Consider the following 115343-nt stretch of genomic DNA (forward strand, 5'->3'; position numbering starts at 1 on the left):
TCAAACCCTCGTAAGCTGTGATCCCGACAAGCGGCAGTGCGGCCGCCTCGCGCATGGAGAGCGACTTTGGTTTATGCGCAACGAGCCGCGCATCAGCAGCCATGTATTCAGCCAGGGCGCCAGGCAGCGCGCCAAGGCCACCCGCGCACCCGTAAACCTCATCGCCCTTAGAAAAACCCTCAACGCCTTCGCCAACCTCTTCAACGGTTCCGGCAAAATCCATCCCCAAAAGCGCGGGAAGATCCGGGGAGATTGGGGCCAAGTCTGCCCCCATTGAACGGATCATGGTGTCGACAGTGTTCACACTTGTCGCAGCGACCCGCACCAATAGCTCACCTGCATTAGCCGTTGGGTTTTCCACGTCGGTTTTGGTGAACTGGGCGTTCTCGCCAAAGTCATTCAGGATCATCGCGTGCATTGGGAAACTCCTTCGTAAAGTACAGGAGCGTAATATCGATGGTTCTTTGCAGTATAAACGTGATGGGTATCGAAACAGAATTCGGTTTTCGTATATAATGAAGCATGATCTCAGTTGGTCATAGTCACTGGTTCGCCCTCAAAGAGCCTTGGGCATCTGGCATGTCGAGCATGAGGGCAAACGTTTCCATCTTTTAAGGCTCGATCCATCCGCGCGGGTTAGCCTCCATCTCAGCACGCTTATCTGCCAAGGCCTTTGCCATAACGGTTGTCAGCTCTGGATCATGCACTGAGGTGTCATATGCCTCTCGCGGATCCAATTCGAGATTGATTAGCCACGGTCCTTCAGCCGAGGAAAAGGCAAATGCCATATTCATCGGACCATAGTTGACGTTACGAACGCCATGATACTTGTGCGTCGCATTGCGAACCGCCAACGCCTCATCAACAGCGAAGTAATAGAGATAGTCATGCGGCGTGCCTGCGTTGTCTTCCAGCATGGGAGCAATCGAGCGACCATCTAGGATGCGATCGGTGGGCAGAGGAAGGTCCAGCCAATCCGCAAAAGATGGCAACAGATCGATGCCCATGGCCATGTCGGACAGCTCTTGACCCGCCTCCAAACGCGCAGGCCAGTGGGCGATGAATGGCACCCTCATGCCGCCTTCCCAGGTTTTGCCCTTGCGCCCTCGCAGCGCGGAGGGATCGCCTTGCCACCAAGGGCCGTTGTCGCTGCTGATTATGATTATTGTATCGTCGAGCGCATCAGCCTCTCTAAGGGCTGCAACTATGCGTCCGACCCCGTCGTCCAGAGACTCGATTACGTCGCCATAAAGGCCTGCCTGAGAGCGCCCTTCCCGTCCCTCTTCGACGTGGAGCGGAACATGCGGGAAATTATGCGCGAAGTAGAGAAAGAAAGGCGCGTCCGCCTTGCCCGCTTCGCGTTCGATAATATCGACTGCTTCTTGCGTGTAAATCGCATCGAGTTTGGTTTGGTCGGCGGGGTGATCGACCTCTATCTCTTTGTCGCGGTAGAGCGCGAAAGGTTCCATATCGTTGCTGTGCAGAGCGCCGTAAAAGCTCTGAAATCCGAAGTCGTTTGGTAGGGACGGGCTGCTCTCCCCGACATGCCACTTACCCACCATAGAGGTGCGATAGCCGGCTGCCCCCAGCATATCGGCAATTGTGATCTCTTCAGCTGGCAGGCGGACATTTAGCCTGTTCAATTTGTTGATGGAACTCAGAGGGCTTGAGCCTGGAAACACGACATTCGATAGGCCTGCGCGCGGCGGCATTCGGCCCGTCAGGAACCCTGCGCGCGACGGGGTGCATACCGGTGATGGGGAATAAAATTGCGTCAGCTTGATGCCGCCGTCGGCAAGTGCATCAATGTTTGGCGTTGCGATCGCCTGTGCACCAAAGGCACCGATGTCACCGTACCCCAAATCATCGTAGAGGATGAAAATGATGTTCGGGCGCGAGGAGCGGTCGGACAGATCAGCGTTTTTCGATCCCTCCTTCAGCGTTTCAAGGTACTCCTGCTTGAGCGCCAAGTGCGTTTCATCATCGGATTGGCTGTAGAACAAGACTGTCCCGCCAACCCAGACAAGAGCGATCACAAGGAGCAAGGCCGGAAGCAGTAAAACGAGGCCAAGCCGCTTTAGCCATTTGCGCACGATTGCCATCTCCTATTCAGATCCCGCCTGCTCGGCTTGCGCGCCATCTTCGGGGTCATCATTCCCAAAGGTCAACCCGTGCCCGAATGCGAATAAGGGATTGGCACTGTCATAGGGAACATCTTCCAATTGAGCCTCGACCGCTGACATCGATGAGGGAAGCTCAAAAGGCAGCTTGCCCGACGGATTGAACCGGCCAAAAACCAGTTCGAGTAAGACTGCATCGCTCACGCCAAAGCTGCCAATGACCGCAGCGCTGCTATCGGCGATTTCAGGAAACACTGCGGGGCGATCCAAGTATATATCGAGGATCAGCGGCGCTTTGCCCGCCAATTCGATCAGACGCTGCTTCTCGGGCTCTGCGAAATCCAGAGCGCCTGCGTGCATAATGCTCTCGAAAAGTCCGTCACGCTGCTCATACGGCGCGGCAGTCCGGACAATGGCAAAGTCAGCCTCTTCGGGGCTATCAACAATCTGCCCGTATTGGCCTGCAATTTCCGGATCGATGTTCTCGACATAGAGCTTTGGTTTGCCTTGCAACGGAAGCGATGGAGCGCCCGGCTCTTCGCCATTCTTAAGAAGAACCAGCGATCGGCGCTGCGCCTCCAAACCGGCCGCCACGAAATCGGCGTTTCCGACAAGCGCCTTGGCCGCGTCTGCATTGACATAAGGATTGTCGAACAGGCCGAGGCGAAATTTGTCGCGCAATATTCGACGCACAGACTGGTCAATCCGCGCCTCGCTGACTGCACCTTCGCGGACCAGCTCAACCAAAAGTTCAGGGATTTCCTCGCCGCCGAACATGTCATTGCCCGCCTCTACGATCTTCAACATGCGCTCTTTGGCAGAGAGGTCTTCAACACCCCAAGCCCGCGCTGGCAGAACAGTGAACGCGCCGAGCATTTCAGTGTCAGAAATCAGCCCCCAATCGGTGCAAACAACCCCCTCAAAGCCGTAGCGTTCGCGCAGCAGCCCCGTGATGATCGCCTTGTTGTAGGCAAAGCCGACATTCTCATCCGTCTGATCGACCGGAATACCATAATACGGCATGATCTGCGCAGCGCCTGCGGGAAATGCCCCCTCTTCAAACGGGATTATATGGTAGTCGAAATTGTCGCCGGGATAGACCTGTTCGCGGCCATATTCAAAATGCGCGTCTTCTCCGTCAGCTTGCGGTCCGCCGCCAGAAAAGTGTTTGACCATCGTGGCAACGCTTTGCGCGCCCAGCTCCTCGCCCTGCATTCCCAAGACGTAGGCCTTGGTCAAAGCGGCTGACAAATTCGCGTCTTCGCCAAAGGTCGTCGCGATCCGGGCCCAGCGCGGCTCGGTCGCAAGGTCCGCAGTCGGGTGCAAAGCTAGATGGAGACCCACGGCACGGTATTCTTGCCGTGCGATGTCCGCGAAATCGCGCACCAGCTCAGGATCATTCATAGCCGCCAAGCCAATTGGATCGGGCCACTGTGAAAAGGCTCCCGCTGGAAGCGCCACACCGCCGCCGGTCGTGACCCCGTGCCTTGGGTCGGTCGCAAGCGTCACCGGAATGCCAAGCCTTGTGCGCTCAGCCGCCCCTTGCAGCGCGTTTGACCAAGCGACGAATGTTTCAACATCCTCAACCGGCATAGCCAAGCTGAAATGGTTCATTTTCTTGGCGACAAGAAGCTCGCTGTTGGGCGAAAATACTAGGCTTTGCGGGTCCGACAGGCTCACACTTTCAGACAGCTCACCATCGGAACTGACCGTGGTGAAGTTGATGAACATAAGACCCGCTTTTTCCTCAAGCGTCATTTGGCTCAGCAAATCCTCCACCCGGTCATCAACGGAGGCCCGGGCGTCTTCGTAAGTGTCGAGTTCGCCATTTTTGTTGAGATCGCGGTATGAAAGGCCGTCGACTTCGATCACCGCAGCGCGCTCTCCAAGCTCGGCCAAATTGGACCGGAACTGCATCGCAGAGGAAACCCAAAGCCCGGCGATCGCAAGCAGCGCAAGCACGGCAATCACGAAGACCAAAAGGCCAAATCCTTTGATCAATTTGCGCGCCATTTTAGAGTTCTCTCTTTACCTTGGGCTTGTTCATTGAGGCGATCAGGTCGCGCACTTGCTATTGCCGGCACTCTTCGCGGCCACGAATGTGATTGAGCGAGGTGCCAGCTTTGCCCAATCTTGAATTAGCGGAGACAAGCCAGTTATCGTGCCGTCATCTAGCATCTTTGGCTCCGATTGATTGATGAGAACGTCTTCAGATGCGAGCTCGGGAGCGATCAGGCTATAGACTTCGGCCTCGCCATCGAGCCCGATCGAATGCGCATCGTCGCCAAGATTGAGAATGGCCAATCCAACCCCGCCGCTTTGTTGAGGCAGGCAATGGGCAAAAATCCGGAGGTCCGATGAAGGCGAAGATGGGGAAGCCAGAACGGTCGAACCCATGGTGCGCCGCCATAGCAATGCAGCCCAGTAGTTGGGGCGCGGCTCCAATGTGTCCTCGTCAATCAATGCATAATCAGAGGCGGCAAGTGTGTTATGCATGACCACTTGAACGCCGCGCTGGGCTAACTGGCCCTGTTGGTTCAAATAGCGGAAACTGTCCGCAAATGAGGCTGCCCAAGGGCTTCCCCCGCATGCCGCCTGCGCAGTTTCGGTGAGCCACATCGGCTTGCCGGGCTCATGCGCGTCTCGCTGTGCGGAGTAAAATTCATGGTCCGCAAGCGTCCCGTCCAACCATGCCGGCGAGAGCACTTCGTCGAAATTGGCGACATCGACGCCCATCCCTGCGCAGCGCTCTGATACTGCGCCATAGAAATGGTAGGAGAAGGCATCGACGCTCCCCGGATTGGCGCTCAGCATGTCGGACGTGCTGATGAAGGCGGCCTGGGCCGCAACTGGAATGTTCCCGAAGATTGCTCCTTCGCCTACGCTCCCGGGGCCAAGGATGGTCAAGTCGGGGGCGCTGGCTCTCGCCCAATCGCGGAAGATTGCGAAGTCTCTGCCGTAGTCCTCTGCGCTATACCCTGCCGGGAAACGGCCAAGCGCTGTTGCATTGGGCTCGTTCGCAAACTCAGCAGCAGCGATCTGACCGCCAGCCTCGCGTGTCAGATCGAGCAGCCTTTGCGCTTGCTCCGTTTGCCAGACACCCGTTTCATCGCGCGCTCCGCCACTGATGGCAAAGCTGGTCACAATCTTCGCATCGACGGCATTGGAGAAGTCGACAAGGCCGCGCCACTGATCCCTTGTGAGGACTTGCTCAAAGCCGCTTGGCGGTGCCTCTGCCACTTCGCCTTGGGCTGGCACATAGGTGCTGTTGGCCCATGTACCGCTTACCCGGACATAGCTAGGCCCCAAATGACGGGCCAGATTGCGCAGGCGCTGTGATGAGAGGTCCATCGGCGGCCGCATTCGATAGCGTTCGCCATTGCGATTGGCATAAGGCGCCCAGAAGCGGCCCCCGGTAACCTCGACCATCTCGACATTGTAGGATTGGAAGCGCTCATCGATGGTGGCCACTTTTTCAAGAGTTGCCAGGTTGAGACCAGGCTCTGCCGATTGAGGTGACATACAGGCGGTCGTTGCCATTGCGCTCGTAGGCACTGCAATGCCTGCGACCACCCGGCGCATGGAACGCCTCAATGTAGCGCTACCGATCATCGGTGCGCATACCCCCATGCCCTTTCTCATCTGTCTCTCCCCGCCCCACTGTGCTCAAAGCGCGAGCGTAAAGCCGCCGTTGACTGGATATGTTTGCCCGCTGATCCACGCGCTCGCATCAGAGGCGAGGAAGAGCGCCATATTGGCGATATCATCGGGTTCGCCGGGGCGGCGCACGATGTAACGCGAGAACATCTTTTTCACCCGCTCCGCATCGGCCAATTGTGCCTCGATCGCTGGTGTGCGGGTGGCGGAAATTGCTATGCAGTTTGCGTTGACCTGAAACCGGGCAGCCGTGCGGGCGACGCTGCGCATAAAGCCTGCGGCGCCGGCCTTTGCTCCTGCGTACATTTCAAGTCCTGCATCACCGTTGCGCGCAGCATCGGAGATGATGGTGATGATCCGGCCCGGTGCATTGCGCTCGATCAAGTCAGGCATGACCGCCGCGGTGCAATTCATCACCCCGTAAAGGTTGACGCCGATTGACTGGTTCCAAACTTCCGGCCCGGTTTCCCAGAAGGGTTTCATCACGTCTGCGGTAGGATTTGCACCCATATTGCCCGCATTGTTGATCAAAGTTCCAACCGGCCCCAAGTCGGCTTTGACCTTTGCCACCATGTCTTTGACCGCATCGAGATCGGTCACGTCGCACTGAACCGCAATTGCCTTGCCGCCCTGCGCACAGATTTCTTCAGCAACCGCCTGCGCCCGGTCTAGATGGTAATCGTTTACAGCGACACCGCCGCTATTGTGCGCCGACAGGTGAAGGGCGATCTGCCTGCCCACGCCTTGTCCAGCGCCAGTGACCAGTGAAACGCGGCCTGATTGATCGAGCATGTCTTTGTCCATTTGGTGAGATCCTCTCCTAAGCGCCTTCGTCATTTACGACGCTGACACTGTTCCATTTTCAATAAGTTGTTCGATCTCATTGGCGCTGTACCCCGCACCGCTGAGAATGGCTTTCCAGTCTTTGCCCCTGGGCGGGGGTGCCTGCGGAGCGGCGCTCGCGTCGCGCGCAAATTCAGGCGCTGGCTTGGTTTGCAACACGTCGTCCACGCGGTGATAGACTTGCCGGTGCGCCATATGAGGGTGCTGCGCCGCTTCATCAGGGGCAAGGACCGGGGCAAAGCAGCTGTCGGTGCCTTCGAGAAGCGATTGCCAATGCGCGCGCGGCTGGCTTGCAAAAAGCTGTGTGAGTTCGCGGCGTAACTCGGGCCAAAGGGCCGGATTGAGCTGCCCTTTGGTAAAGCGCTCATCTGCGCCAAGTCCAAGGCGCTCTATAAGCTCAGCATAAAATTGCGGCTCAAGCGGCGCAATATTGATCCAGCCGCCATCAGCGCAAGCGTAGCTTTGGCCAGCCCAGTGTGAATTGTCGAACCCTTGCGCATCTCTGGCAAAATCACCGCCTGACGCGGCCACCATAGACAAAAGCAGATTGAGCAGATTTGCAGATCCATCGACGATTGCAGCATCGACGACTTGGCCCTGTCCGCCTGACCTCACGCGCAGTACACCGGAGAGAATGCCAAGCGCCAAATAGAGCGCCCCGCCCGCAATATCGCCGAGCACTGTAGAAGGTGCCTGCGGAGCGCTGCCTGATGCTCCAGCATACCATAGCGCCCCGGAAAGCGAGGTATAATTGCTATCGTGTCCGGCCGCTTGGGCGAGCGGTCCGCTTTGCCCCCAACCGGTCATTCGCCCATAGACCAGCGCTGGATTGCGTGTCAGGCACACATCTGGGCCGAGACCCAAACGCTCCATCACGCCGGGCCGCATCCCTTCGATCAGCGCATCTGCACCAGGGATCAGCTTAAGCACGACCTCAGCTGCTTCAGGTGACTTGAGATCGAGCACAATCGAGCGTTTGCCGCGGTGGTATATCTGGTTAGGCCGCTGCTTTCCCATATCTGCCGCGGGTCGCTCAATCGCGATGACCTCCGCCCCTAAGTCAGCAAGCAACATGCCGCAAAACGGCCCCGGGCCAATGCCGGAGATTTCAACGATTTTGACCCCAGCAAGGACACCCGTCATTTGAGCAATTGCCGCGCCATTACCCGGTATTTGTGCACTTCGGTCGGCCCTTCGTAAATGCGGGCCAGCCTTTGGCCGTCGAACCAATGGGCAAGCGGGCTTTCGTATGTTCCGCCAGCGCCCCCGTGGATCTGGATCGCGCGGTCGATCACCTTGCCCACCATTTCAGTGCAGACCATTTTGATCATGCTCGCCTCTACCCGAGTGTCATGGCCTTGGTCGGCCTTTTCCGCGCAGGCATACATCATCAAGCGGTTTTGTTGGATCTCGATCCAGCTGTCGACAATCATCGACTGAATTGCCTGCTTCTCGCTCAGCGCGCTGCCAAAAGCGTGGCGGGTTTTGGCATAGTCAACCATCATCTCGTAACAGCGCTGGGCGATGCCCAACGCGCGTGCACCGACTTCGAAACGAGCTGCGGAGAGGGCCTTTTGAGCGCCCTTAAACCCCGCGCCTTCGCCGCCGATCAAGGAAAGCTCGTCCACCTTGCAGTCGTCAAAGATCAGCTGGTGTGTTTTAAACTGGCCCAGCATGGGGATTTCACGCGCCGTGATACCAGGATTGCTTGTCTCAACGCCAAACATGGAAATCCCGGCGGCCCCTTTGCCCTTTTCAGTGCGGGCAACAACGAAAACATAATCCGCGTGAGCAAAGTTGCTGATCCAAATCTTGTCGCCATTGATAATCCAGCCACTCCCATCTGGGTCGCGTTTTGCGCTGGTGTTGACGGACATGGCGGGGTCCGCGCCGCCACTTGGTTCTGTCTGAGCGAAGCAATGCCGCTTTTCGCCAGCAAGAAGCGGGTCAAGATACCGCTTCTTCTGCTCGCCTTCCAATCCGTAAAGATTGGTGAGAGTGCTGCTGCCTCCAAATTGGAGCTCAGCCAGGCACTTACATTTCTCTTCGAATATGGCGAGGTAAGTGACAATCGGCAGCTCAATTCCACCAAGCGATTCTGGCGCTGTCAGCCCCCAAAGACCAGCCGCCTTTGCCGCGTCGCGTCCGGGTGCAAAGTCGTCAGGGACAAGCGTCTCACCCGCCAACATGCGCCGTTCAAGCGGCACCTGATGATCTTTGACCAAGCGCCGGACCAGATCAACAATCGCGGTCGTTTCTTCCGAGAATTGGTACATGCACGAATTTCCTCACCCAAAGGGACATTGTTCTTGACTCATCATCAAGCATGATACTTGTTGGTCGTCAAATATATTGTCAGGCCGTGGGAAATTCGGCTGATGGGAAGGGATGCGGGCACGGCATTGGACAGGGGCCGCCAGCGCATTTGGGAGAGAACAATGCACCTTGGGATTCAGTTCGACCGCGCCATTGCGTCCTTTGCAAACAAAGAAGCCATTATCGATGGCGTTCAGCGGATCAGTTACGCCGAGCTTGGCGAGAGCGCGACCCGCTTGGCCAATGCAATGCTGGCGGCTGGCATAAAACAGGGAGACCGAGCGGCCATCTTGATGCCCAATTGTTATCAGGCGATTGCCGTCGATGGTGCGATTATGAGAAGCGGGATTGTAAAAGTGCCGCTCAATGCCCGCGTTTCGGCAGGCGAGCTTAAGGGAATGCTTGAGGACAGCGGAGCCTCAATCCTGTTCACCCATGCCGGTTTGGCCGACCTTGCAAAGGCAAGCCTTGAAGGCGTCGCAGGGGTGCGCAAGGTTGTGGTCGTTGGGAATGGTGATCCCGCTCACGGATGGATGGACTTTGAGGAATTCAAAGCCACCGGGAGCAATGATCCGATCACTGCGAAGCTGGACGAGGACAGCCTTTATAAGCTTGCATACACATCCGGGACGTCAGGCGTTCTCAAGGCGGCGATGCTGACGCATGGCAATTGGATATGCCTTACCCGTGCCTATCTCCTCGGGCCGGGTCTTGATACGACTGAGCCGAGGCTTTCTGCCTATGTCGCGCCGATCACACATGCCGCTGGCGGACAGATATTAGCCAACCTGCTGTCGGGTAGAGGCAATTTGCTGCTCACAAAGTTTGAGCCTGCCGATTTTCTGAGGGTCGTTGAGGAATACAAGGTCACCGACGTGCTGTTAGTGCCGACGATGATCAATATGCTCCTCGAATGCCCCGATATCAAAACCCGCGATCTCTCCTCGCTTACGAAGATCGTTTACGGCACCGCGCCAATGGCACCTGAACGCATCAAGCAGGCGCTTGCCGCATTCGGGCCGGTCTTGTCACAGGGGTATGGACAAACGGAATCGACCGCGGTCATTTCAACCCTCGGATTGGAGGATCATCTCGCGGTGAACGATCCTTCTATAGTTCACCGTCTTACATCGGCTGGGAAACCATCTTTCGACGTGGATGTTCGCATAGTCGATGAAGCGGGCGATGATGTTCTTGCTGGCGACATCGGTGAGATCATCGTGCGCGGCGATATGGTGATGAAGGGCTACTGGAATGCGCCCGAACTGACCGCCGATACGATCAAGGACGGCTGGCTTTACACCCGCGATATGGGCCGGATTGACGAGGACGGGTACTTGTACCTTGTCGATCGCAAATCCGACATGATCATTTCCGGCGGCTTCAATGTCTATCCCGCCGAAGTCGAGAATGCACTGATGGAGCATCCAGCCGTTTTCGAGGCCGCTGTTGTGGGTGTTCCAGACGACAAATGGGGCGAGGCGGTCAAGGCGGTGGTCGTGACCAAAGCTGACGTGGGCGAAGAGGAATTGGTCGCACATTGCTCAGAGAGGCTTGCGCGTTTCAAGGCCCCGCGAAGCGTCGATTTTGTCGATGCCTTGCCCAAAAGCGCGGTTGGCAAGACCCTGAGACGGGTCGTGAAAGAACGGTATTGGCAAGGCCAAGAGCGCCGCGTGCACTAAGCAGTTAGGGATCAAGACAATGGCATTGGAACTCGCTTACTTTCGCCTGGTCAACTGGGCCAATTGGGGCCTCTTATCAGCCGCCTTTTTCTGGCTCTTTGGCGCCGCAGCCTTGGCGCAAAGCCAGCCTAGCGTGGAAACCAAATCCGGTGCGGTTATTGGGCAGTCCGATGGCGGGATAGATAGCTTTTTGGGTATACGCTTCGCGCCTTCTACTGAAGGCGACCGGCGGTTCATGCCGCCCGGTGCGCCGCCCGTCTGGAACGCGCCGTTGGAAGCCACAAGCTTCGGGCCAGCATGTCCAAGCGTTGACCCCACGCGCGGCAATGTCAGGATCGAGAACTCGAGCGAAGATTGCCTCTCTTTGAACATCTGGAGGCCAGAGGGCGACGCGAGTGATCTTCCGGTGATGGTCTGGATACACGGCGGCGGGTATCAATTCGGCTCGGCAAGAACCGAAGTCATCAACGGCGAGCGGTTGGCGAGGCGCGGCAATATGATCGTCGTGACGATCCAATATCGGCTCGGCATCTTGGGGTGGATGGACCTCACCCATCTGGGCGGGGACGCGTATCGCACCAGCGGCAACAATGGCGTGCTCGATCAAGTGGCTGCCCTGCGCTGGATCAAAGACAATATCGCGGCCTTTGGCGGCAACCCTCAAAACGTGACGATCTTTGGCGAGTCCGCTGGGGCAGTGTCGGTCGGCACCTTGCTCAATACGAAGCTTGCGCGTGGCCTCTTCGCAAGAGGGATTATCCAATCGGGTCATCCCTTCATTCTGACGACCAAAGAAGAATCCGCCTTCGTCACGCGCACCATCATGGAACAAGGCGGACTCGAAACAGTCGAGGATTTGAAAGCCTTGAGCGCGGAGGAGATTTTGGACCTCCAGACATCATACCTTTCAGGGCCCGGACAAGGCTACACATTGGGCTCATTTTTGCCGAGCTTTGACGGAGAGGTCATAACCGAATTCTACGGTGAGAATTTGGCCGACCCTGATTTTGCGCCCGTGCCTGTGATTATCGGCTCCAACCGCGACGAATTTCGCAATTGGGCGCATCTGAACGGCATAGCGAGATTGCCCTTCGGCTTTTTTCAACCTTGGCTCGACGCGCTTTCCGGTGGGCAAAGCGCCGCCATTTACGATGCTTACAAATCCGAGCGCCCTGAATTGAGCGATGGCGAGTTTGGCATGGCGGTGATGGGAGACGCGCTTTTCAGAATGCCGAGCCTTCGTCTTGCCGAAAAGATGAGCGCTTCGGGCCATCCGGTCTGGGTCTATTTGTTCGAGTTTGAAACCAATGTTCCCGGTAGCAAGGTGGGCAGCCCCCATGCGATGGATATACCGATCGTCTTCGGAAATCTGGACGCCCCGCAAACTCGGCAGCATCACATTCTTGTTACCGACGAGAACAGGCATTCCTTGCAAGATTTCTCCGACCGTGTGCAGGACGCCTGGATAGCCTTTGCGCGCAATGGCGACCCAAGCACAGCTGCTCTGGGCGAATGGCCAGCCTATGATGAGCAGACGCGCGCAACCATGGTTTTGAACTTCAAAAGCCGGGTTGAGAATGACCCCATTAGTGCAGAGCGTAAGATTTGGGACGGCGTCGCCTTTGATGGCCTCACCCCGTCCGCGCATCACTCTCAACCCACGTCGCACCCTGACACGAAGGTCACGTTTGCTACGATCATAGCGGTGATGGGCCCTTTGCAAGTGGCCCTATGGAGCGCTGGAATTGTGGCAGTCCTCTTGCTTGGTGCTTGGGGAATCCGGAGGCTGATACGCAAGCGGAAGGTCGCTGCAAACTGAGGCTACAAGATCACAGCCTGACCGAGAGGGTCTGCAAAAGACCCCCTCGCCTTGGCGTCTAAACACCCGTTTCAACACACAAACTATCCCGCAAGCAAATATCTATTGCCTAGCAAACAAATATGTTTAGGCTCGCAATCGTTGGGCGCTCAATGAACATCAAAAGATGTCTTACGCCGGCTTTTGGGAGAGAAGTTTATGCGTGGAATTATCCTTTCATCTGTGGCGCTTGCTGCCTTGGCTTTGCCAATGACAGCGCATGCACAGAACAATGAAGAAGAATCGGCGGAGAACGCAGAAGAGAACGTAATCGTTGTCACTGCTCAGCGCCGTGACCAAAACCTTCAAGAGGTTCCAATCGCGGTTACCGCATTTAGCGGCGAATTGATCGAGCAGGCGCGCATCACCGATGTTATTGACCTGCAAACATCGACACCTGGCTTTCAAGCATCGACAGCCAACCGCCCCGCTACATCGAGCTCATTCTTTCTGCGCGGCTTTGGTACCGCAGGCAGCGATCCAGGCATTGAGGCCGCTGTTGGTCTGGTGATTGACGATGTGTATCGCGCACGCTCGGGCAACGGTTTGGGCGACTTGGTCGATATTTCCGGTCTCGAAGTGCTGCGCGGTCCGCAAGGCACGCTGTTCGGCAAGAATACCACAGCGGGTGTCATCAAAGTGACAACCCGGCGTCCCGACCTCAATGATTTTGAAGGTTTTGGAGAACTAACGGCGGGCAATCACGATCTTGTCCGTTTCCGCGGTGCGACAAACCTTCCTATCGTTGAAGACGAAGTCGCTTTGCGTTTCAGCTTTGGTTATCAGAGCCGCGACGGCTTCATTGATGATCCCTTGCGCGATACATCCTACAATGATCGCGATCGTTTCACCTTCTCAGGCAAGTTGCTTTGGGAAATTTCACCCGGATTTGAAGCCTATATCATCGGCGATTATTCGGAAATTGATGAATCGTGCTGCCAATCGGTGCGTTTCAGCAACCCCGCCAATCCTCTACCCGGCATCGCCGCTGGGCTCGCCGCTGCTAGGGGTGCGAGTTATCCCAATCCACCAACGCCGACCGAATTCACGACATCGGTCAACCGTCCTGTGGTCAATACCAACAGGGATCGCGGCATTCAGCTCCAGTTGAACCTTGATCTTGGCGGCGCTGAGCTTTCATCGGTCACTGCCTATCGCAACTTTGATGATTTCACCGTCAACGATGTGGATTTCTCAGGCGCCGATTTGCTCGGACAAGAAATCAACTTTGGCATCGAGACCTTCACTCAAGAGCTTCGCCTGCAAGGCGATGCATTTGATGGCCGTCTCGATTGGCTCATCGGCGGTTTTTACTCTGATGAGAAAATCGACACAGCGGGCAATATCTCGCTTGGCGGTGATCTCAACACCTGGGGCCAAATCCTTGGGCTTCCAGCGATCTACCCTGCGCAAGAGGCAGCATACGGCAATGTCGCAAGTCAAAAAGCCAACAGCTACTCGCTCTTCACGCACAATATCTTTGAAATTGCAGATGGGTTGAACTTCACCGCAGGCCTGCGCTGGACGAAGGAAGACAAGGATGCTGTGCAAGCGCCTTTCTTTAACAACTTTGCATCCAACCTGCCCTTCACCGGCTTTGCGCCAATCGGGTTCTCGTCCTTTGCTTACGACGTATCACGCAGTGAAAGTGACTTTTCCGGCACGGCGTCGCTCAGCCATCAGATCACGCCCGATGTTATGACATACGCGAGTTATTCGCGCGGGTTTAAAGCGGGCGGCATAGCGCTTGGCCGCGATTCAGCGGGACGACAGTTTTCGGTCAATCCGGCGTGTTCGGCAAACAATACGGTCGCATTGGCGGTCCCCGGCCTTACGGTTTTCCAGTGTGATCCGCTTGACCCGACCTTTGAAGATGAGACCGTCAATTCTTACGAATTGGGTCTGCGCTCACAGTTCTTGGATCGCCGGGTTACATTCAACCTGACCGCGTTCCGGGCAGACATCTCGAACCTTCAGCAAAATACCTTCACCGGCACAGGCTTCTTTGTGTCAAATGCTGGTAGTGCGCGGACACAAGGCTTGGAGCTCGAGACATTGATCAAGCTGGGCTCAAACTTCAGTATCGGAGGCAACGTCAGCTATCTCGACACTGAGTTTGGTGCCGAAGTGCCAAGCGTTGCAGGCGGCGAGCCTCCTTTAGGTGGGCAAGATCTTGGTGCAGCGCCTGAATGGAGCGGAGCCATTTTCGCCAATGTCGAATTGCCATTGTCTGACACGCTCGAATTTTTCGCACGGCCAGAATACTACTTCCAGTCCTCCACCTTCACCAGCACCCGCGTCGCCAGCGATGGCAGCGAGCTTAAGGCCGATGGCTATGGCTTGCTGAACGTGTCGGCTGGCCTCAACATTGACGAGAAATTCCAGGTTTCGGCCTTCTGCCGCAACTGCACTGATGAGGTCTACAACAGCCTGATCTTCTCGTCAGTGTTCCAGCCGGGAAGCAAGGATGCATTCCTTGGAAACCCTGCTGAATATGGCGTTTCCTTCAAGTTCGAATGGTAGAAGGCACAATGCCACTGTTTGAAAATAGCGAAAACTTACAATAAGTTCTCCACTGTGGCCCGGTTCCGTTTCTCCGGAGCCGGGCCACTCTCTTCAAGCAGTGCAGCAGACATGTGGGCGCTGAAATGCCCCCACAAGAAATCAATCAGATAGCCACGAAGCGCGCCTAGCCGCTTGTTGAATAACCAATAAATACGTGGCAGTCTGAGATCAGAATATTGGACCAAGGAGAGTCGCCGTGAGCGATGTGAAGATGGCGAAACCAGAAGAGGCACAAGCGCAAGCTCCAACACCGCGCACGATCGAATATTGGGCGAGCGAGAAACCCGACGGATTGGCGCTTGTCGAGGGCGACAAATCGCTGACCTACGGCGATTGGAATGCGCAGGCCGACAAAGTGGCGGAAGGTTTTGCGCGGCTCGGCGTTGTGGCCGGCGATGTGGTTGTCACACGTCTGCAAATCCGGACGGAATGGGCCATCATTGCCTCGGCTGCTGCAAAACTTGGCTGTTCTATCCTTGGTCTCAACTGGCGTCTGACGCCAAGTGAAGTGAATTACGTTCTCACCAACAGTGATGCGAAAGTGCTTGTTTGCGACGATGCTGACCCTTCAGCATTGCTTCCCGCATTCGAGGGTGCTGCGCTCAAGCTTAAGGTCTCTCTCGACGTTCCAGCCGATGAGTTTGTCGCCTACGAGGACCTGCTGGTCGATGATGCCCCGGCGCGCTTTTCAAAGGGAGAAGCGCCGCTGATCATTTACACATCGGGCACGACGGGCCTGCCCAAGGGCGTAAATATGAGCCCGGGCGAAGGCGCGGATATGCAAAAGATCATGGAGTATTTCCAATCGCTTGCCGCCGCCCGCCCGCAACTGCCCGGCGATGTGGTCTTGATCTCAATGCCGATGCACCACGGCGCTGGTCCTGGGCTCGTGCGCGGGACATTGGCCAATGGCAACACAGGGATTTTGCAAGGGCGCTTCGATCCCGAAGGCACTCTGCAATTGATGCAGGATCATAAGGTCACCTTCTGGACCGGCGTGCCGACCATGTACAAACGGATCAACGGCCTGCCGGAAGAAACGCTGAACAAATACGATGTGTCTTCGCTTCGTTCGCTTGGCGTTGGTGCGGCCCCTGTTCCAGCATCGCTTAAGGAATGGATCCGCACATTCTTCGGTGAGGTATTGCACGAAAGCTATGGCGCAACCGAAGTGGGTATGATCAGCAATCTGGCCCCTGAAGAGCAAAAGCTTAAACCCGGATCATCGGGCAAGCCCCACAAACACGTGCTGATCGAAATCCGCGATGAAGATGGCAATGTGCTTCCCGCAGGAGAAGCTGGCGAGATTTGGATCAATACGCCTGTCACCATCCGCAACTATGTAAACGCTGATTTGCTCGCCAGCGATACGCTGGATGATCGCGGCTATTTCCGTATCGGAGATGTGGCGATGCTCGATGAGGACGGCTACATCTACATCACCGACCGCGTCAAAGACATGATCATATCGGGCGGCGTGAACATCTATCCAGCTGAGATCGAGGCCGCCTTGATCCAGCATTCCGACATTCAGGACGTTGCCGTGATCGGCGTGCCAGACGAAGAATTTGGCGAGAAGGTTTTGGCGTTTGTCGAGCTTAAGCCGGGCAAGAGCTTGAGCGAAGATGATGTGCGCGACTTCGCAGGCGAACATCTTGCGTCTTACAAAAGGCCGCGCGTTATCGAGTTTCGTGAAGAGTTGCCGCGCAACACTATGGGCAAGCTTTTGAAGAAAGACTTGCGGGCCCCCTTCTGGGAAGGCCGCGAGCGCGCAGTTTGACGCTCGTTAACGCATTTAGAGAGGCCGCAAGATGACGTATATTTCGACCGAAACGCATGACCATATTCTGACCATAACGCTCGACCGTCAGGAATCGCGCAACGCCTTTAACCGGGCGATGGCCGAGGAGATGGAGCAGATCATCGACGATTACGAAGCCGATACCGAGCTTCGCTGCGCAATCATTTGCGCCAAGGGTCCCACGTTTTCTGCAGGGCAAGACCTTAAAGGAGCGCTGAAAGGCGATTTAGCGGTTGCGCCAAAGCGCGGCGGTTTTGGCATTATGAGCATGCCTCCTGAAAAGCCGCTTATCGCAGCGGTTGACGGGCAGGCATTAGCCGGCGGGATGGAGCTGACTTTGTGCTGCGATATCATTGTCGCCTCTGAACTTTCCGTTTTCGGGCTTGCCGAGGCAAAGCGCGGATTGGTTGCAGTGGGCGGCGGATGCTTCCGCCTGCCCCACCGCATCCCGCACAATATCGCGATGGAAATGGTGATCACCGCCGAGCCCAAGTCCGCACAGGAAATGCATCACTTTGGCTACGTCAACAGCGTGGTGAAATCGGAAGACGTGATGGACGAAGCTATGCGCTTTGCCAAATTGGTTGCGCGCAATGGGCCGATTGCGGTCAAGGCTTCCAAAGCGCTGGCTTACCGTTCTGCGACCGAGCAGTGGACCGACAAGCAGGCTTGGGAAGAGCAAGGTCCGATCGTCGAACCGATGATGAATTCAGCGGACCGTTTTGAAGGTCTCAAAGCATTTGCGGAAAAACGGGACCCCGTCTGGACGGGCAAGTGAGCACGGCTGCACAAAGCGCCCCCGTGACAACGCGGCCGTGGCTTACCGTGGCGATGCTGTGCGCGGTTTATGCCTGTAGCCAGCTTGACCGCCAGATCATGGGTATCCTGCTCGAACCCATCAAACAGGATTTGGGCGCATCAGATACGCAGATGGGCTTTCTCGTAGGACTGGCCTTTGCAGTATTCTACACCTTCCTCGCCATCCCAATCGCGGTGGTGGCAGACAAGGGGTATCGCCGCAACATCATCGCCGCCTCTGTCATCGTCTGGAGCGCGATGACGGCCGTGTGCGGGGTCGTCAACACCTATGCCCAGATGGCTTTCGCGCGCATGGGTGTGGCCGTCGGAGAAGCCGGATCGACCCCTGCCTCAATCTCGATTATCTCATCGCTGTTCGATGAAAAACGCCGCGCAACCGCGATGAGCGTCTTCGCCATGGGCGCAAGCCTTGGCGTGCTCCTCGCCTTCCTTGGGGGCGGATATTTGCTTGATACTGTCGGCTGGCGGCAGACATTTATCATCGTTGCCATACCCGGCATTCTGCTTGGCATATTGGTTCTGTTTGTGGTGCGCGAACCGCCAGTGCTGCCGCAATCTTCACCTGACGACAAAGCATCGGTTGGGCCAACTGTCCGGCACATGCTCAAGAACAAGGCGATCCGTCACATCTTGATCGGCAAGTCTCTGGGCGGTTTTGTTGGCTACGGAATGATTGTCTGGACGCCGGCATTTCTGGTTCGCACCCATGGTTTGAGCGGGACTGAAATCGGGCTGACCCTTGCACTTTTTGCAGGAATTGGCGGAGCCATTGGTACGCTTATGTCGGGCCGTATTACCGACTATCTCGGGCAGTTTGACGAACGCTGGCGCGCCTGGGCGATGGCCGTTTCCATGGTGATCGTGGTTCCGTTCTCAATTTTTTGGTTCACGATCGACAGCTATTGGTTGGCGCTTTGCTTTTACGCGGTGCCTGCACTGCTCGGCGGCTTTTACCTCGCGCCCTCCACCGCGCTCATTCAAAATCTGGTTCAACCTCGCATGCGCGCAGTGGCATCGGCGATCTCCATGTTCCTGCTCAACATCATTGGCATGGGACTAGGCCCGCAAGGCGTGGGGATTTTGAGCGATCTTCTGAAGCCTGCATATGGCTCAGATTCGCTGCGCTACACCTTATGCATATTCTTGGCGGTGAACGTCTGGTCGGCTGTGCATTTCTGGATTGCCGGAAATCATCTCAGCGCTCCGGGTGACAAAGCTCAGCCAGCAGCAGCGTGATGAAACCTATACCAACATATTTGCCAATGAACAAATAAATGACTTGAAGGCAGTCTGAGCCAATGCGAAGAGATGCCGCTTAACAAGGAGACAATCATGGATAGCGCAAACGACGCGTTGTTTTCTGCCGAGGGCACTGATGCTGCCGCAAATGTTCCATCGCTCTTGGGCGGGAAATGCAACGCTTGCGGCGCTGTGTTTTTCCCTATGCAGACCTATGGCTGTCAGGCGTGCGGGTCAAAAGATCTTGCGCCTCAAAAACTCACCGGTCGCGGCACGCTCATTTGCAGCGCGCCTGTCTTTATGTCGATGAACCCTGCCCTGCCCGCACCCTTTACCGTCGGCTCGATTGAGCTGGAAGATGGTCCCAAAGTGCGCACCATGCTGGCGGTGGAACCGGGCACGCAGCTCACCCCGGGTGATGCGATGGAGGCGACACTGGTGCCGCAACCGCGCGAGGGCAAAGGCGAACATGACTTTCGATTTGCTCCAGCTGGGAAAGGGAACTGACCATGGCTAAACTGATCTCTGATCTTGCGCCCGTATATGTCGTTGGCGTTGGTTTTCACCGCTACCAGCATGCCTCTGCCACCCCCTATGTTCAGCTTGGACTAGAAGCCGTCCGCGGCGCGCTTGCTGATGCAGGCATTGAATGGGAAGGCGTTGAGAGCTCGTATGTCGCCCACGCACTCCTCGGAATGGCGGTGGGACGCCCGATGCTTGGCCACCTTGGCGCATTGGGCAAACCGATCGTGCACGTTGAAAATGCCTCGGCCTCGGGTTCAACCGCGTTTCGTCACGCCTGTATCGAAGTCGCCAGTGGCATCAGCGATGTGGCCCTGGCCGTAGGCGTTGATAAACCGCCAAAGAAGGGTGTGTTCCGCTCACCAACCGGCATCGACAATCTGGCAGATGACGCAATTGCACCGTTCACGCATTTTGCTCTGTTGAGCGATGAATACAGCCATCGCCATGGCATCGCCTCCGAAGACATTGCCCGGATCGCGGTCAAAAACCACGCCAATGGTGCGAAGAACCCCAATGCCCAGCGCCAAAAGGTTCGTTCACTGGATGATGTGGTAGGCGCGCCGCCAATCTCCGGCACGCTAACCGCCCTACAATGCTGCCCCATTGGCGAAGGCGCTGCTGCTGTGATTGTCGCATCGGAAGAAGGCATCAAACGCCTCGGAATTGATCCTGCAAGGGCAATCCGCGTCGCTTCATCAGCGGCAGGCAGCGAGAAGGCCAACCAAGGGCTTAATCCGGACACTGCGCTCAGCAATGAAACAATGATGCGCGCGATTGCAGAGGCTCAGATTACACCGGGTGATCTGGACGTGATCGAGCTTCATGATGCATTCGCAACAGAAGAACTGCTTTACGCCGAGGCAACGGGCATCTGTAATCCGGGTGAATTCATCCCGATGCTCAAAGATGGCCATTGGGACATTGGCGGGCAATGCGCGATCAGCCCCTCTGGCGGTTTAATCGCAATGGGCCATCCTGTCGGACCAACCGGTGTCGGCCAAATTGGTGAACTGACAATGCAACTGCGTGGCGAAGCGGGTGAGCGTCAACAACCAGATGCCAAGCATGGCCTTGCGCATATGGTTGGCGTTGGCGCGGTTTGTTACGTCCACGTCCTGTCGAACTAATCAGCCAGCGACCAGATCAAGGAAAATTTCTCGTGCTTATTGAACCACGCCTTCAAAGCGATCTTCTTAAAGACAAAGTGGCCATCGTCACTGGCGGCAGCCGCGGGATTGGCGGCGCGACGTCTGAGATGCTTGCAGCCAATGGCGCGCATGTGGTTATTGCGGACGTTGACGCGGACGCAGCCCAAAAAGCGGTTGATGACATCAACGGCGCCTTTGGATCAGACAGCGCCAGTACATTTGTAGGCGATCTTCTTGCCGAAGGTGCCTGCGACGAGCTTGTTCATGGAACCGCCAAGGAGCGAGGTCGTCTCGACATTGTCGTCAACAACGCTGGTTATGCTTGGGATGGCGGCATTCATTCGATGACGGACGAGCAGTTCCAAGCAATGCTCGACATCCATCTCATAGTACCATTCCGCATTTCGCGCGCGTGCGCCCCGATATTCAAGGCGACCGCTGAGAAAGAGGACGCGGGCGGAGCAGCCGATTACCGCAAGATAATCATGGTGTCCTCCATGGCCGGGCAATGGGGCCTGATGGGTGCAGGCAATTACGCTTCGGCCAAAGCCGGGATGCTCGGCTTGATGCGCACCTTGGCTCAGGAATGGGGCCGCTATCGCGTTAACTCGAACGCCGTAGCATTCGGGGTGATCCAAACACGTTTTGGCCAGCCGCAATCCGAAGATGAAGTCATCGAAGTGGACGGCCGCAAAATCCATGTCGGCATGACGGCAAAGCAAGCTGCGCGTATGGGCGTAAAGGTCGATCCAGACCACAAGCCCACACAAGAAGAAATCTACGCGACCAAGCCAAATCCGATGATCACGCTGGGCCGCTCGGGTTCTATCCGCGAGGCGGCGGAGTCGATCTTCTGGCTCGCCTCACCGCTTTCGGATTATGTGACCGGCCAAGTCCTAACGGTCAGCGGCGGCGCGCGCGGCGGAATGAGCTGATGGAGCTGCGCAAGAATGGATAAGGCCCAGACTTTTGCAATCGCGGATCAGTTCTTCTCTGCTATTGAGAAGGGCGATATCGACGCCGTTGACGCGCTCTATGCCGACGACATCGTCGTTTGGCATAGCAATCGTGCTCTTGATGAAAGGGCTACCGGACAATCAAAGTCCGAAAACTTGGCGCTCTTGCGATATGTCTGCGAATTCATCGAGGGTCTGCACTACGAGATTCTCGACCGGCAAATTACAGAGACCGGCTTCGTCCAACAGCATGTCTTTCGCGGACGCTCAAAAGGCGGCCATGAGGTCGCATTGCCGGTTGCGATAATCTTAGTCATCAAAGACGGCAAGATCGCGCGCATCGACGAATATATGGATCCGGCGAAATGGCCGACGGAATAAGCGGAGCAGGCTCCTAGGGCGCCAACCGGGCGCACATTGTGGCAACGAATTCTTCGCCTGCCGCATTCTGATCGAATGATTTATCGAGCGCCGCAAAGGCCATCTGCCCGCGCAAGAACGAATAGATCACAGGGGCGTGCGCGGCTGGATCAATGTCGGCGCGGATATTGCCCAGCTCAATTCCCGTCCTGATCTCTGCCTCGATACCCTTCTTACCCTCAGCATTCAGCTTAGCGATAGTCTTGCTCAATCTGGGGCTCACAAGAGCTTGCGCGATCAAAATCTGAAGGGTGCGAATTTCAACCCCCTGACCCGCAACATAGCTGCGCACCAGCGCGATCAATGTCGGAAGCCCGCGTTCATTCGAGGAGATGTCTGCCGCGCGCTTGTTGTAAGCGCCCACCACATGTTCTGCGACACGGGCGAGCAGATCTTCCTTGCTGCCAAAATAGTGAGCCGGGAGACCTCTGCTATAGCCAGCGTTCTCGGCAACATCTGCAAGGGTGAAGCCATCATAACCAAGCTTGCCAACCAGCTTGACGGCCTGATCCAGCATTTGAGTCTCTGCTTTTTCGCGGCGCTCTGCTTGCGTCCGGCGCTTTACCTCAGCCATCATCGGGGCCCATGCTGGTTGTAACCTTTGCCAATAGACAGACAATTCGTCTGGCGCTCAAATAGAGATTACTCAAGGCCGGTGTCAACGCGCCTCCGATAATTGAGCCTACCATCCACACACCCTCGCAATCCACCTTTGCGCAGGCTCGCACCGTGCCCCTTCAGACTAGCTGGCTTTTACCAGAGTTGGCGTGGGAACAGACCTTCTCATTAGAGGTCATAACATGGGCCAAAAGTCATTCTCTTGCATGTTATCGGTTGTACGTATAACAATGTTGTCCCAGAGTAGGGAACCGCATCAGCAAAAAGTTGAGCGGGAATGGAGAGGGAAAACTATGACGCGTAAGCTTACCGCTTATGCTGCGGGCCTTATGGCGTGCAGCGCAATCACCGCACCAGCGATGGCACAAGATGCCGAACAGGCCACCGAGGAGCTGCAAGCACCTGGTGACAATGTGATTATCGTGACCGCGACACGCCGGGCCGAAAACCTTCAGGAAATTCCGCTCGCTGTGACGGCGGTTGGTACGGAAGACTTGGACCGTCAGGGGATCGCAGACGTCAGGGGCTTGGCAGACGTATCGCCAAGCTTCAATTTGAACTCATCCGACACGGAAACCGGTGGTACAACGATCCGTATCCGCGGTGTCGGCACCACGGGTAACAACATCGGTCTTGAAAGCGCCGTCGGTGTCTTCTTGGACGGTGTTTATCTTTCACGCCCGGGCGCAGCGCTTGGTGACCTTGTCGATGTTGAACGGGTTGAGATCTTGCGTGGCCCACAAGGCACATTGTTTGGCCGGAACACTTCGGCCGGCGCGCTTAACATCACGACCAAACGGCCATCGCTTGATACGGTCGAGGGTTTCGCGAATGCGAGCTACGGCAATTTTGACTTTATGAACGTGCAAGGCGGTGTCAGCCTTCCGATTGTCGAAGATTCTCTCGGGGTCCGTTTCTCAGGTGCTTATCGTAAACGCGATGGTCTGCTCACCAACCAGTTGGGCGAGGACCAGAACAATCGCGACCGTTATTCTCTTCGCGGTCAATTGTTCTGGGAGCCATCAGCCGATGTCAGCCTGCGACTGATTGCCGATTTCGCAAGCGCTGATGAGAGCTGCTGTGCCGCTGTCATTGTGCGCGAGTCTGAATTGTTCGCCAGCGGCGCTGCATTTTTGGCCAATGGCCTTCCGGCTGACGGCGGGGCGCCGTTCATCGGAAGCCCAGACGACCGCAGCAGCGCTTTTTTCGAACGCATCAACAACACGACCAGCGATCTGCGTAACGGCTATGACAATTTGGGTTTTTCAGCCGAATTGAACTGGGACCTCAGCGACAACGCTTCGCTAACCTATATTGGTTCTTACCGTGATTTTGACGCCTTCACCTCACGCAGCACCGACTATGTCGGTTTGGCTGTTTTCTCGGTTGGTACGGGCGACTCGATTTTCAACAACCCTAACGACATTCCCAATCTTACCGAGATCGAAACCATCACGCATGAGCTTCGCCTGCAGGGTGAAGCGTTCGATGGCGGGTTAGACTGGTTGGTTGGTGTGTACTACGCCGATGAGCAAATCTCCACGAACCCGGAAGGGAGCTTGGGTCTTGGTCCGGATTATGAGGCCTATATCAACTCGTTCCTAACGGCGATTGGACAGCCCAACGTGGATACGCTGGCCTTTATTGCCACAGGGGGCCTTGCGGGTAATCCGAACGCGCTCACCGATGTCGATTTCACCGGTGCGTTTGCTCAAAACGTCTTTACGCAAGACGCAGAAAGCTGGTCGATCTTTACGCACAATACCTTCAACGTCACCGATACGCTCAGCCTTACCGCTGGTATTCGTTACACTGATGACAAGAAAAGAGGTGCCTTCACTCAGCTAGCGGCTCAGAACGAGCCTTGCACGGCGACCAATCCGGCTTTCGGGGCAACGGGCCTCAACGGTCTATTGTGCTTTGTCTTTGCGGTTCCGGCTGATGTACCGGGCGCTGTTGGATTGCCGCTTACCTTTGGTAACGGCGCGCAAGGCGGTGCATTTGACCAGTTCGACGATGACGAGCTGATCTACACCGGTAAGATTGCTTGGGAAGCGTCTCCCGATGTGAACACATATCTGAGCTTTACTCACGGCTATAAATCAGGTGGTTACAACCTTGATGCATCAGCCAGTGTCGGCGGGCTTGATCCGCGCTTTGCATCAGAGACAATCGATGCGTACGAGCTTGGTGTAAAAGCCACTATGTTCGATGGCCGCGCGACCGCGAACATTGCGGTTTTCCACCAAGAGCTAAGCGATTTCCAGGTGCTTGAATTCACTGGCGTTGCGTTCCAGACTTTCAACGTGGGATCGGCCAAAAGCACGGGTGCCGAGCTGGAATTTCAGATGCAGGCGAGTGATGAAATCGCGATCAACACTGCGATGACATATTCGGATGCACGCTATCCCAGCGATTGTGTTGCTGGCGATCCCAATCCGCTTCCCCAAGCAGCGAACCTGTGTGGGAACAGCCTGACCAACGCACCAGAGTTCGTCATGAACGCGGGCATTGTGTATGAGAATGAAATCACCGAGTCTGGTTGGACGATGGCGGCAAGCATGAACGTTCGTTACGAATCGTCACGCCGGACCAGCACGCAGGCAACCGAGGTGGGCTCTGACATCCCGCTCCCGTTCGATATCCAAGATGCGAACGTGAAAGCCAACGCGCGGATTGGTTTCACCACGCCGAGTGAGAGCTTCACGGTTGAGCTGTGGGGCAACAATATCTTCAATGAGCAAACCCGCAATGTGACGTTTAACACGCCGCTTCGCGGTGTTGCAGGCGCACGTTCACGCGGTGCCTTCCTTGAAGATCCTCGCACATATGGTGTGACCGTTCGCACAAAATTCTAAATTCAGCTCCCTTCTCCACTGGGGCTGAACGGGTGGTCGGTAGAAATGCCGGCCACCTTTTTTATGGGCTAGAGCCGCCGCTCGGTCCGAATGGCGCAGGTCCCGCACATGTCACAGGGCATCTCTTACTCCGAGAATTTGCCACCAACGATTATTGATCGGCCAACCAATAAGTGTTAGCCAAAGCTTGCTCTGCAGTCGAACTGGCAAAGACCTGCTCTCGACATACAGTTCCGTCATTGAATGCAGCAAGGGAGTGCCGCAATGTCTGCTCACGAAATCACCCGGACACCGTTTCCGCTCATCTCGATGGAGCAGGAGAAATTCAAAGCCACTTATGGCGGCTCTGAGGGTGTGATCGTGGTGTTCTGCACGCTGATCCGATCGCCGGTTCCTTCCGATACCTGCTTGGTGACGATGCACCCTATTGGCGGCACAGGCTGGTTGCCGATCATGAATGAATTTGTGCAGCAAGGGGTGCATGTGTTGGCGTGTGACGGGCGCTATCGCGGCGCGGACTATGCGCTCAATATGGAGAAATGTGCGGTCGATCTCGGTTCTGCGGTCAAGCATGCCAAAGAGGTTCTGGGCTATAAGAATGTGGTCCTGCTCGGGTGGAGCGGCGGCGGATCTCTGTCTGCCTATTATCAATCTCAAGCTGAGAACCCGACTGTCACGTCGAGCCCATGCGGAGGCGGGGTCGATCTCACAGAAGCCGGCCTGGTCCCTGCTGATGGGGTGATCCAAATGGCCGCGCACGTCTCGCGCCATCACACTCTCACGCAATGGATGGACGCCTCGATCATCGATGAGGCGGACCCTGATAAACGCGACCCCTCGCTCGATCTCTATGGCGAGGAAGTGAAGCCGCCCTACTCAGCCGAGTTTCTCGAACGCTACCGCGCAGCGCAGATTGCCCGTAATCGCAAGATCACCGCTTGGGTGAAGCACAAGCTTCAGGAACTGGCCGATAAGGGCCGTGAGAATGAAGAATTTGCGTTCACGACGCACGGCACGATGGCCGATCCCCGCTGGCTCGATCCGGCGGTTGACCCCAATGATCGAAAACCGGGCTGGTGCTATCTTGGCGATCCAAAAATCGTCAACAACGGCCCCGTCGGCCTGGCGCGTTTTAGCACCCTTCGCAGCTGGCTTTCGCAGTGGAGCTATGACGATGCGAATGCTCATGGCCCGGCGGGCCTTGCCCATGTGACCAAGCCCGTTCTCGTGATTGGCAACACTGCGGATGATGCTTGCACGCCAAGCCACACCCAAGCGATATTTGACGGTGTTGGCCACGACAATAAGGAGCTGCATCAGATCGAAGGTGCGACCCACTATTACTCAATGCAACCCGACAAAGCGAAAGAGGCGGCAAACCTCGTGATGGACTGGCTGGAGCGCCAAGACCTTCGCTAAGCTTGTGCCAAACGCGCAACTCATCAGAATTGAACAAGGGATAACCCACCATGAGCAAGAACATCAAAGCCAACGGCCTCAACCATCTCGCGATTTCGACGAACAATATGAAAGAGCAGATCGAGTTCTACACCGATGTGCTGGGCTTCAAACTTGTGGGGCTTTACTGGATGCACGGGGTTGAGGGATGCTGGCACGGCTTCCTTGAGATGAATGAAGGGAGCCAGGTGGCCTTCGTTTTCAATCCTGCCAACAAGGATGCGAAGGTCGAATATGGCGTGACCAATCCCGGCCACACAGGCGGACCTTCGGCGCCCGGCACAATGCAGCACCTTGCGTTTAACGTCGACACGCTTGATGACCTCCTAAATATGCGCGACCGCATTCGTTCGCGCGGGTACAACGTCATGGGGCCAATGGATCACGGCATGTGCCACAGCATCTATTTCCAAGGACCAGAAGACACCTGCCTTGAAGTCGCGACATTTGGCAGTGCAGATTATCCGCTTGGGCCAAAGGATTGGATTGATCCCGAGGTGCAGGAACTGGCGGGGATCAGCGACGAGGAATTGGCCAAGTTTACGAACCCGGTTGAGTTCGAGGGGCAAGGCGGGAAAATCCCCAACCCCGGTTACAATCCAGATAGCTATAACCCGGACCGCCCAGAGGCGCTTCTCAAGGGGATTTTCGCGATGACCGATGAGCAGTTTTCGATGATGCCGATGGAAAAGCGTCCCCCTTCCATGATGACCGATGAAGACCGCGCCGCGAAACACGCGAGCTAGAGACGCAGCACAAATTGGGATGGGCATTGTGAACACAACAACACTCAAACACTACACTGGCACGGCCAAATTCCTGCATTGGGCGATCGCGCTGCTGATCATCATGATGCTGGTGTTTGGACAGGGCTTTGAAGACATCACGAGCCCCGATGATATGGCTTTCTCTTTGAGGGGGCACTCGACGCTGGGCTTCACGGTCATAACTTTGCTGGTCCTGCGCATATTGTGGCGCATCGCAAATCCGCCGCCAGCGCTGCCAGCGACGGTCGCACCCGCACAAGCGATGCTTTCCAAGGTCTCGCACCTACTGCTTTACGCTTTGATGATCTACGTGCCCGCAACCGGCATCTATACGGCGGCTGCGCATGAATATGCTGTGCTCCCCTATGGGGCGTTCGACGTGCGGGAAGTGTTTGGCTTTCTGGGGGCGAGCGATTTTGACGGGCGGCGCTTTCTGCATGAAGTCGGCACTTGGTTGTTGATTGCCCTGCTGGCTGTCCACATCACCGCCGCGTTCTTGCATCAATTTGTGCAGAAAGACGGCGTGCTGCGCCGGATGTGGTTTGGGCGCGGCAAGCAAACGCGAGGCCTCAATTGATGGTACGGCGTTTGATCCGTTTTTGCGCCGCGCTGTTGGCACTGGCCGCTTTTCCAGTTGCCGCACAGGACACAAAACAGCCCAATTTCCTGATCGTTGTGGCCGACGACTTGGGCTGGTCCGATCCTGGATTTCTGGGCAGCCGGATCAGAACGCCGACCCTTGATGCGCTCGCTCAGCGAGGGATTTTCATGTCGCATTTCTATGTGGCACCGACCTGCTCCCCCACCCGCTCTATGCTGATGACAGGGGTGAGCAATCACGCCGCTGGCGTTGGCACGATGCACAATCTTCAAGCTGAGAACCAGATGGGCCATCTCGCTTACGGCGCGCAGCTGCACGACGGCGTCGTGACCATTGCAGAAGTGCTCCGCGCCCGCGGGTACAGCACCATGATGAGCGGCAAGTGGCACCTTGCCGTTGATGAAGATCAGCGCCCGCATCGCCGGGGCTTTTCGCGCAGTTTTGGCCTTGTCGAAGGCGGGGCAAGCCATTTTGCCGATGCGATGATGATCACGCCGTCAGAAAACGTGACCTATCTGGAGAACGGGCAGCCAACCAAGCTGGCGAGCGATTGGTATTCCACCATCGGCTACACCGATAAGATCATCGAATATATCGACGAGGCGGGCGACGAGCCGTTCTTCGCTTATCTCACCTACACCGCGCCGCATGATCCCTTGCAGGTCCCCGATGAATGGATCGACCGCTATAAAGGCGTGTTCGATGATGGTCCTGAGGCATCGCGCGAAGAAAGGCGCCAGCGCCTCATCAAACTGGGCCACCTCAACGCCGATGCTGAAATGGCAGAGGCGCTCAACTTCCCCGCATGGGTCGATTCTCACCAAGCGCCTTGGGCTGAGAGAAGCGATGAGGAACGCCGCACCCATGCCAAGCGCATGGAAATCTACGCCTCCATGGTTGAATTGCTCGATGCAGAGCTTGGCCGGGTCATAGCGCGTCTTGAGGCAAACGATAAGCTGTCGAACACCTATATCCTGTTTATGTCGGACAATGGCGCAGCAGTGACTACCCCGCTCGCCTATCGCGGCAACACGCGTGCGTGGCTGCATGAGAATTTCGACCTCAGCCGCGAAGAGATGGGGCAGATGGGCTCCTTCACCTCCATGGGCCGCGACTGGGCGCATGCGAGCAACACGCCGTTTAGCAGGTTCAAAGGGACCGTCGCCGAAGGGGGCGTGCGCTCTCCGCTGATTGTCGCAGGGCCGGGATTGGAAAGCGGTGTGACGCGCACCATCCCTGCCCATGTCACCGATCTGGTGCCCACGGTCTACGAGCTCGCCGGGATCAACCCCGCAGCCGACCCGCTGTATGAAGGCAAGTTGCAACCGCAAGGCACATCGATTGTTCCGATCTTTGAAGAGGCAAGCTTTGATGAAACGCGCATCTTCTTCAACGAGCTATTTGGCAACCGCATGGCGCGAAAAGGGCGCTGGAAAGCGGTGTGGTTAAGCCCGCCATTTGGAAGCGGCGAATGGGAATTGTACGATATCGTCGCCGATCCCAGCGCCACCAAAAATCTGGCGCAAGCGCATCCAGAAGTGATCTCTGAAATGGTTGCAGCCTATGATGAGTTTGCCGAAACGAACGGCGTCATCCCGCCGCATCCACGCCGCGGCCTGCAATCCAATATCTGGTACGAGGGTGAGTGCAATTGGTGGTGCGAGGCGAAATTCAGTTTCCTTAACACGCTGGCCAGCCCCACAGGCCGCATGGTCCTGCTGGCTGGCGTTCTCGGCACACTGGGCTTGATCGTGTTTCTCGCGATCCGATTGTGGCTGCGCCGCCGCAAGGTAACGGCTCACGGAGCTTGAAGATGTCTGCCAAGCAATATGATGTCTTGATAGTCGGCTGCGGTCCCGTCGGTGCGACGCTTGCAAACCTGCTGCGCGAAAGCGGGCGTTCGCTCGCGATATTCGACCGGGACAAGGACGTATTTCACTGCCCGCGCGCGATGATGTTCGATCCTGAAAGCTGCCGCATCTATCAACGTATGGGCATCATGGAGCGGATGTTCCCCGCGGATGCCAAGCCGTTCCAGACGTTTCGCATGGTCAATCACAAGCGCAAAACGCTGGTGGAAATAGACTACAGCAAAGTCCCGCCAAGCTTTGGTCACTCAGGCGTTGGAACCATGTTCCATCAACCCACCTTGGAGCGCCTGCTTCGCGAAGATTTCGAAAAGGGCGTTAAGGTCGACAGCTTCCTTGGCTATGAAGTTCTCAGCGTTTCATCGGACGAAACCCGAGCGACCCTGAAGGCGAGAAACACAGACACGGGCGAAGAGACCGAGTTCACCGGAAAATACATTGTCGGCTCCGATGGCGGCGCGAGCCTTTGCCGCCGATCCATTGGCGCGAACCGAATAGACTTCAACTATCGCCGCAAATGGATCGTGATCGACGTTCTCGTGCACGATCGCGCCTATTGGGAGGGGCTGGAAGACTTCTCAGAATTCATGTGTCGTCCAAACGGGGCAACGGTATTTGTCAAAGGCTGCCGCGGCCATCTGCGCTTCGATTTTGAGATCGACGAGGAACTGGCCGATCAATTCACCCATGACGATGCGCGTGAGCACATCTCCAATTACATCGACACCTCATCCATCGAGATACAGCGCTGCGCACCTTACAATTTCTATGCCGGAATGCCGGATATTTGGCGCAAAGGCAGGATATTGCTGGCGGGCGACGCGGCCCACCAAACCTCTCCCTTTGCCGGGCAAGGGCTCAATATGGGTCTTCGGGACGCCGCTCACTTAAGTTTTCTGTTCGACCTAATCTTTGACGGCAAAGCCGATGACAGCGTTCTCGACACCTATCACGAGGAACGCTGGCCGCATTGCGAGAAGGTGATCAACAGAGCCTCGCGCACCGGGTTACAGCTAAGCACGACCAACAGATGGGAGCAGATAAAGCGCAACTTTGGTTTCTGGCTTGTGAGGATGTTTCCAAAGCTTGCCGGGGTCGCCAATTCTGATGATCGATACCCGGCCTATAGAGGCGGCCTGATTGGTACAGGGCACCGCCTGTGCGGGAGACGATTGTGCCAGCCTGAAGTCGTCGATGGCTCAGGTCAGCGCACGCTGCTCGATGAGCTGATCGGGGACGGGTTTGTGCTTTTGGTGTCCGAACCGGCTGAGGGCGAAAGGATCTCTTGGTTCAAACAGGAGTTTGGCGGCTCGGTCTTCGTGATAGGCCATGACTTTCAGGATACCGATGGGAAACTAGCCGAATTCACCGAAGGCAACGCCGTTCTGGTTCGGCCAGATCGCTACATGTTTGGCGCAAACGAGAGCGGCGACGAGTTGTGCGCGGCATTTCGCGCCCACCTCGCCCGCTTTCAAAGCTAAACTGATCAGAATTCCTTTGCTGCCGCGCTCGCCGCTTCCTTCGCCTTGGCCAGTGCTTCATCCAAAGCAGGTCCCGGCATACCCGTTGGCTGAACCCGGATCAGGTTGATGTCGGTAAAGCCCAGGAAGCGGAAGATGTGATCGATATATGTGCTCGCAAAGTCGGTCTTGGGCGCATCTGATGCCAGCGGGAAGCGGTCTTCATACGGGCTGCCGCTTGCCATGATGACTTGCAAAGGCCGGTCTGTTATTTGGCCGACATATTCAAACTTAGAGTTGACCATCACTGTCACGCCAACTTGGGTCACAAGGTCGATCCAATGCTTGAGGCGATAGGGGATTGAGAAGTTCCACATCGCTGTTGAAACCACCACTTTGTCCGCTGACTTCAGCCGGTCGATCTCCTGCATCACGCCTGCCCATTCGCCTTGCGCCTCGATCCCTGATCCGGTGGTCATCAGCTTCATAAGGTTCTCCATCTTCTGGTTCGCGCCTTGCATTCCAAGCGGGGCGAGCTCGGTCTCGAACAAAGGCAGATGTTCGATCTCATCATCAGGATTGGCCGCCTTGTAGCTTTCCAGAAATTCATTGGCGACTTGGCTGGAGTACGAGCTCTCTTTGCGCGGGCTGGCTTCGATAAAAAGTACTTTCGCCATGGGATTTGTCCTTTGTCTCTTGGAATTAGCGTGGGTTGTTGAGGGCCGTTAGAGCGATTGCCCATCGTCCACGGTGAACGTTCCGCCGGTGACGTAGCGGGAGGCATCCGAGCACAGATAGAGCGTCAGATCATCGAGCGCGCCAATATCCATCAGGCGTTTGCGGTGCCAACTCGCAATATGTCGCTCGCCGCCTTCAGTATCGAACCAGTCACCCATGATTTCGGTGCGGATATAGCCGGGCTGGATGGTGTTGACGTTGATGCCTTTGCGCACCCATTCACGGGCGAATTGCCGCCCAAGGTGATCAACCCCCGCCTTGCTCGCAGCGTAGGCCGCATCGCCAGGCGTGTTCATTTGTGCGGTGATCGATCCGATCAGGACAATGCGGCCTTCGATCGGAGCATCCCCTTCGTTGGCAATCATCCGCTTTGCACCTTCGCGGGCGAGCAAATACACGCCCAGAAAATTGGTATCGATAACCGTTCGGAGCCCCTCAAGAGGTACATCGGTTGACCGGCCATTCGCCGCCGTCCCCGCATTCGCAATGACCGTGTCCACGGTGCCGAACGTGGCTTGTGCCTTGTCGTATGCAGCAATAACAGACGCTTCATCCGTTACATCAAGAGCAACGGCCACCGCCTTGCCTCCGGCCTCTTCGATTTCATTTGAAAGCGAGGCGGTTCTGTCGGACCTACGCGCTCCGAGAATCACATTTGCTCCCGCTTTGGCAAGGACGCGTGCGAGATGCGCACCAATGCCGGAGGAAGCTCCACTCAACATGACAGTGCGATTTGTTAGGTCTGAGATCATCGTTTGCTTCTTCGGTCATCCTGATAGGTTTGCGGAGCGGAAAACCGCCCTTGGAAGGATTTTCAGTTCCAAAACTCTCATGAGAATCTCTAGGTTTTAATTGCTAATCAATCAACAAATACTACTGGCGCGTGACGATGGGTTTAAGGGCGCGAGAAACGATACTGGTGAGAAAGAGAATCCTGTTCAGGTGATAGAGCAACGCGAAAAACGAGTCCTCGGCGCTATCAATTTCGTGATCCTAACTGGTGGGTTCGGACTTGCCGTGGCCAGCGATATTTTAATCAAGAACACGAATGCCCGCTTTACCGATCAAGGTGGAGCGCTGGGATGATCCCGCGCTACGCCCCGCAATCGCAGGCAAAACTCCGCCTCTCGGGCGAATAATGCGCAATGAGCTGTTGGATAAATATGGTGAGCCCTGCTGGGTTCGAACCAGCGACCTACTGATTAAAAGTCAGTTGCTCTACCGACTGAGCTAAGGGCCCCCATGTCGAGGTGTCTCGGTAGCGCGAGAATCTCTCATCTCGCGTAAGAGCGCCCAACTAGGCAGGCAAAGCCGGTCGGTCAAGGACCTGTAGCACTCAAAATCGCGATTGTTTCACTTTGTGCTCGCCAATCCCTCTCATTCAGCGTTCACAATTGCCCAATGCTCGGCGATTTCTCGGTTGCCCGGCGAGCCCTCGCGTGCCGTTTGTAAGAGCGCGCGCGCCTCAGCCTTATCACCGCCGCTTTGCCAGATTGCCCAACCGAGGGTGTCGTGGATCTCAGGGCTGGTTGGAGCTTCAGCCAAGGCTCGGCGTGCAAGCGCCACAGCCTCGTCATGTTTGCCAAGCTTGGTCTTCACCGCCGCAGCGTTGTTCAAAAGAGCAGGATTGGACTGGCCTTCACCTTTCAACAAAGGTGCGTAAATCGCTTCAGCCTGAGCCCAATCGCTGGAGCGTATGGCCGCGGCCGCCTCGCGCATTTCCGCATCAATCGAAGGGGCTTTTTTGCGTGCCTCGATTGTCGAACGAATGGCGGATGCATCGCCTTTTCCTGTCTTCTCAGCCAAAGCAAGCGCGATCAGGAGGGCTTTTTCGTCGGTTTGTGGGTGATCAATCACGGGTGCAATTGCAGCCCAGGCTTTGTCAAACTCGCCCTGCTCGGCCAGGCTGTTTGCTAGCACTTGGCGTGCAAACGGATCGCCGCCGGTGGCCTCGATATAGTCGCCAAGGGCATAGGATGCCATCGCATGCTGCCCTCGTCCTGCATCAATCATGCCGCGCAGACGAGCAAATTCTGGTTCGTTGGCAAAGGACGGTGGCGCGCGCTCGATCAATTCAAATGCTCTGCTCATATCGCCTGCATCATAAGCCATTTGAGCGGCAAACAGCAGCCCAACAGGGTGGGCAGGCCCAGCATCATTCGCCTTATTGATCCAGTTGCCCGCTTCTTGTTTGTCACCAGCATCGCGCGCAATCGCGGCCATGGCGAGCATCGCTGTTTGATGCATAGGCCGGACGCCGAGCACTTGCTGAAAGTGTTCCCGCGCTTGGTCTGCATCACGCATCCCCATGCGCAATTGACCTGCAAAAAGGTGGGCTTGGCTAACGGCAGGCTCGATAGAAAGGGCCGGTGCGAGGCGGGCAAAGGTTTCTTCCGCCTTACCCTGCGCCCAAAGACGCTCTGCATCGGTTGTCACAAGTCTTGGGTCTTGCGGAAACTTTGCGAGCCCTAGGTCAAGCGTATCATACGCCTCAACGGTCTCGCCGCGCCCCAAATGAAATGCAATCTTAGCGGTGTAGGAAAGCGCGTGGTCCATTGTCAGGCCGGCAAGCGTATCGCTCGCTGCCTCCATGTAATTGCCCATCACCTGCGCTTCGGCAAGCTTGGCCTGAGCAAGAGAGTATTCCTCTGCACTTTCCGGGACGCGCTGGAATTCTGCAATAGCACGGTCCGGGTTGTCCAGCGCCATCGCCGCATCCCCTGCCAGCATGCGCACAGCTGGATTATTGGGCTGCGCATCTATCGCTTTGCCAACAAGATCAAGAGCAGTGCGCGGCTGTCCGCTAGCAAATGCTTCCTGCGCGGCAGCATAGGGATCAGAAGGACCGCTTTCACAACCTGCAAGGGCTGGCACGAAGAACAAGGCGGTGGCGCCGCCAATATGAAGGAGGTTGAAACGCGTTTTCATGAGCTCGGGTATACTCGGCAGGGGTTAACGCCTTCTTGTGCCAGCCTAAGGCGTCGGAAAAATTGACACACGGCCGTCGGCGGATTGTTTCGTTAACCAACAGATTGGCTGAAAACGGGGCTTTTGGAGGTTTTGGCACGGCGATTGCAGAGTAGCTGCTAACCAACGAATTCACTCAGGCCAAAGCAGCGATAAAGCTCCGCGGAGGCCCCTAGGTCCGAAGGATTAAGTATGAAAACCGCAATCAAGACTGCCGCAATCGCAATGGCTGCCACCGCAACTGTCGCAGCCGCACCGGCCTCAGCCGCCATCTTCGAATACGAAATGAGCGACGGCGACATTCTCACGATCAACACAGACAACGGCACCGGCACCTGGATCGGCGACGACATGAACGTTTCATTCGAAGGCGACGAGCTGAAGTCGTTCCAAGGCGGAGACAACCCAAGCTTCATGTTCACGCTTACCAACATGACTGGTACTCGCACCATCAACGGTGTTGACTACACTCCGACCCGTCAAAACGGCAACCGCTTCCACCCATGGATGCTGAAGTCGAAGAACAACGGCCAAAAGATCAACCTTTGGTCATGGTGGGGCAACCCGGTTGTCGCTGGTGACTATGTTCGCGGCGTATCTGACTTCCGCGTTGTGGACGTACCAGCACCAGGCGTTCTTGGTCTCTTCGGTCTTGCACTGGTCGCACTTGGCCTTGGCCGTCGTCGCCGTAAGCAGGCCGCCGCTGCAGCTGCCTAAGACACACGGTTTAGTCTCACAGAAATTGGTCCTTCTGTAAGAAAAGGCGCTCTATCGGTCATCCGATAGGGCGCCTTTCCCGTTTGTGGGCTCATAAACGCGCCAAAAGGTGCCGCACACGAAGGCCGGTCACCGGGTCGCGCCAATGAGGAGCAATCTGGCTACACGGGCGAAGGACGAAATCACGGTTGCGAAATTCTGCATGAGGAATGGTCAGCGCTCGGCTTGCAAACACGCCTCCGCTCCACAGCACAATATCAAGATCCAGCACCCGATCGCCCCATCGCTGCCCATCGCGCCGCCCGAATTCGCGTTCAAGATGTTTCAGACCAGAAAGCAGGCTTGGCGGATCGTATTCGCTTTCCAAGACACATGCGGCATTGGCAAAGCGGCGCTGTGCAGGACCGATGGGCGCGGTTGTGATCACGCTTGAGCGGACTGTGACAGTGCCAAGGCTTGCAAGTTCCTCTAAGCTAGCGCGCACCACGTCTCTTGGCTTCCCAAAAGCATGGTGCCGCCGGTTAGAACCCAGCGCGATGAGATAGGCACTGCTCATGAATGGCGCTTAAATATCTTCGGCTATCCGGCCATAAAACTGCGGGCGCCGGTCGCGAAAGAAACCCATGCCTGCGCGGTGCTTCGCAGCCCTTGCAAGGTCTAGCGTTGTAACCAGGGCGCCCGTTTCCTTAGCCCCGTATTGCTCAACCAAATCACCCCATTCGTCTGAGATAAAGGAGTGGCCGTAGAAACTCTGCTCAGCTTCTTTTCCAATGCGATTGGCCGCGAGCACCGGCATGCAGTTGGAAACCGCATGGCCAACCATCGCGCGCCGCCACATACGGCTCGTATCGAGGGTGTCGTCATACGGCTCTGAACCAATGGCTGTGGGATAAAGGAGCACCTGTGCACCCTGCAAAGCCATCACGCGGGCCGCCTCAGGATACCATTGGTCCCAGCATACACCGACCCCAATGCGCACAATCGCGCCTTCATCTCCGGGAACATCCCAAGTCTTAAACCCTTGGTTTCCGGGGCGGAAATAGAATTTCTCTTCGTACCCGGGACCATCAGGAATATGGCTCTTGCGATAGGTGCCCATGATTTCGCCATCAGGACTAACCATAGCCAGCGTGTTGTAATAGTGGTGCCCATCACGCTCGAAGAAGCTGGTGGGGATGGTCACCTTCAGTTTTGCCGCCAGCCTCTGCATGGCGATAACGCTTGGATGCTCAGCCGTGGGCCGGGCGAGCGCGAACAGCGCCTCATCTTCTTGCGCGCAGAAATAGGGCCCTGAAAACAGCTCAGGTGGCAAAATCACCTTTGCCCCGCGCGCCGCTGCCTCTTCGACCAAGGCGGTGACAGCGATGATGTTCTCGGCCTCGTCCTCGTGGCCAAGCGCAAGTTGAAGGGCGGCGACAGTGAGCGTGCTCATGCCGCCGCCATTAGTCTTATTGAGCCTTCTTGAAAAGCAACGTCATGCGATCGCTTTCGCCAATGGCGCGGTGCTTGGCCATTTCTTCTTCGGACTGGCGTCCAAAACCAAGCGATGGAGGCAATGTCCAAACGCCCCCTTCATAGTCGGCGGTATCTTTTGGGTTGGCGTTGACTTCGCTTTCACTTGCAAGCTCAAAACCGTTAGCCTCAAAGATCGCGACCACATCAGCTTTACGCATGTAACCGCGCTGGCGTGCGCCATAGTCGTCATAGCTTGCACCCTCTGGCGCACGGTGCTGAACGACGCCGACCAGACCATCGTCTTTGAGCATCTTGCGCGCTGCTTTGAGCACATCATCGGCGTTGTTGCGCATGTTGAGGCCATGCATCGAACGGAAGATGAGAACGCGGTCAACGGTCCCGGCAGCTTCCTCTGGCATTTCGTCGATCTCAAACGCCATCACGGTGTCGGCTTCAACACCCATGGCCTCGGCCATGCCTTGCTTGAAACGCTCGGTCCAACCCTTGGCGCGTGCTTCCTGGGCACGGTCGCGATAGGTGCCTGCATCGCTGTCTGGTTGGAACGCAATATATTGACCAGCGGGCATCATGTAAGGTGCAAGCACGCGGGTGTACCAGCCGCCGCCAGGGCCAAATTCAGCCACCGTCATTGTGGGCTCAACACCAAAGAAAGCGAGTGTTTCGGCAGGGTTGCGATACTGATCGCGCGCACGATCATCGTCGCGGCGCTCATGGCCAAGCACATCGGCAAGAGCAGGGGCTGCTTCGGCGTGATCATCCGCAGCAGCAGGAGCGGCAACTGACACCATGGCGGTGGAGGCAGCGAGCGCTGCAATCGGGGCAAGAAACTTGAATTTCATGAGTAGGGGTCCTCTCTAAACGAACACTCTGGCTGGTACTTCTAGGGTTTGACAGCCACATGACAAGGGAAGCGATAAGACCTTTCAGAAAAAAGCAGGCATTCCTATATCCAAATCCAAGAAACCTATCGGAGACACTATGGAACAGGCAATTATCGCAGGCGGATGCTTTTGGTGCACAGAGGCTGTCTTTCGCGATGTCATCGGCGTTGGCGAGGTTGAAAGCGGGTATATTGGTGGCACGCTGGCTGATCCCACGTACAAGCAGGTGTGCACCGGCTCCACCGGCCATGCCGAGGGGATCAGAGTTACCTTTGACCCGGCCGTGATCAGCCTTGCTGAAATCTACGACGTGTTCCTTGGCACGCATGATCCAACCCAGCTTAACCGGCAGGGCAACGATATCGGCACCCAATACCGCAGCGCGATCTTTCCGCTGAATGCTGAGCAAGGCGATGAAGCAAAAGCTGCGATTGCCCGCTGGAACGATGAAAACGCCAAGAGCGCTGTGACCACAATTGAAGGTCTCGAAGGCGAAGCGCAAACGGCCACATGGTATCCGGCAGAGGACTATCATCAGGAATATTGGGATGGTGAAGGCCAACGTAATCCCTATTGCTTGGCGGTGATCCCCCCTAAAATCATGAAGCTGCGCAAGAGTTTTCAGAAGTATGTGAAGGCATAAAGGTTCATGCCCGCGGCGCCCAATCACGCAGCCAATCCTTATTCCCTCGACAATAGTGTGCAAGGCAAGGGCAAGGTCGCGTTCGGTTGTTCGCAGGATGCAGATGCCAACCCTTGGCTTACCCTTGCACCGCACCATCCGGTGGTTATCCAAACGCAGAGTTTCTGGACAGCGGTGGCAGCTTCGATTGCGCTTCAAGGAATGGAGGCCACCCAGTGGAGCGCGCTTACCTGGATTGATTGGGAATTGGGAGAGGGCAACGGCGGCCACGCGGTGCGCGGCGAATACAGACAAGATCAGGCAAGCGAGCATCCGCATTATTCAATCCTACTCTTCAACGCAGCAGATGAGATCGTCGTCTCGATCAAGGGCCGCGGGGTAATCTTTCGCAAGCGCAACTTCGAAGAATGGCGCGAGGGATCAAAAAAGGAGGCGCGCAAGTCCGGCGCCCCCGCCCACTTCAGCCCCGCCGACTTCACCTACGCCGATCGCAGCAAGCTTGCCCTTGTTGACGGCGAGAGTGTGCTTGTTGGACCGTTTGATCCTGCAAGCGGATATGTCGAGGCGCTTGTTACGAAGGAAAACGGCCTTCCCCCCGGCAACGCCTTTATTGGCGGCTCGGGCGATCATGTGAACTCCACCCACTTCCACGAGCTCGCCCGTCAGGCGCTTTTCTTGATCAAAGGCAGAACCGATATCGACACCAGCGGCGAGATGACGATGAAGCGCTATGTCGAATTGGGGACGCCTTTAAGGTTAAAGGTGACAGACCTTGGCAAGAGCACCGCTGTATTCGATCTTGAACAAGTAGGAAAATCTTGCGCGGTGATCAGTTTGAGGTGGTAGTCCACCTGGCAACAAAAAACCCGTCGAGGCCGCCCTCCTCGCTCAGCATTCCGGGATGGGTGCGAAGCCAGCCCTTGGCCGTTGGTTCGAGGGTAGCAGGAAGATCAGCCGATGTGACAGGCGCAGGGATAAGGTCAAACTCGGCGTCGATCCAGTCGGCCTGTGCCTCACCTTCCTCTGGTTCAAGCGAGCAGACCGCATAGATGAGACTTGCGCCGGGTTTAAGCCACCCGATGGCGCGGCTGACCAACTCGCGCTGAATTTGCGCCATCTCTGCAATCTGACGCGGGCCAATGCGGTGAAGTACGTCCGGGTGGCGGCGGCAGGTGCCCGTCGCAGTGCAAGGCGCGTCAATTAAGATGGCATCAAACTTGTGCTTTGGCTCCCAGGAAAGGGCGTTTGCCCTTACCGCTGAGGCTTTGAGGCCGGTGCGTTTGAGGTTCTCTTTAAGCACCCCCAAGCGCCGCTTTGACATATCAAGCGCGGTCACTTTCCAACCGTTTGCAACAAGCGCCATCGTCTTGCCACCGGGCGCAGCGCATAGGTCGAGGACATGACGACCTTCCCCCTTGCCCAGCAGATGCGTCGGGAGCTGCGCTGCCAGATCCTGCACCCACCAAGCCCCCTCTTCAAAGCCCTCAAGCTTCTCAATCGGAGTGCCTCGCGGGATGCGGATGTGGAAGGGAGCGAGACTAACACCGCCCAATTTTGCCTGCCACGGCGAGGTCTCGCTTGTATCCTTCACATGCAGATCAACCTCGGGCGGCTGGATAAGGCCCTTGGCCATACCCTCATAACGGCCCTCAAACCGCTCGGGCAGTGTGGGCGCTTCTGGCAAGGCTGCCTCACGCTTCATCAGCGCCGAGAAAACCCCATGCGCCAGTCGCCGCGGGCCGCCTGCAAGAAGCGGCAGACCGGTGGCGATGACGGCATGAGCAGGAGTTTCCAAACGCAGAGCCTGTGCCAGCATCAACCGCAAAACGCTGCGCGGTTTGGCATCTTGGGGCAATGGCTTTGCCGTCGCGCTATCAATCAGCGCGTCCAAATCGGTGAGCCAGCGCAAAGCCTCTCCGGCAATTGCACGGGCAAGCGCTTGGTCAGGCGCTTTCCTCACATCGCGCAAAGCGGCGGGCGCGGCCTGCTCCAGAGTCTCACCGCGCCGAAGCACCGCATCAAGCATTTTGAGCGCGGCGCGGCGCGCGTGAATTCCGGAAGGTTGAGCCATTGGCAGGTCGCTTACTCTTCCTTGAAACCAAGCGCTAGCTCGCGCATTTGTAAAAGACGATGACGAACAAAAAACCAGCTGCAAAAGATCAGGCCGCAAAAGCCTTCAAAAAGCCAAAGCATTGGACCAATGATCCTGCGCCCAAACCAAAGGCGGTGGACCCTAATAAAGACGAACCGCGCGATTTGTCTCCAACAAGATATGGCGATTGGGAGAAGGACGGGATCGCCTGGGATTTTTGAGTTTTTGCTTTGCGGACCCGCTACGGACGGGCAGTCGCCCTTGCGGCATCAGCGATGCCGTTTGGACTCTTCTACAGTTTTTTAAACTCGATCTTCAGCCCATCTTTCGGCTGCGGAATGGGCCATGGTTGCCAATCGGGCTTATAGCCTGCCTCCGCCTCAATCCGATAGCGCTGCAACAGCTGCGCCAGCAGAATTTTCACCTGCATATACGCAAAGTGCAGCCCCAGACACATATGCGCGCCGCCGCCAAAGGGGACCCATGCATATTTGTGCCGCGCCTTTACCTTGTCAGGTGTGAAACGCATGGGATCAAAGGTGAACGGATTGTCCCAATATTCCTCTGAATGGTGGGTCCAATAAATGTTGATCCCGACAGATTGGCCTGCGGGAATATGATAACCCTCAAACTCGAAATCCTTAAGCGCGCGGCGCGGCATTGATGGGACCGGCGGCATCATGCGCATGGTCTCTTTGAACGCCATCTCGAGCAGCTCAAGCTTGCCAAGGTCCTCGTAAGCGAGCGCTCGCGGATTTCCGTCTGCATCAAGACCGCCCGTGACTGCAAACATCTCCTCACGCACTTTCTCCTGCCATTCAGGCTGTGTCGCGAGATAATACATAAAGGACGTGGCAGAGGATGTGATCGTGTCATGCGCTGCCATCAAAAGGAAGCTCATGTGATCAACCACCGCGTCCACTTCGAGCAGCTCACCATCTTCGGTGGTTGCGGTCGCAAACTGGCTGAACATATCCTGCCCGCCCCCTTCCTTGCGGCGGCGGATGGTCTCTTTGGTGAGAAAGTCGACCATAAAGGCGCGGCCATCCACGCCCTTTTTCATCTTGGTGAAAGGCAAAGGCTTTCTGACCGGTGCAACGCTCGCCTGAACCATATCGACAAAGGCGGTGTTGATCTTATCTGCCTCGGGCCCCCACGGAATGCCAAGGAAACTGTCAGCGGCCAGATCCAGCGTCAGGCTCTTAATCGCGGGGTTAAAGCGCATCGGCCCTTCCCATCCGGCAACTTCGCGCGCGATGCCAGAATTGAGAGCCCCGCAATAATGGCGCATGGGCTGAGGCTTAAACGCAATGGAAAGCGCACGCCGGTCGATGCGGTGGTGATCAAAATCGATCAGCATCAACCCGCGCGGGAACAGCTGATCAAGCACCGGGCCCCAGCCTTGTTCGCTGGAGAAGATTTTGTCCTTGTTGAAAAGCACCAACTCATTCGCATCTGCACCAATCAGCGACACGTTCCAGCCGCCAAAAGCCTTGACCTTGTAGACCTTGCCATACTGCTCAACCATCCGATTGGTGAAGCCATGGGGATCATTAAGCTGCGTGAAGGTATGCCCTACCAAGGGGTAGCCCGCTTCGCCCGGAATATGCGCAATATCGGCAGGCTCGGGCCTTCCTTCGCTCCAATGCGTAAAGCTTGGACCGCCTGCTTTGCTTGGGCTGGGATGGGCTAGAGTTGCCATTTTTTCGGTTTGCTCCAAAAATCTCAATTTAAGTACAACAATTGCAACCTATCAGAGTTCACGAGGGGGTCCAAGCCCTACTTAACTGCCACTCACCAAGGCCAACAAAGTGACACATGTGTCACCTTATTCCTACTCACTTCCTCGCTAAACAACTGAAAATGCAAGATTTCCCATGTTGGAAAAAGGTGACACCTTGGCAAATGAGTTTTGCACCAAGGATGGAGCGGAAAGAACGCCTTAGGCAGAGCTAATTGGCATTGGCCCTGTAGGAAAGGGCATGGCTAGGAAAGGGCTTAGGCGGAAAAGGGGTTAGGCCCAGCCCCCAAGCTCACGGGCAATCATCGCCTCGAGCATTTTGATGCCCGAGCCTGAGACATTGAGGCAATCCAAAACAGCAAATTCCTCGCCGCCGGCCTCGACAAACTCATCCCGGCCCTCAAGCGCCAATTCTTCCAGCGTCTCAACACAATCAGCAGAGAAACCAGGCGCTGCCACCACAAGGCGTTTCGTGCCCTTCTCGCCTTCGGCTTCCAAAGTGTCATCGGTTGCAGGTTCCAGCCACTGCGCCGGGCCAAAGCGCGATTGGAAGGTCGTTTCAAACCGCACCCCTTCCCATTCAGGCCTGCCTTGCAACCGTTCACGCAATAGACGCGAGGTTTTCTGACAGTGGCAGTGATATGGATCACCCTTCTCAAGCGTGCGCTGAGGCATGCCGTGGAAGCTTAAGAGCATAACCTCGGGCTTGAAGCTGAGAGCGGCGATCTGACGCGTCAAATCATCGGCGAGCGCATTTAGATACAGCTCTTCATCGTGATAGGGCGGAAGAAAACGCAAAGCTGGCTGCCAACGCATCCCGCCCAGCACGCGGGCGACTTCATCAAAAACGGTCGCGGTGGTGGCAGCGGAATATTGCGGATAGAGCGGCGCCACCAAAATCCGGTCACAGCCATTGTCCATCATTTTGGTAAGCTGTGTTTCAATCGATGGATTGCCATAGCGCATGGCGTAATCAACCACGACATTTTCGCCAAACTGCCCGGCAATCGCCTCTGCCTGACGCGATGTGATATCGGCCAAAGGCGAGCCGCGATCGGTCCAGATTTTGGAATAGGCCTGCGCACTTTTGGCAGGGCGCGTGTTCAAAATGATCCCGCGCAAAATCGGCTGCCAGGCGATAGCCGGGATTTCGATCACACGCCGGTCAGACAAAAATTGCTTGAGATAGCGCTTCACAGACCCTGGATCAGGCGCATCGGGCGTCCCCAAATTCACCAGAAGCACGCCCACAGACCCGCTTAAAACGGCGGGGTGATCATTGGGAAGATGTTGTTTTTGCCAAGTCATCAGTGGGGCAACGCTTCACAATCGAATTCGGGTCCAAATGTGGCGACAAAAACCTTTTTCAAAGGCCGCTGCGATCCCTCGCGACATATACAGTGATGCTAAAGCCCGCCAGACAGAAGGGGCAATCGCCTCAACCGCAAGCCTGTAGCTGAAAAGAGCGCGTTGGCAATAGCAGGTGACACCACCGCGGTGCCAAGTTCGCCCGGATCAGCGTAAGCGGCAGCGCTGGGAATGACATCGACGATGATCTCGGGGCAATCGGCAAGCTTGGGTAGGCCCAGGTCTGCATATTCAAAGCTATCAGGGAGCCCCCGCGCATTGTCGGCGAATTGCCAAGCGCGATGCCAAGGCCAAACAACAGCCCGCCTTCGATCTGTTGGCGCACAATATCAAGATTGATGGGCCTGCCCACATCCACCGCAGCGGTGAGCCTTGTGACCCGCAAGCCCCCTTCGCCGCGCCGTGCCGTGGCAACGCAGGCAATGCGACCGCCGGTTTGGGCATCCCCAATACGATAACACGCAAGGCCCTGCCCGCTTTGGTCCTGCCCGCCGCCCCATTCGGCCAATGACGCAGCGCGTTGAAGGCACGCTGCAAGCCGCACATCAGAGCCCAGCATAGACATGCGATAAGAAAGCGGCTCTCGGTTGTTTGCGCGCGCAACCTCATCGATAAAACTCTCGACCCCAAAGGCGCTGGCAACATGAGCATTGCCGCGAACGCGCCCTGCGGGATAACCGGTTTCAACAGGGATATGGCGCACAGTGACGCTTGGAAGTTCGTAAGCAGGCACAGCGCCTTCAAGGGCGAGCGCGTCCTTCTCGCCCGTGGTCTCGCGGATCGCTGCCCACGGCGTGAGATTGCCAAACAGGCGGCGACCGAATTCGCGCGTGGATGGAGGGGTCGCCACGCGAATTTTCAGCGCATCAATCGCGCCGGTTTTGGGCCCTGCACCCTCGCCCCCTGCAAGCTGTGCACCGATAAGCGAATAGACAGGGGCATGGGGCCGTGCGTTGACGATCTCCTCGCGCCTGGACCATGTGAGTTGAACCGGGCGGCCAAGCTCTTGTGCGATTTGCGCAACTTCAATGGCGTGGTCATGTTCCAGCCGCGCATCAAAACTGCCGCCTGCTGCCATAGGATAAAGCGCAACGTCCTCAATGCTGAGCCCAACGGCTCTGGCAGCAGCCGCGCGGGCCTGTTCGGGCGCTTGGCTTGCGACCCACAGTTCAAGGCGGCCATCGGTAAGGTTCGCCGCCGCGCTTGCGGTTTCGATCGGGGCTGCGTGGAACGGCTCCACCTCATACCGCCGCGCCATATCAACGCGGGTCATCGCCTCTTCGCCAAAGCCCGTCTCGTGAACCTTGAAACTGTCGCCTGAGGTAAGAAGCGTGTCGAGCCTTGCAGCGATATCTTCGCTGCTGACCGGAAAGTCGGTGGTGAATTGCGGGCGCATTTTTGTGATAGCGCGCTCGGCTGCCCAGCTCGTGGTCGCCGCCACCGCAAGCCAGCGTTTGGTGCGAACCGCGCCGACCACGCCCTTAATGCCCTTTGCGCCCTCGGCATCAAAATCGGTGAGCTCGCTGCCATTGTTGGGCCCGTGGCGGATCGCGGCAAAGACCATGCCGGGAAGGCGCACATCGCCTGCAAAACGGTACGCCCCATCAACTTTGGAGGGAAGGTCAATGCGCGCGAGCGGCTCTTGCGAGGATTGCTCTGCGCTTCGGGGCCTGAGCGGTGGCGGGTCTGGCGGTGATTGCTCCGCGGCACCAGCTGCTAGCTCGCCAAAGGTGGCCTTTTGGTCGCCCCAAGAGACAATGCCATCTGCAACCTCGCATTCTTCCCAAGAGGCCCCCCAAAGGTCTGCGGCTTCCATCGCCAACATAGCGCGCGCGGCAGCAGCGGCTTCACGTGCAGGTTGTTCATAAGCTGCCAAAGACATGCCATCAGCGGTCGCAGTAAACGCATTAGACGTGGCAAAACGCTGAGCCAGATATTGGTCGGTCCCTTGCGATAAGCCCGCTGTCACAGGGTCCCACAATTCGATCCATTTTTGCGCAAGAGCAGTGTTAGCATAAGCGGCCGCAGCCGCCGCGGGTTCAACCGCGATCTGCCGCCAATCTGCACCCAATTCCTCGGCAACGACTTGTGGTATGAGCGTTGTGATCCCTTGCCCCATCTCCAATTGCGGGACAGCAACAGAGACCACCCCATCTTCCGCCACTTTCAGCCAAGCGCCCATCACATGCTCGCCGCGCGCCGGGGTTAAGGGGTTGGGATAGGTGCGAGGCAAAGCCCACCAAGCGATGAGAAGCCCGCCGCCAACAGCAGCGCCTCCAATCAATCCTCGCCGGGTTATCTCCATCAGGACCTAGACTTTGCCGTTTGTTATCCAGCGATCAAGGGCCGTTGCCACCGCTATAAACGGCTGAGCGCCCTCGTCATCGTTCAATGCAGGGGGTTTACCCGCATCACCGGCAAGCCGCGTCTCCATCGTCAGAGGTATTTTGCCGAGGAATGGGATCTCTAAAGCGCCTGCGAATTTCTCCACCCCGCCCTCGCCAAAGGGGTTGGAGATGTGGCCGCATTCCGGGCAAGCATAACCCGACATATTCTCAACCAGCCCAATGATCGGCACATCGCCATCTTCAAAAAGCTGGCCTGCGCGCGCTGCATCAAGGAGCGCCAGATCCTGCGGCGTGGACACCAGCACTGCGCCATCAGGCTTATTATCGGCGAGCATAGAAATCTGCACATCGCCTGTTCCCGGTGGCAGATCGATGAGGAGAAGCTCAGTATCACCCCACTGCGCATCAACAATCTGATTAAGCGCCTTGCCCGCCATCGGCCCCCGCCACGCAAGCGCTTTTCCTTGCGCCACCAAATTGCCCATGGAGAGCATCTTGACGCCATGCGGGCTTTCAATCGGGATGAGTTTTTCGCCGTCCGCCTCTGCTTTCGCCTTTTCAGTGGCGAGCAACCGCGCTTGGCTCGGCCCATAGATATCGCCATCAATGACGCCCACCTTGCGGCCCATCTTTGCCAAAGCCACCGCCAGATTGGTGGTAAGTGTTGATTTGCCAACGCCGCCTTTGCCAGAGCCCACCGCGATAATCATACGCTTGCGCCGATCAGCGATGAGCGCCACGCGCACCTCGTCGACCTGAGGCAGAGCGCCAAGCGCATCTTCGACCAATTTCTCAAGCTCTTCGCGGGCCTTTGCGCCAAGGTCACCGGCCTCTGCGACGACGATGGCACGCGCGTCTTTCAGCCTTGCAGAGCGCACGCGCCCCTGAATTTCTACCGGCAAAGCGCCCCGCAAGAGGCCTTCATCAGCTGCTAGATTTGGGTGTGATGGGGTGTCGCTGCTCATAGAAGAAGGCCTCTATCATCAAAATCCGTGTTTCAACCCCTGTTTTTCCTGCAAACGCATCCTATAGAAGAAACATGCGAATTTTTGACGGTTTACGACAACAGTTTGGCCTTGCGATGGCCGGTAAGAAAAACCCCTGGGATAAAGGATCAGGAGGCGGCTCGGGATCAGGTGGTGATGAACCGTCTGGCGATAAGTCCGATGGGCCCAATAAGAACGGGCCGCGCAACCCCTGGCTCCCCGGTGGTGGTGGCTCGGATGACGGCAAACGCCGTTCAGCCAGCATTGAGGACATCTTCAAGAACAAAGGCCCCGAAGGCCCGCGCCGCGCTGGCGGAGGCGGAGGGCCAAGCATCCGTCTGCCCGAACGGCCCGGTGGCGGGAGTTGGCTTCCCGTCGCATTGGTTGCAATCGCAGCTGTATGGATGATTTTTTCAAGCGTGCATTTCGTCCAGCCGGGCGAGCAGGCAACCGTCACCCGCTTTGGCGGCAAATTCGTCGGAACCTTTGAGCAAGGCACCAACTGGTCATACCCATATCCGATCAGCATGGTGGAAGTTGAAAATGTTGAAGCGGCGCGGATCGAAGAAGTGCCAAGCAAGCTGATCCTGACAGGCGACCAAAACCTTGTCGATCTCAGCTACTCCGTGCGTTGGAACATCAGCGACCTATCGCTTTTCCAATTCCAGTTGGCAGACCCGATTGAAACCGTCCGCGAAGCAGCGGAAACCGCGATGCGTTCATCAGTCGCCGAGAAAACGCTCGACACCGTCATTTCAGGTGAAGGGCGCGCCGATATCCAAGGTAATGTGCAAACCCGCATGCAATCGATCCTCGATAGCTATGGCGCAGGGATCACCGTTCTGGGTATCGAAGTGGACAAAACCGACCCGCCTGAAAGCGTGGTCGAGGCCTTTAACGATGTGCTTGCCGCACAGCAGGATGCTGAACGTGAGCTCAACGGTGCACGTCGGTATTCCCAGCGCCTTCTTGCCCGCGCAGAAGGTGACGCAGAACAGTTCAATCAGATTTACGGCCAATACCGCCTCGCCCCAGAGGTGACGCGCCGCCGGATGTATTATGAAACAATGGAAGCGGTTTTGAGCCGTACGGACAAGACCGTGATCGATGCCAATGGCGTCACGCCTTATCTGCCACTTCGCGAAGTGGAGCGACGTCAGGCCCAACCCGCAACACCAGCAGCACCAGCAGGAGGCCAGTAAGATGCAGGACATTTGGACCCGTTTTCGCTTGCCGATCATCGCTCTTGCAGTTGTTGTTATCGGCTTCTTCTCAACGCTTTTCGTAACGCCAGAGACAAAACAAGCGGTGATCATCCGAACAGGTGAACCGCAGCAAATCGTCAATATGTACAATCCGGATGACCCCTTCGGTCAAACCGGCGCTGGCTTCTGGTTCCGCATTCCTTTCATTGACCGCGTGCAAATGGTTGAGCGCCGCGTGCTCGACCTCGACATGGACAATGAACAAGTGCTCACCAGCGACCAACAGCGTTTGCGAGTGAACGCTTATGCGCGCTACCGGATCATCCAGCCGGTGAACATGATTGAGCGCGCTGGTGATGAAACACGCCTCAACGCACAGCTTGCGCGGATCCTTCGCTCTGCCTTGCGTCAGGAATTGGGCCGCCGGACTTTCGCCAGCCTTCTGACAGCAGAGCGCGGCAATGCAATGAGCCGCATTCGCGAAACGCTTGATACGCAGTCGCGCGAATATGGCGCGCAGATCATTGATGTGCGGATCAAAGCGGCTGACCTACCCGAAGGCACGCCCTTGCAAGCCGCCTTCACAAGGATGATTTCCGAACGCCAAGAGCAAGCCGAAACCATCCGCGCGCAAGGCCGCAAGAATGCGCAGATCATCCGCGCAGAAGCCGATGCAGAGGCAGCAGCAACCTATGCAAGCGCCTATGGCAAGGACCCGGAATTCTATGATTTCTACCGCGCCATGGAAAGCTATCGCCAGACCTTCATCCAAGGCGAAGGCGACAGCACGATGGTGCTTGATGCGGACAATGAGTATTTCAACCAGTTCAATGGTCGGTAATCGGGCCGACTTATGGTGGCGCAGTTTACGTCGGTCCTAACTATCCGGTAACCGACCAACGGCACACTGCGAACTACCGACTACATCCGTGTTCAATCACGGTTAAGTGCGTCTGAGGCCTAAAGGCAGGCGTAACTTGGAATATCTTTAGGGCTCAGGTGAACGGCCGACTTGCTGTTCACGGTGCCCGATGAAGGAAGGAATAGAACGAGGTGAGCAACGTGCGGTATGTATACGGACTGACGAGCGCGCTTTTGGTTGGAGGCGCTGCGGTATCTTTGATGGCAGGTATGCCAGCAGGGGCGCAGGTCGCGCAAAATGACGCAGGCGTGATGGACAGAGTGGTGCCAGTGGCAGGCGCTCCAACAAGCTTTGCCGACTTAACCGAGCAATTGCAGCCAGCCGTGGTCAATATCGCCACACGCCAATCGGTCGAAGTCAACCGCAATCCTTTTGCAGGCACGCCCTTTGCAGAACTCTTCAATCGCCGCGGCGGAGGCAATCAGCCACAACGCCGCGAAGCGCAGTCCTTGGGCTCAGGCTTCATCATCAGCGCCGATGGCTTTGTTGTCACCAACAACCACGTGGTGGCCCCTGACAATCGCGCCCGGCTTGAAGAGATCACCGTGACCTTCCCCGATGGCACAGAATATGAAGCTGATCTGGTGGGCGCAGATGCCGATTCTGACTTGGCCGTGCTCAAAATCAAATCGGACAACACCTTTCCCTTCGTGACATTCGGCAACAGCGCCGAGGCGCGCGTGGGTGAGTGGGTGATGGCCATTGGCAACCCGTTTGGCCTTGGCGGAACGGTGACCTCCGGGATCATCTCAGCGGTTTATCGCAACACCGGCCAAGGCGGCGCTTATGATCGCTTTATCCAGACAGATGCCTCCATCAACCGGGGTAACTCGGGCGGGCCGCTGTTCGATATGCGTGGCAATGTGATTGGCATTAACAATGCGATCTTCTCACCGTCTGGTGGCAGCGTGGGCATCGGCTTTGCCATCCCCAGCGAAATCGCAGAACCTATCGTCAATCAGCTCAAAGCGGGTCAGGAAATTGAGCGCGGCTATCTGGGCGTCAGCCTCCAGCCGGTGAACGATGACCTTGCCGATCTCGCTTGGCATTGACCGCAATCGCGGTGAGATTGTGCAGATCGTGACCGACGATAGCCCAGCAGAGCGCGCTGGCATGAAAGCAGGCGACATTATCATCAATGTGAACGGTAATGCCGTGACATCTGACCAGACGGTCTCCTTCCTTGTCGCCAATATCAACCCGGGGGAAAGCATCCCCGTAACCGTGCTTCGCGAAGGCCGCGAGGTGGCATTGGATGCAACGCTTGCCAAACGGCCAAGCGCTGAGGAACTGGCAGCACAAGCGCAGACTTTCGACCCTGATTCCGAAGAGCCGATGAGCCCGGACGAAGGCGATGATACCATTGCTGAAAAGCTTGGTCTTCAAGTGCTCGAAATGACGCCGCAAATCGCACGCAGCATCGGCGTTGACACTGATACGCAAGGCCTTGTGATCGGCGCGGTTGATCCAAATTCTGATGCAGGCCGCAAGGGTCTGCGCCGGGGCGATGTGATCTTGTCGGCAAATTACCAAGCGGTGGGCACGGTTGAGGCCATGCGCGAACAGATTACCTCTGCCGAAGAGGCAGGACGTGACGCAGTGCTCCTTCGCATCCAGCGCCGCGGACAGCCACCACGCTTCCTGCCTATTCGCCTTCGGGGCAACTAAGGGCGTCACCACTAAAGGCGTCGCATCTAAAAGCGTCGCGACCAAATCAAAAACCCCCGAAGCAGCGATGCCTCGGGGGTTTTTTGTATCGGGAGCTTTTTCTCGGGGGTTTTGCTTTGCTCGCTAGCGCTCTTCTCACTCCAGAGGAGGATCATCCTCCAAGAACGCTGGATCAATAGCGGAAGGAGGAGGCCCTTGGGGCGGACTTCTTTGTGGAGCTCTTTGCGGGGCTCTTTGAGGACCCCTGGGCGAACTTGGGGTGCCCCCAATCGCCTCTTCGAGAAAGTCGTCGCTTACCGCTGGCGGCGGCTCTTCAATCCGGCCCACACCGCGCTCACCCTCGACATCAAACGCCGGGCTTTCAGCCTCGCGGCGGCCCGGTTCGACCAGATTGCCCTGCTCATCGATAAAGTAATAGTCGTCCGGATCACCAAACAACGCCTCTTCATCAGGTTCCAATTGCCACTCGGGCAGGTTCAATTCGATATCAAACTCTTCCTCGGGCCGGTCTTTGACCGCGTATCGCATATAGGCGGCAAAGGCGCGTGCAGGGGCGCGCCCACCTTGGAGGCCTGAGACCTTTTTCGCATCATCGCGGCCCATCCACACACCTGTGGTGATCCCGCTGGAAAAGCCCACAAACCACCCATCTTTGTTAGAGCTGGTCGTACCCGTCTTGCCCGCCACAGGCCGCCCGATTTGCGCCGCGCGCCCGGTGCCCGTTTGGACCGCCGCCTGCAAAAGATCGGTGATCCCGGCGGCCACATAATCGGGCACAAGCTTGGTCTCACGCGTTTTCTTACGCTGGTAAATCGTCTCTCCATCGGCGGTGACCACTTTGGAGATGCCATAAGGCTCCACCGCCATGCCGCCCGATGAGATACCGGCAAAGGCCTGTGTCATCTCCAAAAGCCGCACCTCTGATGCGCCCAGCACCATGGAAGGGAAGGTCGAAACAGGAGAGCTCACCCCGAACCGGCGCGCCATCGAGGCGACCGTGCCAAAGCCCACCTCATTACCCAATTGCGCTGCCACAGTGTTGATCGAATAGGCAAAAGAGGTGCGAAGGTCCGTTTCGCCCACATTGCGGCCATTGGCGTTGCGCGGGCTCCACCCGTCGATTGTGACCGGCACGTCCTTGACCTTGTCATCGGGCGTGTATCCCGCTTCGAGCGCCGCCAGATAGACGAACAATTTCCATGAAGAGCCCGGTTGGCGCATGGCATCGGTTGCGCGGTTGAAATTGCTTTCGACGTAGTCGGTCCCGCCCACCAGCGCCAGGATCGCACCATCGCGGTCAAGGCTGACAAGGGCCCCTTGCGCCCCATCGGGTGAATTGGCTTTGACCGCCGCTGTCGCGGCACGCTGCATCCCCACATCCAAAGTGGTGTGCACTTCAAGCGGCGCGCTTGTCTCGGGCAGGATCAGGTCAAGCTGTGGCAAGGCCCAATCGGTGAAGTAACGCACTGAATTTTGCCCACCTTGGCGCTTCAATTTGACCGCATCGACATCAACCTTTGCCTGATCAGCGGTGATGTATCCCTGCTCGCGCATCAGGCGAAGAACCACGGTAGCCCGGTCAACGGCGGCCTGAACATCGGCGGTGGGGGAATAGGAACTCGGCGCTTTGACAAGCCCTGCGATAATCGCCGCTTCCGCGATAGAAAGCTCGCTTCCATCATGGCTAAAGAAGGTGCGCGAGGCGCTATCGATACCGTATGCCCCGCCGCCGAAATACACCTTGTTGAGGTAAAGCTCGAGGATCTGTTCTTTGGAAAACTTCCACTCCAACGCCATCGCAAGGATCGCCTCGCGCGCCTTACGGTCAATCGTGCGATTGGAGGACAAGAAAAGATTGCGCGCAAGCTGCTGAGTGATAGTCGAGGTCCCGCCGACCCTTGCGCGTGCACCGGTAAAGCCCTCTATCACCGCGCCCGTTAAGCGGATGGGATCAACCCCGTAATGCGAATGGAAACGTTTATCCTCCACCGCAATCATAGCGTCGCGCATGTTTTGCGGGATGTCTTCGTGATCAAGCCAAACCCCGTAGCTTGGCCCGATTTCAACGATTTCGGTTCCATCGCGCGAAAGCACGCGGATGGTTTGGCCCGCCTGGCTTGATTTGAGCTGATAAAAACTTGGGAGCGAGCGGGCTGCAAAGCCGACTGCAAAGGCAAGGAAGACCGCACCCAAAAGTGCCGCAAGACTGCCGAAAACAAGCCCCCGCTTGGTCCATTTCCAAAGCGGCGAAGGTTCGCCTTCTCGATTTAGCTTTGTTTTTTTCGCAGAGGATGAGCTTTTTTCTTACCAGACGACGCGCGTTCAGAAGCGGCGCGGCGCGAGCCACGCTTGTTCTTGTTCGAGATGCTGTCACCTCGCTTCGACATTCAGCGTTTTCGCACTCTCTTGCTGGCTACCTGCCCAATTTCTGACACAATATGGCAAAACAAGTTGTAACGGCGCGTGAACGCAAGGGACAGGCCCATTCCTATGCCTTGCACATATTGCGCGTTTAAATGCGCCGCGTTCAGAGATTTGGCGCTCAATCTTCGGGCGCGAATTCGAGTGCCGCGGAATTGATGCAATATCGCAGCCCCCCTTGTTCGGGTGGGCCATCGGGGAAGACGTGTCCCAAATGGCTGTTGCATTTGCCACAGCGCACTTCGGTGCGGATCATGCCGAAAGAGACATCGCGGTGCTCATCGATCACCTCTTCATCAGCAGGCTTGGTGAACGCAGGCCAACCGCAGCCCGAGTTATATTTGGCAGCGCTAATGAACAATCGCGTTCCGCAAGCGGCGCACATATATTCGCCGTTTTCGTAGAATTTGTCGAATTTGCCAGTGAAAGCGCGCTCAGTTCCCGCCTCGCGCAGGATATGAAACTGCTCTGCGGAAAGCCGCTCGCGCCACTCGTCTTCGGTCACCATTTTGGGATCGTCAGTCATTTAATGCCCTCTTCTCTTGAGGGGAATATCGGCGTGCGTTGCCCAAGGTGCAAGGGGGTTTACCCGTCCACTAGTGCATAGTGCTCTGGCGGCTTAATCACATCCATGCGTTCAGACAGGAGCGGGCGGAAGCTGGGGCGGCTTTTGAAGACCGAATACCAGCCGCGCGTTTGTTCATGGCCTTTCCAGTCAATCCCGCCAAGGTAATCCGCAACGCTGATTTGTGCAGCGGCAGCAAGGTCAGCAAGGCTCATGGTGGAGCCTGCAAGCCAAGGGCGATTGTCGATCAGCCAATCCATATAATCGAGGTGTCCGTGGGCAAATTTCATCGCCTCGCGCAAAATGGTGCTGTTGGGGGGCTGTTTATAAATGAGGCGCTTTTTCATCCGCTCCATCAGCAAGGGCCCGGTCACATCGGCATAAAAGTTTTCATCGAAAAGCGCGACCAACCGGCGGATTTCAGCGCGGTTAGCCGCCGTCCCATTGATCATGGGCGAAGTGTCGACGGTCTCTTCGAAATACTCCCCAATCGCGCGGCTGTCAGCAAGCACGATGTTCTTCTGTTGGTTGACCACAACAGGCGTGGTCCCCGCAGCGTTCAAATTGGGAAACATCTCTGATGGTGCCCAAGGGTCTTCGCGCACCAGGTCATAGGCAATCCCCTTCTCCCCCATGAGAAGACGGATTTTGCGCGAAAACGGACACAGAGGAAATTGGTAGACTTGCCACATTGCGAGATAGGCTATGCCGCAAACCAGCCGCAAAAGCCACAACAGCAGCGCTCGTTTGATCAACTATTGCACGCCTTTGGGCTCAGTTTTGAACCTGTGTTTGTGACGATGACGCCTCGAGCAGGACAAGACAGGCCGGCATCATGCCTTCAACGGCTGCAAAATCATCGGCGCTAAGCCGGGTCTTTTCTGCATCGACCAATCGCACAACGTCAGAGCGTTCAAGGCTGTAGGTGTCGATCAACCGCGCCATCGCGTTCAGAAAGAATTCGCGCGCGCCTGCGTCTTCCATGCTCGGCCACGCGCCGCCCCTTGCATCGCCTGCTGCCTGCCACCCGTGGACAATCGCAAAAGCCATGCCGCAGCGCGGACCCGTCGCCTCTTCGACCTGCAAATCGGCAAAGCTTGTCGGCTTTGATGTCGTGAGGGGCTGGGTCGTAAGGGGCTGGGTCGTAAGGGGCTGGGCCTGGAGCGCGAAGGGAGCCACAAGGCCCGCGATAATCGAGAATATCATCACCCGGCCCTACATCTGCGTGTCTGAACACAGGGCTACAAATCGCACGTACAGGCAAAAACGCTTGCTGCGTATCTTCAGGCGACTTAGGCCTGTGCCGGTTCAATGCATGAGAGGAGAAATTTCCATGCTCAATCACGTGATGCTCGGTTCAAACGACATCGAAAAGACAAAAACCTTCTACAACGCAGCTCTTGGCGTCCTTGGTGCAGGTGAGCCCATGGTGCATGTGAATGACACCGGCCAAACCCGGCTTTTCTACATTCACAACGGCAGCACTTTTTCGATCTCAGAGCCCATCAACGGCAAGCCAGCTGAGCCTTCGAACGGCTTCACCCTTGGCTTTATGTGCGATTCCCCGGAGCAAATTCAGGAGTTTCACGATGTTGCGGTCGCAAATGGCGGCACGACTTGCGAAGACCCTCCCGGCCTTCGCGAAAGCACAATGGGTCCGATGTATCTGTGCTATTTCACCGATCCTGATGGCCACAAAATTTGCGGTATCCACCGGCCTTCTTGATGAGGGCCCCGGCCACCCGGTGAGCGCTCAGCGCTTCAACTCAAACACAGCATATTCAGCGCGCCAATTGGCTCCCAAGGGGCCGATGGCGCGCTCATTTGCAAAGTTCCATTCTCGTGTGATTTTAGCGCCTTTTTCAGCGGCCAGCGCGCGGAAATCCTCCACCGTCACATGGTGGATATTCTCGGTCTCATACCAGCTCACCGGCAGAGCGTTGGTGACCGGCATACGCCCTCCAAACATTAGCGCAGCGCGCGTGCCCCAATGGGCAAAGTTTGGAAAGCTCACAAAAGCGACATCGGCAACGCGGAGCAATTCTGCGAGCACCTCGTCAGGGCGATTGGTGGTCTGAAGCGTGCGAGAGAGCACGGCAAAATCGAAAGCTTTGTCAGGATAGTTTGCAAGGTCCGTGTTGGCATCGCCTTGCACCACTGAAAGGCCCTTCGAGACGCACCGCTCCACCTTTACAGGGTCAAGCTCCACCCCGCGAACATCTGCTCCATGCTCAGCTTCGAGCGCGGCCATCAAGGCGCCATCGCCGCAGCCCACATCAAGGACGCGCGCACCGGGTTTCTCACGGCCAATCTGATCAGCGATGGCAGCAAGGTCAAAGCGCAATACAGTCATTCGATGAAACCTCTGACCACGCGGTCGAGTTGATCGTGAGGCAGAAGGAAGCTGTCGTGGCCAGCACTCGCGGATAGCTCCACAAAGCTCACCTTGGCAGATGTCGCGTTCAATGCGTGGACCACATGGCGGCTTTCGGCGGTGGGATAAAGCCAGTCGGTATCAAAGCTGACCAAGCAGAACCGCGCCGATGTGCCAGCAAAAGCATCAGCAAGCTTGCCTCCATGCTCTTCGGCAAGGTCGAAATAATCCATCGCCCGTGTGATGTAGAGATAAGAGTTTGCATCAAAGCGCTGCGTGAACCCGCTTCCTTGATAGCGCAGGTAGCTTTCCACCTGAAAATCGGCCTCAAACCCGAAGCTTTTGGCGTCCCTATCCTGCAAACGGCGACCGAATTTCTCGGTCAGCCCTTCTTCGGAAAGATAAGTGATATGCGCCGCCATCCGAGCCACGGCGAGCCCATTATCGGGCTTGGTATCCCCGTCATAATATGCCCCATCTGCCCAGTTGGGGTCGGCCATGATCGCTTGGCGGCCAAGCTCATGAAAGGCGATGTTTTGCGCGGAATGGCGAGCGGTGGAGGCAAGCACAAGCACGCGCTCAGCCCGGTCTGGCCAATTGGCGGCTAGGCTCAGCGTTTGCATGCCCCCCATCGAGCCACCGACCACCGCGTGGAGTTTATCGATCCCCAAGCCGTCAAGCAGCGCCACCAGCCCTCTCACCATATCGCGAATGGTGATGACCGGAAAACGCATCCCATAAGGCTTGCCATCAGGCGCCATCGAAGCGGGCCCGGTCGAGCCCATGCATGAGCCGATCACATTGGCGCAAATGACGTGGAAACGGTCTGTATCGATGGGCTTGCCCGGCCCCACCATGCGCTCCCACCAGCCCGGCTTGCCAGTGATCGGGTGATTGCTTGCTACATATTGGTCACCGGTCAGCGCGTGACACAAAAGAATAGCGTTCGATTTGTCCGGGTTAAGCTCGCCATACGTCTCATACGCGATTTCAGCACTATCCAGCACCTGCCCACTATCGAGCGGCAGCGCGTCAGGCAGGGCGTACAATTTAGAGGCGGATGAGGGGCTCATTACGGCCAAGCGACTTGGGGGAGAGGGTGGCCCATGTCAATTAGGCTGTTCTTGCGCGTAGTTAGAGGTTATCGGAGCCCACGCTATGGCAAACACCACTCAAGCGCGCCCCGAACCCAAGCCCTATATCCTTGGCATTCATGCCTATGTGCCCGGCAAATCGTCGGGCAGCGACGGTAAGCCATTGGTAAAGCTTTCTGCCAATGAGAACCCCTTGGGCTCTTCGATTGCCGCCTTGGAACAGCTTGAGCGCCCGCGCGGGTTTAACGCCGGCGCAGCGCCTTATCCTGATCCCGATTCCAAGGATTTGCGCACCGCTTTGGCTGAGCTTCACGGGCTTGATGCGGCAAGAATTGTATGCGGGACAGGTTCTGACGAGCTCCTCAATCTTGCGGTTCAGGCCTTTGCAGGTGCCGGTGATGAAGTCGTATTCTCGCGCCGGTCCTTTGCCGTTTATGACATCGCTGCGCGGCGCTGCGGAGCGACGCCGGTGGAGGTTGCCGACACGGACTTCACCGCCGATGTGGACGCGCTTTTGGCAGGCGTGACTGAGAAGACACGTGTAGTTTTCCTCGCCAATCCAAACAACCCCACCGGCACATGGCTGCCTCCCAGCGAAGTTGAGCGTCTGCATAAAGGTTTGCCGAAAGACGTGCTGTTTGTGCTTGATGAGGCATATGGCGAATATCTTGCGCCCGAACATCAAATTGTGGGCTTTGACCTGGCAGACGCGCATGAAAATGTGCTCGTCACGCGCACTTTTTCCAAAATCTATGGGCTTGCAGCCGAGCGCATTGGCTGGGCGACGGGCGCGCCCCATGTGATCGATGCGCTGAACCGTATTCGCGGGCCTTTCAATGTGACCACCAGCGGTCAGAATGCAGCGCTTGCGGCAGTGGGCGATCAGGACTTCGTGCGAACCAGCCGGGAGCACAATTCGATTGAGCGAGCCAAGTTCGTCGAAGCGATCACTGCGCTTGGCAACCACGGGCTTTCCTGCGTGCCGAGCGAGGCGAATTTTGTGCTGGTTCGCTTTGAGGGTGAGGTCACCGCTGAAAGCGCGCTCCATGCTCTGACTGAGGCAGGTTATGCGGTGCGGCATTTGCCCTCACAAGGGCTGCCCGATGCACTTCGCATTACGATAGGCCGGTCAGATGATATGGAAGCGGTAACAGCCTGCCTTCGCCAGCTTTGCGGAGAGGCCGCATGACCATTCAAAGCGTTGCTATTATCGGGCTGGGCCTGCTTGGCGGGTCAGTGGGCCTTGCAATCAAGGAACATGCGGGCAAGATCGCCACCAAGGGCTATGACCGCGATCCTGATGTTCGGAAACGCGCTTGGGAAAGAGGCCTCGTCACTACGGTTTGCGAAACGGCAGGTGAGGCGGTGCGCGATGCCGATCTGGTGGTGCTGTGCGTGCCCGTCGGCGCGATGGAAGCGGCTGCAACCGATTTAGCACCGCACCTTAAACCGGGCGCGATTATCTCGGATGTGGGTTCATCCAAGGAAAGCGTCGCCAAAGCCCTCGCCAAAACGCTTCCCGGCCATATTATCATCCCGGCCCACCCTGTGGCAGGCACAGAGCAGAGCGGGCCTGAGGCAGGCTTTTCCTCGCTCTTCACCAATCGCTGGTGCATCCTCACACCTCCTGAGGGCGCGGATGAGGGGGCTGTCACCGCGCTGTCGGACTTTTGGACCAAGCTTGGCGCGAAGGTTGAGTTGATGGATGCACAGCACCACGATCTGGTCCTTGCCGTCACCAGCCACATACCGCACCTTATCGCCTATACCATCGTTGGCACCGCAAGCGATTTGGAAGAGGTCACCCGCTCTGAGGTGATCAAATATTCTGCCGGGGGTTTTCGCGATTTCACCCGCATTGCCGCCTCTGATCCGGTGATGTGGCGCGATGTGTTTTTGAACAATAAAGGCGCAGTTCTCGAAGTGCTGGGACGGTTTAGCGAAGACCTTTCATCGCTTCAGCGTGCTATCCGATCAGGCGATGGTGATACCTTGCATGACTTGTTCACCCGCACCAGAACAATCAGGCGCGAGGTGATCGATCAGGGCCAAGATGACGAACGCCCGGATTTTGGGCGCAAGGATCACAGCTAAGCGCTAGCTGCCATCCCGTTTGTGGGCACGCTTTCCCCTGTGTTGAGCACATTGATAGCGCGGTGCACGCAGGCCTCCACCTCGGCGCGCGGCAGGCCTGCGGGGATTGTCTCACCCACCTTATAGGTGATCGTACCCGGCTGCTTGATGATGTGGTGATAAAACGGCCCGCTGTTCACCGCGACCGGCACCACCGGAAGCCCTAGAAGCTTGTAAATACCCGCAAAGCCCGATTGCAACGGGGGCTCTTTCCCATGAGGGACGCGGGTGCCCTCGGGGAAAATGACAAGCGGCCGTCCTTCGCCAACCCGCACTTTGGCCAAAGCGATCATCTCGCGAAGAGCACGCGCGCCTTTGTCGCGGGCGACGGGCACAAGGCCGTAAACCTTCGCTGAAAAACCCCAGCCCGGTATCCAAAACAACTCGCGCTTCGCAAACACCGTTGGAAAGCTGAACAGACGCGGCATATCGATCGCTTCAAAGAAGCTTTCGTGCTTGACCGCAATCAACACGGGCTCATCCGGGATTACGCCCTCTTGCACGATTTTGATGCCAAGAATGGTCTCAACACACCAAAAATGCCAAGCTCCCCAGCGCGCAACCACGCCTTTGAGCGCCACCTGCCCCATAGGCACAGCGAGCACCGATGCGACGACCAACAGCGCGCTAACCCCGTAAAAGAGCGGGTAAAACAGGAGATTGCGAAGTAAAGCCAAAAGAAGCGACTCAGTATCCAAAAAGGCCTGCAATATAGCTGGCAATAAGCTTGTGATATTCAAGAAAGAGGCTGGCAAGACTTGGAGCAGAAGGAACCGCATCGCGAACAAGTGTGACGCCTTTTGGCAACGTTCTTGAAACCTCGCTCGCGGCTCTTCGCATGTGCCAATCGGTGGTGACGAGGCGGATGGATTTGAGGTTCTGCTGCTTTACCCAAGCCGCCGTCTCGGTCGCATTGCCGCGCGTGTCCACCGCCATAAAACCGAGCGTCACACAGCAATCCATTTGCTCTTGAGAGACGTTGAACTGTGCTGCGAACTCGGCAGGTTTCACCTCCGGGTCAACGCCTGTGACAAGCATGCGCGGGGCATGCCCTTGGTCGAGCACCGCCAACCCTTGCGCGATGCGGCCCGCCCCTCCGGTCGCAACGATCACCGCATCGGTTCTCTCATCGCCCGCAGGTTGAGGCAGAGCAACGGTGAACCACAAAAAGCCCAGCGCCCACACCATCAGCATCGTGGCAGCAATATAGCGGAAGGTCTTCATTCGTCGCTTACAACATAGACCTTAGTGCATGGCCAATCGTTATTCGACCAGTGACCAACGCAAGCAGGACGCCTCCTACGGGAATAGTGGCGATGATCGCCCAATCGGTAAGGCCCAGGCCGCCGCCGCCCACCATGCCGCTATCAAGGCTCGCGAATTGCTGACCAAGAAGCCACACCGCTGCTATCCCGATAAGAAGGCCGATAACCGCGCCAAACGCCGCCTCGCGCAAAACGGAACGCTCAAACATCTGTGTGACCTGGCTGTCTGTGCCTCCCAGAAGGTGGACAATCTCCACGGTTTCGCGGTGATTGATAAACGCATTGCGCGAGGCAAGCCATACAGCGGCAGCCGTTGCAATCGAGACCAAAGCGATCAGGCCAAGCGCCAGATATTGCAGCGCTGATAAAGCATCGTAGACCGGCCTTAGCCACTGTGACTGCGCATCCACGCGGGCAGACCCTCCCAGGGGCTGTAACGCGCTATCAAGGGCGGATTGCAATTGTTCCAATTCATCAGCCGACGCCCTTTGCGACAGTTCAACATCAATAAGAGCCGGGATCGGCACACTGTCACTCGCCGCGCCAGAGCCAAGCCAAGGCTCAAGCAATTCTTGCAGTTCATCTTCTGGAACCACGCGCACCGATGTGACGATCGGATTGCCTCCCAATGCGTCTGCTGCGGCCTGTGCCTGGATGCTGCGCGCTTCACCATCGGCCTCGATAATCTGAACCGTCACCGCATCGGCAAGATCAGCGCGCGCATTGTCGGCAAGATTGCGCAGGGAAAGCCCGCCTGCTGCGGCGATCACCACCAAAGCGATCAGAATGGCAATCACCCAAGGGATCGGTCCACTCAGGCGTGCAGGAGGAGACAGGTTGGCGGACAAATCACCTGTGACGCGCAAATCATCATCTGGCAAAGCCAAGGACCCATCAGGCACCGGAGGCGTGTTCATTTGCCCGCCCCCGGACCATCGTTCGCACGCCTCGTCTTTGGCGCAGGCGGATAACGCAAGGCTCCTGTGGGATCAGACAAGCGCCCCTTATTGAGGCGCATAATGAGCGATTCGGGCACCTTTTTAAGAAGGTGCACATCGTGAGTGGCAACGATCACGGTCGTCCCCACACGGTGATTGAGCGCTTCAAACAATCGTAACAGCTTAAGCGCCATTTCCGGGTCAACATTGCCCGTTGGCTCATCCGCGATCAGGATTTGCGGGCGAGCAATAACAGCGCGTGCAATCGCGACCCGCTGCTGCTCACCGCCAGACATCGTCTCTGGAATGGCGTGCATCCGGTGCTCAAGCCCCACCCATTCGAGCATATCAGTGACCGAACGCATCACCTTGCCCTCGTCAGTTCCTGCAAGGCGCAAAGGCAGCGCAACATTATCAAACGCCGACAGATGCTGCACCAGTCGGAAGTTCTGGAACACAACGCCCAGCCGCCTTCGAAAATCGGGCAATTTGTCACGCGGGCTGGTGATCAGGTCCTTGCCGAACATGCGAATAGAGCCGCGCGAAGGGCGCTGTGACAGGTAAAGCAGCTTCAGCAGGCTGGTCTTACCCGCCCCGCTTGCACCGGTAAGGAAATAAAAGCTGCCCGGAAACAAGGTGAAAGACACATCGGACAACACTTCGGGATCGGTCCCATAGCGAAGGCCGACATTGTCGAACTTGACGATTTCTGACGGCCTGTCGTTCATGAGGAGTGGATTTATCAGCGCACGGTGGCTTGGGGAAGCCCATTGGCACGGCCTTATCCCGGCATTTCGGGCAGGCTGCGTCCTCAAATAGCGCTTCTATGTGGAAAAAGAGCATGTTTTGCCGCGTGCACTGCGCAAAGCCCTTGTGCCTTAGCGATGGCTGATTCATGCAATTGCTCACCATGATCATCTCCTGCCCTGCTTGCGGAACACGCTATGCCGTACCCGAAACAGCTATCGGGCCGGAAGGACGCACTGTGCGCTGCGCCAAATGCAAGCACAGCTGGTTTCAAGATCCCCAATCGGTTGAATTGCCTCTTGAGAAAGAGGCTGAGTTGGACGCGAAGCCTGCGGCACCGACCAAGACGCCCGCAGCAGCTGCAAGCCCAGCGCAAGCGCCAACCGCGCCATCACGCGACACTGCTCGGGCAAAGGGGGCTGATGCGCCTGCGCCATCGGTCGATCATTGGCGCAGCGAAGATCATGCAAAGGCTCCTCCGGTAGAGCCACCTTCGCAACCCACGAGCCCAAGCATACCGGTGGCAGATGATGACGCCCCCAAAGAGGCAACCAGCGATCCTCTCGCGGGCGAAGGCGATGATCCGTATTTTGATGAGGCCAGCGATGAGGCCGGCGATCGGGCCAGCGATCAGGTAGGCGATATGGACGCCGCCTTCGATGATGACGGCTATGATGCCGACTTTTCAGAAGACGATTCCAGTTTTGATTATCGCCCGCCCTTCACCCGCAAACGCAACAGTCTCAAAATGTGGACCATTGCCGCTGGTGTGTTCGCGGTTTTAGCGACGGGCACAGTGGTTGCCGCCAATTTCTATGGCCTGCCTGATTGGGTGCCAATTCAACGGCCCGAGTTTGGGATCGGCCAAACTGACCTTGAACTCGATTTTCCCGCCGGCGATCAGCGCAAAGAGGTGTTGGAGAGCGGGGAAGAGATTTTCCAGGTGCGCGGCTCGATCAATAATGTGGGTGAACAAGGCGTGTCCGTGCCAAGCCTTCTTGTCGTGTTCCGCGATGCGCGTGAGAAGAATGTTTATTCGGTCGAAGTGGTCCCTGCAAAACGAGAGCTCGCCCCTGGCGAAAGCTTGAATGTGACCGAGGCTATCACAGATATTCCGCCATCGGCTCAAGCTGCAGAAATCGGTTGGTCGCCAAGCTGATCTGGCTCAACTCTACTTGAAAGTGTCTTAGCTGAATTCCACCCAAGGTGTGCCATTGGCATCGCGGCTGCGCTGTGTTTCGCGCGCTGATGCGTCCGGGACTTGGTTTGCGATTTTGTCGAAGTTTGCAAAATCGATGCTAGCTGAGCGAACAATGCGGGCGCTCGCACGGGCCTGAACAGCGACCGGCTTTACAGCGGCTGGCTGGCTTCTGATTTGAGGCGCTTGACCGACTTGCGGAGCAGCGCTGTGTGCAAAAATCAAAAGGGCAGCGGTGAGGCTCATGCAATAAGGTTACTGAGCCATTCACCATTCTCGCAAGTCCGTTAGAAACCTGATCCCAATCCGGGACACGGGCCCTTGAAACGTTAATCATCCACCTCGCAGCGGCCTCTTAGCGGCCTCGCAGCGGGCTCTTAGCTGCCCGGCAGCTCCCTTGATGCCGCGAAAGCCATCAAAGGCCTTGCGCGAGGCCGTACCCCTTGCTAGTGGCCCGCTCCTACCAGGGGCAGCGAGCCGGTCTTGCAGCCCTACCTACAAAGAGTGCGGTCGTGGCGGAACTGGTAGACGCGCAACGTTGAGGTCGTTGTGGGCTAACGCCCGTGGAAGTTCGAGTCTTCTCGACCGCACCATTTCTTTCCTGACATAGCTGAACACAGCGCCGCCTTTGCGGCAGGAAATTCAATGCGCTCACACAAATGCAGGCCAAGATCGCTCAATCCAAAACAGATTGGGACGATCCAATAGCAGTTACCGATCTAAGAGCGCTGGTCCGATCACCCGGTTCAGCCGTGCGGCGCTCGCGGTGTTCCCCAGAACGACTACGACGTGCTGCGGGCTTTTGGACGTTTCAGGCCGAGCGATGAAGTACGCCCGATACCCAAGATTTGCACCACCATGCGACACAGAGTGCAGCGTCCCGTCAGCATTGAGGTTGAGCATCGTCCCCAATCCATAATGGGTCCCTCGATCATACCCCGTTTCCACAAACGGATCGATCATCGCAGCAGCTATGGCCCCGGAAATGATGCCGCCATCGCCTGCCGCGCTGTCCATCAGTGCGGCAACAAAACGGGCATAGTCTGATGATGTCGACCACAACCCGGCGGCTGCTTGTTCAGGATAACGGTTCCAACCATCTTTAACAGAGCGGAACACCCCTTCTGTAGGGTCAAAACCCGCATCAGCGCCTATTAGATTCAAAGCAGGGTAATCGGATCGTGATGCTGGCTGTTCAAAAGTGCTGTTGCTCATACCGAGCGGATCAAGAATGCGTTCTTTGGCCGCCATTGCGAAGGGTTGGTCTAAGACATCCTCCACCCACAATTGCGCAATCATAAAACCGCCTCCTGAATAACGATATTCACCCGGTATCCCATCAAATTCCAATTGGGATTCATAGAAACGCGTTGGGCTGTTTATCACCTCCACGGTTGAAGGCAGCGCGCCGCTGTCTGGCGCAAAGCCAAGGTAAAATGACTGCGAGGCGCCTGAAGTGTGAGACAGCAATTGGCGCAAAGTGACAGGCCTTGTACCACCTTGCAGTGCAGCGATATCGAGCGATGTTATCTGCGCGCGAATATCATCATCAAGGCCAACGCCGCGCTCTTCGGCAACATTTAGCACCACCGCAGCTGCGACCGCTTTGGAAAGGCTGGCGACTTGCATCAACCCGTCTTCTTCCGCGCGTCCAAAATGAAGCGATTTCGGTTCTCCATCGGCTACGATTTCGGTCACGCTCAAGGCGGTTATCCCGAGCTTTTGCCTCTCGCTGTCAATGATCTGCTCTGCGTCTTCGGCTAAAGCAAGCACGAGCTTGTCATGCAGTTCAGGATCGACAGACGGTTTCAGGTAATCAAGAACTAAAGCCAGTATGAACAACAAGAACACAGAGACGAGAACTCTCAGTGACCAAACTTTCCATTTCGACATAAGCAATCCCGTTCAATCGCAACCTTAATGCTCTCACTGGCACGCAAAGCGGCTAGCTTTGAAACTCCCGCAACCCGATTTGTGTGGCTGGATCCCTTACCCCATCAAATCGTCTGCCAAAGTCCTCAAGATCGCCCCCATCGGAGTTTAACAAGGTAGCGACCGTCACACCCTTTTCCGGAAAGCTCCACAAGTCAGTGGCAAAACCGAAGATGCGTCCTCCATGCGAGACGACATTGCGCCCCTCGAACGGGGTTCGTGAAAACCGGGAACGCACCCCCATACCGTAATGAGAGACAGCGCTTGGCAGTTGGACGGGCGCGGTCATCATGTCCCGGCTTTCAGGCCTGAGAAGCCCGCCGAACACAAGCCCGCGATGCCAGTTGCACAAATCCTCTGTCGTGGAAACGACTCCTCCTGAAGGCCCCGGGTAACTGGGCGAGGTGTACCTTGCACGCTCAAAGCCGCTGGGCTGCGAAGCATTGGGTGTGTATCCTGAAACACGCCCCGGTATGACTTCATACGCGTTGTCAAATCGGGTCTTGCTGAGGCCAAGCCTGTCAAACAGATGCCGTTGGAAAAACTCGGAGTAATGCATTCCCGACACGCGGCCGATAATGATCCCCAAGAGCCCGTAATCGGTGTTGCTGTACCGCTCAGCATTTCCCGGTTCATCGACAAACAGGGGATCGGTGCGCTTCATCAGATCAAGATAATTCGCATCGTCATAATCGCGCCTCCGATCTTCGCTTCGGGTCGGCAACCGGTTGAAGCTTCCAAGGCCAGCGGTGTGAGTGGCGAGCTGATAGAGCGTGATTTCACTAGCTCTAGGAAAGTCGGGTATGTACTGCGACAACCGATCTTCCACGTGCAACTTATTGTCTTCCTGAAGCAGCAGAATAGAGGCGGCCGTCATCTGCTTTGTGATCGAAGCGATTTTGAAGACAGAGCTTCCGCTGATCGGTGTTTCTGTCTCCAGATTGGCTGAGCCGAAACTGCCTGAATACTCCAGATCCCCCTCGCGCATCACGGCGATTGCAAGGCCGGGTGTGTATTTTTGGGCGACCATCTCGTGTGCAGCATCAGCGACCACAGCGTATTCGGCCCGTGCCACGCTTGCGGACAGCTGGGTCGAGATTGGCAGCGTTGCAAGAGCCGCTGACCCGCCCAAGAAATTTCGTCGATCAAGTTGCATCAATCGCGGTCCTTCACGTTCTTAAAGCCGACCTTCAAACCGGCGGTAGAGGATCGATTTTGTAAGAAAGCCTGCTCGGTCATAGAGCTTGCGGGCAGAGGCATTGTCGTGATCGGTTGCCCAATACACATAAGGTGCACCTAGTGCGTCAGCGCGCTCGTAAACGGACTCAATCAGCCTTTCGCCCAAGCGCCCTCCGCGCACGCATGGATCAACGAAGATATCCGAGATGTAGGTCACACATTCTTTGCGCCAAACATGCCGCTGCACCACAAAATGGGTAAGGCCGACAAGCTGACCTCCATTATCGGCAACCAAACCCTGCGGCTCGTAGCGGTCAGCGAGATGAAGGCGCTGCCAAAGCGTGTCGTAGACGTCATCATCAAGCTCGACTTGGTAAAACTCTAAGTATGAGGCCCAGAGAGAACGCCATTCATCGTGGTCGGCTTGCCTTAGCTGACGAACGATCATCACGCTCCCTTCCCTACGCCCGAAATTGCGGTGGGCCTTCGCGCTATTGAATTGCTTGCAAACTTCATATGAGAATAATATGAGTAATTGCTCATATGTCTATTCGCATTTCAGCGGACCGAGCTCACTTAGGAAGGAATGGGTCAGCGCGATGCTAAAAAAGCCCCGCCAGGAACGCTCCCGCGCGACAGTTGAGACCATCCTGACCGCAACTGCTCACATTTTGAGCGAACGGCACTTTTCGAGTTTTACGACAAATGATGTTGCACAGCGCGCCGGAGTGAGCATCGGATCGCTATACCAATATTTTGAGAACAAGGAGGCGCTGCTAAGCGAGATCAGCCGCCGCTACGAGGAGCGTTTGATAGAGACCGTGCGCGAAACGGGGGTTCTAACAAGAGGAAGCACCATCCGCGAAACGGTCAGCATGTTCGTGCAGGCTCATATCAATGCCCGCATGGTTGATCCCAAACTCTACACAGCCTTAGTCGCCTTTAACGCCAATCAAAAAGGCAGTTCCTGGCTTGCAAACTATCGCTCGGTCGTCATCGGCACGATCGCTGAACATTTGGCGACCCGCCCTCGGACAGCGGATATACCCAATTTCGATGAGATAGCCTTTGTCTTGTTCGGCGCGATTGATGGGACGCTCTCAACAGCACTCGAGGCGCAGCGAAATTTGGTGACCCAAGGGTCAATCGAACGACAGCTAACCTCAATGATCACCAGCTATTTGGTTGAGCTGACAGGCCATCCAGCTGATGCATAGGAGGCCTGAGTGATCATTCGAGAGTTTACCGCAGCTGACACCGAAACGGTCAACGCGCTCGCTGTGCGATCATGGTCACAGTACCAACATCACTATCCTGATTGGCCGAAAACCCGGGTCTCCATCGGCAATATGGCAGCCCTTGCGCGAACAGGGACCATCTTTGTGTTGCAGACACAGGCGTCGATCGCTGGTGCTGTTGGATACATGCCTCCGGGCAGTCCGCGCGCAGAGTATTTTCAGGAAGACTGGGCTCTTATCAGAATGCTAGTGGTTGATCCGGCATTTAGAGGAAATGGATATGGTCGATTGCTGACCGCAAAGTGTATCTCAATCGCCAAGGAAAGCGGGGTTTCAACGATCGCTTTGCACACAAATGAAATGATGGAGGCAGCGCTTTCGCTCTATGAGCGCATAGGGTTTACCAGGGTCGCGACAGCCCAATCACAAACGGCCATTCCCTTTGGGATCTATCGCATGGGCCTTCGCGATGCGCTCTGATTTTCAGGCGAGAATTGCAGTCCCTTCGGACACCTCCCAGCTCGAAATTTGGCCCTGCGTTATACGCTGAAACCTAGGGTCACCTGCGCAACGACGATGCGATGTATGCTCAGTTTCCCGAGCGTTTTGGACCTTTGACCATGTCTGACTCTTTAAAAAGGGTCGACACCGCGCTCAGGGTTGCTGCCCACGAGAATAGGGCAGCCATAGCGATATGGTCGTTGCGCCCTTCTTGTTCGTTTTGATTTTGAGTTCGCCTTGCAGTGATCGGGCTCTGGATTTCATATTTTCAAGGCCTTTGCCCGCTGACCTGGCCATTACATCAAATCCAACACCATTGTCTGCTACATAGGCCTCTATGCCGAGCTGTCCGCCACGCTCTTTCTCGACACATCCAATTTGCATTTTATCCGCGCCGGAATGCGTCAGGACATTGCCAATGGCTTCCTGAAAGATGCGAAGGACATGCAAAGCATTGGTGGCATCCAGCCATGGTAAGGGCTGGCAGGCTTGCGCATCCCATTTGCAGTCTATCCCAGCATGCTTCAAATCTGCTGCCATTCGGTGACGCAGATTTCCGATAAGGGCCAGAATATCTCCTTCAACAGGTTCCAGCAGAATCCACCGTAATTTTAAGATCGTTCAAGGCCTTCGAAAGGGTTCGGATTATGCTCTGCGGCATCGCCTGTTCGCGCGCGACAGCCAACGCGGTGATAAGGCTAGAACCGATGCCGTCATGCATCTCCTGCATTAAGCGACCATGCTCATTGGCGATTGCTGTCTCGACCACCAATTGCTGCCTGCTGGCTTCACTTTGTGCAAGATCAGTGCGCATATCCGCCACGACCTTTTCCAAAAGGGCGTTTGTCTTTTCCGATGTGTAGAATGCCCCGATTGCTCGGCTACCCAAGGAAAGGATGAACGCCACTGCGTATATCAGGCCGGTAAAGACCGACAGGTAAATCGCATTGCCATCCCCGCCATAACGATAGGCGAGATAGCCATCCGTCAAACCGAACGTCGTAGCCAGCAACATGGCCAATGCCAGAGCACCGTTTTCGAGGTCAGGATAGCGCAGCAGATTGATAAGAGCTGTCACGAACAGCCCAATCGTGATGATGAAGGTTGGCAGGTAGAAGAGATAGAAATTGGTGGCGCTGAAGTAATACACTGTCGTTAAAGCGAGACCGAAACACAACAAGCCTGCGGTGATCTCGCGGCGGTATCGAAACTTCAGGAAATGAAGGTAGAACGCGGCGGTGAAAGTGCTCCCATAGTAATTGGCATTTTCGCTCAAACTGGAAAAGAGAGCAGGGTCGAAGGGAACCCGATCTGCGAAGTAATGGTAATAGCGAACAAACCACACCAGAGCGGCGAGCGATAGGAACAACAGCTCGGTTTCGTGCCTCCTGCGCAGCCAATATAGAAAGACCAGAACTCCGATCAGCAGCATAGAAAAATTGGCGATTTCCGGAGCGGTGATGCGCCAGAAAAACTGCGATGCGTAAAAGCTTTGCACGGTGTCAGCCGGGCCGATGATGACGCGCCCGATGCCGATTGCCTCTTGTGAGACGGTTTCAATTCGCAGCTCGTTTGTGCCAGGTTTAATAGCATCAGAGCCGAGGCGGATGATATAGGGCCTATTCCACGAGAGTTTCTGATCATCCAACGCTGCGTAATTGCGAAAGACCTCCTGTCCGTTCAGGTGCACTTTAAATTGATTGCGGGTGCCAATCAGGTAAAGCGCGACCGGTCCATCGGGTATAGTGCTTCCCTCAAATGCGAAGCGTCCGACCATCGCGTTGTAATCGCCAAACGTCCAATCGGCTCCCAATAGTTGATAGATTTGAGGGTTCTCGCCCTGCTCCCAACCATCCAAGGGCGCCGCGGTGCCAGAAGTGATGGCATATTCACCTTGGGTGAATTCAATCATTCCCGAGGCATCTTGATCCGGCTTAGCCAAGGCGGTGGTTGGCCATGTAAAAATCAGAAAGAGCAGCAGGAAATAGCGCATTGAGGTCATACCAAGCAGCAAGTCACTGCCTGTGCAGCAATCCTTTGGATGAAGCTTCATAGAGCGCTTCTGCTCGGCTGTGCACCTGAAGTTTGCGGTAGATTTTCTTGATATGTGTTCCGACGGTGTTCCCGCTGATCGCAAGCAATTCCCCGCATTCGGCGTTGGAAAACCCGCGTGAGATCAGGTTCAGCACTTCAAGCTCGCGATCCGAAAGCTGGGCGTTGTCTCCCTGCGCTCCGGGGGATGGCTTGCGCTGAATTTGTCCTAGCAATTGGCGGGCAATGATCGGGCTGATTGGCGACCCGCCTTCTTGAACGTTGCGGATCGCCTCAATGCAGTCTTCAACCCGCTCATCCTTTAACAAGTAGCCGCGCGCACCAGCCTCAATCGCTTCGATGACTTTGTTTTGATTGGCAAAGACGGTTACAACCAGAATGTCCGTATCGCGCCCGGTGTCGAATTCCTGCTGTATCAAATCGGTGCCATTACCGTCGGGCAGGCCAAGATCACACAGCAACACGTCATAGCCGCCGCCCTTCACAAGCGCAGCGCCATCGGCAAAATTGGCCGCTTGGGCAGTGATCGACATGCCGTGTGCGCCATCGACTGCTCCCACAAGCAAGCGTCGCATAATGGGGTCGTCTTCTATGATCGCGACACGAATCAAGCGGTGCTCCAATCTGACGGTTTCCCAGAACTCTAAGCCAGTAGGCCCAGCTTCGCCATCACCTGATCAGGTGATGGCGTGGTTCGTCGGCTTCCGCTAGCCAATGAGCAACATACACCAACAGGAACCCTTCATGAGCACCATGAACAACGCAAATCCACCGCGTTCAATCGCCCATCTTGTCAGCGTTGTGATCGGTTGCGCACTGTTGCTCACACTTGCGCTGCCAGCCGCTGCGCAAAGGGGGGACGATGCGCAGCGCGATATTGCGAGAATGAATGAGTTGGCGCGGCCCCATGGCGCTCCGGGTGGCACATACACTGTTATTACGGTCCCGCCTGGTGCTGATATTATTGGGGTGCGGATCTATGCGGATGAAAATTCGCGCGACCGGCAGATTTATGGCATCAAATTGCGCTATCAGGAGCCCTTCACCGGTGAGGCCACCTGGACCGCTACGATGGGGTCAGCGGCTGGTAAGACTTTTGAATTTACGCCGCGCGCGGGCGAACGGGTCAACCGGATTAACCTTTGGACTCGCCGCAATGGCGCGCTTGGCGGCGTGCAAGTCAGCACCAACGTACAAGGCTATGGCGTGTTCTCTCGTAACTTCGATGGACGCCGCACTATTGATATTGGCCGCAACCGTGAGTTTGGCGGTCTAACGGCGCGCACCGATGGCCGCGTTTTGTTGGCGCTCGGGATCATCGGGTTTGATCCCAACAATCCATCGGCAAACACGGCGTGGGCGAGCAACCCGCCGCGCAACAATTCGCAAGGTGGCCAGCAAGGTGAGCCGCGCGCGCCATGGGAAACCAAGACTGCGCCAAGGGTTGCGGCAGAAGAACGTGATCCAAGGCCGAGCACTCCAACAAACACGGGTGGCAATACGGGTCGAACACCCCTGCCGCGCGTGCCCACGGCTCAGCCGCCAAGCTCGCGGCCACCAATAGTCGCCAGCGCTCCACCGAAAAGCTCCCCGCCGGCAACCAAACCGGCGGATTGGAAACCGGATTTTGATGAGTCGGTCGCAGCATTCGGCTTGCATCGGTTCGAAAACCGCTGGAAACCCGATCAAAGAATAGACACAGCCGATCGCATCACGGCGATTACCCGCGCTGCCCCCGATGGATATTGGGGCGCGCAATGGGTTCTTGAACCAGTTGGATTGTGTTGCTTCCGAATTCGCAATCGCTGGAACGAGACCTATCTGGTCAACTCAAATGGCAGTGGCCCGGTTCGATTATCAACCGATATCGAGGAAAATGATCAGCGTGCGATGTGGGCAGTCGAGGCGGTGGAGAACGAACCGTTCGTCCGAATTAGAAATCTCTACAATGATGCGTCCCTCCACATCCAAAACGGCGAATTGGTGGCAGAAGGTGTTAGTCAAACCTGGTGGTCTGCACAGTGGAGCGTCAAAAAGCTTGATGGCACCGACATTCTAGATGTTGCATCTCAGTCTCCCCAAACAACCGCGCCTGTTCCAAAAACAACCACGCCGCCCGTTCCCGCGATTAAGCCACCTGTAGTTCTTACACTTTTTCAAAACAGCGTGCTTTCGGTTCATTACAAAGTATATTTTCAGGAGCCGGGCAAGCTCTGGGCGCGCGCCGCTGAAGAGAGTTTGGTTCTTTTAGGTCAGAAACGGCAGGTGGTGATACCCCATGCTGCGCGTAACAGCGTTCGTGTGGTTGTTTATGTTGAGAGCCTTCCCAAGGGGTCCGTGGTCTTTGACAAGGTGATTTCGCTTGATGACGGAAGGTGTGTCTTGACGACAGGAACAACCTTTTCAAACGAAACCCGGCAGACAAATCTTGGCCGGTGTTGAGCGCTTTCGACGGCAATTGGCGCTAATCTACCTTGGAGCAGTCACAATGAGCTGTATTGAAAACCGTATCAGAACCGGCTGAGCGGGGAGCGAGAGCGCAAGGCCCGCTTTCGCCACCAATATCCAACCTTCAATGACAATGAGAATTGAGCCGGAAGGCGACGTTCACGATCTCGTTCTTTGAGGAGGGTGGGTCAAAAGACGGTCCAAAGCTCCATGTAGACACTTTTGTATTTAATGTCATAGTCTTGCTTGATATTGACCTACACCTCGACCGCACCAATTTTCCCAGACTTACACGACACAGATCGCACCCGAGGGGGCAATGCTATCGGCGCCACACTCTTCAGGCGCGCCTCGCGGTCTACTCAACCTGTATCGCGGCAACGACGCGGTCGTTTTCGCGGCTATTGCTGCGGTCAAAGCCAACCTCGGCATCGATCAATTGCTCAGCGTGATTGTCGCGGCCAAAATTCTGTATCAGGCGAACCATGACACGGCCGGGCCCGTTGGGGTTGATGCGGTCTCCTCTAAACCCTTGCACCCTCACCGAGTATTCGCCGGCAAAGGCATCGCGAAGGACATATTCCTCAGGCCCATACCCTCTGGTCATATCATCAGAAACCTTACCGCCCAATTGCGTGCGCTGATTGCTGTAAGAGGCCTGCTCACCAGACGGTTCCTTGACCCACAAATCAAGGTCTGCATCAGCGGCGGTCCATTCAATGACGATGCGCACATCGGTATCAAGCTTTGCCACGAGGCGTTCATCGATTGACCACTTGCCACCTGCATCTTCGATCAGCGGGATGAGCGAATTCAGCTCCATCAAAGCAACAGTTTCGAGCCCGTTATAGCGACCATCTGCAGGCTCGAGAATGACGTCGCGCAAAAGTTCAAAGGCCCGCTCCAAATCGTCGCGGCGTTCGCGGGCCTGATTGGCCTTACCCAGATTGGTTCTGGCTCTTGCAGCAAGGCTAAGGGCAAGAGTACGCCGGGGCTGTGGGCGGTAATCGATCACCACCGCAAGCCGTTCAAGCAGGGCGATGGCTGTGTCATAATCGCCTTCGCGTTCCAGTCGGAAGGCGACAATCAGCGTCGTCTCATCATCGCTGGAGGGGACATCGAGCGCTGAGAGCAGCAATTGCTTCGCGAGCGCTGTTTGCCCCTTGAGGCGGAACCATTCTGACACATCAAGGTGAAACGCAGGCACCGTACCGAAGATTTTCTCCTGCTCAGACAGGACCTTAAGGCGCTCGGATGCATCCGCTTCGTCAAGCGCCCTTAGATAGGGCTGATCAGAAAGAACATCGGCCAATGTCACCTCGACGTTTGCCCCTTCCATATCTTGGGTGGTGAAAGAATTCACCGACAATGGCGTTTCCTGAAGGTCATCTGCGCGCCGGCTGGCGGTCACGACGATATTATTTCCAACCTCGTCCGCGGCAGCTTCATCAACGTCAGCAGGGACCTGCGCCAAAGCAGATGGTGGAGGCGGCGCTGGTGATGGGGAAGCGAGAGGCTCACTTTCGTAAAGTACCGCCTCCTCGCTCGCCTCAGAGACCACCACATCAATGGCCCCGGCGCCGGTTTCACTATCGGCTGGGTCGCTGCTTTCGCCTGCAACAATTGCCTGAGTGTTGGCTCTGCGCATGACTGCCTTTGTGTCAAATTCGCTTGCCCACCAGTCCCGCGTTTTGCCCCATTGTGCTAAAACAAACTCAAAGCGCTGATCGCGTGCGGTTTTCGCTTCGGCATCAAATTGCGCCTTTTCTTGCGCAAAATCTTCCATCCAATCTGCATCAAACCCTTGGGGCGGAGTGATTTCGGCGCGCACATATTGCCCCGGCTCTTCAAGCACGAGAAACGCCATCGTCGGGCTTGCGACTTGGAATTCTTGTGAGATCCGCTCCATCTTTGCCCGGTCAGCCGGATCATCAGCAAGCCTTGAGACCTCCTGCGATGCCCACAATGCGCCGGCTGCATCGTGGTCCGCTTCGCTTGCTGCGTTGACCAGATATCGCTTGCGCCATTCTCCTTTGCGCGCGCCCGCAAAGCGCACATTGACCTCGCGCCAATTGCCGAGCTCTGCGATCAAAGTGAAATGGCCATCCTCGCCAAAGAAGGCCCGGTGCTTGAGGCGCGCACCGCCTTTGTCGGTAACCCTTGCAACGCTAAGCGGTCGCTTAAGCATTGCGGATAGAACGCTTTGCGCATTGTCTTTGGTAAGGGTCAGGCTTTGACCGCCGGTATCAGAGGCAATCCGGGCAAGCCTTGCGCCGTCCACAGTGGGGCCGGAGGCGATGATTTGCATCGCACAATCAGGGGCAAACTGGGCTGTGTGATCCAAAGTCACCCCGCCATCGGTGAAGATCAAGCAGATATCGGCGGGAGGCAGATTAAGCTCTCCGAGGCCTGCAAAGCTGGTCGCGCCGCGATAATTGGTTGAGGTTAGGACGGCCTGAAGGCGGTCCCCATCCGCAGAGGCAATCTGCGTCACATTGGGCTCACCGCTGGCGAACCGAACAAGGGTCAACGCAGGCGATCCGGTTTGCGCCACGAACTGCGACAGCAGCGCAATCTCATCCTCCACCAAACCATCCATGCGCGAACGCGAAGTGTCCCAATAGACCCGCACCGATTGGAGCGGCTCCTCATCCAAGGGGGCAGGGGTCACTTGGTCGGTAACAGTGAAGAAGGCTTTCCCACCAGAATGCACAGCGCCCAACGCTGTGCTGCGCGGTGCAAGGTCTTTGAGCGTAAGGTCACCTGAAAGGACAGTGTCGGACCTGACAAACGCCTGCGAGCGCCAAACCCTGCCATCGCGCTCAAATGTGACGTCGCCGCCATGTCCAACCTGCAGGGCGGGTGCGCGTGCAAGGCCTGTTGCCTTCGCCTTGACCCGCAATACGCCAATCGGGACGCCAGTACTGACAGGCAAGATCAATCCTTTGTGTGGATCAACCGGCGTCACAAAGGTGAGTGAAATGCGCCGGGAGCCTTCCGCCGCTATGGGATAGATGCGTGCGGAGAAAGAATTGGTGCTGGTGATTTCGGCAAGGCCGGGGTCAATATTGCCGCGAACTTCATCTTCGTAGACTTGCTGCGCTTTGGGTTGGTCAATGAGGCTGCCCGGGATCATCGCCTCTCCAATGTTAAGCGAATAGCCGGTCACCACCCCGTCGCGGGGCAATTGCATCGTGAAATTTGCCTCCACCTCATCGTCGGATGGATTGAGGATTGTGGCATCAATCGTGAACTCAGCCAGAGAGCCGTGCTGATTGATCGCAATTGTCATTTCGGAATAGACGAGTTGAGGTCCGTCAGACCCTTCATCCACCCCGTCAACCAAAGAGCGAAGCTGGAAATTGGGTTTGGGAACAGGGTTTACCTGTGCGCGATCGTTTTGCGCCGGTTCAGCTTGTGTCGCCTCGGCTGGCGAAGCGGCAATTGGCATTGCCCAGGCGACAAACAATGCAACCAAACAGCCGATCAAAACACCCGGTCCAGCTTTACGTGACACCATTCACCCATTCCCTTTACACCAAACAATAGCGCGGAGTTTGCAGGAGGTCATCACCCCAATCGTTGGATTGAGAAGAGCTTAGGCGCGATGGCTTGCGAGGACCTCCTGAACACGCGCAAGAGCTTGGCCTGCGGGGTCCTCTTCTTGCATCAATGCAAAACTCCCCGTCAGCCAGAGTGCACAATGGCCGTGAACGGTCGCAATCAAGGATCGCACCAATCGGCGTGCCTGATCTTCATCGGTAAGGCCAAGCGTCATGCTCACTTCGCGATCGACAATTCCGGTCAAGCTTTCGCGCGCCAGACCATCTTCGTGTGCAATTTCAATCGAGCGATCGATCCGGTGATCATAAATCGCCATCCAGGCATTGCGGTGCGTTTCAGCAAATCCAAAATAGGCCCTGACAAGCGCCTCAATACGCGCCGTGGGATCATCCGATGCTTTGGCCAATGCCGCCTCAAGCCACCGCGACCACTGCCGAAATGTCTCGCTGTTGATGGCGATGAGATAGTTATCGAGCCCGCCAAAGACGTTGTAAATCGTGCCAACTGTGTAGCCCGCCCGGCGCGCGGCCTCGCGTGCTGAGAACTTTGCAAAGCCGCGCTCAGACATCAATTCGTGCCCGCACGCGATCAACAAGTCGCGCAATTCAGTCGCAGAATGGTCTGATCTTCGTCCCACGGCGGGATTTGTAGCGGATAAATTGAACATTGTCTAATTATTAATTGAACACTGCTCAATTATGTGAGAATGTATGAGCGAATCGAATGGAGACACAGCTGTGCTAAGCAGGTTCAAAGTATTGGGTTCAGGCGCGTATCGACCGCGCAACACCTTGACTTCGCGCGCAATGGACGAGCAATTTGGCCAACCACCCGGTTGGACTGAGGCTGAATTTGGAATTGCTGTGCGCCATGTCGCAAGCGAGGATGAGACGACCTCCTTTATGGCCGCTGAGGCTGCTCGAATTGCACTTTCGAATGCTGAGTGTGACGGCGCATCGCTTGATGTCATCATCGGCGGGTGCGGCGTGATGGAGCAGCCCATCCCCTCGACTTCTGCACTGGTGCAAGACAGGCTTGGTTTGGGCCTGTCAGGGATCACCTGTTTCGACGTCAACCAGACGTGTCTTTCCTTCATGGCCGCCCTTGATGTGGCCGCAATGGGACTTGCCACCGGGCGGTGGAAGAGGGCGTTGGTGTTTGCCAGTGACATCGCGACCGCTGGACTTAATCCTGATGTGCCCAAGACCCGGTCGATCTTTGGCGATGGCGCGGCTGCACTGGTGATCGAGGCGTGCGATAATGATCAAAGCGGAATTGCCGCACAGGCAAGTGTTACGATGGGCGCGCACAATACGCTTGCCCAATTGCGCTCTGGCGGAACGCGGCTGCGGGTGAGCGAGGGGTATGATGCGCTGGTTGAAGGATCGTATTTTGAAATGGACGCCTTTGGCATTTTTAAAGCGGCGGCGAAGGTTTTGCCCGGTGTGATTGAAAAAGCTCTTGGAGATGCGGGGCTGACCAAGGATGAATTGGCCTGTGTGATTTGCCACCAGGCAAGCGCGCCCGGAGTGGAGCATGTGAAACGCCTGTTTGCACCCGATTGCCAAAGGGTGGTGGACATTTTTTCGACCCATGGAAATCAAATCGCAGCATCAATCCCGGTGGCTTTAAGCCATGCCCTTGAAACCGGCACTGCAAAGCGCGGCGACAATGTGCTTCTTTTGGGCACAGCAGCAGGCATTAGCGCGAGCGCAATGGTCTTAAAGATATGAGCAAGCGGCGCATCCTTTTGACAGGCGCAACCGGCGGTCTTGGACTGCACTGCACGCGCGAATTGATCGCGCGCGGCCACCACGTACGAGCCATCGGTCGGCGCGGCGGAGCAGGCGAGAGACTTGAGCAATTGGGCGCGCAATTTGTCGCTTGCGATCTTGAGCAGACAGCTGATCTTCGCCAATTGCTCAAGGGTTGTGAAAGTGTGATCCACGCCGCGGCTTTATCGGCAAGCTGGGGTCCGCGCGCAAAGTTTGAGAGCGCCAATGTCGCGGTGACACAGCGTTTGCTTGACGCAAGCTTGCAAGAAAACATCTCGCGCTTTGTCTTTGTCTCCTCGCCTTCAATCTTTGCTGGTTTCCAAGACCGCGTTGGTATTGGCCAAGAAGATGAACCCGCTACGCCGCCCCTCAACCACTATGCTCAAACCAAGCTTGCAGCTGAGCGATTGGTGCTTGCCGCGCGCGGTGATCAGCTCGCCTGCTGCGCGATTAGGCCGCGCGCATTGGTGGGCGAGGGGGACCAGGTGATATTGCCAAAGCTTGCTGAAATGGCGCAGCGTTCAAGGATACCACTGCCGCGGTCAGGCAAGGCTCTGATTGAACTAACCGATCTTCGCGATGCAGCTTGGGCCATCTGCGAGGCGGAAGAGCGTGCGAGCGCGCTTAGCGGGCAAGCCATCAATATCTCCGGGGGCAAGCCCATGCCAATAAAGGAGGTCGCGCAAGCCCTTGCAAAGGCACTGGGCAAAGACCCACACTATGCGACACCGCCCATGGCGCTTTTACGCCTTTTCGCAGGGGCAGCAGAGGGTCTTGGATCGCTTGTTGGTCGCAAGACGGAACCCCTTTTGACGCGCTACACCCTCGCAACCCTTGCCTATTCGCAAAGCTTCGACCTGACGCAGGCGCAGCAATCGCTTGGCTATACGCCGCGCTATGACGGTCTTGCGACGCTGCTAGGTCAAGCCCAGAAAAAAGCAGAGCAGGCAGCAGGGGAGAAAGGCGCATGATCAAAGTGGGCTTTCGCTGGCTGGAGCGCGGATCAACCCGGCATCCTCAGATTATGACGATGTCTGGTGGCAGCGTGTGCGCGGTCGACTTTCCTGCGCTGGTCGGAGTGATCGAACATCCAGCCCGAGGCCTTTTCCTGTTCGACACCGGCTATGATCCCGCCTTTGAGGATGCAACACAGACCTTTCCCGAAAGGCTCTATCGTTGGACGACACCGGTTGAGATTGGCGCTGAGCTCAATTGGCACGCCTGGCTAAAGGCGCATGATATCGACGAGGGCCAGATTGCAGGCACGATCATTTCGCACTTCCACGGTGATCATGTCGCTGGCATGCGGCATTTGGCGGATCGGCCTGTCTATTGCGCAAAAGCGGGCCTTCAATCTTTACGAAAGCCGGGAAGATTGGGCCGGGTCCGGCGCGGGCTGCTAACGACTTTGGTGCCACACGCCATTGATGGGAGCGCAAACTTTTTTGAAGAGGCACCGGCGTGCCCATTGCCAAGCAGCTTTGCCCCGTTTGAAGAAGGCCGCGATATTCTGGGCGATGGAAGCTTGATAGCCGTCGATCTGCCCGGACATTGCGAAGGGCATTGGGGCCTTGCCTTGACCACACATGAAGACCAACCTGTGCTTCTTGCAGCCGACGCGGTTTGGTCAGGCCAAGCCATCAAAGAGCGCCGCCCCCTCCGCGTATTACCACCGCGCTATTGGGCGACACGCGCATCTATCGAGGCACGCTTGAGCGGCTCCACGCAGCATCATGCAACAATGGTGAGCTTGCGATCCTGCCTTCGCATTGTGCCATTAGCGCTCGGGCCTTTAGAGGCGATGATGAGGCCTGATCTTATCTTTGCCGCCTGGTGGCGCACGCGAATGGCGATGCGAAAGTCTCCTGCCAAGCTTGCGCACGCCCGCGCCCGGTTGTGGTCGCAGCTGCAACCCACCATCGCCCGGACACCAGCGCTTGCGCTCTATTGCGGTAAGCCGCTTGAGGATTTTCCAGTGACCGACACCGCGCAACTGCGATCCGACTATGGCGCGTGGAATTCCTTGGGCAAATCGGACGAGGAGCTGCGCGCGCTAGCCGACGGAGCAGAAGCAGGCCAAGCGCCTGATGGTGAGATGACAGCGGGTTGGTCTACGGGCAGCAGCGGCGGTGAGCGCGGCCTGTTTGTGACAGACGGTGCGGAGCGCGCCGATTACATTGGCCAAAGTTTAGCGCGACTTTTGCCTTTAAGGGCGCTTTTCAAGAAACAACGCCTTGCCTTGCATTTGCGCGCCAACAACGCGCTCTATAGTGATGTGCGTGGGTCGCGTTTTTCGTTTCTGCATGTTCCGCTGGAGTGTGAACGATCAGAGGTGATGGATCGCCTCAAGGCATTTGCGCCCACCATATTGATCGCCCCCCCGCACCGCTTGATGGAAATGGCAAAGCTGCGCCCTCATTTTCCTGACCTTGAGCATATCTTTTGCGGGAGCGAGCCCATCAGCCCGGCACAGGTCGAGGCCATAACCAAAGCGTTTGGAGTGCGCCCTCGCGGGATTTTCCAAGCCACGGAAGGATTTCTTGCCGCTGAATGCAGCCATGGCCGCTTGCATCTCAATGAGCATGCGATTGAATTTGAACTTGAGGCGGTGGCTGGCACGCAGGGCTTTCGTCCCATCCTGACCGATCTGCGCCGCAAAAGTCAGCCTATCGTCAGGCTGCGCACCGATGATTTCCTTGAGCTTGATGAGAGCACCAACCCCCTCACATCGTCAGCCCGGTGCCCGTGCGGATTTGGCGGGCGCGTCATCCTCCCCCCGCAAGGCCGCGTGAGCGATCTGTGGCATCTTGGGACGCGCGTTATCACCCCGCGCGAAGTTGTAGACGCGGTCGAGGGAGGGAGCGGCAATTGGCAGGCCTGGCAGGCTATCGCAGATCACGAACGCGTCACTTTGCGCATTGAGCAGCGCTGTCCAACCGACTTTGAACAACGCGCATCTAGCACCCTCCAGGCGCTTAGCGGCCTACCGGTCAAAGTGGTGCGCGACCTTAAAACGTGGCCTCAAACCAAGCGCTGCAAAGTGAGGTGGGCCGGTGCCTAAAAGCGTTCTTATAACCGGCGCGCGGGCAGCAGCAGCTCTTGATATTGCGCGCGATTTCAGGGCGGCTGGCTGGAATGTGCATTTGGCCGACAGTGTGGTCTCGCGAATGGCGCGCTGGTCATCGCTTCGCGCCAAGCACCATGCCTATCCGCCCCCAAGACAACAAGGCGACGCCTTCAGGTCGGCCATTGCGAAGATGGTGAGCGAGCACAATATCGATCTGATTGTGCCCACTTGCGAAGAGGTTTTTCACCTCGCAGCCCCTGCCCTTGAGCACCATTTGGCAGGCCGCTTGTTCGCGCCTGACATGGCGATGCTGGCACAGCTGCATGACAAGCTCACCTTCGCTAATAGCGCAAAGGAATGGGGCCTTCATGTGCCTGAAACTCACGAGATAGAGGGCAAGCTTCACCTTGAAACCTTCTCGCGTAAGAGCACAGAATGGGTGTTCAAACCACGCCTCAGCCGCTTTGGCGACCAAACACTGGTGTCCCCGGGAAAAGACGGTCTGCGCAAAGTCGCAAAGCGTTTGGACCAAGGCTGGATCGCGCAAAAGCGTGTGCAAGGCAGGGAGGTGTGCATCCACATGATTGCACGCCGAGGCTCTTTGGTGGGCTTTTCCAGCTATGCATCGAACTGGCGCATGAAAGGCGGGGCTTGTTTTGCCTTTGAACCGCTGGACCCTGAGATTGATGAGCGGCTGTATGATACCGTGCAGCGACTATCGCGCACAGCCAATTTGCACGGTCAGTTTGGCTTTGATGTGATCATTGATGGCGCTGGAAAACCCTACTTCCTTGAGTGCAATCCGCGTGCGACAAGCGGCGTCCATGCGCTTGTCGGTGAAGGACGCCTGGCTGGCGCAATTGGCAAAGGCGAAGCCATCGCCATGCGGAAACAGGTCCCATCCTATCTTGGCCCTGCGATGCTCGTCTTTGGCCTTCCCCAAGCTTTGGCACGGGGGCGTTTGAGCGATTGGTGGCGGTCTCTTCAATCCGGAAGCGATGCAATATCGCGCGGCCATGACAGATGGTCCGTCCTTGGCGCTTTATGCGATGCGAGCACCTTTATGCTGAAAGGCAAATGCAAACGCATATCGACCAACGCGGCCACAACCTATGACATTGAATGGAATGGTGAGGAGCTACCCTGATGGCATTCCCAAAAGCAGTAAGCGATGCGTGGCACATGGTCGCACTTTCGCGCGACGTAAAGCTTGGCGATGTGCGCAAAGTCAGCCTTTGCAACACGCCCATTGCGCTTTTTCGCAGCGAAACGGGCCTTGGTGCGCTTGTCGACCGATGCCCCCATCGCAACTTCCCTTTGTCCAAGGGCCGTATCCATAAGGGCACTTTGGAATGCCCCTATCATGGATGGCGCTTTGGTCAGGATGGAGCCTGCGAAGAAGTCCCCGGCTGCCTTGCGCAAACGCGGGGGGATAAAGCGTTAAAGGCCAAAGCTTTGCAAGTGTATGAGCAGCACGGTGCCATCTTTGTAACGCTTTCTGAGACAGCTTGTGCGCAGCCTGATCTTCCCCCCGATTTCGGCAATCGCGAGCTCGATCATTTCTGGTGGCAGCAAGGCACATGGCGCGGCAGGGCCTTTGATGCGATCGAAAATGTGATGGATCCCTTCCACACAAACCACCTCCACCACGGCTTTATCCGCAGGCGCGACAAAAGACTGCCGGTCAATCTGGTGGTCACCACGCATAGCGATGGGATTGCCATGACGATCGAGCAAACCGAGCCTGATCTTGGCCTCATGTCGCGGTTTCTTGAGCGCGACCGCACCCGCAGTGTTTCGCGCTATCACGCACCCACGACTGTCCAGGCGCGCTGGGAGGGGGAGACGCAATTGACCTTGTGCGTGACGGCGATCTTCACGCCTGCAACCGATGGCACTTTTACCCCGTTCGCGCGATTTTCAACTCCCAAAGGCCTTGCGCCCGGATGGCTGAAACAGGCGGCAATTCGTCTGTTTCTGGCCCCGGTGGTTGCTCAGGATCGCGAAGCATTGGAGCAGCAGCATGAAGTGATGACGCATTTCGGCCATCCAAAATTCACATCAGGCCCCGGAGATATTCTGGGCAATAGGCTTTACCAAATATGGCAGGGCCAACAGATTGAAGAGGCAACGCACGAAGTATTTGAAGCCCGGCTATAGGCGGCGCGGACAATTCGCCATTGTGATGTAACACAGCGATGTATACGCCTCTTCTGAGTGCTTTAGGGGGCGCAATTCTATTTTATGACCAATGCTGATATCTCTCAGGCCGTCGAACAGGTCGATCGCCATCTTGACGCGCTTTCAGCCAAATTTGTCGCGCGCCGCTCCTTGATGGAGTTGGTGATGCTTGGCCTGATATCGCGCGAACATGTTCTGCTTATCGGGCCGCCGGGCACTGGTAAATCAGCCGCGGTTCAAGCGGTGGCGCAGGCGCTTGATGCATCAAGTTTTGAGTATCTGATTGGCCGCTTTACTGAACCGGGCGAATTGTTCGGCGCGCTCGACCTTGCAGCATTGCGCGATGGCGAAGTGCGCCCTGTCACAAAGGGCATGTTGCCAGAGGCTGAGATTGCCTTTCTGGATGAGATTTTTCTGGGTTCGACTGCGATCCTGAATTCGCTGCTCAAAATTCTGAATGAGCGAACCTACCGGCGCGGGCAGTTTGAGGCCAAAGTGCCTTTGATCTCTTGTGTGGCAGCCTCAAACGAATTGCCAACAGATGCCGCTTTGGCAGCGTTTGCCGACCGTTTCTTGCTGACGATGTTTGTTGATCCTGTGGCGGATCACCAATTGGGCGACCTGCTTCAAGCGGGGTGGAATGAGGCTTTGAGCGAGCATGACACTGTCCCACCATTGAAACGCGGCGTCTTGGACAGCTTGCAAAAAGCAGCCCTTAGGGTCGACGTGGCCCCTATCCGCGAGGATTACGCCCACCTGGTCCGCAAAATCCGCCTGCTTGGTGTTCCGATGTCGGATCGCAAGCTCGTCAAAGGACTCAAACTGATTGCGGCGGCGGCCTTGCTTCGCGGCAGCGACACCGCTGCGCGCGAGGATTTGTGGCCGACGAGCTATTTGGTGCAATCACGCGAACGCCAAGCAGAGCTTCGCGATTTGCTGCATTCCGAGCTTTCCGAAAGCCGCAATCCTGTTTTGACGCAAAGCCTTGCGCTTTCCACTCATGGACTTGTTGCTCACGCAGCTCAGCTTTGTGCGCAGGCCGAACAAATGCTGGATGCTCGCCCAAAAGAAACAGGGGGCTCGGAAACAGGGGTCTCAGAAACAGGGAAGCGCGAGGAGGAATATTGGCTCGTGCGCCTAGAGACACTTTTGACGCGTATCGATGCGGCTTTCTCAAAAGACACTCTGCCTGAAGATCTGGGCGCCGCACGCGGGCGCATCGAAAGTGCGCTCCAAAGATCATCGTCCCCTGATCACAGCTCGGACGGTTCGAGCGGGGCGCCTACCCAAAACGCGGCTGAATAATGCGCTGGGAGAAGGTTGATCCGCTCCAATCGGTTGATGCCTTGCTTGTGACAGGGGCAGATGCACAGGCTGATCTTGCCCGTTCAATGGCAGGCAAGACGGCGTTTCAAAAAAGCCTGCCAATCGCGCTTGGCGAAGGGTGGGCGGCGGTGTTTGCGCGGCCCCTTCCCGGGGAGAAAGACGCCATGGTGCCCACCGTCGAGGGAGCGATTTCCTTGTTTGAAGCGCAGCACGGCTGGTATTTTCCAGTTGGCTGCGCGCTTGCGGTGCCCGATGATCTTGCAAGCGACCTGTTGGAGCGGCTTGCAGATGAGACAGCCTTTCGCCCGCCAGCGATCATTGTGCCGCGCTTTGACGAGGGCGACACAGTGTCGAGCGCCGTTGATATTTATCCCGTTCAGTTTCAGCGCCAAGACACAGCCTGATCATGAACACTCTTGCAGCCCCGCCCAAACCCGATGAATTGCCAGAAGCTTACAAGCCTTTTGCACCAGTGCTTGAAAGGCTCTCGCCTGCCCTTGCGCAAATACTCATGGGTCAATTGGCCCAGTTTGAGGTCTTCTCGCGCAAATTGGAGGTGAAAGAGGAGGCGCGCCAAGGCGAGTTCGAAGGCCTAAGCGGTCTCACCAATCGCGGCACAATCGATCAAATTTTGCAAAGCGAGCTCCTGCTTCAAACCGAGGCGCCCTTGGAGTTTTTGCGGCGCCTGGCCGAGGCAGAAACGCTTTTTCACGACCGCCAATTTGCCGATCCGGGCGCAAAGCAGGTGTGGCGTGTGATAGTGTCCATGGGGCCGGGCGTCATGGGCCACGCCCGCTTGATTGCTCTTGCGAGCATCTTTTTTCTTGCCCGCGTGGCTGAGCGGCGCGGAGGACGGTTTGAATGGTGCTATTTGCCAACAACAGGCGAGCTCACCTGGTGCAAAGGGATCACGGTCAATTCCATCAAGCGCTTTTTGCGCTCTGCATCGTTCAGGGATGCAAGCGCTGATGATATTGCCGAGGCGCGGGCGCTTTGGGAGGCGCAAAATGATCAAGAGGACATGCGCGATCGGCCAGCGCATGCCGATTGGCTAGTGGGGTCTGGCGATGATTGCATGGGCCTGCGACCCGCACTGCTCGACGAGGCCAATTCGTTAAACTTCACCCTTGCACCGCACGTCAGGGGCGAGCCGCGTCAGGCGCTGATCACGGTGCAAAAGGCGCATATGGAAATCGCACAAGGCCAGATTTCGCTTAGCGATGACAAGCTGTGCCTATCAGCTTTAGAGCGCCCCTTTGCGGTTCCGAAGAAGGCTGAGAAAGCGCAAACCAAAGCCCACCGGCCAAAGCCAGAGGGCTGGGAACAGCGCTATCTTGCAACACCAAGCGGGAACTACAGGATTATCAGGCTGGCAAGCGGGCTTTTGGTGCAAAGGCTGGGCCATTATAAGGGGCAGAAGTGGCACTGGTTCGTGCCGCTCGAAAATGACCTTGATATCGCCGGTGTTGAGATTGAAAACGATCTCCTCAAGCTCGCATTGCTTCGCCGGTGGAAGGACAAGCACCGCTTATTGTTTCAAACCTTTCTTTTGAAAGAACGGGATAATGATCGCCAAGGAACGCTAATCTCGCACCGGGTCGCGGTGACCGATGACCTTTGCCGCCATGATCGATACGCCCTGCCGACAATGGTCGACACCGACTATCAATTGGGGGGAACCGTCGATCTCTTCGGCCGCTCGGGCGCACGCTTTCGGTTGGATCGACGTGGGTCACTGACACAGCCATCGACGCCCCATATCCTGCTCTCCAGAGGGCAACATCACATGGTGCGAAACGATATCTCAAGCGGGACACTTCTGCAGATCCACCGGCGCTCTTCTGATGAAATGGTGCGCCGCTTCCACCTCAATGAAACCGTCCCCAACAAGGGGTTTTCGGGATTATTCTGGTCTCAAACCACTGCGATTTTAGGCTATTCGGTCAATCCAGGGGAATGGAAAGCCGCCAGCGCAGACACGCGCAATTCGCCAGCGTTTGATGATGGGTTTGAATTTGCCACAGCGCCTGATCAGCGGCTTTTGTCGCTATGGCTCAAGAAGAATGAGGTCCACGCGATACTTTGGTCTGATGCGCGCATTGGCGGTGAAGGTATCGTTGAGTTTGTGCGCTTTCACGGCGGCGGAAAAGTGCGAACCCAAAAGCCTATCGATTTGGGCAAAGACGCAGACCAGATTGTACATATCCTCGAATCCAATGCCAAAATGCTGGTCATCAAAGGCGATGAGGGAGGCGTGCCGGAACGGCTGATCACCATTCACCAAAAATTGGTCAATGGAGAGCGTCAGACAGAGGAACTGTGGCTGAATGAAACAGCCGACAAAGCGCCCCAACTCGTTGTGAGGCAGAGCTCATGAGCGGGCAGCAAATCATAGGAGCTCGGCCCGCTGTGCGCGCAAGGGAACAAGGCTCAGCGCGCAAAGCAAACGGCGCTAGCCAAGCGGCGAAACGTTCGCGCGCTAGCGCGCCTGCCAGCCCGCCCACCATCACAAAATTGAGCGGATCAGAGCCTTGTTACGGACTGGCATTCCTGCTCTATCCCGATGCGCCATTGCCCGAGCTCACAGCAATACGGGACGAGATTGCCGATATCCGCGAAGGCATGGTGGGTGAGGGAGAAGACGCGCGCCGCCTGCTTCTAGTGCTATTTCGCAAGGCCAACCGCCGCTCAGCGCCGCTCTTCCCAGCAGCTTTCCCGCTTACACTCACCCGGCCCGGCGTGCTCGCCAGTTATGTGAGGGAACGGCTCTGCGATCGGGCGCTATCTGTCGATGCGAACTCGCGCATTACGCCTTCAAGCATTCGCGCTGTGGATTTGTGGTGGAATGGCCGCTCGCACACCCTTTCGCTGCACCGTCTGGCGTCAATTGAGCGAAGCTGGCTATGGGATATGCCGCAGGTCACTCTCCATAAGGCCTATAGCCCCCCCAAACCCAATTTGCAGGACAAGACGGACCATTCAGCGCCTAGCGAGGAGGTCTCCAAGCCTCGCAAAACTGCCAAGCCATTTGGCTCTGCAATCGAAGAAGGCTTAGCCGCGCGCCTCTTCCCAATCGATGAAAATTCCAACGAAGACCCATTTCGCGATATGCGCAAAGCGTTTGATCGGCCAAGTCCAGCAAGTGAGCGGCTGCGCGCATTGGGGTGGCATTTGGCGAACACCTGGCCCGCCGTCTGGGATTTGTTCAAGACGCTATTTTGGATTCTTTGGATCCTGGTGCTCCTTTTGGTCGTGGTTGCGGTCATCACATCGGGCGGCGGCCTTTTGATCCCGCTTATTATTGGTTTTGTCGTCGTGCAGCTCTTGCGCGGCCTTTTCGGTGGCGCGGGCGGCGGCAGTAGCGCACAGGGTCAAGCTGGCCGCTATGGGCAGGGCTCATCCGGCTACAAAGCGCCAAGCATATTTGAGAATTTTCGCGGCTGGCTTGCGTGGAAAAATCCGTTCAGCCAGGTCCACAAGCAACTCAACCGGCGGGTGCGTCAGGTCGAAGGGATGATCGAGCGCGGGCAAATTGATGAAGCGCTCAAAATGGCCTTGAGGCTGGGTGGCAATGCAGGTGGCAAGCGGAAGGCGAAGAACATTTATCCGCGCGAATTGCCAAGCGCCCGGGCAAAACTGGATTTCCAACTTGGCGACAGCCCTTTCAGCTCCCCAATCCTTGATCCCACGAGCGATTGGCAATTGCGACACAGCTATCTGGTGCTGGCTCAAAAACTGGAGAATGAGGGCGATTTTAGGCGGGCTGCCTTCATCTATTCCCAGCTCCTTGGGCAGCACGAACAAGCCGTGCTTCTGCTTGAAAAAGCAAAGTTGGCAGATGAGGCCTTAAGACTGGCACTTGGGAGCCGGATTGATCCGGTGATCACCGTCAGGCTCCTTTATGGCGCGGGCCGAAAAGAGGACGCGCTTGCATTGGCGATGCGGGCAAATTGTTTCGAACAATTGGCCCAGCAAAGCCAAGGCGAGGACGCAGTTTTCCATACCGACGTTGTAAAGGCATGGACCGATGCATTGATCGACAGCGGGCAGGTCCTTCGCGCTGTTCAGGTCACCGATGCTCTTGCCAATGAGGCGAAAGCAAACACGGTGCTGCTCGACCTTCGCAGATCGTGGCTCAAAGCTGTGATCTTGGGCGGGCAAGCCAATGAGCAGTTTTCAGCCGAGGCAATCGTGCGCGCGATTTTGGCAAGCTCACTTAAAGACGCAGGCCTCATCGCTGGCTATCCGATGCGTCTACCCGACACAGGTGACGACCTTCTTGACCTTGCCCTTAGCGAGCTGCGCGAGGCAATGATTGATCCTGAGCAAAGCGACGACCTGTTCAATGTGCTTGCGGTCCTGCGACGCCTGGGATCACGCAAAGCAACCGAGCAAGAGGCCTTTTGGGCAGGCCCGGCAAGCGCGCTTTTGGAGCAAATTTCTCATAGTGCGATCCAGCATTGCTCTGACAGATTGCAAGGCGCTGATCTTGATGCGTTGAGCGAGCTTTTGAAAATGGCGGGGCACCGGGTCCTGTCACGCGATCTGCAAAAGCTGACCAAGCTGGTTCAGTCCGAAACACAGCCACCGCGCGAATGGCGCATACCGCCTGCCGAGACCAAGCAAGCTGCAGCCGTCCACGGCTGCGTTGTTGGCGCTGGCACTGGCAATGGCACTGGCGCGATTGTGATCTGGCGAGACAACGAGATGCTGGAGCTGCTTAACAGCAAAGGCGCGGTGCTTTGGCGCAAGCGCATCGAAGGCGTGTGCGGGCTGGTGCCTGCCGGACAAGGGCGCAAGGCAATCGTTTTGCGCAATGGCCGCGCTGGTCTGACACAAATTGCATGCTTTGACACAGTATCGTGCAGCCTGGTTGAGGTCGGCAATATCGCCCTTAAGGCCTTTCACGATGTCACAGACGAGGTGGGTTGGTTGGTTCAGGTGGGCGGGCAAATCGGAGCGCTCAAACTGGCGCAATTGACCGCGGCTCGTCCAAGTTTTGAGTTTCTTTGGTCATGCTCTCTTACCGATAGACTTCAGGTGACTGGGTTTAATCAGGGCAAAACCAGCGCCTCTTGGGCAAGCGTGGATGTGAGCCGCGAGCGTTTCGGGGTCACCGAGGTGTGGCGCTATCAAACCAATGGCGAGCTTCAGACCTATATCTTGCGCCCAGGCGAAGACCCTTCAAGCGGAGAACCCAACCCGCCGATGCAATGGGCGTGGAATGAAGACAACGGGCCTTCGAAAACTGCGCTGACGAAAGAGGGCAGTTGGCTCACCATGAACATGTGGAACGAGGAGACAGAGCGCCACATCCGCACCGTCATGGCTAAGCGCGGCACACAGCAAGGCGTTGATCATCTGATGGCTTGCGATTTTGGTCGCTCGGCGGTCGTCACCCGCGCGATAGAGGGCGCAAGCGAGATGCTAATGAAAACAACCGTTCGCGCACATCAGGCCGGCGACCCTCAAATGAGGTTGATCCATGAGCACGAACTCGAACTGAGAACTCTTGCCCGCCTGCCCGTTGGCCCGCCCGACAGATTGCAAGGCCGAAAGCAGAGACAAAAGCGCAGCTCAGGCAAGGCGCTGATTGCCGACAATGAAGGCCGGTTGTTTCTCGTCGATCCAAGTGCGGCACGGGTGTTGGCGTTGTAGCGGGGATATTCGCTCCGAAAGACACCCGCGCATTTTGCGCAGGTTCGCGATGCCCGGGCCAACACTTGCGCGCTCTTAAGAGTATGGCTTGCTGCTATTACCCCGCGCCTGATACTCGGCCAGCTCGTCGGGATCAAAGCCAAGATCATTATCGACCAGCTCATCGCGCATAAAGTCCTCTTCGTGAGGGCGCGATATGGCTTTGTTCAAGACGCGGCGGCACACTTTATCGGTGACACTTTTGTTTCGCGATGATTTGGCCGCGATTTTTAGCATCAGCTTGGCTTTCAATGTGTCGAGCACGCTCATTGAGCAGGCTCCTCGACGTGAAGCGGCCCCGCTTCAACCTCGACACCGGGCTCAAGCGTCGAACCGGCGATTTTGTTGATACGGCACGGCACGCCCTTCAAATGCGGAATGCCTTGTTCACGGTCCAGAAATTCCTCATCGTCGCGGCATAACTGCGCATCGGAATACTTAAGCGCACCCGATAGCTTGCCTGCACCCTGTTCCATTTCCGGTTTCCACCATCCATGCGGCACACGAACAAGGCCATCGGGCATGGCTTCTTTGATCGCGACCTTGATGGAAATGCTTGCAAGCTCGTTTGCAACCTCAACCCATTCGCCTTCTTCAAGGTTGAGCGTTTTTGCCGTGCCTGGGCTGACAAAGGCAAGCGGATCGGGATGACGTTTGCGCATTTCGGGGATGTGGCGGTGACCGGTTTGGAAAAACCCATCTTCACGCACGCCTGTAAACAGCATGAGCGGGAATTCAGGGTCGACCGGCGGGTCCTCGCGGAAATAGGGCAAGGGATCAAAGCCAAGCGCCTCAAGCCCGGTTGATTTCAGCTCAACCTTGCCCGTGGGCGTTGCAAAGCCGACTTTCTCATATCTGCGATATTCAGGCGGGGCGAAGTGGATTTCAGTTTCTGCGCACATTTGCGCAAACGTTTTGCCGGTGGAGGCCAAACGCCAATCGTAGAGGTCTTCAACCGTCTCCCACGGCACCAATTCAGGCCGGTCAAGCGCGCCTGCAACAAGCTTCCAGAAATCAAACGTGCTTTTGCATTCACCCGGCGGCTCCATGCTTTTTTCAGAAAAGCGCACCGTTGAGGTCCAGCCGAAGGTATCCATCATCCAAGGACGTTCAAGCCAGCTGTCAGCAGGAAGGACATAATCCGCCAATTGAGCCGAGGGCGTCATGAATTGCTCATGCGCAACGATCAGATCCTGGTTCATCATGGCTTTGATGATGAGGTGCATATTGGCATAGCTCATCATCGGATTGTTACCGAGAAAGAAGAAGGCTTTGACAGGGTACGGCCCTTGGCCCGCCATCGCGCGGAAGGTCGCGGACGGTGTCGCCATATGGCAGCCCATGATGAGATTGGCGTATTCCTGACCGTAGACGCGTTTGGTCGGCTGTTTGAACATCTCCTGCCCGCGATAGGTGAAGGCGGGGTGGTCTGCCGAGCCGAGTTGCTTGGCCTTTTGCTCATCGCAAAGCGCCTCGTGCATCTCGATTGTGCTTTCGTTGATGACATCGGGGTTAAAGCCCTCAAGCCGTTCACCGCCCGGCGCATCGACATAGCCACAAATCGCTCGCAAAATGCTCTGCAAACGAATGCCCGATGTGGAATTACGCTGCATATCGGTGATCGGGGTCCACGGGATGATCGAGGGGCCTTCGCTTGCGTACATGCGCGCAGCTTTCGCGATCATTTCCGGATCACAACCTGTAAGCTTAGCCACGCGATCAAGTGGAAACTCGTTCACACGCTCGCAAAGCTCTTCAAAACCATGGGTCCAATTGGCGACAAAATCACGATCATAGAGCTTTTCATCGATGATGACTTTGAGCCAGCCAAACATCATCGCGACATCGCTGCCCACTTTGAGAGGGAGCCAAATGTCGGCCCGCTGTGCGCTAGAGCTTTTGCGCGGGTCCATCACGATTAATTTCGCGCCGCGCGCCTGAGCTGAACGGATGAAATTGTACATCGGCGTCCAGCTGTGACGACGCGGGTTATGGCCCATCAAGACGATGCATTTGGTGTTCGCAAAATCGCCCATCGGATGCCAGCCCAAAGTAAAGCGATTGACCGCTGCGGTGTTACCAGCACAAAGCGCCACCCCGCTGATCCAATTGGGCGATCCAATGTGGTTCATGATCCTACGGCCAAGCCCGTGATCGGTCGCGGTGTTCCATTGGCTGGTGGAGACCGCCCAGCTTTCCGGCCCGTGCTTGGCAATGATTGCCTTCAAACGCTCACCGATATCAGCCATGGCATCTTCCCAGCTGACCTCTTCCCATTGGCCAGACCCGCGTTCGCCAACGCGCTTCAATGGCTTCATCAAACGTTTGGGACTGGCAAATCCTTTGGGCGCAATGATCCCCTTCATGCAGATATTGTCGCGGAAAATCGGGTTGTCGGATGAACGGATGCGGGTCACCCGGTCTTTTTGCACCTCCGCCACTACATTGCAGGCAATGTCACATGATCCGCAAATGACATTCTTGGTCGTCACGCCTTCACGCACTGGGCGCTTGGTATATTGGGCAGAGACAATAGCTTGCGGGTCAAACGGTGGTGCAGCTGGCATGGATGATCCCCTTTTTGATTGCGCCTTGCCCCTATTTAGTCTAAAAAATAGACCGAGTCCATGTTAGAGTTGTTCGCAGCGTTCAGGAGGCACAGCGAGTGAAGTGGGATGAGATCAGCGACCAACAATGCTCCGTCGCGCGTTCGTCAGCGGTGCTGGGCGACCGCTGGACACTCCTCATCTTGAGCGATTGCTTTTTGGGGGTGAGGCGCTTTGATCATTTCAAAGAACGCCTTTCCATACCCAGAACAACCTTGTCGAACCGGTTGAGCAAACTTGAAGAGCACGGCGTCTTGGTTCGCCATCGCTATCAAACCCGCCCTGACCGCTTTGAGTATCGTCTCACACCAAAGGGCGTTGATCTCTATCCGGTCATCTCCACAATCGTGAATTGGGGGGATCAATATTACGGGACTGAACATGGCCCCCCGATCATACGCACACACAAGGTTTGCGGCGCGGATATTGCCCCTGTTCTCACCTGTTCAGATTGCGGTGAACCCATCGACCCGCGCGACATGACCGCAAGGGCAAGAGAACCCATTAAGGGCGTGCCAGATGTGGAACGAAAACCTGTTGGGGCTTAGAGCCTGTTGATCTGAGCAGGCTAGGCATTGGTCCGAAGGCATCGGCACACGTTCGCTGTACAGATACAAAAGGCAAGCATGCGCCTTTACTGCGCGGCGGCCATTTCCTTAGGCTTCAGCTCGACACCATAGAGTTTCCAACGCCCTTGCTCCCATTGGTAATAGACCTCGAACTCGATCGCGATGGGGCGCAGGTTAAAGACGCCGCGCACACGAAATGTGTCGTCGCTGACCATAGTGGGCGCCTCGTAATAGGTCGGAGGCACAAGCAGCGCGTTGGACAGATCGACATTAAGACGGCGAAGCCCGGCGAAAAGTTCGGTCAATCGTGCCGGGTTAAACTGGATTTGAAAGCCCTGGGCAGAGATATCGCGCAAGACCGAATAATTGCCCGACTGATTGGCATGATCAACAGCGATAATCGTCGACCACAAAAGCTTCGACAATTCCAACTGGCGAGGCGTAGGCCGGATCGCGCGCGGCAATTGAATGGTGGGTTGTCCATCAATGCGCGGAGGCTGCGCGCCCCTTGTTTGCTCGGCAAGTGCTGGTGCAGGGGTCATGGCAACAAGGGCAATGAGAACAAAGCCCCAAAGCATCGCTTGAAAGCCGCCCATACGCGCATCCGCACGCGGCATGAAAAGAGATGCCAAACTCTCAATTGACGGCACCTGTGATCGGTATCTTGTCATGTGCGCGGTTTAAACCGCCGCACGCTTACCAAGCAAGCTGGAAGCCGCTGCGTGCACCGATTTCTCCGCTTTCAAGGCCGACGCCTACGCCTGCAGAGATCGACGCATTGTCGCCAAGACGCGCGGACATAGCCATCGAGCCTGCGCCCTGCCCTTCGAACACACCAACGCCTCCCGAGAGCGCGAAAATCGTGCCCGCTGGCAAAGCTGGAGTTTCCATCGCCAACGCCATCGCCACACCTTCATTTGCCCGCTCAATTGCCGCACGGTTGGCAGCGGTCTCGCCGAACAATGCATCAATCTGAGGGGCAAAGTTGAAGCCGACTGATGATTGCAGATTGGCAATCGCAGCAGAGTTTGAAGCGATGGATTGCGTATTGTTGTCGATGGCATTTGTGTTTGTGGTCACGCGGTTATCAAGATTGGACACAGCCGACGTGTTCGCAGCAATCGCCGTCTCGTTCGTGCCAACGCGCCCGTTCAGGTCTGTGATCGCGGTTTCATTGGTGCCAACGCGCGTATCAAGGCCTGCGATGGCTGTCACATTCGCTGCGACATTGGCAGCGCTCGCAAAGGAGTTGACGTTAACGCCCTGACCCAAAGTGCCCGAGGAATCGACCGTTGCAACAAAGACATCGCCTGTTTGAGCAGCCGTGCTTGCGGTCAGATCGCCAACCGTAATTGAGCTTCCTGAACCGCCAAGGACAACCTGATTTGCCCGCGTGGTCGCCGCGCCCGCACCAACAGCTGTTGAGCCGCTGAAGCCTGCATTGGCGCCTTGCCCGATGGCTGTTGCATCCGTTTCAGAGGCCGCAGCGCTGAAACCCACAGCGGTTGAGTTTTCGCCCGTTGCCTGAGCATCAAAACCGTAAGCGGACGAAAAGGCCCCAGTTGCATCTGCGTCAAAACCAACAGCGGTTGCGACAAAGCCGGTTGCAGCCGCGTCACCGCCCAATGCGATGCTGCCAACCTGTGTGGCGCGCGCGCCTGTGCCATTGCCATCTTGATCACCGCCAAGCGCAATCGCGCTTTCATCGCTGGCCCGCGCTAGCCCTCCAACGGCAATCGTATTGCGGGCCGATGCAGCAGCGCGGTCGCCCACAGCAATGGCGATTTCGGCCGTCGCTGCAGAACGGTGTCCAAAGGCAACAGCACTGTCGCCATCGGCAAAGGCATCAAAGCCGTAAGCGCTAGAAAAAGCGCCTGTCGCGTTGGAATCAAATCCCACAGCGGTTGAAACAAAGCCAGTGGCCGCTGCATCCGCACCAATCGCAACAGCGCCCACTTGGGTCGCCCGGGCCCCGTTTCCATCACCGTCCTGATCACCGCCGATTGCCACAGCCGATTCGTCAACCGCACCAGCATTGGTGCCAAAAGCAATCGCTCCAAAGCCTGTAGCCGCCGCGTTCTGTCCGCATGCCAACGCTTCTGGCTGGGTCGCATCCGCCCCATTGACGCTATCCGCAATCCCATCGCCGTTGGTGTCAACGACGCACTCAGATTGCGCAGCCGCAGGAGCGGCACAAAGAGCAAGGAAAATGCCTGCGCTACCGGCAAGCAAAAGGGACTTTGCAGTCGAGCGGGCGGCAATCGAGTGAGGGTTCATTTGGACTTCCTCTAAGTGGTTTATAGCAGGTTACGACGCAGATACGCGTCTTTGCCAAGGCCACTAAAAGGAATGAATAAAGAATATGATAAAGCCAGCTTGCCCCTCAGGTGATCAAATCTGGCGCACCCGCGATCTGTGGCGCGTTAAAGCTATTTGGAGGTCATAATCCAAACGCCGTCCCAGTCATCGCCGGGAGGATTTGCTTTCATAAGCTCACACCGGTCGATGTAAGTCTGGCTCAGCGTATCATTGGGATTTGCGGCCAAGGCTTTGGTGAAAAAGCCGCTTGCCCGGTCCCATTCCTGGCGGCGGTATTGTTTGACCCCTTCGTTAAAGCAGCCAAGCACCTCTTGCAGTTCAGGGAAGGTCGCATCCTCGTGATAATCGAGGCATTCGAACACGCCCACAGGCTCTGTCTTGCCCTTCACCACCACTTTGTCGACTTCGCGCAGGCGATAAACGCCTTTCAATTTTGCAACGGTGTATTCGGAGAGGAGAATGCGCGCGGAATATTGCTTACACGCGCTTTCCAGACGCGCGGCCAGGTTCACCCCGTCGCCGATCATGGTGTAATCCATACGCTTTTTGGAGCCGATATTGCCCGCCACAATTCGGTCTGTGTTGAGGCCAAGCCCCATGTCGACTGGCATTTCCCCTCGCGCCTCGCGCTCCTTGTTCCACTCCCACAAGCTGCCGATCATATTGATCCCGGCTTTGAGCCCGCGATCTTCATCATCCTCATGACCCACAGGTATGCCAAAGGCAGCCATGATGGCATCGCCGATGAACTTATCGAGCATGCCGCCTTGGTCGGTGATGCAGCCGACCATCAATTCGAAATAGTCATTGAGCAGCGCCACTGTCCCTTGCGCGCCAAGCGTCTCGGTTATGGTGGTAAAACCTCTGATATCGGAGAACAGCACGGTGGCGGTTGTGTCTTTCCCGCCAAGGAATTCATCCTCGCCCCCACCGCTCAACATTTGGGCGGCAACACCAGGGTCCATGTATCTTGAGAGGGTGGATTTGGCGCGTTTTGCATCCGAGATATCCTCGATCATGCAAAGCGTGCCCAGCGCCTCTTCATCACCTGATTGCATGGGCAGCACTGTGACATTGGCTGAGACCGTTTCACCGGCAAAGACCAGCTCCACATCTTGCAAGGATTGCATTTGGCCCGCTTTGAAGACGACATCGATTGTCTCTGCCAGCCAATGGTTCGCCTCGCCTAGCACCTCTTCAGGAGACTGACCGATCAGTTCTCCCGCAGCCGCGCGCAAAATCCGTTCGCCCGCCTGATTGCAGGTGCGGTTTTCCGCTTTTTCATCGAAGGTGATCACACCGTTCGACATGGATTGCAGCATGCTCTCATTGTAGTTCTTCATCGACTGGATATCGGCAAACAGCTTTGCATTCTCCAATCCGATGGCAATCTGCGCGGTAAAAGCTTTGAGGCGACTTTCGTCCTCGTCGCTAAACGGTCCGCCGCGCTTGTTCAGAACCTGCGTCACCCCGATCACTTCGCCTGCTTTGTTGATCACGGGCACGCACAGGATTGAACGGGTAAAAAAGCCCGATTGTTTGTCGAATGCAGGGTTAAACCTAAGGTCTGTGTAAGCGTGCGGGATGTTGATCGCCTCGCCGCTCGTAAAAACTGAGCCCGCGATGCCAGCTGTATTGGGAAGGCGGATTTCCATGGAATCAAGGCCCTCACCCACATGGCTGAAAAGCTCGTTTGTTTTCTCATCATTGATGAACAGCGTTGAGCGTTCGGCATCAAGCATCGTCGTTGCCTCGGCCATGACCCGGCGAAGGAGCGTGGTCAGCTCAAGCTCGCTCGTCATCTCCGAAACAATGTTCAGAAACTCAACCTCGCGCTTGCGAGAAGCCTCCATTTGCTCGACCAACTGCATCGATTGAAGCGTGATCGCGCACTGCGTCGTGATCCCGCCAAGGACCGCCAGATCCTGCTCGTCAAACTGACCTTCAAGCTTGTTCAGCGTTTGCGCAACACCAATGATCTCACCGCGCGCATTGCGCACGGGGCATGCAAGGATGCTCTCCGTTTTAAAGCCCGTCTCCCGGTCGACATCTGAGTTAAAGCGCGGATCAGCATAGGCATCGTGGATGATCATCCCCTCGCCGCCATGAAACGCAGCGCCGGCAATGCCTACATCATCCATAATGCGAATTTCGCGGCGTTTCATGCCTTGGGCAATCCGGCTGTAAAGCTCGCTCGTCGCTGGATCATGGAGGAACAATGAACCACGATCCGCGCCCACCGCATCGACCGCCACGCTCATCAGCGTATCGAGCACGCCATCAAGCGTGTCCATCGATGCCACTTGGCGCGACACATCAAGGATCATCTGAAGTTCTTTCAGACGCTTCTCTTGTGAAATCTCAGGCGCTTTATCGTGTGCCTCAATGTTCTTGGAAAGCTCGTTCATGATGCCGTCTCCGTCAGAGCATCGCGCAACTTCTGCACCATCGCTTCGAGCTCTCTAATCTCATTGCGATGCGCAAGGGCCATGGACTGTTTGTCCTTCGCCGCATCTGCTCGCAAATCATCCATAACCTCGCGCTGATCCTGCAACGCTTTTTGCAAATTCGCGATCTCGCTGGCTGCCGCTTGTTTCTCTGCCTGCACCGCGCGCGCCGTTTCAGAGCGTTGTTCTTCGAGGGCATCGCGCAAGCTTTGCGCGGTTTCTTTCAACTGGCGAATTTCCCCGGCCGCCTCTGCCCGCGCGCCTTGGACCTCATCCCCCGTGCCAGCCGCCTGCTCTTCAAGCGCATCGCGCAAGGATTGGACCGTATTTTTGAGCTGCGCAATTTCTGCCGCTGCATCCGCCTCAGCCTTCTGGGCGAGGCGGCGCGCTTCATGGTCCTTATCCTCAAGAGCCTCGCGCATCTCAGCGATGGTCCGCTGCAATTGTCGGTTTTCGATCAAGGGATCACCGGCAAGATTGGGCTCGTTCTCTGGCATGCTCAAACGTCTAAAAACCCCCAAAATTGCCCATCTTACAGCATATCAACGCGGCAAAGACAGGCGGCCCAGCCACGTGCACATCGAACCTCACTAGGCCGCGCGCAAGCATTTTCACATCGAAAGCAGTTCCAATTGCGCTTCACCCAAAATCGAAAAGTCACCTATCGCAAGCAGGATGGAATTTAACCCGCCCGCGTTAGGCTTTGAAATCCATCGCAAATTCGCGATTTGTGCCTTAAGTCACAGAAGGGCTTACAATTTTATGGTTAACACACCCTTGCCGCGCCCCGGCTATTTGCTTATCGAAACGGGGGCTAAGCAGAACGCATCGGGTGCAATTGTTGCGCGCGGTGCAGGGGTTGGGGCGCCAAGGGGGCATAATGACATCGACTAAAGCCTGCGAAGCAGGTGGCTGGGCAGCAGCTGTACCCGTTGTATTTGGGCAAGTTGTGCTGGGTGGTCTGACACTGACCGCGGCAAGCGGGGCGTCGGCCCAAATCGCGCCTACGCGCGAGGAATTGCAAGGCATTGCCCCAACTGAGCAACTGCCTGCACCGCGCTTAGAAGTGGAAGGCGGGATTGAACGCTCGCCGTGTTCGCTCGCTGATCCGCAATATGCCGATGTGACGGTCACGATCGAAGACGTCACATTCAATGGCCTTAAGGGTGCAAGTCCGCAGGAATTGGAAACAGCCTGGGTGCCCTTCAAGGGCCAAGAACAGCCAGTTGCGATCCTGTGCGAAATCCGCGATGCCGCAGCGACTATTCTTCGCAACAAAGGTTACTTGGCGGCCACACAAGTTCCAACGCAGCGTATTGAAGATGGCTCTGTCACCTTTGAAGTCCTCTATGGCAGGATCAGCGCGGTGCGCGCACGCGGCGAAACACGCGGCGCAGAAGCCAAGCTTCAGCAATATTTGGGCCGTCTTGCCGAGGATGAAGTCTTTGACCGCAATCAAGCGGAACGCGCGCTGTTGTTGGCCCGCGATCTGCCCGGCTACACCGTAAATCTGACACTTCGCCCGGCAGGCGGGGCGCCGGGTGATCTTATCGGCGAAGTCACCGTCAGGCGCGAGCGTTATGCGTTTAATGTCGCGGTGCAGAACTTTGGCGCTGAGGGAACAGGACCCGTTGGCGCACAGGCACAAGCGCAGTTCTTCGGCCTCACCGGTCTTGGCGATGTAACCTCGCTCTCCTACTTCACCAGTAGCGATTTTGAAGAGCAAGAGGTCTTCCAAGCCTCGCATGAATTCCGGCCCGGTGGGTCTGGATTAAAGGTCAATGGCTCTGTCACTTACGCCATAACAAAACCTGACCTTGGGACAGCTGCCAATTTTGGCGTTGCGGTACAAGACCTTGAGGCCACCACTTTATTTGCAAGCCTTTCTGCAAGCTATCCGGTGAAACGCACGCAAGGCGAAAACTTCTATCTCAGCGGCGGGTTTGATTACATCGATCAGGATGTGGATTTCATTGCCCCATTGTCGCGTGACCGGATTCGGGTTGGCTGGCTCAAGTTTGACTATGATTCCATCGATCTGGACCGCCGAGCACCGCGTTATCAGGCGTCGGCCTCGCTTGAATTTAGGCAAGGCTTTGATGTTTTTGGCGCAAACGATGTGTGCATCGGCCCTCAATGCCCCGCTGGACAGATCAATCCCGGCCGTCTGGATGGAGAGGCGACCGCTTCGATCATCCGAGCAACCGGCAATCTGGAACTGGCAATTACGCCCAAGTTTGCCATCGCTTTTAGACCGCGCGCGCAATTGTCGCTGAGCGGCGGATTGTTTGGATTTGAAGAATTTTCAGCGGGCAATTTCTCAGTCGGGCGTGGTTATGATCCCGGCACCATTATCGGCGACAGCGGTTTTGCCATGACCACAGAAGCGCGCACTGCAACCTTGCCGTGGGGTAGTAAAACGGCGGTGCAGCCTTACGCGTTTTTCGACCTGGCTAAGATTTACAACAAAGCGCCTGAATTGGACGATGACCTTTATTCGGTGGGCACCGGCATGAGGTTCACGTTTGCAGGTCGTTATTCTTTGGATGCCATGGTCGCAGTGCCTCTGAAACGCGCTGGACTACAGATGGAGCGCGGGCCTGTCAGAGGGCTATTCACCCTATCGGCCCGGTTTTAGGATTTGACGCGAGAGTAGATGATAATGACGATAAAACGCCGCTCGACCGCCCTAACCAACAGTTCCGCTCTGGCTCTTGCAACTGGCATGGTGCTCACTGCATCGCCCGCATCTGCCCAGTCCTTTGAGGCAGATGGGCTCGTGGTTGAAGGCAACGCACAAATCCTTGAGAGCCCTGATTTCACCGAGGTCATCGTTGAAAGCGAAGGCGTGGTGATCGATTGGTTGCCTAACAATCAGGGGGGTGCTGGTGACATTACCTTTCAACCCTTCGGCACGACGGCGATCTTCAAAGATGACGGCATCATCACCGATTTCGCAGTGCTTAACCGCATCTTGCCCAGCGATCCCTCGCGAAGGGTCGTTTTTGACGGCACAGTGGTCTCAGAAATTCAGGGGCAAGTGGGCGGCACTGTCTTTTTCTACAGCCCGGGCGGCATTCTCGTCGGGTCTGATGCGGTGTTCGATGTCGGCAATCTGGGCCTGACAACAGCTGAGCCGGTCACTGATGGCTTTGGCAATTTCATCCTTGGTGACACGGTGGATTTCGCACCCAGCCTTCCGGGCTCTGGCATAACGATCAACCCCGGCGCTCAAATTTTCGCAGACCAAAATCCGGGCAGCTATGTCGCGCTCTTTGCGCCGCAGATCATCAATCGCGGCAGCATCTTTGTGGACGGTCAGGCAGCACTGGTCGGCGCTGAAGCGGGCACAATCACCTTTAGCCCGGATGGCCTGTTCGATATCGTAGTCAATGTTGGCAGCGAATTTACCCAGCCCATCGAAAACACCGGCATCATCGGCGGCGCTGCGAGCGCGGATGGGTCCAGCCGTGTGTATATGGTCGCGATCTCCAAAAACAACGCTGCCACTATCGCGATCAGCGGTGGAAGCTCGCTTGGTTTTGATGTCGCCAACAGCGCCTTTATGGACGGGGACACAGTTGTCCTTTCAGCAGGCTTTAACGTTCTTGCAGGTGAGATTGACCAGTTTGAAGTCAGCGATGGCTTCATCGATATCACCGCAGAGGACGCAGGCTTTGGTCCCGGCGTCGCTTTCACATCAAGCGTCATCGGAAAAGCGGCGAGCGATGTAAGTCTTAACGTCAGAGACACGCTCTCATTTCTGGGCAATGCCTCATTCTCAGGGCGTCAAACGCTCGCCACGCTCGACACCAATTTTGGCACAGGAAGTGTTGGCAATCTGAGTGTTGGAGGTGACCTTAATCTTATTGCCGATCACGCAAGGATTGGCGCGGATGTGGGTGTGGCCAATCTGCGCGTGCTGAATGGAGCAACCGCAGATATCGCCGGTAATTTGCGCATTGCCTCAATCGGTACGGAAGATGGAAACGGTGACAACATCGTCGTTGCCAGTCAAAGCCAGCTGCTTGTTCAAAGCGCCGGTTCACTGCTTACCGTTAGCGGTGATGCGATCGTCGAAACAGTTGTCGATCTTTCCGGATCAACAGGCGGATTGCGTGCCCAAAATAGCCTCTCGAGTATCAACCTTAGGAACGACGGGGTCATCAACGTCAGCGGGGTCACCAGGGTAAGAAACCTTGCCCTCGCCGGTTTTGGAGGCGTTGCCCAATCAAGCAATGCGTCGCTCCTGATTGAATCGGGCGGTCAGTTCACCACCGATCAGCTTAGCGTGACCAGCAGAGCATTTGGCGGTGATGGCGATGGCATGGGTGCACAGGCTGGCGAAGCGATCACCGGGGGTGCAACCATCAGTGTGACCAATCCGACCAGCTCGCTAACGGTGCTTTCCAGCAATACAATCGGTGACCCGGCGCTGGGCGAACTGGATTTCCTCGCGGTTCAAGCTGTTGGCGGAATTGGGATTGATGGAGACGGTGGCAATGCATCGACCGGATTGGTCGACTTGGTGGTCTCTCAAGACGGATCGATAAGTCTGCCCAATGAAATCGGCAGTCCACTCTTGGTGGTCAATCAGGCCATTGGCGGCAGCACGTTCGAAGACGATGGCCGAGGCGGTGATGCAATCTCTGGCTCTACGCAAGTAAGAGCCATTCAAGGGACGCAGAATTTGGGCCGCTTGTCTCTTCTTTCCGAAGCGATCGGTGGTTCCGCGCTTCCCGGAGCAGAACGCACAAACGGCGGCAATGCAATCGGTGGCTCGGTGAGCGTCGAGTTCTTAAACACCAATGCGACCGCTGCATTTGAGGGCATCAACCTGACGGCAACGGGCGGCGATGGATCGAGTGTCGATTCAGGTTTTGCCGGCTCTGGCAACGCCGGCGGGTTTGTTCTCACCGTCGATAACAGTGTGGTTGATATAACCTCCAGTCTCGACATAGCCTTGCAGGGAACCGGCGGAAACTCCGATGAAATCGGCGGGTTTGGTGAAACCGGGCAAGTCGATGGCCTCATTCAAGGTTCCACACTTACGGTGGCAGGGGACGCAAAGATTGAGTCCATTGCGATGGGCGGCAATTCAACCGGTCAGCCCGCGTTTGATCCCAACTTTTCATTTCTCGAGCAGGGCGGAGGCGCTAGCAGTGGCACTTTGCTCTGGTCGATGGCCTCTAGCCAGGTGGACATAGCAGGCACCCTTGACCTTGCATCGCGGGCGATCGGTGGAAGTGCCCGGGTCAATAACGCAGGCAATGCAACCGCGGGCGAGGCCGTGGTTTCTCTGGATGGCAATATCGCTGCGAATGTGATCACAGCCAATGATTTGCTCGTCACCTCGCAAGCCCAGGGCGGCTCGATTGATTCATTCGGCAATATGGGCAGCTTTGGCCAAGGGGGCGTTGCAGACTCCAGCCGCGCAGCAATCATCTTTGATGGCGGCACGAACACGATCAACGCAAATGTCTCAGTACTGACACAGGCAAGCGGCGGCGATGCTGGCCTGCTGCAAGGGACGGGCGGCAACGCAAATGTTGGCCCCGCACGTCTTGACGCAAGCGTTGCAGGCAGCGCCACTATCTCAGGGGATTGGACATCAACCGCCCTTTCAAACGGCGGCAATTCTACGGTTGGGCTTGGCGGCACCGCAAATACGAATGTGAACGAGCTCTTCAATCACGGCGGTGATGTGACGATTGGCGGAAATGCCACTTTCACCTCAGACAGCTTTGGCGGAAATGGCCGAACCGGCGGCGCGGTTGGCGGGCCAATTATCCAGATCAACACCCTTGGAAATTCCACCCAAATTGGCGGTACGCTGACATTTGCGTCTAACACTACAGGGGGCAATGGCACCTTTGGTCCAGGCGGTCAGGTGGCCGGGGGTCAGATGGAAATCCTCGCCGGTGAAAACAGCTCAATTGACGTTGGCGGTGATGTGCAGATTGGCCTCATGGCGCAAGGCGGAAACTCGTCGGATGGGGCCGGTGGACTGACATTTTCGAGCTCCGTCAATATCGACGCAACCGGGCCGAATGCAAGCATCCTCCTTGGCACAAACAACCCACTGGCGGGGAGTGCAATATCGCTTGAGACCATAGGCGGTGATGGCGCTGGTGGTGACGGGGGCGAAGGCCGGGGAAGCAACATCGATATCTCCGCTTTTGGCGGCGGTGTCATTGGCCTGCCCGGTGATAGCGGATCGCCGTTTGCAATCACCCAAATTGCAAGAGGCGGCGATACAACCGAGGATGACGGCTCTGGCGGCAACGCGTTTGGCGGTACGTTCACCCTGTCTGTTGACGGTGTCGCAGCTGACCTTGGAACACTCAGCATCGCAAACGAGACATTCGGTGGCTCGGCATTACCCGGCGCTGAAAGAACGCGAGGCGGCAATGCATCGTCAGGGTCTGTATCGTTTAACTTGCTCAACGCTGATGTCGACCTTGGCTTGGACGACGTGAACGTCACTGGTATCGGCGGCGATGGGTCTGGAGATGGCGCAGGGGTCGGCGGCGATGCAACATCGGGCAGCCTCAACTTTATTACTTCCAGTTCCACCGTCGACATCACAAGCAGTCTGCTGCTTCAAGGCATTGCGCGCGGCGGTAACGGCGCTGCGGGCGGTTCAGCGACCTCTCCTTTCTTCAACACTGACTTTAGCGGCTCAACAATCAATATCGCGGGCAACCTGGTCCTCGATCAGCAAGCCTCCGGCGGCATGGCCACTGCAGCTGGTCAAGCAGGGGGCACCGCCAACACCGATCCCTTCTCCCTAAATATTGGCGAAAGTGACGTAATAGCCAGCGGGCTAGTGTTGCTGAACACGACGGCTCTTGGTGGTGATGCGCTCGATGGTGATGGAGGCGCTGCGACCGCAGAACGCAGGGACGTCAATATATCAGGAGGATCATCGCTCACCGCGATTGGCCTGAACTTCCAGGGCGATGCCGTTGGCGGCTCTGCGCTTGGGACTGGCACGCATTTGGGCGGCGATGCGCTGACCGATCGTGCGCGCCTCAACTACTCGTTCGACGGCAGTACCAATGTCGCAATCGTCAATGCCGATGTGCGCCTCTCAACCGAGGCGACAGGCGGCGATGCGGCGGCGGGTGGCGGTGACGCGGGTAATGCATTTAGCGGGAATGCAGAGATCTATGCTGTCGCTGGGGGCAGCACTCTTCAAATCAACGGCGATGTTGATGCAGTGATACGCGCAACCGGCGGGAACTCTTCGCTAGGGCTTGGCGGCGCTGCAACGTTGGGCGCGGCCGCGTTGCTCGCCTTAGACGGTGGCTCGAACCTCATCAGCGGCGATTTTGCTATCAACTTAAACGGCACCGGCGGTAACGGACAAACCGGAGGCGATGTCACCGGTTCTTCTGTTCAAGTATTGGCGCGCGGCACAAACTCCATCACTGGCGCCTACACTTTGAGCGAAGTGTTGCGCGGCGGCAATGCAGTGGCAAGCGATGCGCCAGGTGTTGGCGGCACGGCCAATGGTGGAGGCTTACAGTTCATGGGAGGCAATGAGGGGAGCGTTGCCACCTCGCTTTTATCGGTTGGAAGCCTCACGATCATCTCAGACGTTGCAGGGGGCCGGGGCGGCGATGGATTGAACGGCGCTAATGGTGGTGCGGGCGGAAACGCTTTTGGATTTGGCGGCGTCATTTTAGGCCAAGCAATCAACGGCAATCTGGCGATCAATGGCGCGGCGGAAATCACAACAACCACGCGCGGCGGCGATGGCGGTGACGGCGTTAATGGCGGCGATGGCGGTCAGTCGCGCTTTAGCAACTTCCAGATCGGCACATCGAGCGGCGGCTCTGTCACTGGCGCGATTGGTGGGTCCGCCTCTTTCACCACACTCAACGTCACCACCAACAACATCGGCGGCGATGGCGGCGATGGGACAACCGGCACAGGCGGCGATGGCGGCGAGGCTGTGGGTTCGAGCGTCAACTTGCTCAGCCGAGGCGCGGCGGTGTCTGCGAGTGATATTACCTTCACTCTCAATGGAACGGGCGGCAATGGCGGCGCGGGCGCTACGCAAGGCAATGGCGGCGATGGGGTTGGCGGCAATGGCTCGCTCTTGTTCACTGAAGCCCTCGATAGCCAATTGCTGGGTTCAAGCACCGTTGGCAGCTTTACAATGAACAGCACCGGGCTTGGCGGCCTGGGTGCAACAGCGGGTACGGCCGAATATGCAACCGGCGGCCAGTTCACTATTGAGCAATCCGCCGTCACAATCGGGACAGCCACCCTCAACATCGTAGGGGATGCGGCGGCAGACTATCTGGTTGACGATGGCATGGGCAATTTGGTGCCGGTTTCCATCTTCCCGTTCGCTGTCAACATCGCAGATGGCGCGGCATTTGATTTTGGCTCTGTCACAATCAGCACACCGGGCGAAACATCGCTCTTCTCCGACAGCGCGGCGGCAACGGGCAACGCATTTAGCCTTTCCGCTGGAACATTTGTCGCCTCTGGCAATGATCTTACAGATCCTGCCTATGTACCGGGCACAATTGACGCGTCGACCGGGCTTTCTCTCATATCGCTCGAAGGCGATATCATCGCAGAGGCCGATTTGGCCTCGGCAGGCGATCTCATTCTCAATTCCGCTGGCAGCGTTACCACCTTCGACCTCACAGGAAGCGCGATCTTCCTGACCACAGGTGCCGCAGGAGTGCTCGATACAGGCGCAGTCAGCGCGCCGGGCGGTTTGATCTCTATCGAAGCGGTCGACACCATTGTTGCACCGGGCGTGATCGATGCCGCCTCGCTGCTTTTGCGTTCGCTTAACGGCGATGTGATTGTGGATGCACCGTTGACCCTTGCCTCGGACTTTACGGCTGATGCTGCGGGGTCAGTAAATGCAGCCGGGATCACCGCTGAAAACATCTCGCTGAGCGCTGGTGCGGGGGATATCTTCGACACAGGCGGGCTTAATGCCACAGGCGTTATCGACCTTAGTTCAGGTGGCGGTATCGTTTTGGCCGATGCCGATGCCGCCGCAATCACCGCGTTCGCACAAACAGGCGGGTTTGCAGCCAACAGCCTCACCACATCAGATGCGATTGGGGTCGAGGCAAGCGGCACCATTGATATCGCCAATATTGATGCGCGCTCCTTCAATCTTCGCTCCAACAACGGCTTCGTCAATTCATCGGGCACTTTGCAGGCAAGCGAAGATGCTCAGTTCGAGGCGGTCATTGGCTCTGTTAATCTCACAAATGTTTCGGGCGGCACGGTCACCGGTCGATCTGCGGTCGACATGGTCATCGATGGGGCCGTTTCCTCAATGGGCACAGTCGATCTTGAGGCGACCGGCGGCGGATTGGTCGTGGGCAGTGTGAATGCCAGCGGCATTGATCTGCGTTCGCTTGATAACAATGTCGTTGTGCAAGGCGGCCTCACCAGCTTCGGCTTTGTCGTGGTCGACGCGGTCGGATCTGTCTTCCTCGACAGCGCATTTGTGGGCGATCTGAATGTATCAGCAGGCTCTGGCGATATTACAGCGACGGGCAACCTAAACGCGGATGCTTCCATCGCCCTTAATGCAGGTGGTTCTGTCACAATTGGCAACGCGACCGCAGGGTCAATCCTTGGCCGTGCGAACAATGGTTCAATCACAGCAATCGACCTCAATGCCTCGAATGGCTCTGTTGATCTTGAAGCGATGGGCGCGATTGACTTTGCCAATATCGATGCGTTTTCGGTCATGCTCAGATCGCTTACCGGGTCGATCAACGCGGCTGGCGCAATCGATGCCGAAGAAGACGCCGATATCGAGGCGAACGGCGATGTAACCATTCAAATGGTGTCGTCAGGCACGCTTGGTCTTCGCTCTTTGACGGGAAGCGTCACAGCCAACGGCACCATTTCAGCGGATAACGCTGCAAATATCGCTGGTAGCGATGGTGTGGCGCTGACTGAAATTTCGGCCGGATCGCTCGATATAAGCTCAAATTCGGGCGATGTGGCAGTAAGCGGCACTTCAACAGCAACAAGCGCTGCCATTTTCAGTGCCGGATCAGGCGCTGTTACCCTTGGCGATGTGAACGCAGGTTCCATCTCAATCAGCGCTTTCAACCCTGCGCAAACCATCGCGCCAGCGCCCGGCACTCAAACAACCGCGCAGGCAACCGCAGCGCCAGGCGATGTGGGTGCAATCAGCACCGGCTCGCTGAATGCAATCGGCGGCAGTGTCGGCCTTAACGCAAGCGGTTCGATTGACTTTGCAGATGTGGAAGCAGGCACTTTGAACGTCGTCTCAACCACCGGCGATATTACAGCGGGCGGCGCAGTCAATTCAGCCGGCAGCGCGTCCTTTGCAACCGCAGGCGACATCACCCTTAGCGATGTGACGGCAGGGGCCATCCTTGCCCAATCGCGCGGCACCACAACCATTGGCGGCAATTGGCAAACGCCAAACGTCACGATCAACGCCGCCACTATCGAATTTGGCGCAGGCGGAGCGGTCGATGTTGGCACGAACGGCAATGTTGCTTTGGGCGCGTCGGCTGGCGAGGACGTCCTTGTGGGCGGGCCAGGAGACCCTCAATTTGCAGGGCTATCGCTAAGCCAGGACCTGCTTGAACGCTTTGGTGGGAGCAGCCTTGCCATCACAGGCGGCCTCGATTCCAACATTCGCATCGATGATCTGGACGTCACGAGCTTTGCAGACCTTACGGACGTATCGTTCAGCACAGGCGATTCAATCGATCTTGTCGGAGCGCTCGTCTCACCGGTTGATGTATTGCTGCAAGCCGACGATGTGAGCGTAAACCTTGATACCGCCAGCATCGACCTTGGTACCGATGGAACGAGCCTCACGGTCAATGCGCGCGTCTTTGTGGCAGGCGACAGCAACGTTTTGGACAATGGCAGCTCTGCTCTTTCCAATGCAGAAATTCAGGACCTGATCAACACACCCGCAGCGACGCCTCGTCCTGATGGTGTGATTACAACAGGGTCTCTTGTGCTTAACGTTGGCGAAGTGGCGGTCATTCAAAACGTTGGGACGCAGGACCTGCCAGCAGGCTTCGTCATCGGCAGCGCCGAGGGTCTTGTAATCAACGGCAATGATCAAGCAGGCACGCTTGTCGTCCTGAACGGACAGATCGCAGGAACTGGTGGGAACACCACAGGCGATGATGCAGCAACCGCTATCCTCAGCGCGCTCGAGAACAACGACAGCTTTGGCATTGCCGCAGGCAGCCAAATCAACAGATGCCTGTTTGCAGGCTGCACCGCTGTGAGCGAGGATACAGGGGAAATCACCTCCACCGTCTCAGCATCGGTCAGCGGCGCGACGGCAAGCGCAACGTCGAGCACCAGCGGATCGACAACGACTGACGCCGGTGCGGGGTCTGGCACAACCGATGCCAATAACACTGACACTGATACCGGCGAAGAAGCAGGGGGCGAGGAAAACGATGCTTCAAGCGCTCCGGGAGGCGCTGCGGCAAACGGCACTGGCTCCACCGACGGTGTTGATGTGACCGTTGAGGATGTCGATGACGGCGGCGCTGGTCCAGGCGAGTTCGATATCGAGACCAGCGACAGCGGTGGCTCCTCCTCTAGCGATGGCGGTGCAGATACTGGCAGCGATACGGGCGCAGACGCAGACATCGATGCCGACGTCGAAACTGACAGTGACGCTGGGTCGGATGAAGGCGAAAGCTCTTCTGGCAATGGCGATGCGTCGGAAGAGGGTGAGACTTCCGACGAAAGCGAGAACGAGGCTGAAGAGGGCGAAGAGGGCGAAGAATCCGAGGAGACTGACGAAACCGAGGATGAGGGCGAAGAGGAAGAAGAGGAAACTTCTGAAGAAGAGGAAGAAGAGAGCGAAGGCCCTGCAACAGGCCCAATCGCAGCGCCGCCTTCACTCATCGACACCAACACTCTCGAACAACGCGGCGCAATCAACGATCCGATAAGCGGCTCAGGCAACCCTGCGCTGCTCGATCCCGATGTGACTGTTTCACCGCCAGCAGATAGCGGAGACCAATGATGAAACTCTCAAAGCTCCTCTTGAGCGCCACAGGGGCCGCTCTGGTTTTCTCTGGCACAGCCATGGTTGCGCCTGTGTCCTCGCAAAGCGAACCACTGTCGATCAAAACCAACTTTCGTGTGGGTAACGCAGGCGTTCGCTGTACAGCGCAAAACGCACCTGCCGAACCGCGGCTTAAGACCATGTTCGACCGCGCCTATCGCCTCACTTGCCGTGATGCATCGGGGGACGTGGGCAAATTGCTGGTCTTGCGCGATGGCGGCGAGGCAATAGCGCAGCCAGAGGCCGCGGGTGAAGATGCATCATGCAGCGCGCCCGAGGCTGCACAAATCGATATGGTGGGGGATGTTAAGAAGCTCACCTGCCAAGATGAAAAGTTTGGCGTTTCGTATCGCAGCTACATGCTCGAACAGGATGGGCGCACCTATGTGGCGGAAGGGCTGGCCGGATACGACCCGGTCCTGCGCCTCGCTTTAGCCAGCGTTTTCAATGACAAAGCGCTTCCCGGCACTATCGAAGTCGCGCAAACCGAGGTCAGCGACGCCGCTGCTTTCGCCCGCGTTCAAGCAGGCGCGTTGAGCGAATTCGATGCGCTCAACGAAGCTTATGTGCGCAACAATTCCGGGCGCTTTGCTGAAAGCGGACAATTCTTTGAAAACCTGCTTGGCCGCACGCAGGCACGCACATCTGCTTATGCTGAGGTCCTTGCAAACCAAGGCCTGCAACAAAGCAACCTTGGCAATTTTCAGGCCGCTGAAAGCCTGTTCACGAGAGCTGATGAGACACTCACGCGCAATGACGGTGTGGCACAGCGCCTGATCCGCAATTACCGCGCGCTCAACTTCATCAACCGCCGTTTCCCGGACGCCGCGCTTGATGTGCTCGCCCAGCCTATGCGTGAGGTTTCTCAGGACCCCGAAGAGCTCTCCATTCGCGAAGGCTTTATCGACAATCCGCTCTCGGCTCAGATCAACCGGGAGAATATCGCATTGCAACGCCTTGGCGGTGTTGAACTGGGCCTTAGCCAAGCGGAACGCGCAGAACTGCTTGATGCGCAAGGCATGGCGATTGAGGGTTCGATTGCACGCCAGCAGGGCGAACTTGGCAAGGCCAGCCGTATCCTGAAAGCGGCCGATACCCGCATTGCCGATGTGCGCGAAGGCCGCGTTTCGTCTGCACGCTGGCTTCGTTCTGAGATCGCGATTGAGCGGGCTTTGGTGGCGGAGGGTCAGGGGCGTAATGATGTCGCCTTGAGAGCCTATGACGTGGCAGCAAACGCAATCTCACGCGATTATCCGCAGTCTCCTGTTCTGCTCGCCGCGCGCGCTCGCAAAGCAGGCTTTCTCCTGCGCCTTGGCCGCGATGATGAGGCCCGCACCGTGTTTGGCGATGTTGTTGTGCGCGCACAAAACACGACTGACAGCGGGGCGAGCCTTCGCAACTTGCTGGAGCCCTATTTCTCGCTGCTCGCTGAGCAAGGGACGGCCGATGCAACAGCAGAGTTCTTTGCCGCCTCTCAACTGCTTCAACGCCCCGGTGTTGCGCAAACCCAAGCAATCCTTGCCCGGCAAATGTCCGAAGGCGATGATGAGGCCTCGGCCCTCTTCCGCCTTTCCTTGAACCGCAGCCGTGAAATCGCCCGGACACAGGCGCGCGCAGACCGTTTGGCAGCACTCACAAAGCCAACACAGCTTCAGGCCGACGGGCTCATTGCAGCGCGAGAGACGCTCGAATATTTGCGTGCAGAGCAAACCGGGCTCTTGTCGAAACTTGGCGACTTCCCGCGTTTTCGTGCGCTTTCGCCGACCGGCCTTGAGCTGTCCGACCTGCAATCAGAACTCAAAGTGGGCGAGGCCTATTACAAGATGGTTCTGCTCGGCGATGACGTCTACACGCTTTGGATCACCGCCAAAGACGCTCGCAGCTTCAAGATCGAAGGCGGGCTTGCCGAAATCGATGAAGCGGTGGCTTTCATCCGCGATTCCATCGTCATCTCCGAAGGTGGCGAGCAGGTTACTTATCCTTATGATGTTGAGCGGGCACGCGACCTTTACCTTCGCCTGTTTGGTCCCGTCGAAGCGGAAATGGCAAGCACCAAGCACATCATTTTTGAGCCCGATGGCCCAATGCTGCAATTGCCACCGCAAGTGCTGATCGCGAGCCAGGAGGGTGTGGATACATACCTTGAGCGGACCGCAAACACCTTCGATGATGATGAGCTTTACGATTACCGTGAGATCGATTGGCTTGGCCGTTCGCGCGATGTGTCGATTGCGGTGAGCCCGCGTGGTTTCCTCGATATCCGCCGGATTGCGCCGTCCAAGGCGAAGAAAGCGTATTTTGGCATTGGCTCCAACTCACTTCCAACGGGCCGCGCCGATCCGACCGATCCGTGCGCATGGGGGCTTGATACGTGGCGCGATCCGATTGCGTCTGATGAGCTGTATTTTGCAGCTGAAAAATATGGGCTCGACAAAAGCGATGTCGCGGTAGGCGATGATTTCTCTGACACCGCTCTGCTCGCTAACGAGCAGCTCTCCGATTACCGCGTCGTGCACTTTGCAACGCACGGCCTTGTGACCGCGCCCAAGCCCAATTGCGCAGCGCGCCCTGCGCTCGTCACCTCGTTTGGCGATGATGGCTCGGACGGTCTCCTAAGCTTTAAAGAGATTTTCGACCTCAACCTTGATGCTGACGTCGTGATCCTTTCGGCCTGTGACACCGCCGGCATCGCCACGACAGCCGCGTCACGCGAGGCAGGCATTGTGGGCGGTGGCAACTACGCCCTTGATGGTTTGGTACGCGCCTTTGTGGGCGCAGGAGCCCGCGCAGTTGTGGCAAGTCACTGGCCGGTGCCCGATGATTTTGATGCGACACAGCGTCTCGTACAGGGCCTCATCTCCGGTCAGGATCAGGGGCTGTCGGTCTCGCTCGGCAAATCTCAGCGTGAGCTGATGGACGATGCCAACACCTCGCACCCCTTCTATTGGGCGGCATTTATCGTGCTGGGCGATGGCACGCGTCCCATTGGCGAGTAATGGCTGACACAAGCGTCGACCCCAAGCACGACCTACGCTTTCATCCGCCCCAAGGCGGGTTGGTCCCGCATATGGGGATCACTCTGATTGATGAAGGCGAAGGCTGGCTTGAGGCACAAATGGTGATCGGGCCGCACCATTTGCGTTCTGGAGCCAATGCGCTCCACGCAGCCTCCATGATTGCGCTCGCGGACAGTGTTTGCGGCTTTGCAGCGGGCAATGTGCTGCCGCAAGGGGCGAAAGGCTACACCACGATAGAATTGAAATCGAACTTCCTAGGCACAGCCGGCGAGGGCACGCTCATCGGGCGCGCTGAGGCTGATCATCTTGGACGCACCACGCAGGTTTGGACCTCTACGGTCACGCATAAGGAAACGGGGCGCAAATGTGCCCTCTTCCGGTGCACGCAGATGATCCTTTATTGATCAGCGGGAACGCTGAGGAACGCTCCGCTGTAAAACCCAAGCGCCCTTGCCCCTGATTGCGGCAGATCGCTTAAGGCCGTCACCTCGCCAAGGATCATGGTGTGATCGCCAGCGGGATGCTGAGCGAATGCTTGGCACTCGAACGCTGCCAAAGAGCCCTTAATGACCGGCAGACCTTGCGTACTTCTCTCAAAATCTGCCTCGCTCACAGCGGTCAGCTCACGCGAGGCATAGGTCGTTGCAAGTCCACTTTGATCGGCTGCCAAAATGCTGATGGTGAAACGCTTGGCTTTTGAGAACAGCTCGAAGCGGCCGGAGGAATTGTGCAAGGACCAACACACCAAGAGCGGGTTCAATGACACCGATACAAAGGAGTTGATCGTCATCGCGGCGATCTCACCCGACTGTGTCTCAAGCGCGACCACGCACACGCCCGTGGGGAAATGCCCCATGGCTTTGCGAAAGTCGGTGGGAGTGGGCAGCGCTTTGGCTGGGTCGTCGCGCAAAAAAGGCTCCGGTGGGTGGAATTGAGTAAGGCGATGTTGCTTTGCGGCGTTCCACTGAAGCCGCGTGATTGTCAATGATTGGTGCGCGCCCCTGTTCCCAGCACCATTCCCGGCTCTGCTCCTACCCAGGCTCCAGGCCCAGTTCCAGCGCGTGCTCCCCCGCTGGTTGCCCCGCTAACTCCCGCGTTTTTGTCAGTGCCTAGGCTGACCGGCCTATTGTCTACGTCCACCCGGAACCCAGATCGTTCCTGTTGGTTGAGTGAATTGCAAGACCCTCTTCAAAGGACACACACATGATTGACCGGGTGAGCGCTGCTCTCAAGGACTTCCTCAAGCAGGAAAGCGCAGGCGGCATTGTGCTGATTGCCGCTGC

General features: G+C 56.7%; 91 protein-coding genes, 2 tRNA genes and 1 pseudogene (2 of these 94 running past the window's edge). 48 read left to right on the forward strand and 46 right to left on the reverse strand.

All coding sequences use genetic code 11. The features are described from left to right. The 7 genes from AC0V61_RS04710 to AC0V61_RS04740 all read right to left on the reverse strand — a co-directional run. Nucleotides 1-418: the beginning of a zinc-dependent alcohol dehydrogenase family protein gene (locus AC0V61_RS04710; RefSeq protein ID WP_486156115.1), read on the reverse strand. 587 nt of this gene lie to the left of the window's left edge; 418 of the gene's 1005 nt are visible here — the first part of the coding sequence; its start codon is at nt 416-418; the stop codon falls past the left edge of the window. 193 nt (nt 419-611) lie between these two features. Then, the gene (locus AC0V61_RS04715) at nt 612-2093 is read right to left on the reverse strand and encodes a sulfatase family protein (RefSeq protein ID WP_486156116.1); all 1482 of its coding nucleotides are present in this window, start codon (nt 2091-2093) and stop codon (nt 612-614) included. Between the two features lie 12 nt (nt 2094-2105). Next, nucleotides 2106-4133 (reverse strand): glycoside hydrolase family 3 protein, encoded by a 2028-nt coding sequence (locus tag AC0V61_RS04720; protein ID WP_486156117.1) that lies wholly within the window; start codon nt 4131-4133, stop codon nt 2106-2108. 42 nt (nt 4134-4175) lie between these two features. Beyond that, nucleotides 4176-5732, reverse strand: a complete 1557-nt coding sequence (locus AC0V61_RS04725) for a glycosyl hydrolase family 79 N-terminal domain-containing protein (RefSeq protein ID WP_486156118.1) — start codon at nt 5730-5732, stop codon at nt 4176-4178. A gap of 54 nt (nt 5733-5786) precedes the next feature. Next, the gene (locus tag AC0V61_RS04730) at nt 5787-6581 is read right to left on the reverse strand and encodes an SDR family NAD(P)-dependent oxidoreductase (RefSeq protein ID WP_486156119.1); all 795 of its coding nucleotides are present in this window, start codon (nt 6579-6581) and stop codon (nt 5787-5789) included. 33 nt (nt 6582-6614) lie between these two features. Then, nucleotides 6615-7763: a CaiB/BaiF CoA transferase family protein gene (locus tag AC0V61_RS04735; protein WP_486156120.1), complete on the reverse strand. Its 1149-nt coding sequence runs from the start codon at nt 7761-7763 to the stop codon at nt 6615-6617. After that, complete coding sequence (locus AC0V61_RS04740; protein WP_486156121.1) at nt 7760-8896, reverse strand: acyl-CoA dehydrogenase family protein; 1137 nt, start codon at nt 8894-8896, stop codon at nt 7760-7762. The genes AC0V61_RS04735 and AC0V61_RS04740 overlap by 4 nt, the downstream gene beginning before the upstream one ends. Nucleotides 8897-9058: 162 nt before the next feature. On the opposite strand from AC0V61_RS04740, the gene AC0V61_RS04745 reads away from it, so the two are divergent. The 10 genes from AC0V61_RS04745 (at nt 9059) to AC0V61_RS04790 (ending at nt 21910) form a co-directional block, all read left to right on the forward strand. Continuing rightward, nucleotides 9059-10618 carry a class I adenylate-forming enzyme family protein gene (locus AC0V61_RS04745; RefSeq protein ID WP_486156122.1) on the forward strand — a complete coding sequence of 520 codons (1560 nt, stop codon included), beginning with the start codon at nt 9059-9061 and terminating at the stop codon, nt 10616-10618. 19 nt (nt 10619-10637) lie between these two features. Then, entirely contained in the window at nt 10638-12437 is a 1800-nt protein-coding gene (locus tag AC0V61_RS04750; RefSeq protein WP_486156123.1) for a carboxylesterase/lipase family protein, read from the forward strand. Between the two features lie 198 nt (nt 12438-12635). Next, nucleotides 12636-14999 (forward strand): TonB-dependent receptor, encoded by a 2364-nt coding sequence (locus tag AC0V61_RS04755; protein WP_486156124.1) that lies wholly within the window; start codon nt 12636-12638, stop codon nt 14997-14999. 238 nt (nt 15000-15237) lie between these two features. Then, complete coding sequence (locus tag AC0V61_RS04760) at nt 15238-16821, forward strand: class I adenylate-forming enzyme family protein (protein ID WP_486156125.1); 1584 nt, start codon at nt 15238-15240, stop codon at nt 16819-16821. Between the two features lie 31 nt (nt 16822-16852). Next, nucleotides 16853-17620 carry an enoyl-CoA hydratase-related protein gene (locus tag AC0V61_RS04765; protein ID WP_486156126.1) on the forward strand — a complete coding sequence of 256 codons (768 nt, stop codon included), beginning with the start codon at nt 16853-16855 and terminating at the stop codon, nt 17618-17620. Nucleotides 17621-17643: 23 nt separating this feature from the next. Beyond that, nucleotides 17644-18897 (forward strand): spinster family MFS transporter, encoded by a 1254-nt coding sequence (locus tag AC0V61_RS04770; protein ID WP_486156127.1) that lies wholly within the window; start codon nt 17644-17646, stop codon nt 18895-18897. A 96-nt stretch (nt 18898-18993) separates the two neighbouring features. Beyond that, a complete protein-coding gene (locus tag AC0V61_RS04775) occupies nt 18994-19407 on the forward strand; it encodes a Zn-ribbon domain-containing OB-fold protein (RefSeq protein ID WP_486156128.1) in 414 nt (137 codons plus the stop codon). Nucleotides 19408-19409: 2 nt separating this feature from the next. Then, nucleotides 19410-20552, forward strand: coding sequence for a thiolase family protein (locus AC0V61_RS04780; RefSeq protein ID WP_486156129.1), 1143 nt, complete (start codon nt 19410-19412; stop codon nt 20550-20552). Between the two features lie 32 nt (nt 20553-20584). Further along, entirely contained in the window at nt 20585-21508 is a 924-nt protein-coding gene (locus AC0V61_RS04785; RefSeq protein ID WP_486156130.1) for an SDR family NAD(P)-dependent oxidoreductase, read from the forward strand. Between the two features lie 15 nt (nt 21509-21523). Next, complete coding sequence (locus AC0V61_RS04790; RefSeq protein ID WP_486156131.1) at nt 21524-21910, forward strand: nuclear transport factor 2 family protein; 387 nt, start codon at nt 21524-21526, stop codon at nt 21908-21910. Between the two features lie 13 nt (nt 21911-21923). Here AC0V61_RS04790 and AC0V61_RS04795 read toward each other — a convergent pair whose 3' ends face one another. Further along, nucleotides 21924-22523, reverse strand: a complete 600-nt coding sequence (locus AC0V61_RS04795; RefSeq protein ID WP_486156132.1) for a TetR/AcrR family transcriptional regulator — start codon at nt 22521-22523, stop codon at nt 21924-21926. Between the two features lie 337 nt (nt 22524-22860). Here AC0V61_RS04795 and AC0V61_RS04800 point away from each other — a divergent pair, with 337 nt between their 5' ends. The 6 genes from AC0V61_RS04800 to AC0V61_RS04825 all read left to right on the forward strand — a co-directional run bounded on the left by AC0V61_RS04800 (nt 22861) and on the right by AC0V61_RS04825 (nt 31600). Continuing rightward, a complete protein-coding gene (locus tag AC0V61_RS04800; protein ID WP_486156133.1) occupies nt 22861-25425 on the forward strand; it encodes a TonB-dependent receptor in 2565 nt (854 codons plus the stop codon). Nucleotides 25426-25689: 264 nt separating this feature from the next. Then, on the forward strand, nt 25690-26844 hold the full coding sequence (locus AC0V61_RS04805) for an alpha/beta hydrolase (RefSeq protein WP_486156134.1): 1155 nt from the start codon (nt 25690-25692) through the stop codon (nt 26842-26844). A 50-nt stretch (nt 26845-26894) separates the two neighbouring features. Continuing rightward, nucleotides 26895-27629 (forward strand): VOC family protein, encoded by a 735-nt coding sequence (locus tag AC0V61_RS04810; RefSeq protein ID WP_486156135.1) that lies wholly within the window; start codon nt 26895-26897, stop codon nt 27627-27629. A 28-nt stretch (nt 27630-27657) separates the two neighbouring features. Then, complete coding sequence (locus AC0V61_RS04815; RefSeq protein WP_486156136.1) at nt 27658-28227, forward strand: cytochrome b; 570 nt, start codon at nt 27658-27660, stop codon at nt 28225-28227. Then, on the forward strand, nt 28227-30062 hold the full coding sequence (locus tag AC0V61_RS04820) for an arylsulfatase (protein ID WP_486156137.1): 1836 nt from the start codon (nt 28227-28229) through the stop codon (nt 30060-30062). Before AC0V61_RS04815 ends, AC0V61_RS04820 begins: the two co-directional genes overlap by 1 nt. A 2-nt stretch (nt 30063-30064) precedes the next feature. Next, nucleotides 30065-31600, forward strand: a complete 1536-nt coding sequence (locus AC0V61_RS04825; RefSeq protein WP_486156138.1) for an FAD-dependent monooxygenase — start codon at nt 30065-30067, stop codon at nt 31598-31600. A gap of 5 nt (nt 31601-31605) precedes the next feature. Here the strand turns inward: AC0V61_RS04825 and AC0V61_RS04830 are convergent, their stop codons facing one another. Both AC0V61_RS04830 and AC0V61_RS04835 read right to left on the reverse strand, forming a co-directional pair. Beyond that, complete coding sequence (locus AC0V61_RS04830) at nt 31606-32256, reverse strand: FMN-dependent NADH-azoreductase (RefSeq protein ID WP_486156139.1); 651 nt, start codon at nt 32254-32256, stop codon at nt 31606-31608. Between the two features lie 48 nt (nt 32257-32304). Next, nucleotides 32305-33069 (reverse strand): SDR family NAD(P)-dependent oxidoreductase, encoded by a 765-nt coding sequence (locus AC0V61_RS04835; protein ID WP_486156140.1) that lies wholly within the window; start codon nt 33067-33069, stop codon nt 32305-32307. Between the two features lie 100 nt (nt 33070-33169). Between AC0V61_RS04835 and AC0V61_RS04840 the strand changes: the two genes are divergently transcribed. Continuing rightward, nucleotides 33170-33403: a hypothetical protein gene (locus AC0V61_RS04840; RefSeq protein WP_486156141.1), complete on the forward strand. Its 234-nt coding sequence runs from the start codon at nt 33170-33172 to the stop codon at nt 33401-33403. 78 nt (nt 33404-33481) lie between these two features. On the opposite strand, the gene AC0V61_RS04845 is transcribed toward AC0V61_RS04840, so the two are convergent. Both AC0V61_RS04845 and AC0V61_RS04850 read right to left on the reverse strand, forming a co-directional pair. Next, nucleotides 33482-33557, reverse strand: a tRNA-Lys gene (locus AC0V61_RS04845). Nucleotides 33558-33694: 137 nt separating this feature from the next. Beyond that, a complete protein-coding gene (locus AC0V61_RS04850) occupies nt 33695-35245 on the reverse strand; it encodes a tetratricopeptide repeat protein (protein ID WP_486156142.1) in 1551 nt (516 codons plus the stop codon). Between the two features lie 231 nt (nt 35246-35476). Here AC0V61_RS04850 and AC0V61_RS04855 point away from each other — a divergent pair, with 231 nt between their 5' ends. After that, a complete protein-coding gene (locus tag AC0V61_RS04855) occupies nt 35477-36001 on the forward strand; it encodes a PEP-CTERM sorting domain-containing protein (RefSeq protein WP_486156143.1) in 525 nt (174 codons plus the stop codon). Between the two features lie 91 nt (nt 36002-36092). On the opposite strand, the gene folK is transcribed toward AC0V61_RS04855, so the two are convergent. Genes folK through AC0V61_RS04870 form a run of 3 tightly spaced genes read right to left on the reverse strand, consistent with a single transcriptional unit; the run spans nt 36093 to nt 38316 of the window. Continuing rightward, the gene (folK, locus tag AC0V61_RS04860) at nt 36093-36557 is read right to left on the reverse strand and encodes a 2-amino-4-hydroxy-6-hydroxymethyldihydropteridine diphosphokinase (RefSeq protein ID WP_486156144.1); all 465 of its coding nucleotides are present in this window, start codon (nt 36555-36557) and stop codon (nt 36093-36095) included. 9 nt (nt 36558-36566) lie between these two features. Beyond that, nucleotides 36567-37433: an N-carbamoylputrescine amidase gene (aguB, locus tag AC0V61_RS04865; RefSeq protein WP_486156145.1), complete on the reverse strand. Its 867-nt coding sequence runs from the start codon at nt 37431-37433 to the stop codon at nt 36567-36569. A gap of 16 nt (nt 37434-37449) precedes the next feature. Then, complete coding sequence (locus AC0V61_RS04870; protein ID WP_486156146.1) at nt 37450-38316, reverse strand: class I SAM-dependent methyltransferase; 867 nt, start codon at nt 38314-38316, stop codon at nt 37450-37452. Between the two features lie 139 nt (nt 38317-38455). Here AC0V61_RS04870 and msrA point away from each other — a divergent pair, with 139 nt between their 5' ends. Together msrA and AC0V61_RS04880 are read left to right on the forward strand one after the other, a co-directional pair. Next, a complete protein-coding gene (msrA, locus tag AC0V61_RS04875; protein WP_486156147.1) occupies nt 38456-39001 on the forward strand; it encodes a peptide-methionine (S)-S-oxide reductase MsrA in 546 nt (181 codons plus the stop codon). Between the two features lie 6 nt (nt 39002-39007). Then, on the forward strand, nt 39008-39847 hold the full coding sequence (locus AC0V61_RS04880) for a hypothetical protein (protein WP_486156148.1): 840 nt from the start codon (nt 39008-39010) through the stop codon (nt 39845-39847). Here the strand turns inward: AC0V61_RS04880 and AC0V61_RS04885 are convergent. Further along, on the reverse strand, nt 39831-41072 hold the full coding sequence (locus AC0V61_RS04885; protein ID WP_486156149.1) for an RsmB/NOP family class I SAM-dependent RNA methyltransferase: 1242 nt from the start codon (nt 41070-41072) through the stop codon (nt 39831-39833). The genes AC0V61_RS04880 and AC0V61_RS04885 overlap by 17 nt on opposite strands. Before the next feature lie 59 nt (nt 41073-41131). Here AC0V61_RS04885 and AC0V61_RS04890 point away from each other — a divergent pair, with 59 nt between their 5' ends. Next, entirely contained in the window at nt 41132-41314 is a 183-nt protein-coding gene (locus AC0V61_RS04890; RefSeq protein WP_486156150.1) for a DUF1674 domain-containing protein, read from the forward strand. Between the two features lie 71 nt (nt 41315-41385). On the opposite strand, the gene AC0V61_RS04895 is transcribed toward AC0V61_RS04890, so the two are convergent. The 4 genes from AC0V61_RS04895 to AC0V61_RS04910 all read right to left on the reverse strand — a co-directional run bounded on the left by AC0V61_RS04895 (nt 41386) and on the right by AC0V61_RS04910 (nt 47515). Then, the gene (locus AC0V61_RS04895; RefSeq protein ID WP_486156151.1) at nt 41386-42795 is read right to left on the reverse strand and encodes a cytochrome P450; all 1410 of its coding nucleotides are present in this window, start codon (nt 42793-42795) and stop codon (nt 41386-41388) included. Nucleotides 42796-43107: 312 nt separating this feature from the next. After that, nucleotides 43108-44142: a ferrochelatase gene (gene hemH / locus AC0V61_RS04900; RefSeq protein WP_486156152.1), complete on the reverse strand. Its 1035-nt coding sequence runs from the start codon at nt 44140-44142 to the stop codon at nt 43108-43110. Between the two features lie 130 nt (nt 44143-44272). Beyond that, nucleotides 44273-46507, reverse strand: a complete 2235-nt coding sequence (locus AC0V61_RS04905; RefSeq protein ID WP_486156153.1) for a molybdopterin cofactor-binding domain-containing protein — start codon at nt 46505-46507, stop codon at nt 44273-44275. A 6-nt stretch (nt 46508-46513) separates the two neighbouring features. Then, nucleotides 46514-47515, reverse strand: a complete 1002-nt coding sequence (locus AC0V61_RS04910; protein WP_486156154.1) for an Mrp/NBP35 family ATP-binding protein — start codon at nt 47513-47515, stop codon at nt 46514-46516. Nucleotides 47516-47589: 74 nt separating this feature from the next. Between AC0V61_RS04910 and hflK the strand changes: the two genes are divergently transcribed. From hflK to AC0V61_RS04925, 3 genes and pseudogenes are all read left to right on the forward strand, one after another. Continuing rightward, the gene (gene hflK / locus AC0V61_RS04915) at nt 47590-48738 is read left to right on the forward strand and encodes a protease modulator HflK (RefSeq protein WP_486156155.1); all 1149 of its coding nucleotides are present in this window, start codon (nt 47590-47592) and stop codon (nt 48736-48738) included. A 1-nt stretch (nt 48739) separates the two neighbouring features. Next, a complete protein-coding gene (gene hflC / locus AC0V61_RS04920; RefSeq protein WP_486156156.1) occupies nt 48740-49582 on the forward strand; it encodes a protease modulator HflC in 843 nt (280 codons plus the stop codon). A gap of 212 nt (nt 49583-49794) precedes the next feature. Then, nucleotides 49795-51331 (forward strand): annotated as a pseudogene (locus tag AC0V61_RS04925) (Do family serine endopeptidase). A 135-nt stretch (nt 51332-51466) separates the two neighbouring features. Here AC0V61_RS04925 and AC0V61_RS04930 read toward each other — a convergent pair. From AC0V61_RS04930 to AC0V61_RS04945, 4 genes are all read right to left on the reverse strand, one after another. After that, on the reverse strand, nt 51467-53524 hold the full coding sequence (locus tag AC0V61_RS04930) for a transglycosylase domain-containing protein (protein ID WP_486156157.1): 2058 nt from the start codon (nt 53522-53524) through the stop codon (nt 51467-51469). Nucleotides 53525-53873: 349 nt separating this feature from the next. Further along, nucleotides 53874-54278: a peptide-methionine (R)-S-oxide reductase MsrB gene (gene msrB, locus AC0V61_RS04935; protein ID WP_486156158.1), complete on the reverse strand. Its 405-nt coding sequence runs from the start codon at nt 54276-54278 to the stop codon at nt 53874-53876. 59 nt (nt 54279-54337) lie between these two features. Beyond that, nucleotides 54338-55009, reverse strand: coding sequence for a glutathione S-transferase family protein (locus tag AC0V61_RS04940; protein WP_486159451.1), 672 nt, complete (start codon nt 55007-55009; stop codon nt 54338-54340). Between the two features lie 82 nt (nt 55010-55091). After that, nucleotides 55092-55523 carry a hypothetical protein gene (locus AC0V61_RS04945; protein ID WP_486156159.1) on the reverse strand — a complete coding sequence of 144 codons (432 nt, stop codon included), beginning with the start codon at nt 55521-55523 and terminating at the stop codon, nt 55092-55094. Between the two features lie 127 nt (nt 55524-55650). Here AC0V61_RS04945 and AC0V61_RS04950 point away from each other — a divergent pair, with 127 nt between their 5' ends. Then, nucleotides 55651-56043, forward strand: a complete 393-nt coding sequence (locus AC0V61_RS04950) for a VOC family protein (RefSeq protein WP_486156160.1) — start codon at nt 55651-55653, stop codon at nt 56041-56043. Between the two features lie 27 nt (nt 56044-56070). Here the strand turns inward: AC0V61_RS04950 and metW are convergent, their stop codons facing one another. Both metW and metX read right to left on the reverse strand, forming a co-directional pair. Next, nucleotides 56071-56670, reverse strand: a complete 600-nt coding sequence (gene metW, locus AC0V61_RS04955) for a methionine biosynthesis protein MetW (protein ID WP_486156161.1) — start codon at nt 56668-56670, stop codon at nt 56071-56073. Continuing rightward, a complete protein-coding gene (gene metX, locus AC0V61_RS04960; RefSeq protein ID WP_486156162.1) occupies nt 56667-57764 on the reverse strand; it encodes a homoserine O-acetyltransferase MetX in 1098 nt (365 codons plus the stop codon). Before metX ends, metW begins: the two co-directional genes overlap by 4 nt. 85 nt (nt 57765-57849) lie before the next feature. On the opposite strand from metX, the gene hisC reads away from it, so the two are divergent. After that, nucleotides 57850-58974, forward strand: coding sequence for a histidinol-phosphate transaminase (hisC, locus tag AC0V61_RS04965; protein WP_486156163.1), 1125 nt, complete (start codon nt 57850-57852; stop codon nt 58972-58974). Then, complete coding sequence (locus AC0V61_RS04970; RefSeq protein ID WP_486156164.1) at nt 58971-59879, forward strand: prephenate/arogenate dehydrogenase family protein; 909 nt, start codon at nt 58971-58973, stop codon at nt 59877-59879. Before hisC ends, AC0V61_RS04970 begins: the two co-directional genes overlap by 4 nt. Here AC0V61_RS04970 and AC0V61_RS04975 read toward each other — a convergent pair. Genes AC0V61_RS04975 through ftsE form a run of 4 tightly spaced genes read right to left on the reverse strand, consistent with a single transcriptional unit; the run spans nt 59876 to nt 62849 of the window. Beyond that, nucleotides 59876-60616, reverse strand: coding sequence for a lysophospholipid acyltransferase family protein (locus AC0V61_RS04975; protein WP_486156165.1), 741 nt, complete (start codon nt 60614-60616; stop codon nt 59876-59878). The two genes, AC0V61_RS04970 and AC0V61_RS04975, sit on opposite strands and share 4 nt — an antisense overlap. Continuing rightward, nucleotides 60606-61142, reverse strand: a complete 537-nt coding sequence (locus AC0V61_RS04980; protein WP_486156166.1) for a YdcF family protein — start codon at nt 61140-61142, stop codon at nt 60606-60608. The genes AC0V61_RS04975 and AC0V61_RS04980 overlap by 11 nt, the downstream gene beginning before the upstream one ends. Before the next feature lie 7 nt (nt 61143-61149). Next, a complete protein-coding gene (locus AC0V61_RS04985) occupies nt 61150-62100 on the reverse strand; it encodes a cell division protein FtsX (protein ID WP_486156167.1) in 951 nt (316 codons plus the stop codon). Beyond that, nucleotides 62097-62849: a cell division ATP-binding protein FtsE gene (gene ftsE / locus AC0V61_RS04990; RefSeq protein ID WP_486156168.1), complete on the reverse strand. Its 753-nt coding sequence runs from the start codon at nt 62847-62849 to the stop codon at nt 62097-62099. The genes AC0V61_RS04985 and ftsE overlap by 4 nt, the downstream gene beginning before the upstream one ends. A gap of 167 nt (nt 62850-63016) precedes the next feature. Here ftsE and AC0V61_RS04995 point away from each other — a divergent pair, with 167 nt between their 5' ends. Further along, entirely contained in the window at nt 63017-64027 is a 1011-nt protein-coding gene (locus AC0V61_RS04995) for a zinc-ribbon domain-containing protein (protein WP_486156169.1), read from the forward strand. 27 nt (nt 64028-64054) lie between these two features. Here AC0V61_RS04995 and AC0V61_RS05000 read toward each other — a convergent pair whose 3' ends face one another. Beyond that, nucleotides 64055-64312: a hypothetical protein gene (locus AC0V61_RS05000; RefSeq protein WP_486156170.1), complete on the reverse strand. Its 258-nt coding sequence runs from the start codon at nt 64310-64312 to the stop codon at nt 64055-64057. 260 nt (nt 64313-64572) lie between these two features. On the opposite strand from AC0V61_RS05000, the gene AC0V61_RS05005 reads away from it, so the two are divergent. Beyond that, nucleotides 64573-64659 (forward strand) — tRNA-Leu (locus AC0V61_RS05005). A 118-nt stretch (nt 64660-64777) separates the two neighbouring features. On the opposite strand, the gene AC0V61_RS05010 is transcribed toward AC0V61_RS05005, so the two are convergent. From AC0V61_RS05010 to AC0V61_RS05020, 3 genes are read right to left on the reverse strand one after another with little or no spacing between them, the layout of a single operon-like run. After that, nucleotides 64778-65959, reverse strand: a complete 1182-nt coding sequence (locus tag AC0V61_RS05010; protein WP_486156171.1) for a serine hydrolase domain-containing protein — start codon at nt 65957-65959, stop codon at nt 64778-64780. A 52-nt stretch (nt 65960-66011) separates the two neighbouring features. Next, on the reverse strand, nt 66012-67154 hold the full coding sequence (locus tag AC0V61_RS05015) for a serine hydrolase domain-containing protein (protein WP_486156172.1): 1143 nt from the start codon (nt 67152-67154) through the stop codon (nt 66012-66014). Nucleotides 67155-67175: 21 nt separating this feature from the next. Beyond that, nucleotides 67176-67625 (reverse strand): GNAT family N-acetyltransferase, encoded by a 450-nt coding sequence (locus tag AC0V61_RS05020; RefSeq protein ID WP_486156173.1) that lies wholly within the window; start codon nt 67623-67625, stop codon nt 67176-67178. A gap of 151 nt (nt 67626-67776) precedes the next feature. On the opposite strand from AC0V61_RS05020, the gene AC0V61_RS05025 reads away from it, so the two are divergent. Together AC0V61_RS05025 and AC0V61_RS05030 are read left to right on the forward strand one after the other, a co-directional pair. Beyond that, on the forward strand, nt 67777-68394 hold the full coding sequence (locus tag AC0V61_RS05025; protein WP_486156174.1) for a TetR/AcrR family transcriptional regulator: 618 nt from the start codon (nt 67777-67779) through the stop codon (nt 68392-68394). A 9-nt stretch (nt 68395-68403) separates the two neighbouring features. Then, nucleotides 68404-68895, forward strand: a complete 492-nt coding sequence (locus AC0V61_RS05030) for a GNAT family N-acetyltransferase (RefSeq protein ID WP_486156175.1) — start codon at nt 68404-68406, stop codon at nt 68893-68895. A 174-nt stretch (nt 68896-69069) separates the two neighbouring features. Here AC0V61_RS05030 and AC0V61_RS05035 read toward each other — a convergent pair whose 3' ends face one another. From AC0V61_RS05035 to AC0V61_RS05045, 3 genes are read right to left on the reverse strand one after another with little or no spacing between them, the layout of a single operon-like run. Beyond that, complete coding sequence (locus AC0V61_RS05035; RefSeq protein WP_486156176.1) at nt 69070-69456, reverse strand: sensor histidine kinase; 387 nt, start codon at nt 69454-69456, stop codon at nt 69070-69072. 40 nt (nt 69457-69496) lie between these two features. Beyond that, entirely contained in the window at nt 69497-70969 is a 1473-nt protein-coding gene (locus tag AC0V61_RS05040) for a sensor histidine kinase (RefSeq protein ID WP_486156177.1), read from the reverse strand. Further along, nucleotides 70932-71543, reverse strand: coding sequence for a LuxR C-terminal-related transcriptional regulator (locus tag AC0V61_RS05045; protein WP_486156178.1), 612 nt, complete (start codon nt 71541-71543; stop codon nt 70932-70934). The genes AC0V61_RS05040 and AC0V61_RS05045 overlap by 38 nt, the downstream gene beginning before the upstream one ends. A 169-nt stretch (nt 71544-71712) precedes the next feature. On the opposite strand from AC0V61_RS05045, the gene AC0V61_RS05050 reads away from it, so the two are divergent. After that, a complete protein-coding gene (locus AC0V61_RS05050) occupies nt 71713-73410 on the forward strand; it encodes an RICIN domain-containing protein (protein WP_486156179.1) in 1698 nt (565 codons plus the stop codon). Between the two features lie 364 nt (nt 73411-73774). On the opposite strand, the gene AC0V61_RS05055 is transcribed toward AC0V61_RS05050, so the two are convergent. Further along, nucleotides 73775-76936, reverse strand: coding sequence for a VIT domain-containing protein (locus AC0V61_RS05055; RefSeq protein ID WP_486156180.1), 3162 nt, complete (start codon nt 76934-76936; stop codon nt 73775-73777). Between the two features lie 78 nt (nt 76937-77014). Then, nucleotides 77015-77548 carry a TetR/AcrR family transcriptional regulator gene (locus AC0V61_RS05060; RefSeq protein ID WP_486156181.1) on the reverse strand — a complete coding sequence of 178 codons (534 nt, stop codon included), beginning with the start codon at nt 77546-77548 and terminating at the stop codon, nt 77015-77017. A 142-nt stretch (nt 77549-77690) separates the two neighbouring features. On the opposite strand from AC0V61_RS05060, the gene AC0V61_RS05065 reads away from it, so the two are divergent. The 9 genes from AC0V61_RS05065 to AC0V61_RS05105 all read left to right on the forward strand — a co-directional run bounded on the left by AC0V61_RS05065 (nt 77691) and on the right by AC0V61_RS05105 (nt 90987). Continuing rightward, the gene (locus AC0V61_RS05065) at nt 77691-78713 is read left to right on the forward strand and encodes a 3-oxoacyl-[acyl-carrier-protein] synthase III C-terminal domain-containing protein (protein WP_486156182.1); all 1023 of its coding nucleotides are present in this window, start codon (nt 77691-77693) and stop codon (nt 78711-78713) included. Continuing rightward, a complete protein-coding gene (locus AC0V61_RS05070; protein WP_486156183.1) occupies nt 78710-79726 on the forward strand; it encodes an NAD-dependent epimerase/dehydratase family protein in 1017 nt (338 codons plus the stop codon). The genes AC0V61_RS05065 and AC0V61_RS05070 overlap by 4 nt, the downstream gene beginning before the upstream one ends. Then, entirely contained in the window at nt 79723-81816 is a 2094-nt protein-coding gene (locus AC0V61_RS05075; RefSeq protein ID WP_486156184.1) for an MBL fold metallo-hydrolase, read from the forward strand. The genes AC0V61_RS05070 and AC0V61_RS05075 overlap by 4 nt, the downstream gene beginning before the upstream one ends. Beyond that, the gene (locus AC0V61_RS05080) at nt 81809-82969 is read left to right on the forward strand and encodes an ATP-grasp domain-containing protein (protein ID WP_486156185.1); all 1161 of its coding nucleotides are present in this window, start codon (nt 81809-81811) and stop codon (nt 82967-82969) included. Before AC0V61_RS05075 ends, AC0V61_RS05080 begins: the two co-directional genes overlap by 8 nt. Beyond that, on the forward strand, nt 82969-83982 hold the full coding sequence (locus AC0V61_RS05085; protein ID WP_486156186.1) for a Rieske 2Fe-2S domain-containing protein: 1014 nt from the start codon (nt 82969-82971) through the stop codon (nt 83980-83982). The genes AC0V61_RS05080 and AC0V61_RS05085 overlap by 1 nt, the downstream gene beginning before the upstream one ends. An 84-nt stretch (nt 83983-84066) precedes the next feature. Beyond that, nucleotides 84067-85308 carry an AAA family ATPase gene (locus AC0V61_RS05090; protein ID WP_486156187.1) on the forward strand — a complete coding sequence of 414 codons (1242 nt, stop codon included), beginning with the start codon at nt 84067-84069 and terminating at the stop codon, nt 85306-85308. Next, nucleotides 85308-85733, forward strand: coding sequence for a hypothetical protein (locus AC0V61_RS05095; RefSeq protein ID WP_486156188.1), 426 nt, complete (start codon nt 85308-85310; stop codon nt 85731-85733). Before AC0V61_RS05090 ends, AC0V61_RS05095 begins: the two co-directional genes overlap by 1 nt. Before the next feature lie 2 nt (nt 85734-85735). Further along, the gene (locus AC0V61_RS05100) at nt 85736-87706 is read left to right on the forward strand and encodes a hypothetical protein (RefSeq protein ID WP_486156189.1); all 1971 of its coding nucleotides are present in this window, start codon (nt 85736-85738) and stop codon (nt 87704-87706) included. After that, nucleotides 87703-90987 carry a hypothetical protein gene (locus tag AC0V61_RS05105; RefSeq protein WP_486156190.1) on the forward strand — a complete coding sequence of 1095 codons (3285 nt, stop codon included), beginning with the start codon at nt 87703-87705 and terminating at the stop codon, nt 90985-90987. The genes AC0V61_RS05100 and AC0V61_RS05105 overlap by 4 nt, the downstream gene beginning before the upstream one ends. 75 nt (nt 90988-91062) lie before the next feature. On the opposite strand, the gene AC0V61_RS05110 is transcribed toward AC0V61_RS05105, so the two are convergent. Together AC0V61_RS05110 and AC0V61_RS05115 are read right to left on the reverse strand one after the other, a co-directional pair. Then, nucleotides 91063-91296, reverse strand: a complete 234-nt coding sequence (locus tag AC0V61_RS05110) for a hypothetical protein (RefSeq protein ID WP_486156191.1) — start codon at nt 91294-91296, stop codon at nt 91063-91065. After that, nucleotides 91293-93593, reverse strand: coding sequence for a molybdopterin-containing oxidoreductase family protein (locus tag AC0V61_RS05115; protein ID WP_486156192.1), 2301 nt, complete (start codon nt 93591-93593; stop codon nt 91293-91295). The genes AC0V61_RS05110 and AC0V61_RS05115 overlap by 4 nt, the downstream gene beginning before the upstream one ends. A 98-nt stretch (nt 93594-93691) precedes the next feature. Between AC0V61_RS05115 and AC0V61_RS05120 the strand changes: the two genes are divergently transcribed. After that, on the forward strand, nt 93692-94180 hold the full coding sequence (locus AC0V61_RS05120; RefSeq protein ID WP_486156193.1) for a winged helix-turn-helix transcriptional regulator: 489 nt from the start codon (nt 93692-93694) through the stop codon (nt 94178-94180). Nucleotides 94181-94266: 86 nt separating this feature from the next. Here the strand turns inward: AC0V61_RS05120 and AC0V61_RS05125 are convergent, their stop codons facing one another. The 4 genes from AC0V61_RS05125 to AC0V61_RS05140 form a co-directional block, all read right to left on the reverse strand. Then, nucleotides 94267-94872, reverse strand: a complete 606-nt coding sequence (locus tag AC0V61_RS05125; RefSeq protein WP_486156194.1) for a hypothetical protein — start codon at nt 94870-94872, stop codon at nt 94267-94269. Between the two features lie 25 nt (nt 94873-94897). Further along, complete coding sequence (locus tag AC0V61_RS05130) at nt 94898-96478, reverse strand: YadA-like family protein (RefSeq protein ID WP_486156195.1); 1581 nt, start codon at nt 96476-96478, stop codon at nt 94898-94900. A 152-nt stretch (nt 96479-96630) separates the two neighbouring features. Continuing rightward, the gene (locus tag AC0V61_RS05135) at nt 96631-98928 is read right to left on the reverse strand and encodes a GAF domain-containing protein (protein WP_486156196.1); all 2298 of its coding nucleotides are present in this window, start codon (nt 98926-98928) and stop codon (nt 96631-96633) included. Continuing rightward, complete coding sequence (locus tag AC0V61_RS05140; protein ID WP_486156197.1) at nt 98925-99464, reverse strand: hypothetical protein; 540 nt, start codon at nt 99462-99464, stop codon at nt 98925-98927. Before AC0V61_RS05140 ends, AC0V61_RS05135 begins: the two co-directional genes overlap by 4 nt. A 265-nt stretch (nt 99465-99729) precedes the next feature. On the opposite strand from AC0V61_RS05140, the gene AC0V61_RS05145 reads away from it, so the two are divergent. Genes AC0V61_RS05145 through AC0V61_RS05165 form a run of 5 tightly spaced genes read left to right on the forward strand, consistent with a single transcriptional unit; the run spans nt 99730 to nt 114464 of the window. Further along, on the forward strand, nt 99730-99861 hold the full coding sequence (locus tag AC0V61_RS05145; protein ID WP_486156198.1) for a hypothetical protein: 132 nt from the start codon (nt 99730-99732) through the stop codon (nt 99859-99861). Further along, nucleotides 99848-101605 (forward strand): ShlB/FhaC/HecB family hemolysin secretion/activation protein, encoded by a 1758-nt coding sequence (locus tag AC0V61_RS05150; RefSeq protein ID WP_486156199.1) that lies wholly within the window; start codon nt 99848-99850, stop codon nt 101603-101605. The genes AC0V61_RS05145 and AC0V61_RS05150 overlap by 14 nt, the downstream gene beginning before the upstream one ends. A 24-nt stretch (nt 101606-101629) precedes the next feature. Further along, nucleotides 101630-111001, forward strand: coding sequence for a hypothetical protein (locus AC0V61_RS05155; protein ID WP_486156200.1), 9372 nt, complete (start codon nt 101630-101632; stop codon nt 110999-111001). Then, a complete protein-coding gene (locus tag AC0V61_RS05160) occupies nt 110998-114039 on the forward strand; it encodes a CHAT domain-containing protein (protein ID WP_486156201.1) in 3042 nt (1013 codons plus the stop codon). The genes AC0V61_RS05155 and AC0V61_RS05160 overlap by 4 nt, the downstream gene beginning before the upstream one ends. Beyond that, nucleotides 114039-114464 carry a PaaI family thioesterase gene (locus AC0V61_RS05165; protein ID WP_486156202.1) on the forward strand — a complete coding sequence of 142 codons (426 nt, stop codon included), beginning with the start codon at nt 114039-114041 and terminating at the stop codon, nt 114462-114464. The genes AC0V61_RS05160 and AC0V61_RS05165 overlap by 1 nt, the downstream gene beginning before the upstream one ends. On the opposite strand, the gene AC0V61_RS05170 is transcribed toward AC0V61_RS05165, so the two are convergent. After that, a complete protein-coding gene (locus AC0V61_RS05170; protein WP_486156203.1) occupies nt 114458-114970 on the reverse strand; it encodes a flavin reductase family protein in 513 nt (170 codons plus the stop codon). The genes AC0V61_RS05165 and AC0V61_RS05170 overlap by 7 nt on opposite strands. Before the next feature lie 293 nt (nt 114971-115263). Between AC0V61_RS05170 and nhaA the strand changes: the two genes are divergently transcribed. Continuing rightward, nucleotides 115264-115343, forward strand: partial view of a Na+/H+ antiporter NhaA gene (gene nhaA, locus AC0V61_RS05175; RefSeq protein ID WP_486156204.1) — the start only. Its footprint extends 1111 nt past the window's final position; 80 of the gene's 1191 nt are visible here — the first part of the coding sequence; its start codon is at nt 115264-115266; its stop codon lies beyond the right edge, outside the window.

It is taken from the genome of Erythrobacter sp. JB1-4 (genome assembly GCF_057365025.1).

What these genes read in the sequence shown, in the direction of transcription:
- AC0V61_RS04995 (WP_486156169.1), top strand. Translation starts at nt 63,017, where the DNA reads ATGCAATTGCTCACCATGATCATCTCCTGCCCTGCTTGCGGAACACGC.
- AC0V61_RS04780 (WP_486156129.1), top strand. Translation starts at nt 19,410, where the DNA reads ATGGCTAAACTGATCTCTGATCTTGCGCCCGTATATGTCGTTGGCGTT.
- AC0V61_RS04805 (WP_486156134.1), top strand. Translation starts at nt 25,690, where the DNA reads ATGTCTGCTCACGAAATCACCCGGACACCGTTTCCGCTCATCTCGATG.
- AC0V61_RS05150 (WP_486156199.1), top strand. Translation starts at nt 99,848, where the DNA reads ATGACATCGACTAAAGCCTGCGAAGCAGGTGGCTGGGCAGCAGCTGTA.
- AC0V61_RS04880 (WP_486156148.1), top strand. Translation starts at nt 39,008, where the DNA reads ATGCCCGCGGCGCCCAATCACGCAGCCAATCCTTATTCCCTCGACAAT.
- AC0V61_RS05065 (WP_486156182.1), top strand. Translation starts at nt 77,691, where the DNA reads ATGAGCGAATCGAATGGAGACACAGCTGTGCTAAGCAGGTTCAAAGTA.
- AC0V61_RS05045 (WP_486156178.1), bottom strand. Translation starts at nt 71,543, where the DNA reads ATGCGACGCTTGCTTGTGGGAGCAGTCGATGGCGCACACGGCATGTCG.
- AC0V61_RS04775 (WP_486156128.1), top strand. Translation starts at nt 18,994, where the DNA reads ATGGATAGCGCAAACGACGCGTTGTTTTCTGCCGAGGGCACTGATGCT.
- AC0V61_RS04750 (WP_486156123.1), top strand. Translation starts at nt 10,638, where the DNA reads ATGGCATTGGAACTCGCTTACTTTCGCCTGGTCAACTGGGCCAATTGG.
- AC0V61_RS05085 (WP_486156186.1), top strand. Translation starts at nt 82,969, where the DNA reads ATGGCATTCCCAAAAGCAGTAAGCGATGCGTGGCACATGGTCGCACTT.
- AC0V61_RS05040 (WP_486156177.1), bottom strand. Translation starts at nt 70,969, where the DNA reads ATGAAGCTTCATCCAAAGGATTGCTGCACAGGCAGTGACTTGCTGCTT.
- AC0V61_RS05025 (WP_486156174.1), top strand. Translation starts at nt 67,777, where the DNA reads ATGCTAAAAAAGCCCCGCCAGGAACGCTCCCGCGCGACAGTTGAGACC.
- AC0V61_RS04730 (WP_486156119.1), bottom strand. Translation starts at nt 6,581, where the DNA reads ATGGACAAAGACATGCTCGATCAATCAGGCCGCGTTTCACTGGTCACT.
- AC0V61_RS04855 (WP_486156143.1), top strand. Translation starts at nt 35,477, where the DNA reads ATGAAAACCGCAATCAAGACTGCCGCAATCGCAATGGCTGCCACCGCA.
- metW (WP_486156161.1), bottom strand. Translation starts at nt 56,670, where the DNA reads ATGACTGTATTGCGCTTTGACCTTGCTGCCATCGCTGATCAGATTGGC.
- AC0V61_RS04745 (WP_486156122.1), top strand. Translation starts at nt 9,059, where the DNA reads ATGCACCTTGGGATTCAGTTCGACCGCGCCATTGCGTCCTTTGCAAAC.
- AC0V61_RS05125 (WP_486156194.1), bottom strand. Translation starts at nt 94,872, where the DNA reads ATGACAAGATACCGATCACAGGTGCCGTCAATTGAGAGTTTGGCATCT.
- AC0V61_RS05055 (WP_486156180.1), bottom strand. Translation starts at nt 76,936, where the DNA reads ATGGTGTCACGTAAAGCTGGACCGGGTGTTTTGATCGGCTGTTTGGTT.
- AC0V61_RS05060 (WP_486156181.1), bottom strand. Translation starts at nt 77,548, where the DNA reads ATGTCTGAGCGCGGCTTTGCAAAGTTCTCAGCACGCGAGGCCGCGCGC.
- AC0V61_RS04870 (WP_486156146.1), bottom strand. Translation starts at nt 38,316, where the DNA reads ATGAAATTCAAGTTTCTTGCCCCGATTGCAGCGCTCGCTGCCTCCACC.
- hflC (WP_486156156.1), top strand. Translation starts at nt 48,740, where the DNA reads ATGCAGGACATTTGGACCCGTTTTCGCTTGCCGATCATCGCTCTTGCA.
- msrA (WP_486156147.1), top strand. Translation starts at nt 38,456, where the DNA reads ATGGAACAGGCAATTATCGCAGGCGGATGCTTTTGGTGCACAGAGGCT.
- AC0V61_RS04720 (WP_486156117.1), bottom strand. Translation starts at nt 4,133, where the DNA reads ATGGCGCGCAAATTGATCAAAGGATTTGGCCTTTTGGTCTTCGTGATT.
- AC0V61_RS04725 (WP_486156118.1), bottom strand. Translation starts at nt 5,732, where the DNA reads ATGATCGGTAGCGCTACATTGAGGCGTTCCATGCGCCGGGTGGTCGCA.
- hisC (WP_486156163.1), top strand. Translation starts at nt 57,850, where the DNA reads ATGGCAAACACCACTCAAGCGCGCCCCGAACCCAAGCCCTATATCCTT.
- AC0V61_RS04850 (WP_486156142.1), bottom strand. Translation starts at nt 35,245, where the DNA reads ATGAAAACGCGTTTCAACCTCCTTCATATTGGCGGCGCCACCGCCTTG.
- AC0V61_RS04740 (WP_486156121.1), bottom strand. Translation starts at nt 8,896, where the DNA reads ATGTACCAATTCTCGGAAGAAACGACCGCGATTGTTGATCTGGTCCGG.
- AC0V61_RS04825 (WP_486156138.1), top strand. Translation starts at nt 30,065, where the DNA reads ATGTCTGCCAAGCAATATGATGTCTTGATAGTCGGCTGCGGTCCCGTC.
- AC0V61_RS04905 (WP_486156153.1), bottom strand. Translation starts at nt 46,507, where the DNA reads ATGGAGATAACCCGGCGAGGATTGATTGGAGGCGCTGCTGTTGGCGGC.
- metX (WP_486156162.1), bottom strand. Translation starts at nt 57,764, where the DNA reads ATGAGCCCCTCATCCGCCTCTAAATTGTACGCCCTGCCTGACGCGCTG.
- AC0V61_RS04795 (WP_486156132.1), bottom strand. Translation starts at nt 22,523, where the DNA reads ATGGCTGAGGTAAAGCGCCGGACGCAAGCAGAGCGCCGCGAAAAAGCA.
- AC0V61_RS05010 (WP_486156171.1), bottom strand. Translation starts at nt 65,959, where the DNA reads ATGTCGAAATGGAAAGTTTGGTCACTGAGAGTTCTCGTCTCTGTGTTC.
- AC0V61_RS05095 (WP_486156188.1), top strand. Translation starts at nt 85,308, where the DNA reads ATGCGCTGGGAGAAGGTTGATCCGCTCCAATCGGTTGATGCCTTGCTT.
- AC0V61_RS04810 (WP_486156135.1), top strand. Translation starts at nt 26,895, where the DNA reads ATGAGCAAGAACATCAAAGCCAACGGCCTCAACCATCTCGCGATTTCG.
- AC0V61_RS05050 (WP_486156179.1), top strand. Translation starts at nt 71,713, where the DNA reads ATGAGCACCATGAACAACGCAAATCCACCGCGTTCAATCGCCCATCTT.
- AC0V61_RS04790 (WP_486156131.1), top strand. Translation starts at nt 21,524, where the DNA reads ATGGATAAGGCCCAGACTTTTGCAATCGCGGATCAGTTCTTCTCTGCT.
- AC0V61_RS05075 (WP_486156184.1), top strand. Translation starts at nt 79,723, where the DNA reads ATGATCAAAGTGGGCTTTCGCTGGCTGGAGCGCGGATCAACCCGGCAT.
- ftsE (WP_486156168.1), bottom strand. Translation starts at nt 62,849, where the DNA reads ATGAACGACAGGCCGTCAGAAATCGTCAAGTTCGACAATGTCGGCCTT.
- AC0V61_RS04755 (WP_486156124.1), top strand. Translation starts at nt 12,636, where the DNA reads ATGCGTGGAATTATCCTTTCATCTGTGGCGCTTGCTGCCTTGGCTTTG.
- AC0V61_RS04890 (WP_486156150.1), top strand. Translation starts at nt 41,132, where the DNA reads ATGACGAACAAAAAACCAGCTGCAAAAGATCAGGCCGCAAAAGCCTTC.
- hflK (WP_486156155.1), top strand. Translation starts at nt 47,590, where the DNA reads ATGCGAATTTTTGACGGTTTACGACAACAGTTTGGCCTTGCGATGGCC.
- AC0V61_RS05140 (WP_486156197.1), bottom strand. Translation starts at nt 99,464, where the DNA reads ATGCCAGAGAACGAGCCCAATCTTGCCGGTGATCCCTTGATCGAAAAC.
- AC0V61_RS05035 (WP_486156176.1), bottom strand. Translation starts at nt 69,456, where the DNA reads ATGGCAGCAGATTTGAAGCATGCTGGGATAGACTGCAAATGGGATGCG.
- AC0V61_RS05100 (WP_486156189.1), top strand. Translation starts at nt 85,736, where the DNA reads ATGAACACTCTTGCAGCCCCGCCCAAACCCGATGAATTGCCAGAAGCT.
- AC0V61_RS04950 (WP_486156160.1), top strand. Translation starts at nt 55,651, where the DNA reads ATGCTCAATCACGTGATGCTCGGTTCAAACGACATCGAAAAGACAAAA.
- AC0V61_RS04835 (WP_486156140.1), bottom strand. Translation starts at nt 33,069, where the DNA reads ATGATCTCAGACCTAACAAATCGCACTGTCATGTTGAGTGGAGCTTCC.
- AC0V61_RS04830 (WP_486156139.1), bottom strand. Translation starts at nt 32,256, where the DNA reads ATGGCGAAAGTACTTTTTATCGAAGCCAGCCCGCGCAAAGAGAGCTCG.
- AC0V61_RS04985 (WP_486156167.1), bottom strand. Translation starts at nt 62,100, where the DNA reads ATGAACACGCCTCCGGTGCCTGATGGGTCCTTGGCTTTGCCAGATGAT.
- AC0V61_RS05135 (WP_486156196.1), bottom strand. Translation starts at nt 98,928, where the DNA reads ATGAACGAGCTTTCCAAGAACATTGAGGCACACGATAAAGCGCCTGAG.
- AC0V61_RS04765 (WP_486156126.1), top strand. Translation starts at nt 16,853, where the DNA reads ATGACGTATATTTCGACCGAAACGCATGACCATATTCTGACCATAACG.
- aguB (WP_486156145.1), bottom strand. Translation starts at nt 37,433, where the DNA reads ATGAGCACGCTCACTGTCGCCGCCCTTCAACTTGCGCTTGGCCACGAG.
- AC0V61_RS05145 (WP_486156198.1), top strand. Translation starts at nt 99,730, where the DNA reads ATGGTTAACACACCCTTGCCGCGCCCCGGCTATTTGCTTATCGAAACG.
- AC0V61_RS04945 (WP_486156159.1), bottom strand. Translation starts at nt 55,523, where the DNA reads ATGATATTCTCGATTATCGCGGGCCTTGTGGCTCCCTTCGCGCTCCAG.
- AC0V61_RS05000 (WP_486156170.1), bottom strand. Translation starts at nt 64,312, where the DNA reads ATGAGCCTCACCGCTGCCCTTTTGATTTTTGCACACAGCGCTGCTCCG.
- AC0V61_RS04980 (WP_486156166.1), bottom strand. Translation starts at nt 61,142, where the DNA reads ATGAAGACCTTCCGCTATATTGCTGCCACGATGCTGATGGTGTGGGCG.
- AC0V61_RS05015 (WP_486156172.1), bottom strand. Translation starts at nt 67,154, where the DNA reads ATGCAACTTGATCGACGAAATTTCTTGGGCGGGTCAGCGGCTCTTGCA.
- AC0V61_RS05115 (WP_486156192.1), bottom strand. Translation starts at nt 93,593, where the DNA reads ATGCCAGCTGCACCACCGTTTGACCCGCAAGCTATTGTCTCTGCCCAA.
- AC0V61_RS04940 (WP_486159451.1), bottom strand. Translation starts at nt 55,009, where the DNA reads ATGTGGCAAGTCTACCAATTTCCTCTGTGTCCGTTTTCGCGCAAAATC.
- AC0V61_RS05160 (WP_486156201.1), top strand. Translation starts at nt 110,998, where the DNA reads ATGATGAAACTCTCAAAGCTCCTCTTGAGCGCCACAGGGGCCGCTCTG.
- msrB (WP_486156158.1), bottom strand. Translation starts at nt 54,278, where the DNA reads ATGACTGACGATCCCAAAATGGTGACCGAAGACGAGTGGCGCGAGCGG.
- folK (WP_486156144.1), bottom strand. Translation starts at nt 36,557, where the DNA reads ATGAGCAGTGCCTATCTCATCGCGCTGGGTTCTAACCGGCGGCACCAT.
- AC0V61_RS05090 (WP_486156187.1), top strand. Translation starts at nt 84,067, where the DNA reads ATGACCAATGCTGATATCTCTCAGGCCGTCGAACAGGTCGATCGCCAT.
- AC0V61_RS04910 (WP_486156154.1), bottom strand. Translation starts at nt 47,515, where the DNA reads ATGAGCAGCGACACCCCATCACACCCAAATCTAGCAGCTGATGAAGGC.
- AC0V61_RS05020 (WP_486156173.1), bottom strand. Translation starts at nt 67,625, where the DNA reads ATGATCGTTCGTCAGCTAAGGCAAGCCGACCACGATGAATGGCGTTCT.
- AC0V61_RS04895 (WP_486156151.1), bottom strand. Translation starts at nt 42,795, where the DNA reads ATGGCAACTCTAGCCCATCCCAGCCCAAGCAAAGCAGGCGGTCCAAGC.
- AC0V61_RS04800 (WP_486156133.1), top strand. Translation starts at nt 22,861, where the DNA reads ATGACGCGTAAGCTTACCGCTTATGCTGCGGGCCTTATGGCGTGCAGC.
- AC0V61_RS04820 (WP_486156137.1), top strand. Translation starts at nt 28,227, where the DNA reads ATGGTACGGCGTTTGATCCGTTTTTGCGCCGCGCTGTTGGCACTGGCC.
- AC0V61_RS05070 (WP_486156183.1), top strand. Translation starts at nt 78,710, where the DNA reads ATGAGCAAGCGGCGCATCCTTTTGACAGGCGCAACCGGCGGTCTTGGA.
- AC0V61_RS05110 (WP_486156191.1), bottom strand. Translation starts at nt 91,296, where the DNA reads ATGAGCGTGCTCGACACATTGAAAGCCAAGCTGATGCTAAAAATCGCG.
- AC0V61_RS05130 (WP_486156195.1), bottom strand. Translation starts at nt 96,478, where the DNA reads ATGAACCCTCACTCGATTGCCGCCCGCTCGACTGCAAAGTCCCTTTTG.
- hemH (WP_486156152.1), bottom strand. Translation starts at nt 44,142, where the DNA reads ATGACTTGGCAAAAACAACATCTTCCCAATGATCACCCCGCCGTTTTA.
- AC0V61_RS04735 (WP_486156120.1), bottom strand. Translation starts at nt 7,763, where the DNA reads ATGACGGGTGTCCTTGCTGGGGTCAAAATCGTTGAAATCTCCGGCATT.
- AC0V61_RS04970 (WP_486156164.1), top strand. Translation starts at nt 58,971, where the DNA reads ATGACCATTCAAAGCGTTGCTATTATCGGGCTGGGCCTGCTTGGCGGG.
- AC0V61_RS05105 (WP_486156190.1), top strand. Translation starts at nt 87,703, where the DNA reads ATGAGCGGGCAGCAAATCATAGGAGCTCGGCCCGCTGTGCGCGCAAGG.
- AC0V61_RS05165 (WP_486156202.1), top strand. Translation starts at nt 114,039, where the DNA reads ATGGCTGACACAAGCGTCGACCCCAAGCACGACCTACGCTTTCATCCG.
- AC0V61_RS04885 (WP_486156149.1), bottom strand. Translation starts at nt 41,072, where the DNA reads ATGGCTCAACCTTCCGGAATTCACGCGCGCCGCGCCGCGCTCAAAATG.
- AC0V61_RS05155 (WP_486156200.1), top strand. Translation starts at nt 101,630, where the DNA reads ATGACGATAAAACGCCGCTCGACCGCCCTAACCAACAGTTCCGCTCTG.